The sequence below is a fragment of the Gemmatimonadota bacterium genome (assembly GCA_041390105.1).
Taxonomy (GTDB): Bacteria; Gemmatimonadota; Gemmatimonadetes; order Longimicrobiales; family Gaopeijiaceae; genus JAGQIF01.
The window spans coordinates 1,250,666-1,366,008 of the sequence record JAWKQO010000001.1 but is presented as its reverse complement, the minus strand read 5'-3'; the positions used below and the strand labels follow the sequence as shown (position 1 = coordinate 1,366,008).

97 protein-coding genes (2 of these 97 running past the window's edge) are annotated in these 115,343 nt (G+C 68.6%); 60 read left to right on the top strand and 37 right to left on the bottom strand.

All coding sequences use genetic code 11. The features are described 5' to 3' along the window. Positions 1–97 carry the end of a hypothetical protein gene (locus R3E10_06135; GenBank protein ID MEZ4415314.1) on the top strand. Its footprint begins 791 nt before the window's first position, so 97 of the gene's 888 nt are visible here — the last part of the coding sequence; its start codon lies off the left edge, out of view; the stop codon is at positions 95–97. A 125-nt stretch (positions 98–222) separates the two neighbouring features. Here the strand turns inward: R3E10_06135 and R3E10_06130 are convergent, their stop codons facing one another. The 4 genes from R3E10_06130 to R3E10_06115 form a co-directional block, all read right to left on the bottom strand. After that, the gene (locus tag R3E10_06130) at positions 223–2,037 is read right to left on the bottom strand and encodes a S8 family serine peptidase (GenBank protein ID MEZ4415313.1); all 1,815 of its coding nucleotides are present in this window, start codon (positions 2,035–2,037) and stop codon (positions 223–225) included. An 89-nt stretch (positions 2,038–2,126) separates the two neighbouring features. After that, positions 2,127–3,341 (bottom strand): hypothetical protein, encoded by a 1,215-nt coding sequence (locus R3E10_06125; GenBank protein MEZ4415312.1) that lies wholly within the window; start codon positions 3,339–3,341, stop codon positions 2,127–2,129. 14 nt (positions 3,342–3,355) lie between these two features. Beyond that, positions 3,356–3,598 (bottom strand): hypothetical protein, encoded by a 243-nt coding sequence (locus R3E10_06120; protein MEZ4415311.1) that lies wholly within the window; start codon positions 3,596–3,598, stop codon positions 3,356–3,358. A gap of 452 nt (positions 3,599–4,050) precedes the next feature. Continuing rightward, the gene (locus tag R3E10_06115; GenBank protein ID MEZ4415310.1) at positions 4,051–4,629 is read right to left on the bottom strand and encodes a hypothetical protein; all 579 of its coding nucleotides are present in this window, start codon (positions 4,627–4,629) and stop codon (positions 4,051–4,053) included. A 177-nt stretch (positions 4,630–4,806) separates the two neighbouring features. Here R3E10_06115 and R3E10_06110 point away from each other — a divergent pair, with 177 nt between their 5' ends. From R3E10_06110 to R3E10_06075, 8 genes are all read left to right on the top strand, one after another. After that, the gene (locus R3E10_06110) at positions 4,807–5,343 is read left to right on the top strand and encodes a 3-hydroxyanthranilate 3,4-dioxygenase (protein MEZ4415309.1); all 537 of its coding nucleotides are present in this window, start codon (positions 4,807–4,809) and stop codon (positions 5,341–5,343) included. Then, positions 5,340–6,362 carry an amidohydrolase family protein gene (locus tag R3E10_06105; protein MEZ4415308.1) on the top strand — a complete coding sequence of 341 codons (1,023 nt, stop codon included), beginning with the start codon at positions 5,340–5,342 and terminating at the stop codon, positions 6,360–6,362. The genes R3E10_06110 and R3E10_06105 overlap by 4 nt, the downstream gene beginning before the upstream one ends. 77 nt (positions 6,363–6,439) lie before the next feature. Beyond that, on the top strand, positions 6,440–7,684 hold the full coding sequence (kynU, locus tag R3E10_06100; GenBank protein ID MEZ4415307.1) for a kynureninase: 1,245 nt from the start codon (positions 6,440–6,442) through the stop codon (positions 7,682–7,684). Continuing rightward, complete coding sequence (locus tag R3E10_06095) at positions 7,681–8,988, top strand: NAD(P)/FAD-dependent oxidoreductase (protein MEZ4415306.1); 1,308 nt, start codon at positions 7,681–7,683, stop codon at positions 8,986–8,988. The genes kynU and R3E10_06095 overlap by 4 nt, the downstream gene beginning before the upstream one ends. A 3-nt stretch (positions 8,989–8,991) precedes the next feature. Next, the gene (locus R3E10_06090; GenBank protein MEZ4415305.1) at positions 8,992–9,774 is read left to right on the top strand and encodes a tryptophan 2,3-dioxygenase family protein; all 783 of its coding nucleotides are present in this window, start codon (positions 8,992–8,994) and stop codon (positions 9,772–9,774) included. Next, a complete protein-coding gene (locus R3E10_06085; protein ID MEZ4415304.1) occupies positions 9,774–10,400 on the top strand; it encodes a cyclase family protein in 627 nt (208 codons plus the stop codon). The genes R3E10_06090 and R3E10_06085 overlap by 1 nt, the downstream gene beginning before the upstream one ends. 16 nt (positions 10,401–10,416) lie before the next feature. Then, positions 10,417–11,613, top strand: coding sequence for a class I SAM-dependent methyltransferase (locus R3E10_06080; protein MEZ4415303.1), 1,197 nt, complete (start codon positions 10,417–10,419; stop codon positions 11,611–11,613). 416 nt (positions 11,614–12,029) lie between these two features. After that, the gene (locus tag R3E10_06075; GenBank protein ID MEZ4415302.1) at positions 12,030–12,833 is read left to right on the top strand and encodes a hypothetical protein; all 804 of its coding nucleotides are present in this window, start codon (positions 12,030–12,032) and stop codon (positions 12,831–12,833) included. 100 nt (positions 12,834–12,933) lie between these two features. Here R3E10_06075 and R3E10_06070 read toward each other — a convergent pair whose 3' ends face one another. The 7 genes from R3E10_06070 to R3E10_06040 form a co-directional block, all read right to left on the bottom strand. Beyond that, a complete protein-coding gene (locus R3E10_06070) occupies positions 12,934–13,158 on the bottom strand; it encodes a DUF2905 domain-containing protein (GenBank protein MEZ4415301.1) in 225 nt (74 codons plus the stop codon). Positions 13,159–13,181: 23 nt separating this feature from the next. After that, positions 13,182–13,610 (bottom strand): Rid family hydrolase, encoded by a 429-nt coding sequence (locus tag R3E10_06065; protein MEZ4415300.1) that lies wholly within the window; start codon positions 13,608–13,610, stop codon positions 13,182–13,184. After that, on the bottom strand, positions 13,607–15,052 hold the full coding sequence (locus tag R3E10_06060) for an aldehyde dehydrogenase (GenBank protein MEZ4415299.1): 1,446 nt from the start codon (positions 15,050–15,052) through the stop codon (positions 13,607–13,609). Before R3E10_06060 ends, R3E10_06065 begins: the two co-directional genes overlap by 4 nt. A 190-nt stretch (positions 15,053–15,242) precedes the next feature. Next, a complete protein-coding gene (locus R3E10_06055; GenBank protein ID MEZ4415298.1) occupies positions 15,243–16,280 on the bottom strand; it encodes a hypothetical protein in 1,038 nt (345 codons plus the stop codon). Positions 16,281–16,396: 116 nt separating this feature from the next. Further along, positions 16,397–17,593 carry a serine hydrolase domain-containing protein gene (locus R3E10_06050; protein MEZ4415297.1) on the bottom strand — a complete coding sequence of 399 codons (1,197 nt, stop codon included), beginning with the start codon at positions 17,591–17,593 and terminating at the stop codon, positions 16,397–16,399. A gap of 72 nt (positions 17,594–17,665) precedes the next feature. After that, a complete protein-coding gene (locus R3E10_06045; GenBank protein ID MEZ4415296.1) occupies positions 17,666–18,976 on the bottom strand; it encodes a M20/M25/M40 family metallo-hydrolase in 1,311 nt (436 codons plus the stop codon). Continuing rightward, positions 18,973–19,245 carry a hypothetical protein gene (locus tag R3E10_06040; GenBank protein MEZ4415295.1) on the bottom strand — a complete coding sequence of 91 codons (273 nt, stop codon included), beginning with the start codon at positions 19,243–19,245 and terminating at the stop codon, positions 18,973–18,975. The genes R3E10_06045 and R3E10_06040 overlap by 4 nt, the downstream gene beginning before the upstream one ends. A 126-nt stretch (positions 19,246–19,371) precedes the next feature. On the opposite strand from R3E10_06040, the gene R3E10_06035 reads away from it, so the two are divergent. After that, a complete protein-coding gene (locus R3E10_06035; protein MEZ4415294.1) occupies positions 19,372–20,343 on the top strand; it encodes an ornithine cyclodeaminase family protein in 972 nt (323 codons plus the stop codon). 30 nt (positions 20,344–20,373) lie between these two features. Here the strand turns inward: R3E10_06035 and R3E10_06030 are convergent, their stop codons facing one another. Further along, positions 20,374–21,129, bottom strand: coding sequence for a DUF1207 domain-containing protein (locus R3E10_06030; protein ID MEZ4415293.1), 756 nt, complete (start codon positions 21,127–21,129; stop codon positions 20,374–20,376). A gap of 190 nt (positions 21,130–21,319) precedes the next feature. Here R3E10_06030 and R3E10_06025 point away from each other — a divergent pair, with 190 nt between their 5' ends. The 5 genes from R3E10_06025 to R3E10_06005 are packed head-to-tail and all read left to right on the top strand — an operon-like array spanning position 21,320 to position 26,902. Further along, positions 21,320–22,576: a hypothetical protein gene (locus tag R3E10_06025; protein ID MEZ4415292.1), complete on the top strand. Its 1,257-nt coding sequence runs from the start codon at positions 21,320–21,322 to the stop codon at positions 22,574–22,576. Between the two features lie 59 nt (positions 22,577–22,635). Continuing rightward, positions 22,636–23,157 (top strand): sigma-70 family RNA polymerase sigma factor, encoded by a 522-nt coding sequence (locus R3E10_06020; GenBank protein MEZ4415291.1) that lies wholly within the window; start codon positions 22,636–22,638, stop codon positions 23,155–23,157. Then, positions 23,144–23,902: a hypothetical protein gene (locus R3E10_06015; protein ID MEZ4415290.1), complete on the top strand. Its 759-nt coding sequence runs from the start codon at positions 23,144–23,146 to the stop codon at positions 23,900–23,902. The genes R3E10_06020 and R3E10_06015 overlap by 14 nt, the downstream gene beginning before the upstream one ends. 7 nt (positions 23,903–23,909) lie before the next feature. Continuing rightward, the gene (locus R3E10_06010) at positions 23,910–26,195 is read left to right on the top strand and encodes a TonB-dependent receptor (GenBank protein ID MEZ4415289.1); all 2,286 of its coding nucleotides are present in this window, start codon (positions 23,910–23,912) and stop codon (positions 26,193–26,195) included. Then, positions 26,183–26,902 (top strand): uracil-DNA glycosylase, encoded by a 720-nt coding sequence (locus tag R3E10_06005; protein ID MEZ4415288.1) that lies wholly within the window; start codon positions 26,183–26,185, stop codon positions 26,900–26,902. The genes R3E10_06010 and R3E10_06005 overlap by 13 nt, the downstream gene beginning before the upstream one ends. A 7-nt stretch (positions 26,903–26,909) precedes the next feature. Here R3E10_06005 and R3E10_06000 read toward each other — a convergent pair whose 3' ends face one another. After that, the gene (locus R3E10_06000; protein ID MEZ4415287.1) at positions 26,910–28,070 is read right to left on the bottom strand and encodes a hypothetical protein; all 1,161 of its coding nucleotides are present in this window, start codon (positions 28,068–28,070) and stop codon (positions 26,910–26,912) included. Between the two features lie 118 nt (positions 28,071–28,188). Here R3E10_06000 and R3E10_05995 point away from each other — a divergent pair, with 118 nt between their 5' ends. Both R3E10_05995 and lysM read left to right on the top strand, forming a co-directional pair. Beyond that, positions 28,189–28,791 carry a DUF937 domain-containing protein gene (locus R3E10_05995; protein MEZ4415286.1) on the top strand — a complete coding sequence of 201 codons (603 nt, stop codon included), beginning with the start codon at positions 28,189–28,191 and terminating at the stop codon, positions 28,789–28,791. A 53-nt stretch (positions 28,792–28,844) separates the two neighbouring features. Further along, the gene (lysM, locus tag R3E10_05990; GenBank protein ID MEZ4415285.1) at positions 28,845–29,324 is read left to right on the top strand and encodes a peptidoglycan-binding protein LysM; all 480 of its coding nucleotides are present in this window, start codon (positions 28,845–28,847) and stop codon (positions 29,322–29,324) included. A 106-nt stretch (positions 29,325–29,430) separates the two neighbouring features. Here the strand turns inward: lysM and R3E10_05985 are convergent, their stop codons facing one another. Continuing rightward, positions 29,431–30,210, bottom strand: coding sequence for a DUF1295 domain-containing protein (locus R3E10_05985; protein ID MEZ4415284.1), 780 nt, complete (start codon positions 30,208–30,210; stop codon positions 29,431–29,433). Between the two features lie 39 nt (positions 30,211–30,249). Between R3E10_05985 and R3E10_05980 the strand changes: the two genes are divergently transcribed. From R3E10_05980 to R3E10_05965, 4 genes are all read left to right on the top strand, one after another. Continuing rightward, positions 30,250–30,672, top strand: a complete 423-nt coding sequence (locus R3E10_05980; GenBank protein ID MEZ4415283.1) for a DUF3465 domain-containing protein — start codon at positions 30,250–30,252, stop codon at positions 30,670–30,672. Between the two features lie 145 nt (positions 30,673–30,817). Then, a complete protein-coding gene (locus tag R3E10_05975; GenBank protein MEZ4415282.1) occupies positions 30,818–31,084 on the top strand; it encodes a DUF4212 domain-containing protein in 267 nt (88 codons plus the stop codon). Beyond that, positions 31,081–32,784, top strand: coding sequence for a sodium:solute symporter family protein (locus R3E10_05970; protein MEZ4415281.1), 1,704 nt, complete (start codon positions 31,081–31,083; stop codon positions 32,782–32,784). The genes R3E10_05975 and R3E10_05970 overlap by 4 nt, the downstream gene beginning before the upstream one ends. Then, complete coding sequence (locus R3E10_05965) at positions 32,781–33,380, top strand: pyridoxamine 5'-phosphate oxidase family protein (GenBank protein MEZ4415280.1); 600 nt, start codon at positions 32,781–32,783, stop codon at positions 33,378–33,380. Before R3E10_05970 ends, R3E10_05965 begins: the two co-directional genes overlap by 4 nt. 33 nt (positions 33,381–33,413) lie before the next feature. Here the strand turns inward: R3E10_05965 and R3E10_05960 are convergent, their stop codons facing one another. Beyond that, on the bottom strand, positions 33,414–34,457 hold the full coding sequence (locus tag R3E10_05960) for a lyase (protein ID MEZ4415279.1): 1,044 nt from the start codon (positions 34,455–34,457) through the stop codon (positions 33,414–33,416). 192 nt (positions 34,458–34,649) lie between these two features. On the opposite strand from R3E10_05960, the gene R3E10_05955 reads away from it, so the two are divergent. Then, positions 34,650–35,480, top strand: a complete 831-nt coding sequence (locus tag R3E10_05955) for a DUF4159 domain-containing protein (protein ID MEZ4415278.1) — start codon at positions 34,650–34,652, stop codon at positions 35,478–35,480. 3 nt (positions 35,481–35,483) lie between these two features. After that, entirely contained in the window at positions 35,484–37,940 is a 2,457-nt protein-coding gene (locus tag R3E10_05950; protein MEZ4415277.1) for a CehA/McbA family metallohydrolase, read from the top strand. Positions 37,941–37,950: 10 nt separating this feature from the next. Here R3E10_05950 and R3E10_05945 read toward each other — a convergent pair whose 3' ends face one another. After that, positions 37,951–40,944: a hypothetical protein gene (locus R3E10_05945; GenBank protein MEZ4415276.1), complete on the bottom strand. Its 2,994-nt coding sequence runs from the start codon at positions 40,942–40,944 to the stop codon at positions 37,951–37,953. Between the two features lie 88 nt (positions 40,945–41,032). Continuing rightward, the gene (locus tag R3E10_05940) at positions 41,033–41,884 is read right to left on the bottom strand and encodes an MBL fold metallo-hydrolase (protein ID MEZ4415275.1); all 852 of its coding nucleotides are present in this window, start codon (positions 41,882–41,884) and stop codon (positions 41,033–41,035) included. 317 nt (positions 41,885–42,201) lie between these two features. On the opposite strand from R3E10_05940, the gene R3E10_05935 reads away from it, so the two are divergent. Continuing rightward, a complete protein-coding gene (locus tag R3E10_05935; protein ID MEZ4415274.1) occupies positions 42,202–44,931 on the top strand; it encodes a HEAT repeat domain-containing protein in 2,730 nt (909 codons plus the stop codon). A 139-nt stretch (positions 44,932–45,070) separates the two neighbouring features. On the opposite strand, the gene R3E10_05930 is transcribed toward R3E10_05935, so the two are convergent. Further along, positions 45,071–46,165 carry a hypothetical protein gene (locus tag R3E10_05930; GenBank protein MEZ4415273.1) on the bottom strand — a complete coding sequence of 365 codons (1,095 nt, stop codon included), beginning with the start codon at positions 46,163–46,165 and terminating at the stop codon, positions 45,071–45,073. A gap of 147 nt (positions 46,166–46,312) precedes the next feature. Here R3E10_05930 and R3E10_05925 point away from each other — a divergent pair, with 147 nt between their 5' ends. Both R3E10_05925 and R3E10_05920 read left to right on the top strand, forming a co-directional pair. Continuing rightward, positions 46,313–46,771 (top strand): Rid family hydrolase, encoded by a 459-nt coding sequence (locus R3E10_05925; protein ID MEZ4415272.1) that lies wholly within the window; start codon positions 46,313–46,315, stop codon positions 46,769–46,771. Positions 46,772–46,793: 22 nt separating this feature from the next. Then, positions 46,794–48,983, top strand: a complete 2,190-nt coding sequence (locus R3E10_05920; protein ID MEZ4415271.1) for a DUF2723 domain-containing protein — start codon at positions 46,794–46,796, stop codon at positions 48,981–48,983. On the opposite strand, the gene R3E10_05915 is transcribed toward R3E10_05920, so the two are convergent. After that, the gene (locus R3E10_05915) at positions 48,967–49,887 is read right to left on the bottom strand and encodes a PfkB family carbohydrate kinase (protein ID MEZ4415270.1); all 921 of its coding nucleotides are present in this window, start codon (positions 49,885–49,887) and stop codon (positions 48,967–48,969) included. The genes R3E10_05920 and R3E10_05915 overlap by 17 nt on opposite strands. Further along, positions 49,884–51,200, bottom strand: a complete 1,317-nt coding sequence (locus R3E10_05910; GenBank protein MEZ4415269.1) for a nucleoside transporter C-terminal domain-containing protein — start codon at positions 51,198–51,200, stop codon at positions 49,884–49,886. The genes R3E10_05915 and R3E10_05910 overlap by 4 nt, the downstream gene beginning before the upstream one ends. A 160-nt stretch (positions 51,201–51,360) precedes the next feature. Here R3E10_05910 and moeB point away from each other — a divergent pair, with 160 nt between their 5' ends. After that, on the top strand, positions 51,361–52,503 hold the full coding sequence (gene moeB / locus R3E10_05905; protein ID MEZ4415268.1) for a molybdopterin-synthase adenylyltransferase MoeB: 1,143 nt from the start codon (positions 51,361–51,363) through the stop codon (positions 52,501–52,503). Further along, entirely contained in the window at positions 52,500–53,762 is a 1,263-nt protein-coding gene (locus R3E10_05900) for an NAD(P)/FAD-dependent oxidoreductase (GenBank protein ID MEZ4415267.1), read from the top strand. Before moeB ends, R3E10_05900 begins: the two co-directional genes overlap by 4 nt. A 21-nt stretch (positions 53,763–53,783) precedes the next feature. Here R3E10_05900 and R3E10_05895 read toward each other — a convergent pair whose 3' ends face one another. From R3E10_05895 to R3E10_05885, 3 genes are all read right to left on the bottom strand, one after another. Next, positions 53,784–55,922, bottom strand: coding sequence for a dehydrogenase E1 component subunit alpha/beta (locus tag R3E10_05895; protein MEZ4415266.1), 2,139 nt, complete (start codon positions 55,920–55,922; stop codon positions 53,784–53,786). 124 nt (positions 55,923–56,046) lie between these two features. Then, entirely contained in the window at positions 56,047–58,092 is a 2,046-nt protein-coding gene (locus R3E10_05890; GenBank protein MEZ4415265.1) for a thioredoxin domain-containing protein, read from the bottom strand. A 15-nt stretch (positions 58,093–58,107) separates the two neighbouring features. After that, positions 58,108–58,527: a hypothetical protein gene (locus R3E10_05885; GenBank protein ID MEZ4415264.1), complete on the bottom strand. Its 420-nt coding sequence runs from the start codon at positions 58,525–58,527 to the stop codon at positions 58,108–58,110. Positions 58,528–58,890: 363 nt separating this feature from the next. Here R3E10_05885 and R3E10_05880 point away from each other — a divergent pair, with 363 nt between their 5' ends. The 10 genes from R3E10_05880 (at position 58,891) to R3E10_05835 (ending at position 67,270) form a co-directional block, all read left to right on the top strand. Further along, entirely contained in the window at positions 58,891–59,265 is a 375-nt protein-coding gene (locus tag R3E10_05880; protein MEZ4415263.1) for a hypothetical protein, read from the top strand. A 61-nt stretch (positions 59,266–59,326) separates the two neighbouring features. Then, the gene (coaE, locus tag R3E10_05875; GenBank protein MEZ4415262.1) at positions 59,327–60,532 is read left to right on the top strand and encodes a dephospho-CoA kinase; all 1,206 of its coding nucleotides are present in this window, start codon (positions 59,327–59,329) and stop codon (positions 60,530–60,532) included. Next, positions 60,529–61,188, top strand: coding sequence for a PHP domain-containing protein (locus R3E10_05870; GenBank protein ID MEZ4415261.1), 660 nt, complete (start codon positions 60,529–60,531; stop codon positions 61,186–61,188). Before coaE ends, R3E10_05870 begins: the two co-directional genes overlap by 4 nt. A gap of 113 nt (positions 61,189–61,301) precedes the next feature. Then, a complete protein-coding gene (locus tag R3E10_05865) occupies positions 61,302–62,351 on the top strand; it encodes a bifunctional oligoribonuclease/PAP phosphatase NrnA (GenBank protein MEZ4415260.1) in 1,050 nt (349 codons plus the stop codon). Positions 62,352–62,414: 63 nt separating this feature from the next. Then, positions 62,415–62,855 (top strand): hypothetical protein, encoded by a 441-nt coding sequence (locus R3E10_05860; GenBank protein ID MEZ4415259.1) that lies wholly within the window; start codon positions 62,415–62,417, stop codon positions 62,853–62,855. After that, positions 62,852–63,352 carry a Fur family transcriptional regulator gene (locus R3E10_05855; protein ID MEZ4415258.1) on the top strand — a complete coding sequence of 167 codons (501 nt, stop codon included), beginning with the start codon at positions 62,852–62,854 and terminating at the stop codon, positions 63,350–63,352. Before R3E10_05860 ends, R3E10_05855 begins: the two co-directional genes overlap by 4 nt. Before the next feature lie 45 nt (positions 63,353–63,397). After that, a complete protein-coding gene (speB, locus tag R3E10_05850) occupies positions 63,398–64,327 on the top strand; it encodes an agmatinase (GenBank protein MEZ4415257.1) in 930 nt (309 codons plus the stop codon). Positions 64,328–64,356: 29 nt separating this feature from the next. Then, complete coding sequence (locus R3E10_05845) at positions 64,357–65,901, top strand: phospholipase D-like domain-containing protein (GenBank protein MEZ4415256.1); 1,545 nt, start codon at positions 64,357–64,359, stop codon at positions 65,899–65,901. Continuing rightward, positions 65,898–66,626, top strand: coding sequence for a cytochrome c biogenesis protein CcdA (locus R3E10_05840; protein MEZ4415255.1), 729 nt, complete (start codon positions 65,898–65,900; stop codon positions 66,624–66,626). Before R3E10_05845 ends, R3E10_05840 begins: the two co-directional genes overlap by 4 nt. A gap of 38 nt (positions 66,627–66,664) precedes the next feature. Further along, positions 66,665–67,270, top strand: a complete 606-nt coding sequence (locus tag R3E10_05835; GenBank protein ID MEZ4415254.1) for a GNAT family N-acetyltransferase — start codon at positions 66,665–66,667, stop codon at positions 67,268–67,270. A gap of 92 nt (positions 67,271–67,362) precedes the next feature. On the opposite strand, the gene R3E10_05830 is transcribed toward R3E10_05835, so the two are convergent. Further along, complete coding sequence (locus tag R3E10_05830; protein ID MEZ4415253.1) at positions 67,363–69,132, bottom strand: ABC transporter ATP-binding protein; 1,770 nt, start codon at positions 69,130–69,132, stop codon at positions 67,363–67,365. 97 nt (positions 69,133–69,229) lie between these two features. Between R3E10_05830 and R3E10_05825 the strand changes: the two genes are divergently transcribed. From R3E10_05825 to R3E10_05815, 3 genes are all read left to right on the top strand, one after another. Further along, positions 69,230–70,120: a hypothetical protein gene (locus R3E10_05825; GenBank protein MEZ4415252.1), complete on the top strand. Its 891-nt coding sequence runs from the start codon at positions 69,230–69,232 to the stop codon at positions 70,118–70,120. Between the two features lie 161 nt (positions 70,121–70,281). Then, on the top strand, positions 70,282–70,635 hold the full coding sequence (locus R3E10_05820) for a PadR family transcriptional regulator (GenBank protein MEZ4415251.1): 354 nt from the start codon (positions 70,282–70,284) through the stop codon (positions 70,633–70,635). Positions 70,636–70,637: 2 nt separating this feature from the next. Further along, positions 70,638–73,271 carry an ABC transporter permease gene (locus R3E10_05815; protein ID MEZ4415250.1) on the top strand — a complete coding sequence of 878 codons (2,634 nt, stop codon included), beginning with the start codon at positions 70,638–70,640 and terminating at the stop codon, positions 73,269–73,271. A gap of 18 nt (positions 73,272–73,289) precedes the next feature. On the opposite strand, the gene ggt is transcribed toward R3E10_05815, so the two are convergent. Then, positions 73,290–75,089, bottom strand: coding sequence for a gamma-glutamyltransferase (gene ggt / locus R3E10_05810; GenBank protein ID MEZ4415249.1), 1,800 nt, complete (start codon positions 75,087–75,089; stop codon positions 73,290–73,292). 209 nt (positions 75,090–75,298) lie between these two features. On the opposite strand from ggt, the gene murQ reads away from it, so the two are divergent. From murQ to R3E10_05795, 3 genes are read left to right on the top strand one after another with little or no spacing between them, the layout of a single operon-like run. Next, on the top strand, positions 75,299–76,210 hold the full coding sequence (gene murQ, locus R3E10_05805) for an N-acetylmuramic acid 6-phosphate etherase (protein ID MEZ4415248.1): 912 nt from the start codon (positions 75,299–75,301) through the stop codon (positions 76,208–76,210). Continuing rightward, complete coding sequence (locus R3E10_05800) at positions 76,207–77,364, top strand: anhydro-N-acetylmuramic acid kinase (protein ID MEZ4415247.1); 1,158 nt, start codon at positions 76,207–76,209, stop codon at positions 77,362–77,364. The genes murQ and R3E10_05800 overlap by 4 nt, the downstream gene beginning before the upstream one ends. Then, complete coding sequence (locus R3E10_05795) at positions 77,364–79,103, top strand: hypothetical protein (GenBank protein MEZ4415246.1); 1,740 nt, start codon at positions 77,364–77,366, stop codon at positions 79,101–79,103. The genes R3E10_05800 and R3E10_05795 overlap by 1 nt, the downstream gene beginning before the upstream one ends. Here the strand turns inward: R3E10_05795 and R3E10_05790 are convergent. After that, positions 79,058–79,684 carry a hypothetical protein gene (locus R3E10_05790; protein MEZ4415245.1) on the bottom strand — a complete coding sequence of 209 codons (627 nt, stop codon included), beginning with the start codon at positions 79,682–79,684 and terminating at the stop codon, positions 79,058–79,060. The genes R3E10_05795 and R3E10_05790 overlap by 46 nt on opposite strands. Positions 79,685–79,793: 109 nt before the next feature. Between R3E10_05790 and R3E10_05785 the strand changes: the two genes are divergently transcribed. After that, positions 79,794–82,772 carry a BamA/TamA family outer membrane protein gene (locus R3E10_05785; protein ID MEZ4415244.1) on the top strand — a complete coding sequence of 993 codons (2,979 nt, stop codon included), beginning with the start codon at positions 79,794–79,796 and terminating at the stop codon, positions 82,770–82,772. Positions 82,773–82,806: 34 nt separating this feature from the next. On the opposite strand, the gene R3E10_05780 is transcribed toward R3E10_05785, so the two are convergent. Beyond that, a complete protein-coding gene (locus R3E10_05780) occupies positions 82,807–83,232 on the bottom strand; it encodes a hypothetical protein (GenBank protein MEZ4415243.1) in 426 nt (141 codons plus the stop codon). 328 nt (positions 83,233–83,560) lie between these two features. Between R3E10_05780 and R3E10_05775 the strand changes: the two genes are divergently transcribed. Continuing rightward, entirely contained in the window at positions 83,561–86,113 is a 2,553-nt protein-coding gene (locus R3E10_05775) for a vitamin B12-dependent ribonucleotide reductase (GenBank protein MEZ4415242.1), read from the top strand. Between the two features lie 148 nt (positions 86,114–86,261). On the opposite strand, the gene R3E10_05770 is transcribed toward R3E10_05775, so the two are convergent. After that, positions 86,262–88,952 (bottom strand): leishmanolysin-related zinc metalloendopeptidase, encoded by a 2,691-nt coding sequence (locus tag R3E10_05770; protein ID MEZ4415241.1) that lies wholly within the window; start codon positions 88,950–88,952, stop codon positions 86,262–86,264. A gap of 217 nt (positions 88,953–89,169) precedes the next feature. Here R3E10_05770 and R3E10_05765 point away from each other — a divergent pair, with 217 nt between their 5' ends. Next, positions 89,170–90,447 carry an amidohydrolase family protein gene (locus tag R3E10_05765; protein MEZ4415240.1) on the top strand — a complete coding sequence of 426 codons (1,278 nt, stop codon included), beginning with the start codon at positions 89,170–89,172 and terminating at the stop codon, positions 90,445–90,447. On the opposite strand, the gene R3E10_05760 is transcribed toward R3E10_05765, so the two are convergent. Next, entirely contained in the window at positions 90,416–90,943 is a 528-nt protein-coding gene (locus R3E10_05760) for an EamA family transporter (protein MEZ4415239.1), read from the bottom strand. The genes R3E10_05765 and R3E10_05760 overlap by 32 nt on opposite strands. Positions 90,944–91,113: 170 nt before the next feature. Here R3E10_05760 and R3E10_05755 point away from each other — a divergent pair, with 170 nt between their 5' ends. Beyond that, positions 91,114–93,348 carry a DUF5916 domain-containing protein gene (locus tag R3E10_05755; GenBank protein MEZ4415238.1) on the top strand — a complete coding sequence of 745 codons (2,235 nt, stop codon included), beginning with the start codon at positions 91,114–91,116 and terminating at the stop codon, positions 93,346–93,348. Positions 93,349–93,378: 30 nt separating this feature from the next. Here the strand turns inward: R3E10_05755 and feoB are convergent, their stop codons facing one another. The 3 genes from feoB to speA form a co-directional block, all read right to left on the bottom strand. Beyond that, a complete protein-coding gene (gene feoB, locus R3E10_05750) occupies positions 93,379–95,295 on the bottom strand; it encodes a ferrous iron transport protein B (protein ID MEZ4415237.1) in 1,917 nt (638 codons plus the stop codon). 10 nt (positions 95,296–95,305) lie between these two features. Beyond that, positions 95,306–95,560 carry a FeoA family protein gene (locus R3E10_05745; protein MEZ4415236.1) on the bottom strand — a complete coding sequence of 85 codons (255 nt, stop codon included), beginning with the start codon at positions 95,558–95,560 and terminating at the stop codon, positions 95,306–95,308. Between the two features lie 132 nt (positions 95,561–95,692). Then, on the bottom strand, positions 95,693–97,696 hold the full coding sequence (speA, locus tag R3E10_05740; protein ID MEZ4415235.1) for a biosynthetic arginine decarboxylase: 2,004 nt from the start codon (positions 97,694–97,696) through the stop codon (positions 95,693–95,695). Positions 97,697–97,869: 173 nt separating this feature from the next. Here speA and R3E10_05735 point away from each other — a divergent pair, with 173 nt between their 5' ends. Continuing rightward, positions 97,870–99,498: a tetratricopeptide repeat protein gene (locus R3E10_05735; GenBank protein ID MEZ4415234.1), complete on the top strand. Its 1,629-nt coding sequence runs from the start codon at positions 97,870–97,872 to the stop codon at positions 99,496–99,498. 14 nt (positions 99,499–99,512) lie between these two features. Next, positions 99,513–100,370, top strand: a complete 858-nt coding sequence (locus R3E10_05730) for a fumarylacetoacetate hydrolase family protein (protein ID MEZ4415233.1) — start codon at positions 99,513–99,515, stop codon at positions 100,368–100,370. 11 nt (positions 100,371–100,381) lie between these two features. Here R3E10_05730 and R3E10_05725 read toward each other — a convergent pair whose 3' ends face one another. Genes R3E10_05725 through R3E10_05715 form a run of 3 tightly spaced genes read right to left on the bottom strand, consistent with a single transcriptional unit; the run spans position 100,382 to position 102,896 of the window. Continuing rightward, positions 100,382–101,212, bottom strand: a complete 831-nt coding sequence (locus R3E10_05725) for a carboxypeptidase-like regulatory domain-containing protein (GenBank protein MEZ4415232.1) — start codon at positions 101,210–101,212, stop codon at positions 100,382–100,384. Further along, complete coding sequence (locus tag R3E10_05720; GenBank protein MEZ4415231.1) at positions 101,209–102,075, bottom strand: carboxypeptidase-like regulatory domain-containing protein; 867 nt, start codon at positions 102,073–102,075, stop codon at positions 101,209–101,211. Before R3E10_05720 ends, R3E10_05725 begins: the two co-directional genes overlap by 4 nt. After that, on the bottom strand, positions 102,075–102,896 hold the full coding sequence (locus R3E10_05715; GenBank protein MEZ4415230.1) for a carboxypeptidase-like regulatory domain-containing protein: 822 nt from the start codon (positions 102,894–102,896) through the stop codon (positions 102,075–102,077). Before R3E10_05715 ends, R3E10_05720 begins: the two co-directional genes overlap by 1 nt. Positions 102,897–103,186: 290 nt before the next feature. On the opposite strand from R3E10_05715, the gene R3E10_05710 reads away from it, so the two are divergent. The 4 genes from R3E10_05710 to R3E10_05695 all read left to right on the top strand — a co-directional run bounded on the left by R3E10_05710 (position 103,187) and on the right by R3E10_05695 (position 108,052). Then, positions 103,187–104,128 (top strand): M28 family peptidase, encoded by a 942-nt coding sequence (locus R3E10_05710; GenBank protein ID MEZ4415229.1) that lies wholly within the window; start codon positions 103,187–103,189, stop codon positions 104,126–104,128. Between the two features lie 39 nt (positions 104,129–104,167). Further along, entirely contained in the window at positions 104,168–105,136 is a 969-nt protein-coding gene (locus R3E10_05705) for a carbon-nitrogen hydrolase family protein (GenBank protein MEZ4415228.1), read from the top strand. A 146-nt stretch (positions 105,137–105,282) separates the two neighbouring features. Beyond that, positions 105,283–106,491, top strand: coding sequence for an ornithine--oxo-acid transaminase (rocD, locus tag R3E10_05700; GenBank protein MEZ4415227.1), 1,209 nt, complete (start codon positions 105,283–105,285; stop codon positions 106,489–106,491). Positions 106,492–106,501: 10 nt separating this feature from the next. Continuing rightward, entirely contained in the window at positions 106,502–108,052 is a 1,551-nt protein-coding gene (locus R3E10_05695; GenBank protein ID MEZ4415226.1) for a hypothetical protein, read from the top strand. A 34-nt stretch (positions 108,053–108,086) separates the two neighbouring features. Here R3E10_05695 and R3E10_05690 read toward each other — a convergent pair whose 3' ends face one another. After that, a complete protein-coding gene (locus R3E10_05690; protein MEZ4415225.1) occupies positions 108,087–108,377 on the bottom strand; it encodes an oxidative damage protection protein in 291 nt (96 codons plus the stop codon). A 210-nt stretch (positions 108,378–108,587) separates the two neighbouring features. Between R3E10_05690 and R3E10_05685 the strand changes: the two genes are divergently transcribed. The 3 genes from R3E10_05685 (at position 108,588) to R3E10_05675 (ending at position 111,017) form a co-directional block, all read left to right on the top strand. Then, positions 108,588–109,412 (top strand): protein phosphatase 2C domain-containing protein, encoded by an 825-nt coding sequence (locus tag R3E10_05685; GenBank protein ID MEZ4415224.1) that lies wholly within the window; start codon positions 108,588–108,590, stop codon positions 109,410–109,412. Beyond that, complete coding sequence (locus tag R3E10_05680; protein MEZ4415223.1) at positions 109,409–110,413, top strand: beta-ketoacyl-ACP synthase III; 1,005 nt, start codon at positions 109,409–109,411, stop codon at positions 110,411–110,413. The genes R3E10_05685 and R3E10_05680 overlap by 4 nt, the downstream gene beginning before the upstream one ends. A 220-nt stretch (positions 110,414–110,633) precedes the next feature. Next, complete coding sequence (locus R3E10_05675) at positions 110,634–111,017, top strand: TraR/DksA family transcriptional regulator (GenBank protein MEZ4415222.1); 384 nt, start codon at positions 110,634–110,636, stop codon at positions 111,015–111,017. A 40-nt stretch (positions 111,018–111,057) separates the two neighbouring features. Here R3E10_05675 and R3E10_05670 read toward each other — a convergent pair whose 3' ends face one another. Then, positions 111,058–112,269: an HRDC domain-containing protein gene (locus tag R3E10_05670; GenBank protein MEZ4415221.1), complete on the bottom strand. Its 1,212-nt coding sequence runs from the start codon at positions 112,267–112,269 to the stop codon at positions 111,058–111,060. 153 nt (positions 112,270–112,422) lie between these two features. Here R3E10_05670 and pyk point away from each other — a divergent pair, with 153 nt between their 5' ends. The 3 genes in view from pyk to R3E10_05655 are tightly spaced (each overlapping or abutting the next) and all read left to right on the top strand, a layout consistent with a single transcriptional unit that may run on beyond the window. After that, a complete protein-coding gene (gene pyk / locus R3E10_05665; protein ID MEZ4415220.1) occupies positions 112,423–113,844 on the top strand; it encodes a pyruvate kinase in 1,422 nt (473 codons plus the stop codon). Continuing rightward, positions 113,841–114,623 carry an MBL fold metallo-hydrolase gene (locus tag R3E10_05660; GenBank protein ID MEZ4415219.1) on the top strand — a complete coding sequence of 261 codons (783 nt, stop codon included), beginning with the start codon at positions 113,841–113,843 and terminating at the stop codon, positions 114,621–114,623. Before pyk ends, R3E10_05660 begins: the two co-directional genes overlap by 4 nt. Beyond that, a protein-coding gene (locus tag R3E10_05655) for a glucose-6-phosphate isomerase (GenBank protein ID MEZ4415218.1) crosses the window boundary here: on the top strand, positions 114,620–115,343 show its 5' portion. 671 nt of this gene lie beyond the right edge of the window; only the first 724 of its 1,395 coding nucleotides appear in the window; its start codon is at positions 114,620–114,622; its stop codon lies beyond the right edge, outside the window. The genes R3E10_05660 and R3E10_05655 overlap by 4 nt, the downstream gene beginning before the upstream one ends.

Below are 115,343 nucleotides of genomic sequence, written 5' to 3'. Positions count from 1 at the left end.
TGCCTCCAGCATCCTGTCGAGCGCGTCTGGCCCGTTTGCGCTGCGGGTGGCGGCCGACCCCGCCCCGCCCTCCGATCTGGAGTGCTCCCTGTACTGATCGACCCGTGGAAGTCATGCTTTCACGCTTCGCCGCCCTGTAACCCGGAAAGCGAAAACCCCCCGGAGCATCTCCGGGGGGCTCGCTGAACCGGGCCCTAACGATGTAGTGCCCTTCGGTCGGTACTACTGCGACCCCGACGCATTGGTGACCACGATCCGCACGTTGATGGCGTCACTCAAGCCCGCAGCGTCGTAAACCTCGAGACGCGGGTTGTAGTTGCCCGCCTGTGCGTACGTGTGTTGGATCACGGGCGGATGCCCGGTGCCCTGGCCCCAGGTCGTTCCGTCGTGCCACTTGAAGACCCAGCGCACGATGCCGTTGTCGTCGGACGAGCCCGTCCCGTCATACGTGCAGGTCAAACCGTTGCACGAGATGGTCATCTGGGCCACGGGCGCCTGGTTCGTCGGCGGCGGTGGTGGCGGCGGGGGCGGCTGCGTCGCCGTCACGTTGATCCGGACGTTGATGGCGTCCTTGAGGCCCTGGGCGTCGTAGACCTCCAAACGCGGGTAGTAGCTGCCACCCTGCGCATAGGTGTGCTGAATGGCCTGCGGATGGCCCGTCCCCTGGGCCCAGGTGGTCCCGTCGTGGAACTTGTAGATCCAGCTGACGATGCCATTGTCGTCGGTCGAACCGGTTCCATCGAACGTGCAGACCAGTCCGTTGCAGTTGATGGTGAGGTCCGCTACGGGCGCCTGGTTCGTCGGCGGGGGCGGTGGCGGAGGCGGCGGCGACCCGCTCATGAAGCCTGTGTACAGAAGCAAGTTCGGCGACCCGCTGCCCGGGTTCGTCACCACGCCGCTGGTCGCGTTGGACTCCAGGGCCTGTTCGACCTGGGCAGGCGTCGCGCTGGGATTGGCCGAGAGATACAACGCGGCCGCACCCGCCGAGTGCGGCGACGCCATGGAGGTTCCTGACAGCGTAGCAGTGGCCGTGTTGGAGGTGTAGTACGCGGCGCGGATGCTCGCCCCGGGGGCGAAGAAGTCGACGCAAGTCCCGTAGTTGGAGAAGCTGGCGCGCGCGTCCGTGGAGGTCGTGGCTCCGATGGTCAGAGCCGCGGCCGCACGGGCGGGCGACTGCGTGCACGCGCTCGTGTTCGAGTTGCCGGCCGCAACCGCGAAGGTAACGCCCGCGTTCACGGCGTTGGTGACCGCCTGGTCGAGCGCCGTGGAAGCGCCGCCACCGAGGCTCATGTTGGCCACCGCCGGCTTGACGTGGTTGGCCCGCACCCAGTCGATCCCGGCGATGACGCCGGACGTGGAGCCGCTGCCGTTGCAACCCAACACGCGGACGGCCACGGCGTTGGCGTTCTTGGCCACGCCCCAGGTGCTGCCTACCGCCGTGCTGGCGACGTGGGTGCCATGGCCATTGCAGTCATTGGTGCCGTTTCCGTCGTTGATGGCGGTGAAGCCGCCGGAGGCGCGGCCGCCGAAGTCGACGTGGGTGGTACGGATACCGGTGTCGAGCACATAGACGTTCACGCCCGTGCCGTCCGGTCCCCAGGTGTAGGTTCCGTCGACCGGGAGGGCGCGCTGATCGATGCGATCCAGCCCCCACCAAGCGCCCGACTGGGAGCCGACGAGCTCCATGGTGCGGTCGCGCTCGATGTAGGCGATGTCGCCGGAGCCGGCGATGGTCACGAGCTGATCGAAGTCCGCTTCGATGGCGAAGCCACGCAGCGCGCTCTCGTAGACGTAGACCAGATCGCCACCGCTCTGCGCCACCAGGTCGTTGGCCTGACGCACCACGTCCCCGCCCGTGTTCCTGAGCACCACGATGTAGCGGTTGGGGATGACGTCGGGTCCAACCGGACCGAGCTGATCCAGCAGAGCCGTTCCAGAAAGCACCGGCGCCTGGTCGACCGGCGAATCCGCCGGCGTCGTCAGGTCGCCGCAGGCCGCAAGCAACACAGCCACCGAAAGAACCAACAAGCGCTTCATTCAGTCTCCCTTACCGTTCATCGGGGAGTCCACGTGTAGCGGTGGGACGCGCCCTCGCGCGAGCCGCGTCTCACCGCTGGGATCGGGGGTCAATTGGGCGCATGGACACCTTGGCCTCCATAGGGGCGGTTGGCTCCGATGGCGGGGCCATTGGGGGTCAGTGCGCCGTTGTCGGTCGATGCCACGAACTGACGGATCGAGCCCGGGAACGGCGTAGGGCTACCATTCCGACCGAATCCGTCCGTGTACCAGACTTCAGAACCGCCTTGGTTGCGGACGTGGATCGAGTTGATGTCCACGTGCCGGTGCGCTCCGTCGAAGGCGGAGGTGGGGTTGTCCCAGGAGGTGCCGGCGGCAGACTGCTCACAGAGCGAGCCTCGGGCCTTGAGGCCGTCCGTACGCTCCACGAAACAGTAGTCCACCACGTTGGCCAGCAGGTTGGCCGCGTTGGGATCGAAGACGCGGCTCGGGTTGTGGACCTGGAAGTAGGGTCCGATGGAGACGATGCTCTGTCCGGCGGAGGTGCGGAGGCTCTGTGAGAACTGCCAGCTTTCCCGTAACACGCCGAAGTTGGAGCGTTGGCCCTCGGGCACCAGCAACTCACGCTCGAGGCAGGTGATGTCCGGAATGACACGCTGCCCACCGCCCTGGAGACCGTTCTCGACGACCCGGGCCGTGACGTGTTGGCCGTCACAGGAGCGAACGTATTCGCCCTCGTGTCCGATGGTGGTCACGATCTGGAAGCGAGCCGCCGTGCCGTCGCTGCACTCGACGAAATACCCCATCTCGTGCTTGGGTTGGATGAACCGGCCTGCACCGTCGGTGCCTTGGTGCAGCTCGAACATCACGTCACACTCGATGCGGAAAAGACCACCGACGCCACCCTGGGCCCGCATCTCGACGTTGTTCTCCCACTCGATCTTGTAGCCCTGATGCGGGGCAAAGAAGTCGATCGCCTCGTTGGCGAGGCCGAAGGGGATCATGCCGACTTTGTCGAACAGGTCCGAGCCCCTCGGATCGCGGCCGTGCTCGTGGCCGAAGGTGCACCCCGTCTCGGGGTCGACCGGAGGATGCCAGGTGGGGTAGAGCTTGCCATCGGAACCAACGACGGCGTAGCGGTCGTGGATCTCGGTGGTACAGGTATCGGTGGTCCCGGGTTGCCAGGTGGAATACGCCCGGCTGAGGCCGGCAGGCGCGTCGTCCGGGCCCATGAGCCCATTGCTGTCACAGGCCAGCAGCAGGACCGGAACCGCCAGCACCGCGAAGGCGATGCGATGGAGGGTCGACGAGGTGGGTTGAAGCATGAGACGTTCCTCGCTCACTCGTTGTTCTGCGCACCCGCCGCGATCCAGATGCGGACCGTGTCGATCTGCGCTTGAGTCAATGCGCCCCCCAGCGGCATTTGTGTTCCCACGCCCCCGACCGCACCCGCCATCCCGCGGAGCTTGAGCAGGACATAGCTCGAGTCCGGACGGGCCGGGTCTACCCGGAACAGGCGACTGACCTGCGTCGAGCGGACGTTGACCGTGCTGGCGTGCGTGCGACCGGCACTCAGGTCCATCCCGGCCTGGGGCGCGGAGCCCGCATGGCAGGAAGAGAAAGCACAGGACCTCGTGAGGATCGGTTGGACCGCCTCACGGAGCGATTCTGCCGACACCGGGGTCGGCGGGGGGTTCGGAGGCGAGACAGGCCCGCCGCCCCCCGAATCACAGCTCGAGACCAGGACGCCGCAGAGTAGCGCCAGGAGCCCGGCATTCCGGAGTGGAGGTCGTGTTGCGCGCAAACCAGAACGGCTGTTGGACGTGAGAAACACCCGGCGGGACTACGCAATTTCCAGACCCGGTGGCCTTACTGCCTCGACGAGCGGCGCAAGGGGCGCGCGGTGCTCGAACCCCCCGCGTTTCGGGCAACTTCTTCCCGGCTGGTCAGGCGTTCCTTGTCTCGAATCGACGGGGCGATGGGCCGAATCGCGACACGCCCGCCTGTTGCGTGCGTGCCTCGACGCCGCCCGGATCAGCGGCTGGTCACACCGATGGTGAGCTGGATCAGACTCAGATTGACGTCCCGGGAGACGATCCCATCCTGGTCCGACTCCAATCGTCCGAAGGAGCTGGCGTGGACCGTCAGGCCCGGGGACAACACCCAGCGGCCCCCGGTGGGCAGCTCGTAGCCCAGGCCGAAGATCACTCCGTAGGACCGGGAATGGACCTCGTCGTCATCCTCGTCGCGGGCCCGGTAGTAGAGCAGGGAGGGGCCGGCCTTGAAGAAGAGCCCTCCGCGGGTCTGGGGGTAGAAGAACGCCGCCAGCGCGAAGGAACCCACCAGTTGGCTCAGGTCGGGGTCGTCCTTCCACCAGCCGTTGGCCTCCAGGCCCACCCGGGTCTGGGCCGAGAGCGTCGTGCCCAGTTGGGCGTAGCCGGCCAGGCCGGTGAAGCGCTCGGCGGCGCAGACCTGACAGGTGAGGCGGGTGGAGGAGCCACCCACGCCCACACCGAGCCAGAGGCTCTGACGGTCGTGGGTCTGGGCCCTCAGCCCGGATGCCGAAAGGGCCACGCTGACGAGGAGGACGGCAAGCGTTCGGAATCGGATCATGGCGCGACGGGCGGAAGCGGTGGGTCGGGACGCGAGCGCGACGCTTCTCAGCAGAAACCAGACCGGGCCCCGCCCCCTGCCGCATCGGCGCATCCCCGTCGGTTGACGCTCGGATTCGCCATCCGGTACAATCCCGCGAAACCGCACCGTTCCCGACGCCCACTCCCTGGACAGGCCATGTCGAAGCTCGGCAACGCGTTCAACCTGAACGAATGGATCAACGCGCACCGGGAGGAGATGAAACCCCCGGTCGGAAACAAGGTCATCTGGAAGGACTCCAAGATGATGGTCATGCTCATCGCGGGGCCCAACCTCCGCAACGACTACCACATCACGCCCAGCGAGGAGTTCTTTCACCAGCTGCAGGGAGACATGCTCCTGAAGCTGATCGACCCGGACACGAAGGAGCGCCTCGACGTGCCCCTGCGGGAAGGCGACGTGTTCATGATCCCGCCCTACGTGCCGCACCGGCCCGTGCGCAAAGCCAACACCGTCGGGCTGGTCGTCGAGTACTGGCGGCCGGAGGGCGTCAGCGACCACTTCGTCTGGTACTGCGACCACTGCGGGGAGTTGATCTACGATGTGGAGTGGTACCTCACCCAGCTGGATGAGGAGATCAAGCCACGGATGGAGGCCTTCTACGCGTCCGAGGAGCTCCGCACCTGCAAGGCCTGCGGCACCGTCAAGGAGCTACCCACGGAGCCGGTCTTCTGACGTCACCCAAGATCGATCTGCATACGCATATCCTGCCGGAGCGCTGGCCGGATCTGAGCGCGCGCTACGGGTACCAGGGCTTCGTTCGGCTGGAGCACACGGGGCCGGGGTGTGCCTGCATGATGATCGGAGAGCACAGGTTCCGGGAAATCGGTCACAACACCTGGGATCCCGCGGTGCGGCTCGGCGAGTGCGACCGGGACGGCGTCGGCGTGCAGATCCTCTCCACTGTGCCGGTGATGTTCTCCTATTGGGCCAAGCCGGCCGACACGCTGGACCTGTCCCAACTCCTCAATGACCATCTCGCCGGCGTGGTGGCCGACAATCCACGCCGATTCGCGGCGCTGGGGACGCTGCCCATGCAGGCCCCGGAGCTGGCGGTGCTGGAGCTGGAGCGCTGCGTGCGTGAGCTGGGCTTCCCGGGCGTACAGATCGGGAGTCACGTCAACGACTGGAACCTGGACGAACCGGCCCTCCTTCCGTTCTTCGAGGCGGCCGAGGAATTGGGCGCGGCGGTGTTCGTGCATCCGTGGGACATGCTCGCCCCCGATCGCATGCGTCGGTATTGGATGCGCTGGCTGGTGGGGATGCCCACGGAGACCACGATCGCCATCTGTTCCGTGCTGTTCGGGGGACTTCTGGAACGGTTCCCCAGGCTGCGCATCGGCTTCGCACACGGAGGGGGCTCATTCCCCGGCACGGTGGGGCGGATCGAGCACGGTTTCCAGGTCCGACCGGATCTCTGCGCCACCCACACGCAGGTCCCGCCGACCGAGTGGCTCGGGCGATTCTGGGTGGACTCGCTGGTCCACGATCCGGGCCAGCTGCGGCTGTTGCTCGAGCTGCTCGGCCGGGATCGGATCGCGTTGGGCTCGGACTATCCCTTTCCTCTGGGCGAGCATCATCCGGGGCGCATGATCGAAGACATGCCGGAGCTGGATGCGGAGGTGCGCGCGCGCCTGCTGACGCACAACGCGCTCGAGTTCCTCGGGCTGCCTCTGGAGCGCTTCAGCGGATGACGGGGTCCGGCGGCAGCGTTGCGCGGCCTGGCCCCGACTTCTGGCTTCCGGGGGGCGCCGAGGAGGAGAAGGCGCGGATGCTCGACGCCTCCGATCCGCTCCGTGGGTTCCGCTCGCGCTTCCACGTGCCACGACACGCGGACGGAGCGCCGGTTGCCTATCTGTGCGGGAACTCCCTCGGCCTGCAACCGAAGGACGTCGAGGCCGACGTGCAGGCCGAGCTGGAGGACTGGCGGCTGCTGGCCGTGCGCGCCCACCTGGAAGGGCGGCATCCGTGGTTTCCCTACCATCGGCAGTTTCGCGACGCCGCTGCCCGGTTGGTGGGTGCGCTCCCCGGCGAAGTCGTGATGATGAACGGTTTGACCGTCAATCTCCACCTCATGATGGTTACGTTCTACCGCCCCCAGGGGGAGCGGCGGCGGATCTTGATCGAGGAGCCGGCGTTCTCCTCCGATCGCTACGCCGTGGAGACCCAGTTGCGCGTCCATGGCGTCGATCCGGCCGAGGGACTGATCGCGCTGCCGACCCGGCCTGGGACTGCGCTCCTGGAGGAGGCCGACATCGAGCGCGCCATCGCGGACGCCGGACCGACGCTGGCGCTGGTGCTGCTGGGTGGCGTGAACTTCCTGACCGGTCAGCGCCTGGACCTCGAGCGCATCACGCGCGCAGCGCATGCCGTGGGCGCTCGGGTCGGCTTCGATCTCGCGCACGCCGCGGGGAACGTCCCTCTGCGACTGCATGATTGGAACGTCGATTTCGCTGCCTGGTGCACCTACAAGTACCTGAATGCGGGACCGGGGGCCGTCGCGGGGTGCTTCGTGCACGAGCGTCACGGGGTGGATCGCTCCCTGCCGCGCTTCGGCGGCTGGTGGGGCTACGATCCCCAGACCCGCTTCCAATTGCAGCTGGCTCCCAACTTCGTGCCGGTGGCCGGTGCGGAAGGCTGGCAACTCTCCAATCCACCGATCCTGGCTCTGGCTCCACTGCGGTCGTCCTTGGCCCTGTTCGAGGAAGCCGGCATGCACGCGCTGCGCGCCAAGTCGGAGCTGTTGACCGGATACTTGGAGTCGCTGATCGACGGGATTCCTGGAGACCGGATCCAGGTGCTCACGCCCAGGGAGCCGGAGCGGCGCGGGTGCCAGCTCTCGATTCGGATCGAGGGGACCGACGCAAAAGCCCTGGAGGCGTGGTTGGTGGCGCGGGGCATCGTGTGTGATGCCCGTGAGCCCGATGTGCTGAGGGCGGCCCCCACGCCGCTGTACAACACCTTCCATGATGCCTGGCGCCTGGCCGCGGCCCTGGCAGAGTGGGTGCGGCCATGACCGAGGGGAAGCCGGTCGCGGTGGTGGGTGCCGGTCTGGCGGGGGCCATGATGGCCTGCTTCCTGGCCCGGGACGGGCACGCGGTTCACCTCCTGGAGCGCCGTCCCGATCCGCGTCGACGCGCCGTCGAGGGGGGCCGATCCATCAACCTGGCCCTCTCTCATCGCGGTCTGCGGGCGTTGGCCGAGCTCGGCCTCGATGAGGAGATCCTCGCGCATACGGTGGCCATGCGCGGTCGCATGATGCACGCGCCCGACGGGGCCCTCACCCTCCAGCCCTACGGTACGGAGAAGGACCAGGTCATCCACTCGGTGTCGCGCGGTGGGCTCAATGTCCGCTTGATCGAAGCCGCCGCGGCCTCCGGCGTACAGATGCGCTTCGAGGCCCGCGTCGAGGACGTGGACCCCGAACGTGGACGGGTGAAGCTCGAGTCGGGAGAGGAGGCCGAATACGCGTTCATCGTGGGTGCGGACGGCGCGTTTTCGGCCGTGCGGGCACGACTGCAGCGCAGTGCCGGATTCGACTACTCGCAGAGCTACCTGACGCACGGCTACAAGGAGCTTACGCTTCCGGCCACGGCGGCGGGGGACTTCGCGTTGGACCCCCATGCCCTGCACATCTGGCCGCGGGGCGGCTTCATGATGATCGCCCTGCCCAATGAGGATTGCAGCTTCACCTGCACACTGTTCTGGCCGTTCGAAGGAGAGATCTCCTTCGGCTCCGTCCGGGAGGATGCCGACCTCTTGGGGGTCTTCCGTACCCACTATGCGGATGTGCTCCCCCTGTTTCCCAACCTGGTGGAGCAGTATCACGAGAACCCCGTGGGGTCGTTGGTCACGGTGCGCTGCGGACCCTGGCACGCGGGAGATCGCGTGGTGCTGATCGGAGACGCGGCCCATGCCGTGGTGCCCTTCTATGGCCAGGGGATGAACGCATCGTTCGAGGATTGCCGGCTGCTGGCCGAGGCGCTGCGGTCGGCGCCGTCGCCCGGGGCGGGCTTCCGCGCCTTCTATCAGAACCGCAAGGCGGACGCGGATGCGCTCTCCGACCTGGCCATCGAGAACTATCGCGTGATGCGAGACCGGGTGGCCTCTCGCGGATTCCTCTTGCTCCGCTCGGCAGGCCGGGCAGTCCATCGCCTGGTTCCGACCCTGTTCGTGCCCATGTACACACTGGTTACGTTCACCTCGACACCCTACGCTGCGGCGGTGGCCCGCTGGGAGCGGCAAGTCCGTGGGGTGAAGGCCGGCGCCTTCGTGCTGGGCCTCGTGGTGCTCGTGGGACTCGCCCTCCTGCTCGGCTGACCGATGTCTCTCACCTACTCGTCCTACCTGGAATTGGACCGCCTGTTGGACCTCCAGCATCCTGCTTCGGATCCTCCGGAGCACGACGAGATGCTCTTCATCATCATCCACCAGGTGTACGAGCTCTGGTTCAAGCTGCTGCTCCACGAGTTCGACAAGGCCTCCGCGGATCTCACGCGCGGCGCGCTCTTCGAGGCCATCGCCACGTTCAAGCGCATCCGCATGGTGATGAAGACCCTGGTGGCCCAGCTGGACGTTCTGGAGACGCTCTCGCCGCTCTCCTTCAACAGCTTCCGGCATCGCCTGGAGACGGCTTCCGGTTTCCAGTCGCCCCAGTTCCGTGAGCTCGAGTTCCTGCTGGGACACAAGCGGCCCGAGATGCTCCGCTACCACCAGGGCAACGTGCCTGCGCTGGCTCGCTTGGAGGCGCGCCTGCAGGGGCCCTCGATCGTGGACGCGCTCTACGACTTCCTGCGAGGGTTCGGGTTCACTCCCCCGCCGGAGCTCCAGGCCAAGGACGTGCGCGCGCCCACCGCGCCGCATCCGGCCGTGCAGGCCAGCCTGCTCACGCTGTACGCGACCCGAGCGGACGTGCGCATCCTCCTCGAGATCATGACCGATGTGGACGAAGGCCTGCAGGAATGGCGGTATCGTCACGTGAAGATGGTCGAGCGCACCATCGGCGATAAGCCAGGGACCGGTGGCTCGCAGGGCGTGACTTTCCTGAGGCAGACGCTTTTCCAGCCGGTCTTTCCGGATCTTTGGGCGATTCGCGGACAGGTGTGATGGCCAGACGGATCTTCGACATCTCGCCGCCGCTGACGCCCTCGTTGGCGGTCTTCCCCGGGGACACGCCCCTCACCCGTGAGGTGCTGCTCGACCATGTCCGTGGGGACGCGCTGACGCTCTCGACCCTGCGTGCCACCGTGCACCTGGGTGCGCACGTGGACGCCGAGAGCCACTACGCGTCGGGCGGGTTGACCATCGATCAGGAGGCACTCGACCGCTTCGTGGGAACCTGCGAGGTCATGGCTGTGGAGGCGCACCCTGGAGAGGCCCTCCGTCCCGAGCAGGTCCGTCGGGTCCCTCGCCATCCGCGGGTGCTGTTCGCCACGGGCACCTATCCGGACCCCGGCCGCTTCGAGCCGTCTTTCTCGCCGCTGGATCCGTCGCTGATCGACTGGCTCGCGGACGCAGGGGTGCGGTTGGTCGGCGTGGATACCCCCAGCGTAGACGCGTCGGATTCCAAGGACCTCCCCAGTCACCTGCGCTGCTACGCGCGCGACGTGCGGATCCTGGAAGGGCTCGTGCTGACCCAGGTACCGCCGGGAGAGTATGAGCTGATCGCCGTACCGCTGCGCCTGGTTGGATTCGACGCCAGTCCGGTGCGAGCCATCCTGCGCTCGCTCTGAGCCTTCCAGAGGGACCATGGCGTCCACGCTCCCCCGCCTGACGCTCTCACCGGGCCGCGAGAAGTCGCTGCTGCGCCGTCATCCCTGGATCTTCAAGGGTGCGGTCCGCTCCGTGAGCGGAGACCCCCAGGCAGGCGACACGCTCGAGGTCCGCGCCCACGACGGACGCTGGCTGGCCTGGGCGGCCTATTCCCCCGCCTCGCAAATCGTGGCGCGGGTGTGGTCTTTCGATCGGTCGCAGTCCATCGACGCGGCCTGGTTACGGGCCCGTCTGACAGCGGCAGTGGGGCGTCGGGGAGGGGAGTTGGCCCATCCTTCGACCGGGTGCCGGTTGGTGTTCGGAGAATCCGACGGCCTTCCGGGCGTCATCGTGGACCGCTACGGATCTCTGCTGGTGCTTCAGCTGCTCTCCGCCGGAGCGGAGCGGTGGCGAGACGCGTGGATCGAAGGCCTCCACGCGTTGTTTCCCCAGGCGGCTCTGTACGAGCGCTCGGACGCGAGTGTGCGAGAGAAGGAGGGCCTGCCCTCCCGGGTCGGCCCCCTCTCGGGCGCCAGCCCGCATGGACCGGTGACGATCCAGGAGGGACCGGCGCGCTTCCTCGTGGATGTGCGCAGCGGCCACAAGACGGGCTTCTACCTGGACCAGCGTCCCAGTCGTGCGTGGGTGCGCGATCATGCCCGCGGCGCCAGCGTGTTGAACGTGTTCTGCTACACGGGAGCGTTTGGAGTGGTGGCGGGGCTGGGCGGCGCGGCGTCGGTCACGCAGATCGATTCGTCGTCCGACGCGCTCCGCCTCGCCGCGGAGAACCTGCGGGAAAACAGCCTACCCGCGCCGGACGAGGGGCTCCTGCGCGGCGACGCCTTCTCGGTGGTGCGCGACCTGGTGGGCGAGGGGCGCCGCTTCGACCTGGTGATTCTGGACCCTCCCAAGTTCATCGAGTCCAAGGCACAGATGGCGGGAGGGACGCGGGGATACAAGGACATCAACCGCGTGGCGCTGGGCCTCGTCAATCCGGGGGGACGCCTGCTCACCTTCTCCTGCTCGGGGCTGCTGGATGCGGCACTGTTCCAGAAGATCGTCGCCGACGCCGCCCTCGATGCCGGCCGAGAGGCCCGCATCGTCGACCGCCTGTTCCAGGGCGAGGACCACCCCACGCTCCTCTCCTTTCCGGAAGCGAGCTACCTGAAGGGGCTGGTGCTGCGGGTGGATTGAGGGGGGGCCGCGAGCTGCCCCTCAGGCGGTCCGGGTCGCTCGCGCATTCAGGTCCGCCCCGGTCCCCTGGCACCGTCCCCTGGCACCGTAGCCGGGCGTGTGGCTCGGGGCTGCGACCGGTCGGCCCCACGCTGGCGAAACACCCGGACGGAGGGCGCCGCCCTGGCAGAGTGCCTGGGACGTCCGTGCCGGGCATGGGAACATCGGTTCCACACGAAGCGGGGGAGGGGCCGGGCGCTGGATGCGGTCGGTCCCGCGACGGTGGGGCCATCGCGGGGTCGCGTCAGATGTTTCTCGGTAAGGAACGGAGCTTGCAGCCCAGCGGCCGCCGACTCGCTCGACCCCGGTCCCCCCGCCGTTGACGAGAGTCGGACTTCCGTCAACGGACCCACGACTGCGAAACGGCAAACTCCTACGTGACCCTCGCGCAGACGGCCAAACCGACAGTGACCGGAGCCTCGGGTGCCCCCACGCGGGAGCGCGCCAATCCGCCCCACCTGGAGCACATTCGCGAACACCTGCAGCGGGTCGAGACGGGGCATCTCACCGTCACGGATCCCGAGGCGGTCTATCTGGGTCACCGGGACGGGGATCTCTTCTGGGAGGTCATCGGCCTGCGGCTGGCGGGTCATCCGTCGCCCATCCTGGGCGCGGTGCCCTTCCGCATGCACGACTTCCCTGGGGTGGTGCACTCACGGGAACCCCTGGCGTCCTTCCTCAGCGCGCCGGCGGTCAAGGGACGCGGAGGGCGACCCTCGCTGGCGCCACCGGGATGGATCCCCATCCTGTTGCCGCGGGCCCGCGAAACGATCCCCGGATTCTTGAAGGCCTTGAGGGCAGGTCGCGTCCCGAAGCCGGTGCTGATCGACCCGTCCACGATCGAGCTGGCCTTTGACTTCCGCCTCGAGAACCCGTTCGGGTTGGCGAGCCTGCGGCGGCCTCTGCTCCGGCACCTGATCCGAACGGAGCGGGGCCACCTCATCACAGGCTATTGCCACGATCCCCTCGAGGGAGGGACCCAAACGCCGGCCTTCCTGCCGATCAAGGACCCGGTACAGCACACCGTCCAAGGCTCACGTCGGCTCCTGGGGCTCACGCTTCGTCGAAGCTTCATCACGCTCATGGTGGATATCTCCGACGACGAGACCCGCATGGCAGCGGCCCACTGGGTGCCGTTCAGCCCCGCGTCCGCGACGCCGCATCACCTGCTGCTTCGCTAGGCTGCGGCGGGCGGCTCACGCCATCCTCTGGGGCCCTCGGACCGCCGTCCGGCGCACGGACAGGCACCGTGTGCGTCCTGCTCGGGTGCATACCCCGCGTTCAGCGCAGCCAGCGCTGCAGGAGCTGGACGACAACACTGAGCAGGATCGCCACCACCACCAGCGACGTGAACGGGATGTAGATCTGCACGCCGTCCTGCACCGCGTGGATGTCCCCCGGCAGGTGCCCGAACCAGCGGAAGGCGCCGAGCCAGATGGCGAGGCCGATGACGATCGCGGCGATCCCGAGGGCGAGCAGGAAGGATCCGAAGGTCTTCTTCGACATCGTTGCTCCGTCGCAGCGTAGGCTCAACCCACCGTGGCGATGACCTTGAGCTCCACGTGGATGGGCGTGGGGAGCCGCCCCACCTCGACAGTGGTGCGGCTCGGCTGCACGTGGCCCAGAAGCTCGCCGTAGACCTGGTTGAAGGCCTGGAAGTCCCGACCGATGTCCGTGAGGAAGACCGTCACGTCTACGATACGTTCCAGGCTGGAGCCGGCGTCTTCCAGGATCACGCGCAGGTTGTCGAACACCGCGCGCGCCTCCGTTTGGATGTCCCAGTCCAGCACGCTGCCGTCCTCGGCGAACGTGATGCCAGGAATCTGACGCTCCCCCCGGCGGCGGGGGCCCATGCCGGATACGAACAGCAGCGACCCCACCCGACGCGCATGGGGATAGGGGCCCACCGGCTCCGGTGCACGCTCGCTCACGATGATGTCGGAGACAGGTCCGCTCACAGCTTCACACACACGTTCTTGGGTTCCGTGAAGAAGCGGAGTGCTTCTTCGCCGCCTTCTCGCTCCACACCACTGGATTTCATCCCACCGAAGGGGACGCGCAGATCGCGCAGCAGCCAGCAGTTGATCCATACCGTTCCGCAATCGATCCGCTCGGCCACTCGGTGCGCACGCCTGAGGTTCTCGGTCCAGACGGTGGCGGAGAGTCCGTACTCGCTCTGGTTGGCCAGCGCCACTGCCTTGTCCTCGGTCTCGAACGGCATCACGGTCACCACCGGGCCGAAGATCTCCTCCTGATTGGTGCGGCAGCCCATGGAGAGTCCGGTGATCACGGTGGGCTCGAAGTAGTAGCCCTGACGACAGCGCGTGGGGAGGCCGGTGGGCCGGCGGCCTCCAGCCCGGATGGTGCCTCCTTCCTCGCGGGCGAGCGCCACGTACGACTCCACCTTGGCGCGATGGTCTGCGCTCACCAGCGCTCCCTGTTCGGTCTGCTCGTCCAAAGGGTCACCGATCCGCAGGGCCCGGGCGCGCTGGACCAGGCGCGCGACGAACTCCTCGAAGATCGGTGCCTCCACCAGCACGCGTGAACCGCACAGACAGATCTGCCCTTGGTTGGTGAACGCGGCCCGCACCGTGCCGTCCAGAGCGCCCTCCAGGTCTGCGTCCGCGAACACCAGGTTGGGATTCTTGCCCCCCATTTCCAGCGCGACCTTCTTGAAGCGCGGGCTCGCGACGCCCGCGATCTCGCGACCGGCCCGAGTGCTGCCGGTGAACGAGAGCGTCTGCACGTCAGGATGTGCGACCAAGGCCGCGCCTGCCTCGGGGCCACGGCCCTGGACGAGATTCAACACGCCGGCGGGCAGACCGGCCTGCTCGCAGATCTCGGCGAGGAGGAACGCGGTCATCGGTGTAACTTCCGACGGCTTGGCCACGGCCGTGTTCCCGGTGGCCAATGCGGGAGCGATCTTCCAACTCAGCAGGTAGAGCGGGAGGTTCCAGGGAGAGATCAAGCCCGCGACCCCTCGAGGCCGGCGCAGCGTGTAGTTGAGGGCGGCGTGGTCGGTGAGGTGCGCCTCCGACGCCGTATGCAGGATGGCGGTGGCGAAGAAGCGGAAGTTGGCGACCGCGCGTGGGATGTCGATGGTACGTGCGGTGGCGAGCGGCTTTCCGGTGTCCAGGGACTCTGCACGCGCCAGTGCGTCCAGGCGTTCTTCGATGCCGGCCGCGACGCGCAGCAGGACCTGGCTGCGCTCTGCAGCGGGCGTGGACGACCAGCCCGGGAAGGCGGCTGCGGCGGCGGCCACGGCCTCGTCGATATCCTGCGCGCCAGAGGCGGGAACGCGTGCGTAGACGGCGCCGGTGGCGGGCTCGATGCAGTCGAGCCAGGTATTGGTACGTGGCCCCTGCAGGCGACCGCCGATGTAGTTGCGGATGTCGATCAAAGGCGGAATCCGGGTGGGTGCGCACACCCAACGCCAGGGAGTGGGGAGGTCCCACCAGGGAGTGTGGAGTTCCCTCCGCCCAAGGGCGAAGGGAGTCGAGGCTCCAGACTACGAGGCCCCACCCTCGGGGAACAAGGGTGGGGCCTCGGTTTTGGGGGCGCGCCCAGGCGCGTCGCTGCGGTGTCGCGGGTCAGTCGCGTTCGGACCAGGCCAGGAACACATGGGTGTTGTCGTCGCTGCCCGCGGCGATCACCATGACGGAGCGTCCGTCCCGTTCCGCCAGAAGCGTGGCCTGGACGTTCCGACCCGCCACGTCCATGGCTTGGCGCTTCACGGCGAATCCATCGTCGTCGAGCGCGTCGCGGTAGTGATCGATCACGTCTCCGAGCGCGTCGCGCACCTGGAAGCGCACGGCCCCGGCGGTGCCTTGGTCGGCCTCGGCCGTGTAGACCCTGCGCTCGCGCGCCCCACGGGGCGCGTCGGGAATCCAGCTGGGGACGGACCCCCCTTCCTCCATCCCCCGCAGCGTGGTGGTCCCCTCGGGCGTGTGGATGGAGAGGCGCGCACCGCTGTCGCTGCCATCGAGCTCGAATCGGATCAGCTCGCCCTCTTCGGTGCGGATGGTGAGCGTCCCTTCGTCGTCGGCGCCTTCGGCGTCGAAACGGAGAACTCCGTCCTCGCTACGGATCACCAGCGCGCCGTGGTCGTCATGGCCGTGCGCGTCGATACGGAAGACCTCTCCGTCCGCCGTAGTGACAGACAAACGGGCGTCGCCCCCTTCGCCGGTCGCATCGATGCGGACCACCTCGCCGTCCGGCTTCTCGATGACCAGAGAGCCTCCGTTCTCGCCACCGCGCAGGTTGAGGCGAAGCACGCCCTCGTCCGTCTGGATGCTGAGGCCCCCTTCGAGGATCTCGCTGGCATCCGCGGTGGTGAGCTCACCACTGCCGCGAGTCCGGAAGGTGATGGTGTGGCTCTGCTGGTCCGAGGAGACGAGCTCCAGGTCCGGGGAGTGCCGCACGATGCGCTCCGCGATGACCAGCTCGGGATCGGAGCGGAAGTCCTCGAACTCGTGTCGCACTTTGCGGGCGACGACTGCGGCGACCACCGCCACGGCGGTGAAGGCGAACACGCCGAACAGCGCAAGCCCGATCAGCAGCTTGGCGACCGGGTGGAGACCGCGCCGCTTGCCGCCGACCGCTCGTTCGAATTCGTCATGGATGCTCATCGCCGACCTGTTCCTCCCTGGGTGATCCGCCCTGGCTCCCTCCGCACGACGGAAGCCCGCCCGTGGCCCGTCACGGGGCGTCCGTTCGACCCGACGAGTCGGGGGCCCTCCGGGTTTCAGCGGCCTGCTGGGCCGTCCCGGAACAGCGGGAAGATCTCCCGAAACAAGTGTTCCCGGAGCTCCCGACGGGCCCGGTCCGCACTGGGCCGTGGGGTGGCGCCGCGGCCATCCGTGTTGAAGACCGCGATGGCGGCGGCGCCGGTCTCAGGGTCCAGATAGAAGAAGCTCAGGAAGCCCAGTTGGGTGCCGGTGTGGCCCACGTAGGTGTGGCCGTCCACGGTGGGGAGGAAGAACCCCAACCCCATGGATTGCTCCAGGGCGTCCTCCTCACCGATGCGGATCTGGGGACGCCACATCTCCAGGAGCGTCTCCCGAGGCAGCACTCCGGCAGCCCGCTCGTCGGGCGGGGTGCCGGCCAGGAACGCCAGGTAGCGGGCCATGTCGGGAATCGGCGCGTTGAGCCCCCCGTTGGAGACTGTGATCCCCGTGTCGAAGTCCAGACCGTTGGCGAGGCGCTCGCCATCCCGCACGAAGTAGTTGTTGGAGCGATCGGGGAGCAGGTCCGGCGGCGTCAGGTCGAAATAGCTCCTCTCCATTCCCAGCGGTCGCAGCACGCGCTTGACCATGAAGGCCTCGTAATCCTCCCCGCTCGTCGTCTCGATGACACGGCCCAGGAAGACCAGGCCCGGATTCGAGTACTGCCAGCGGGAGCCGGGCTCGAATTCGACACGTGTGTAGGGGAACATCGCCACCAGTTGTGCCCATTCGGTGGGCTCGAAGGGGTGCCAGGGCTCGTCTCCGCCCCAGGGCCAGGTGGCACTGCGGAACCCGCCCGAGTGCGACAGCAGATGCCGGAGCGTGACCCGCTCGACGGCGCCGTCCTCGCTGTAGACCTTCTTGAGCTCCGGCACATGGTCGACGATGGGGTCGTCCAGACCCAGGAGCCCGCGGTCCCGCAGTTGGAGCAGCGCGATCGCGGTGAACGTCTTGGTGATGGACGCCCAATGGAAGATGGTGTTGCGATCCACGGGGCGTCCGCTGGCTTCGTCCGCCAGGCCGCGCGTCTCGAAAGCCAACTCGCGGCCGTTCTGGAAGAACGCGAGACTCGAACCCCCGATCTGCTCCCGTTCCAGCAGCGCGTCGTACGCCCGGGCCACTCGGGCCCACGCTTCCGCGAAGCCCGCTGGAGGGCTCTGGGCTGCCGCTGGGGTCACGAGGAGCGTAGGGAACAGCAAGAACAGAACGGCGCGCATCTCGGCCTCCTGGCGAAACCCGAAACATGAGGCATGCGGGCTCCCGTCGGCGAGGGCCGCGTGGTCGCTCGCTCAGCTCACCGGACGCCCGAGGCCCGCTTCGGCCACCAGCAGCAGGAGGGCGTTCTGGATGGCCAGATGCCCGTCCTGATTGATCCACCACTCGCCGGGCGCATGACCCTCACCGCCTACGCCGCCCCGCCCGATGGTCACGGCCGGGATGCCGAGCGCGATCGGGATGTTCGAGTCGGTGGAGCCGAACCCGCCTTCGGCCGTCTCCCCGAACACGGCCGCCGCAGCCACCGCACGCTGGACCAGCGGCAGCGCGTCAGGGTGCTCCCCGGAGGGCCGGTCTCCCACCTGGTCCAATACCAGCTCCAACTCGGGGCCCCGCCGACGAAGGGCGTTTTCGTCGTCCAGCCCGCGCTGCATGGCCGCCCGGAAGGCCGCATCGATCCGCTGCAGGCTTTCCGGGCTCTCCGAACGCATGTCCACCTCCATCGCCACCTCGAACGGGATCGAGTTGACGGAGGTGCCACCGGTGAGCGTGCCCACGTTGTAGCTGGTGCGGGGGCCTGACCGCGTCAGCGTATCGGCGACGTCCGCGAAGTGCGTCACGGCGCGCGACAGCGCGTGTGCCGGGTTGGCCATACCGAACGCGCCCCAGGAGTGGCCGCCCGGTCCCTTGAAGGTGGCACGGTAGCGGTGTGAGCCCAGACCCTTGGTGACCAAGCGGCCCAGGCCGCCGCCATCCACCTCGATCCACGCGTCGATCGGGTGCGCGCCCTCGCGGAACAGATGCTTCATCCCGCGCAGGTCGCCGAGTCCCTCCTCGCCCACGACGCCCACGAACCACACGTCGGCTTCCGTCTCGAGACCCGCTTCCTCCATGGCGCGGAGCGCGGTCAGCACCACCATGAGGCCACGCGTGTCGTCCCCGATGCCCGGCGCGAAGAGGGTGTCGCCCCGCTGGCGCACCGTCACGTCGGTTCCCTCGGGGAACACCGTGTCCAGGTGACCGCCGAGTGCGACGGTGCGCCCGCCCTTGGTGCCCTTCCGCAGCGCGACCACGTTGCCTTCATCGTCGATCCAGACGGAATCCGCGCCGGCGGCGCGCAACCACTCCGCGTACACCTTGGCGCGCTCCTCCTCCATGAACGGAGGCGCCGGCACCTGGGTGAGCTCGATGTGCTCACGACTGGTACGCTCCTCGAGCGCTGCGACGGCGTCGAAGGCCCGCTGCACGACGGGATCGCGCGCGAGTCCGGCCACGTCGTTCGCCCCGACCTGCGCGACGAGCGGTGCGGGGACCACCAACGTGGATGCGAGCAGCGCGGGCGCCACCAGCAGCACGTGCCCGAGGGTACGGACGATCGACGTCATCGAGTCTGGCTCCGGATCGAGGGCGACGGCGGTCCGACGCTGGCCGGACCAAAGGAACGGATGTAGTCCAAGCGGACGTGCTGCCCGGTCGAGAGTACGGCGTACTCCGCGCCGTCCTCGGTGCGAAGGTCCCGGATCGCCGCGTCCACCGTTTCCGAGGCTCCGTCCGGCACGTCGAAGCGGATCCGGCACACGACCCCCCGGACGGCGACGTCCTCGAGGCGATCGTGGACGCCGCAGTCGATGGGTCGATAGGGAAGCTCGGTCATGTCGCGTCCTGCCCTGGGGACCGCGCGGTTCCCACCGGCCTTGCCACCGGCGCACCGCGAGGCCCATTACTCGGCCGGTCGGGGTCGGGTTCCTGAGGACCCCGCCCACCACCGTGAGGAGATTCCGTGGCCGAGTCGCTGCTCTACCTGTCCCGCGCCGACGTGGAGGCCGTCGACCTGCCGATGACGGAGATCATCGAGGCCGTCGAGGGCGCGTTCCAGGAGAAGGCGGAGGGCCGCACGGAGATGCCGCCCAAGCCGGGGATCCACCCCAGCACGGACGGCTTCATCCACGCCATGCCTGCCTACCTTTCGGGGATCGGCGGAGCCGGACTCAAGTGGGTCAGCGCCTTCCCCGAGAACCGGGCGCGGGACCTGCCCCAGATCACGGGGCTGATCGTCCTGAACGACGCGGCCACCGGACTGCCGTTGGCGGTGATGGATTGCACGTGGATCACGGCCACCCGCACGGCCGCGGCGAGTGCCGTGGCGGCCCGGTATCTGGCGCGGACCGATGCCAGAAGCGTCGGGATCATCGCCTGCGGTGTGCAGGGCCGCACCCACCTGGAGGCGCTGGCCTGCCTGTTCGACCTCGAGCGCGTACACGCTTTCGACCATCGCCGCTCCAACACGGAGCGCTACCGCGCAGAGATGGAAGCGAAGCTGGGCCTACCGATCACCATCGTCGACCGCGCGGAGGAGGCCGTGCGTGACCTGGACCTGGTGGTGACCAGCGGGCCGATCCGTAAGGCGCCTCAGCCCGTGATCGAGGCGGACTGGCTCGCGCCCGGCGCGTTTGCCTCCGCTGTGGACTTCGACTCGTACTGGACCGGTGCGGCGCTGGCGCAGGTGGACGTGATCGCTACGGACGATCGTGCGCAGATGGAGTACTTCGGCGGGCTCGGGTACTTCAAGAGCACGCCCGCGCCGCACACGGAGCTGGCCGCGCTCGTCAGTGGCGCGCATCCGGGACGCACCGATGCGCGTCAGCGTACGATGACCATCAACCTCGGACTCGCGATCGAGGACATCGTCACAGCGCAGCGAGTCGTGGCACGCGCCCGGGAGCGGGGGATCGGGGTGGAGCTACCGCTGTAAAGGGCCCGAGACAGGTTCGCTTGGTTGGGCTCAGAGCGTCAGGCGGATGGACACACCATACCAGCGCAAGGATCGATCGAAGAACTGCCCGTGCGGCGAGGGACCGTCGTAGTAGTCGAACAGGACGGCCCACGGGCGCGTGCGGCCCATCTCGAGCCCGGCACGGCTGGAGACACCGAGCGGCCGTTCGGCGCCGAAGTCCCCCGCGCGCAGATGGAACGCCGCCAGGCCACGGATGCCGAGGTCGTCCATCCAGCCCACGCTCGATCCGCCGCGCAGCTCCAGACCAGCGTGCCCGACCCACGTGGGCAGTCGGGACGGCACGCGCGCGAACCAGAGTTCTCCGCCCGCGTACACCCGACCGTAGCGATGATCGCGTGCGGCCAGCAATTCCAGGGCGCCGAGCGAGACCTCGAAGCGCTCGATTCCCGTGGCGAGCAGGAATTCGTCCCCCAGGTGAGAGCTCCAGTGATACAGTCGCGCTCGCCCCGACCAGGGTCCGCTGCGCACCGCCAGGGGTAGGCCGACGATGAAGTCCGCGTTGACGAAGTCGAAGGAGCGCTTGCTACCGTTGAACTGCGCCAGGACCACAGCGCCCACGGCGGCCTCGACCGTCCGCCCGCCCGCCTGGGTGACCTGGAACAGCGAGAAGGCATCCCCGATTCCCACCGCCACCACGCGCGCGTCCAGCTCCGGCTGGGTCCACCAGAGGTAGCCAATGGACGACCCACCCTCCCGGGGGTCGGCGACCAGGGGCCGGAAGGCGGGAGACGTCTGTGCGGCCACGGCCGGGGCCCCTGCTGAGAAGAGGCCAAGGCAACTGAGGGAGGCCCACAGGGCCCCTCGGGGCTGGCGGCGCGTGCGAGGGATCGACATTAGTTGCGGTCGGGTCGGGTCCGAGAAAGTAGAATAACGCCGGAACGCCACGGGACACGGGTGAGCCCGTTCGGGTCGTTCTGGCGAGCGCGGAGGTCGTATGCCTACGGTTCCGGTCCGTTCCTGCCGTCTGCTCGCGTTGGTTGTCGCACTGGGCGCCTGTGACCAGGTGCAAACCGTGGGGGTGGAGGAACCCCGGGCGGGGGATCCGATCCTCGGGCAGGCGGCCTTCCAACGGACGTGCGCGAGTTGCCACTCCTCCCGCGACGGGATCGATCTCGCCCGCTTCTCGTTTCCGGACAGCACCATCGTCCGTCGAGCCCTGCAGCACGTGGACTCGAGCACCGCGCTCGACATCGTCGCGCACATCCGCTCGTTGGCCGTTGCGCCCGAGCCGCGCGGCGTGAGGGTGTTCCAGCCGGGTGGGCGCGTCCTCAGCGGGGACGTGGAGTTTGCTGAGCGCTTGTTCGGGTTCGACGGCTTCCCGGGCGGGATGACCACGCCCAGGATGCGTGCGATCGACCTGCGCCACGTGGCGATCGCGCTTCCGTTCGGCGCCTGGTCGTCGGAGGCCAGCAACACCGATTGGATGCCAGAGGCTCCCATCGCAGACGCGATCCTGGACTACCGGGACGGGTGGGCTCGCGGTGCGCTCGACGACTACTATGCCGGACCGTCCGACGCGCATCTGATCACGGCCGTCTCGCGTCTGCGCTCGGCGGAGCGCAGCACCGACAATCCCGATGCGCCCTGTATCGCGTCTCCCAACACGCTGCTGCGCGCCGGCCCTTGCTTCGAGACGCGGCGCTGGATCGCGACCCTGGCCGCGCAGCACATGCTCCGCAGTGGTGTGCAGGGTCCACTCCATCCGGCCTTGCACGATGCGTGGTGGGACGTCGGACAAGCCGTCCGCATCGCGCTCCTACGCGATCAGTCCTTCGAGAACGGGGTCGAGATCTGGACCAGCTGGATGTGGCTCGGTTGGTCCTTCGAGCCGGGGCGCCACGCCAGTGTCTACCTGGCCTCGGGTCTGCAGCGGCTGGGGTTGTATCGGCACGCCACCTTCCACGCGCTCAAGGCGATGGTGGAACGGGACGCCGGGCTGTTGGATCCCTATCTGGACGTCCGGCAGGCGGCCACCTACGCACCCGCGCACTGGACCTATGAAGGGGTCGCCTTTGCCTATCGGCATCTCCTCGAACGTATCGAGGGGGGGGATCTTCCGCCGGCGAACAAGAGCGCCGATGCCCGTGTAGCGTTGGAAGCGGCTCAAAGTGCCGCCGCCAAGCGGCTCACGGCCGGTGAGGCTGCCGCGCTCCAGACGCTCCTGGACCAGGTGCTCAGCCGCCTCCCTTGAGCCCGATCGGGCGGCCGAGCGTCACAGGCGTGGCGACTGGGTCGTTCACCGATCAGGGAGTGGAGAGGAGACGGATCCGGCGCGTGGATGTCGATGCGCTCTACAGCGAGGTGCACCCCGGCCTGGTTCGCTATTGCCACCGGCTGATGGGGGATCCCGACGCGGCGGCGGACGTCGCCCAGGAGGCGTTCGTGCGTCTCGTGGAGCGCGACGTCCAAGGTGCTCCGCACGAGCTCCGCGCCTGGCTGTTCAAGGTCGCGACGCATCGCATCCGTGATCGATACCGAACCCGAGAGAATCGGCGCCGCCTGCTCGAGGAGCATCCCGTGCTTCCGGGAGCGGCGCCCGACCCGGATCACGAGACCGAGCGCGCGGACCGGGTGACTCGGGTGCGGAGGATCCTGGACGGGCTGGCTGACCGCGACCGGGAGCTGCTCCTGATGCGTGAGGAGGGGTTCAGCTACAAGGAGATGGCCGATGCCGTGGGGGTGGCCCCGGGCTCGGTGGGCACCTTGCTGGCCCGGGCGCTGTCCCGGTTCGCGCATGCGCTCAGAGAGGAGGGGATCGGTGCGACCGGATGAAGGAGAGTTGCTGGCCTTGCTCGACGGCGCACTGTCGCCGCGCGAGGCCGAGCGAGTGCGGGCAGCGCTGGCCTCTGATCCCGAGTTGGCGGACGCCTACGAGGGGTTGTGCCGGGACGCCCGTGCGGTGACGGAGGCGCTGCTCCTGCTCGATGGAGCGAAGCAAGCGGGAGAAGCCGACGTGCTGCCCCTGCGCAGGAAGTCGGCCCCCACGCCACGGGTCCCCTGGGCACGCGCCGCGGTCGTCGTGTTGGCCGCGGGGCTGGCGGGGGCCTCCGCCTTGCCGGGCTCTCCGGTTCGGGGTTGGCTGCGGACAGGGTGGGAGCGGGTCCACGGCACCCCGACGTCGACGGCTCGTGCCGAGGATGCTCCCCAGGCGACTATCGAGCCACTCGGGGTGCGCCTGGCTCCGGACCTGGGGCGTCTGCGGGTGACGGTAACAGGGGCAGGCCCGGACGCGCTGGTCGAAGTGATCTTCGCGGGCGAAGGTCTCGCGGGCGCCTATGTCGCGGGCGACGCGCGCTTCTCCACCTCACCCGGGCGGGTGGACGTCCAGGCTCCCACCGGGCCGGTTCGCATCGAGCTGCCCGAAGGCGCCACCGACGTCGAGCTGGCGGTCGACGGCCGCCTTTGGCTGCGTCGCGTCGGAGCCCGACTGGAGGTGCTGGGGCCGGTGATCGAGCGAGACGACACGCACATCCGCTTCGGCACCGCGCCCGGAGCCGAGGCGACGACTCCCGGGTAGAGACGTCATGATCCCGTCTCTGCTCGCTCTCGCTGTGCTCGTGGGACCGCTACCGGTGCAGCGCGATGCCACGGCAACGGTTGAAGGCGTGGTATACACCGTTCGTGACGGAGTACGCGCCCCGCTCCCCTACGCGAGCGTCGAGTTGATGACGGCGGGGGCCAGCGCCCGAGCAGGGGCTGCCGACGCCGATGGCCGCTACCGCTTCGACGGGGTGAACGGAGGAGCCTGGGCCCTTCAGGTGCAGCACGTCGGATACAGGAGCGCTCGCCTGGAACTGGTGGTTCCCGCCACCGGTGTGCTGCGCGTCGACGTCGAGTTGACCGCAGAACCCGTACGCATGCCGGGTGTGACGGTGCGCGGCGAGCGAACGCCCGTCCCCCGTTCCGAGGACGGCTCCGAGTCCGCGATGGATCCTGGGGTCGCGGACCGGATCGTAGCGCAGGGTTCCGGCATCGCGGGCTCCGGCCTGCTGGACCTGCTGCGGGCCCTCCCCGGTGAGGAGCCGCCGGACGGTTCGGAAGTGCTGTTCATGCGCGGCTCGTCGCTCGATCTGAAGAGTGTCCGCTTGGACGGCGCGCCGGTGTTCACGCCGTTCCACGTGGGAGGACTCATCCCGAGCTTCGACGAATGGTTGATGGGTCGAAGCGACCTGTGGGTGGGGGGAGCGCCCGCCGAGCACGATGGCGGCCTGAACTACGTGCTGGACCTGCGCACCCGGAAACCCGCCGAGGACGGGGCCCACGGCGTCGCCGCCCTGGATCTGCTGGGCGCACGCGCGGCCTGGACCGCACCCGTTGGGTCACGGGCAGGGGTATTGGTGGGTGGGCGGGCCCTCCACCAGGGCCTCGAGCGCCTCTTCGGAGGAGAGCGCTCGCCCTACGGCTACGTCGACGGGCTCGTACGGACAGATCTGGCGTTCGGCGAGCACGCATCGCTCAGGGCCACGTGGTTCCGCAACCTCGAGCAGGTCGCACTCGACTACACAGGCACGGTGGCGGCCGCACCTGCCATCGCGCTCCCCGCGCGGGCGGAGTGGGGCAACGCCGCCGGGAGCGTGGAGTTGACGCTTCCCTTGGCGGATGGAGATCTGTCCCTCTCGGCTGCCCAGGGGCGCTACGACGCTGCGCTGCCCCTGGCCGGAGGGATCGCCGCCTACGCGAGTGGCCACACGACACGCCGCGATCTTTCCGCGTCCCTGCACCTCCCCCGCGCAGCCGGCGGGGGGTTGCGGCTGGGTCTGAGCGGGGAGTGGCTGTTGGCGGACTACTCGGCGCGCGCTTTGGCGTCCGACGGGTCCGTGCGTTTGTTCGAAAGCCGTACGGATGCGGCCATAGGAGCCGCGTTCGCGGACCTGCGCACCCCCATTGGCACGGAGGCGTCCCTGCGGCTCGGTGCCCGCGCCACCTACCGGGCTGACGATGGCGTGCGGCTCGCGCCGCGGGTGGGGTTGGCATGGTTGCTCTCCGAGGACGCGGCCCTCTCGATCTCCGTCGGCCGCTACCACCAGTTGGTGAGCACTGCCGAACAGGAGGTTCCCCAGGGGTTGGCCGCCGCCGTCGATGCACCGTCGGCCGATGAGCCGTCGCTCGGGAGTGCGACGCTCTTCACGGTGGCCAGTGCCAACCATCTGATGGTATCGCTGGACCAGATGGTCTCGGGCCACACGCGCCTTGCGCTCGACGGATACTACAAGCGGTTCTTCGGACTGATGGCGGATCCGGGCCGCACCCTCTCTTCCTCGGGGGCCGATCTGCGCGTACGCAGGCGCGGGGAGCGCTTCGAGGGGTGGGCCGGCTATTCCCTGTCGTGGAGCTGGAGTGAGGCCGGACAGGCCTCCGACCGCTTCGTGGGCCGTCAGTTGCTCAGTCTCGGACTGCGCGGTGAGCTGAACGGCTGGAGCGGAGTGGAGTTGCGCCTCGCGTACGGGGATGGGCTGCCGCTGACGGCCGTGGCCACCGCAGGCGAGAACCTGGACGCCACGCCCGGGCGCGAGCTTGGACTCACGGTGCCCGACGAGACCAGCACCGCGGTGGGCGCTGCCCTGCAGGAGCCGCCGCTCACCGGCGGCGCCTCTGGGGACTTCCTGCGAGTCGATGCCGAGCTGCACGGGGAGTTCGAGCGGCGACTGTGGGGGCGAGACCATCGCATTCGCCCCTATGCGAAGGTGCTCAACGCGTTGGCTCGCCGGGACGCCCTCTTCTACTACTTCGAGCGTTGGCGAGGCGACGAGGTGCGGCCGTTGGCCGACTTGTCCGTGGTTCCGGTGATCGGGATCGAATGGCGGTTCTGAAGGCACGAAGCCGGGCCCTGGCCGCGCTCGAACGGGAGATCGCAGCGTGTCGGCGTTGCCCGCGTTTGGTGGAGTGGAGGGAAGAGGTCTCGCGTGAGAAGCGGGCAGCCTATCGCGACGAGGTCTACTGGGGCCGGGGTGTGCCCGGCTTCGGAGATCCTGCGGCCCGCCTCCTCATCGTGGGTCTCGCCCCTGGCGCCCATGGTGCCAATCGCACCGGCAGGATGTTCACGGGGGATCGGTCCGGCGAGTGGTTGTACCGGGCGCTCCATCGCGCGGGCTTCGCGAACCAAGCGGCTTCGGAGCGACGCGGGGACGGACTCCTCGTTGCAGACGCGTACATCGCCGCTGCCGTTCGCTGCGTGCCACCCGGAAACCGCCCGGAGGCGCGCGAGCAAGCCGCGTGCTCGACGTTCTTGTCGCGTGAGATGGGACTCCTCGGCGACGTGAAGGTGGTGGTGACCTTGGGGGGTGTGGCCTTCGCTCGCACCTGGTCGGTGCTCAAGGAGCGCGCGGTGGCGTTTCCTACACCGCGCCCCCGCTTCACGCACGGGTTGGAGCTCCCACTTCCTGACGGTCGCACGCTGCTCGGGTGCTACCATCCCAGTCAGCAGAACACCTTCACGGGCCGGCTGACGGAACCGATGTTCGATGCCGTCTGGAGCCGGGCGCGTGCCCTGGTGGATGCTGCAGTGGACGAGCCCTAGGGAAGCCCTAGCTGGCCGGCGCCCAGTTGGCCCAGAGATCGTAGATGGGCCGCTTGGCTCCCGAGGCGCTCCGAATGGAAATGCTCCCAAAGATCTTGTGGGAGTCGGGGCTGGAGCTGCTCACCGCCATGGCGTTGAGGAAAAGCCAATTGACGAACTCGAGCTGGGCGCCCGACAAGACGCTGGAAAGCCGCTGTGCGTAGTCGACCTGTTCTCCTTCACCGACCTCCCAGGGTAGCGGGCTGCCGACCAGGTTTTCGGCGGGCCAGCCGGTCTCCGTGATCGCCAACGGAGTGCCGGCAATGCGGGAAAGCAGCGGAGCCAGGTAGTCCGCTGGGATCTCCGCGGCCCGTGCGTGGCCGAACCACGGATACAGGGTGAGGCCCACAACGTCGACACGTGTGAAGTCGTGTTGGTCCAGAGCGCCCCAATGCGGAACCGTCCACTGGTTCAGACCTCCGACTCCGGCCAGATGCTCGAAGTTGAAGACGGGTCCGACACGCGTGGCGGGCGAGGCGGCCTTGATGGCGGCGTACGCGTCGTGGTAGACGTCCAGCCAGCGCCCGTAGTCGACGGGATCCTCCTCGAAGTAGAAGTCGCTTTCATTGCCGAGGAAGATGTACGGAGGCCGGTAGGTGGCCGCGAAGTCGGCAATCATCGACAGAAAGGCCGAGCGCGCTGTCGGGCTGGTCCAGTCGTTCGTCGCGTCGCCGGGCATCGTCAGGAAGTTCCCCGCTTCGCCGCGCCACCCGAACACCGCGATGGGCGTGTAGCCGTGCGAGCCCGCGCGGTCCATGACTGCGCGATGGGCGGCGGGGATGGTCCCTGCGTCGGATCCTCCCACGACATCGTCACGCCAGGGGCCGTTCTGCATGACGGCGCCCCCGGGGAAGCTGCCCACCTCCGCGAAGAACGCCTCGATCTTGTTGAAGTCCAGAGGGAAGCCCGACGGCGATAGGCCGAAGCCCCGGAAAAGGGTATCCGCAGGGGCAGCCGGTACCGAGTCCCCAGGGGTGGGGCCGGCCGGATCGGCACCACCCTCAGCACAGGCGGCCAGGGCCAAGGAGAGGGCCAGGCTCAGAGGAAACGCATGGGTCTTGGGCATGAGCGGCACGATGTGGGTCAGTAGCGCGGCGGACGGTGGCAGCAGAGCAAGCGCAGGGAGCATGCCAGTAGATCGGCCCCGTGGTTGCGGGCTTCCGGGCGGGCCCTCGCGCCGTCCGGGGGCTGCGGAGTACCTTCCCGGCTCCTTCAGTGGGATCCGAGGGATCGGGAGGTGGGAACAGATGGCATCGATCATTGAAGCGCTGGCCGGGCAGCTTCTGACCGGGCAGATGACGGGTCAGCTCAGCCAGGCGCTGGGCACCGACGAGAAGACGGCCCGCACCGCAGCATCCGCGGCCCTGCCCATGATCCTGGGCGCGTTGGCCAAGAACGCAGGGAAGCCCGACGGAGCCGGTGCGCTGTTGGGCGCGTTGGATCGGGACCACGACGGCCAGATCCTGGACGATCTGCCTGCTTTCTTCCAGAAGGGTGATGTGGCGGACGGCGAGGGGATCCTCCGCCACGCGTTGGGTGACCATCGCGCGCCCATCGAGGAAGGCATCAGCAAGGCCGCTGGGCTGGACCCTCGGCAGATGGCCAAGATGATGGCGCTGCTGGCGCCCGTCGTGATGGGCGCCCTGGGCCGGGCCCGCAAAGAGCGGCAGCTCGATACCGGTGGCCTCTCCGACCTGTTGCGCGGAGAGGAGAAGGTGATGCGCCAGAAAGCGCCCGAGATCGGGCTGATGGGTTCGCTGCTCGACAAGGACGGAGATGGCTCGATTGTCGATGACGTCGTGGGACGGATCGGCAAGGGGTTGTTGGGTAGCCTGCTGCGGCGAAATTAGGAGAGGGCCCCCGTCGGGGAGGCCACGCTTGGGGATCAGGAAGGAGAATCGACGTGGGACTGATCGATTTCGTCAAAGATGCCGGTGAGAAGGTGTTCGGCGGAGGAAAGGCCGCCGCTGCCGCCGCCGCGCGTGACGAGGAGTTGGATGAGCTGCGCAAAGGCAACGAGCTCGTCCGCTATGTGCTTGGCATGGGACTACCGGTCGAAGACCTGAAGATCGCGTTCGACGACGGGACGGCGACGATCACAGGCAAGGTCGACAGCACGGCCGTGCGCGAGAACATCGTGATCGGTGTTGGGAACATCCACGGTGTCGCCCGCGTGGACGACCGCCTGCAGGTGGTGCATGTCACACCACCCGCCCAGATGTACACGGTGAAGAGCGGCGACACGCTCTCGAAGATCGCGAAGGAGTTCTACGGAGATGCAATGAAGTATCCGCAGATCTTCGACGCGAACAAACCCATGTTGAAGGACCCGGACAAGATCTACCCGGGACAGACGCTGAGAATCCCCGCGATCGACGCCTAGGCGCCCCCCTTTTCGTCGGGCGTCGCGTATCGTCGCAGGAGACTGCGGCGAAACGTACGCGGGTGGGGTCGGTCCGAGTCGCTCGGGCCGGCCCCTCTTTCTTGGATCAGCGCGGAAACCAGGGGAAGAAGGCGGGGGTCTTGTCGGTGTAGTGCAGGTAGTCGGGCTTCGTTTCCACCAGCGTACGCTCCAGCAGGGTTACGCCCGAGATCTTCATCAGCAGCACGGTCATGAGCAGGGGGCTCACGAGGATCCACCAACCGCCGGGCGCCCCCAGCCCAATGAGCGCGAATCCCCACCAGACCAGGGCGTCTCCGAAGTAGTTCGGGTGCCGACTGTATCGCCACAGGCCACGGTCGAGCACGGTCCCGGCGTTCGCTGGATCACGGCGGAAGCGGGCGAGCTGCCGATCGGCGACTGCTTCGAACAGGAATCCGGTGGCCCATACCACCAGTCCGATCAGATCCAGAACCCCGAGGGGAGCGCGAGAGTACCCCCGTTGGGCCTGGTACAGCGGGAAGGAGACGAGCCAAAGCACCGCCGCCTGCAGCCAGAAGACGGTGAGCAGGCTCACCCACGGGAAGCGCGCACCCCAGCGTTCCCTCATGGACCGGTAGCGGAAGTCCTCCCCGTGGCCGACGTTGCGCCAGGCCAGATGGATACTGAGCCGCAAGCCCCAAACGGCAACGAGCACCAACGTCAACAGACCGCGTCCGGTGCTCGGCCCTGAGCTGCGGGCGTAATACGAAGCGACGCAGATGAACCCCACGCCCCAGAAGAGGTCGACGATGCTGGCGTCGCGTAGGACGAGGCTGGCCAGCCAGAGGAGGGTGAAGCTGGCCACGAGGCCCGCGAGGGCCGGAAGAAGGGCATCGAGTGGACTCATGAGTGGGCCGGAAGCTACCACCTCGGAGCACGGGCGGCCATGAATCGTCGGGCGCTCCTGCGGGCCCTGGCCGTGCTGATGGCCAGCGCCCTTGCCTGGTGGTTCGGACGACCATCGTCGCAGCCGCCCGGCGCCGACGCCGAGGTTCTTGGGGCGTTCCGGGATCAGCGTTCAGGCGTCATGGTCGAGCTCGACGCCCAGGTGACGCGACTACTGCCGGACGACACGATAGGCTCCCCCCACCAACGCTTCATCGTGCGCCTGGCTGGAGGGCATACCTTGCTCGTGAGCCACAACATCGAACTTGCAGCGCGCGTTCCGGTGGCTGTGGGAGATCGGGTCCGCCTGCGGGGGCAGTACGAATGGAACCCACAAGGGGGCGTCCTCCACTGGACGCACCACGATCCCGGGGGTGAGCGAGAGGGCGGCTGGATCTCCCTCGAGGGAACCACCTACCGCTGAGGGGCCGCACGCTGCAGTGAGCACGCCGCGGTCGCAAGGCGGACTCGCCCTGGCCGCGCCGGCCCCCTCTCCGCATGTTGGCCGTCCGCCGTTCGGATCGGCGCGGCGGTAGCGACCGCCGTCGACACCGCAAGGGGATCCCGCCATGACGACACCCGACCCTGGACGCCGCTACTGGGCGGCCAACCTCCGAACCGTCGCCGCCTTGCTGGTGGTGTGGTTCCTGGTGTCCTACGGGTTCGGCATCCTGTGGGCCGAGCCGCTCAACGCGGTGCGGATCCCGGGAACGGGCTTTCCGCTGGGCTTCTGGTTCGCCCAACAGGGATCTCTCTACGTGTTCGTTGCGCTGATCTTCATCTACGTGGGGCTGATGAACCGGTTGGACGCGCGCCACGGAGTGGCTGAGGAATGAGCGTCCAGGCGTGGACGTTCCTCATCGTCGGTCTGTCGTTTGCCCTCTACATCGGAGTGGCCATCTGGTCGCGCGCCGGCTCTACGCGGGAGTTCTATGTTGCCGGCGGGGGCGTCTCTCCGGTGGCGAACGGGATGGCGACGGCCGCCGACTGGATGTCCGCCGCGTCGTTCATTTCCATGGCCGGGATCATCTCGTTCCTGGGCTACGATGGATCCGTCTACTTGATGGGGTGGACGGGGGGCTACGTACTCCTGGCGCTCCTGCTGGCACCGTATCTCCGCAAGTTCGGCAAGTTCACGGTGCCCGACTTCGTCGGCGATCGCTACTACTCCCACACGGCCCGCGTCGTGGCGGTCGTCTGCGCGATCTTCGTGTCCTTTACCTACGTGGCAGGACAGATGCGCGGGGTAGGGATTGTCTTCAGCCGCTTCCTCGAAGTGGATATCACCACCGGTGTGCTCATCGGCATGGGCTTGGTGTTCTTCTACGCCGTCCTGGGCGGAATGAAGGGCATCACCTATACGCAGGTCGCTCAGTACTGCGTGCTGATCTTCGCCTACCTGGTGCCGGCCATCTTCATCTCCATGTTGATCGCGGGCACCCCGTTTCCCCAACTCGGGTTCGGGGCCCGCGAGCTGGGGAGCTCCACCTATCTGCTGGATGCCCTCGACGGCCTGCACGCCGAGTTGGGATTCTCCCGCTATACTTCGGGCTCAAAGTCCGTACAGGACGTCTTCGCCATCACGGCCGCTTTGATGGTGGGGACAGCCGGGCTCCCGCACGTCATCATCCGCTTCTTCACGGTTCCGCGCGTGAGAGACGCGCGCATCTCGGCGGGCTGGGCGCTCGTCTTCATCGCCGTGCTCTACACAACCGCACCGGCGGTGGCGGTGTTCGCGCGCACGAACCTGCTGCACACGGTGAGTGGGCAGCCCTACGCAGAGATGCCCACGTGGTTCGAGAAGTGGGAGGAGACAGGCCTCATCACCTTCGATGATCTCAACGGAGACGGCCTCATCCAGTATGTGGGCCCCTCCGCCCCGGTCCCCAACGAGCTGACCATCGATCGAGACATCATGGTCCTGGCCAATCCCGAGATCGCGGGTCTGCCGGCGTGGGTCGTGGGGCTCGTGGCGGCGGGCGGCCTGGCGGCTGCCCTTTCGACCGCGGCGGGGCTGTTGCTGGTGATTTCGTCCGCGGTCAGCCATGACCTGTTGAAGCGAGGTCTGGCACCTGGGATCACGGAGCGACTCGAGTTGATCGCGGCGCGCGTGGCCGCCGCGGTAGCGGTTCTGGTCGCAGCTTGGCTGGGCATCGACCCCCCAGGCTTCGTCGCCGAGGTCGTCGCCTTCGCGTTCGGCTTGGCAGCGTCCTCGTTCTTTCCTGCGTTGATCCTCGGGATCTTCTGGAAGCGCATGAACCGCGAAGGCGCTGTCGCCGGGATGGTGACCGGTATTCTCTTCACCGCGGCCTATATCGTGTATTTCAAGTTCGTGGATCCCGCGGCGAACACGGCGGAACACTGGTGGTTCGGGATCTCGCCCGAGGGCATCGGCACTGTGGGAATGGCCCTGAATTTTCTCGTGGCCATCCTCGTGAGCCGATTCACCCCGCCGCCGCCGGCTGAAGTCCAGGCGCTTGTGGACGCGATTCGCATTCCGCGCGGAGCGGGCGCTCCCCAGGGGGTGCATCCGTGAGCGGGACGGACGGGGGTGCCGTGCAGCCCGACGACCGAGGGGGCGGAGACGATGAGCGGGCGAAGGTGCGCCGGCGAGACCGAGCCCGGGAAGACGAGTGGATCATGGCGGCGCTCTCGAAAGCGCCGTACGGCTTTCTTGCCACCGTGGCCGACGACCAACCGTTCCTGAACTCGAATCTCTTCGTCTACGATCCCGAGCGGCATGCGCTGTACATGCACACGGCCCAGGTGGGCCGCACGCGCTCCAATCTGGAGGGAGCGCAGCCGGTCTGCTTCTCGGTGGCGACCATGGGGCGGATGCTGCCCGCGGATGAGGCCCTGGAGTTCAGTGTCGAGTACGCGGGCGTCACGGTGTTCGGTCGCGGGATCGTGGTCGAGGAGCCCGCGGAGAAGGAGCGGGGTCTCCAGCTCCTCCTGGACCGCTATGCACCACACCTCAAACCGGGGCGCGACTACCGGCCGATCACGGCGCAGGAGTTGAAACGCACTGCGGTCTACCGCATCGACATCGAGGCTTGGAGTGGCAAGCAGAAGCGAGCCGAGGGAGACTTCGCGGGTGCGTTCGATCTGCCCGGTGCTGGGTTTCCCTGGTAGCGCCCCTCCACACGCCTTCGAGGGGTCACCGCCTCAACGGGCGCTCACGCGCCGTTTGCGCAGCGGAGGAAGCGTCGCTCTGCCGATCGTGTTCGCGTCCGAGCCGAACCACACCACGTTGGTCCCGCGATCGTAATACATATGCCGGACCGTGCCCCCACCACTGGGCACGTCGGCCTGGCTGAAGAAGCGCTCGGTGGCAGGGTCGAAGCCGACGAAGCGATTGGGTTGCACGCCGGTCTCGACGAGCCACACGCGGTCGTCGGCATCCATAGCCATGCCGTACGGCTTCGACTGATCGCCCGAAGGAGTTGCCCACTCGCGGACGTCGCCGCTGGCTGGATCGAGGCGGCCGAGCTTGCCGCGGGCATAGTCGACGTACCAGACGCGGTCGTGGGAGTCGACCTCCAGGCGGCGTGGCCGCGCGCCCTCCGGAAGGGCGTAGGTCCGCATCGCGAAGGTGACGGGATCGACGGTGGCGATCGCGTTGGTGTTGAAGAGCGCGATCCACGGTATGTCCCTCGAGTCGAGCTTGATGCCATAGGGCCGACTCGAGCCTGGCCCCCGCCGCGTCTCCGCAAGCGGCCCCTCGATGAGGCGCACCTCCCGGGTTTCGGTGTCGAGGAAACCCACGAAGTTGCCGTTCTGTACGCTGAACCAGAGATCGCCCTCCCGCGTCCAGACGAGCGTGTGCGGATCGCGAGCCCGGTCGTCCGGCATGGAGATCGTATCGATGGTGCCGGCCACGGGGTCGAGGCGCCCGATGTGCCTGGAGAGGTTGCCGGTGTACCAGACCATTCCGTCGTCCGCCACCACCAGATTGTGGGGTCCGGCGACGTCTCCCAGCTCGTAGCGCTCGAAGTCTCCGGTCCTGGGATCGAGGACGGCTGCATAGTTGCCCACCTGCCCGACGAACCAGACCCGGCCGTCGGGACCGACGTACGGGTCGCGCGGCCGTGTGCGCTCCCAGGGAACCGTCCACTCGTCGAGGGTGAGGGTCTGGGCCGCGGCGGGAGGTGGGCCGGAAAGCGGCGTCAGGCCACCGAGGACGAGCAAGGCGACGATCGTGCCTCTCACGAAGGTCTCTCCGCTGGACGGGTGGAAGGTGGCGGCCTCCCCGGGCGGAGGCCGGCGGCGTCGCTGCGACGGTTGGATAGTAGTACGTCCGGGCCGCGTTGCGCTTCCCTCGGTCGCAACCTCCTCGGCGCGGCGCGCTTGCGCCGCGCGGTCCCCCACCGGAGCTTCTCGAAGGGATCTCCGGGAGGCCGCGTGTCGCTAGGTCGCAGAACAGCGTTGGGGCTGGCCGCGCTACTGGCGCTCGGAGGGGCGGTCGCCCTGGCGGCCCAGGACTTCCCGTTTCGCGGGCGGCGGGCGCGCATCTACAGCCCGGGCGAGGCTCCCCGGCCCGGCTTCACCTTCTGCCGCGTCTTCTACAACCAGGTGCGCTACGAGTGGATGGGGCAGGGGTGGCGCACCGACTATCCCGATTCCGACCGCAACTTCATGCTGCGCTTCTCGCAGCTGACGACCGCGGATGTAGCACATTTCGAGAACAACGAACCCTTCCACGCCGTGGTCACCCTCACGGACGATGCGTTGTTCGAGTGCCCATTCATCTTCATGTCGGATGTGGGGACACTCGGACTCTCAGGTGCCGAGGCCGACAATCTGCGCGCCTACCTGTTGAAGGGAGGCTTCCTCTGGGTCGACGACTTCTGGGGCGAGGATGCCTGGGAGCAGTGGACCCGCGAGATCGGGCGGGTGTTGCCGCCCGCCGCCTATCCCATCGTGGACCTTCCCCTGAGCCACGAGATGCTCCAGACGCTCTACAAGGTGGACCGGGTTCCGCAGGTCCCCTCCATCCAATTCTGGAGGCGCAGCGGCCGCAGCCAGACCTCGGAGCGGGGGCAGGAGAGCGCGGAGCCTCATCTGCGGGCCATCTTCGACGAACGAGGCCGCATCATGGTGGTGATGACGCACAACACGGACATCGCCGACGGATGGGAGCGGGAAGGGGAGGACGATGAGTTTTTCTACCTGTTCTCGCCTCCGGCCTACGGGCTGGGGGTGAACGTGGTCCTGTACGCACTAACCCACTGACCAATGCGACGATCGCTTCTGCTCTGTACCGCCCTCGTCTTCGTGCACGTGCTTCCAGCCGCCGCCCAATGGACGAATCGTTATCCTCACGTGCGTGGCTACGGGCACCATGTCTACCTCGAGGGCTACGAATTGCCCTCCCTCAGCAGCGGGCCCCTGGACGTGCGCCCTTCGCCTCAGGGCACAGGGTTGCTCTGGGCGTCGGAGGGCTGGCTGTGGGTCCAGGACGAGTCGGGTGTGGCCCACCGGATCACCCAGGGAAGCGGGATCGACGCACGTGCCGCCTGGTCGCCGGATGGGACACAGGTGGCCTTCGTGCGGGACGACACGCGAAGCTTGCAGATCGTCCTCCTGGACGTGGAGACCGCCCGTGAGCGGGTGTTGGTCGACGACGGGAGCATCGTGCTGGATCCAGCGTACTCTCCGGACGGGCGCCTTCTCTACTTCGCCTCCGCGCGCAACGGCGATCTCGATCTGTGGGCGATGGAGTTGAGCACGGGCTCCGCGGTCCGGGTGACCGCGGGCGTGGGTCTCGAGCTGAGTCCGCAGCCGCACCCAGACGGACGTCGGATCGTGTATCTGTCCAAGTCCCGGGCCGGTGGGGACGAGATCCGCGTTCTGGACCGCAGCACCGGTGAAGATGTTTCGCTGGTGCGGGGCAGCATCACGTCGCAGACCCGGCCTGCGCTCTCGCCGGATGGACGCCACGTCGCATACAACTGGCCTACGGAGGATGGATGGGAGCTGCGGCTGCTGGCGGTCGACGCGCCCGCTTCCGTGGTTCGACTGACGCGGGCCCGCGGCCTTCCTCTGACACCGGCCTGGGACGCGAGTGGCGAATGGGTCTACTACTCCGAAGCCTCCGAGCTGGAGGCGATGGAGGCCTTCCGGATCCGGGGGAGCGGTGGCCCCGTCGAGCGCGTCCCGCTACCGGCCCGCGATTGGGGCCAGCCCACGGGCACGCTGCGCATCCGAGCGCTGGACGCGCAGGGTCAGGTGGGCGCAGCGCGTCTCTCCGTGACCACGGTGGAGGGCCATCCACTCATCCCCGCCACCGGCCAATCCCGCTTCGATGGCCAGACCGGGCAGGTGTTCTTCTATGCGTCCGGTATCGAGGAGCTCACGGTGCCGGCCGGGCGCGTGCGCGTGCAGGCCGTGCGCGGCCTCGCCACTCCGGTCGCGAGCGTGGAGGTCGAGGTCGTGGCGGGAGGAACCACGGAGGCGTCGCTCCACCTCGACCCGGTGGCGGATCTACGGGCGGAGGGCTGGTGGTCAGGAGACCACCACTTCCATCTGAACTACGGTGGTCTGTACCGCCTCAGCCCCGAGGACCTCGAGCCCATGGCGCGGGGGGAGGACCTGGACGTGCTGACGCCGCTGCTGGCCAACCTGCACACTCGCTTCGAGGATCAGTCGCTGTGGCGATCGACGCCCGAGGTCGGTGCGCCGATCTCTGTGTTCGGGCAGGAAGTGCGGTCCCACTTTCTGGGACACCTCGGCTTGCTCGGGACCTCCACCCTGTTCTGGCCGTGGGTGTGGGGTCCAGGCTACGAGGTCTACGGAAGCGATGACCGCCCCAACGCGTCGGCGTTGCAGCACGCGCGCGCGGAGTCGGGCATGGCCGTCTACGTCCACCCGGTCTCCCATCCCGATCCGTTCAGCTCGGAGGAGGCGCTGGGGTCGATCCCGATCGAGATGGTCGCGGATGCCGTGCTGGGTGATCTCGACGGGATCGAGCTGGCCTGCCTCTGGAGCGATGAGCAGGGCACCGCAGCGGTCTGGCATCGGCTCCTGAGCCTCGGGCTCACCGTGGCGCCGACCGCGGGGACCGACGTGATGAACGACTTCTACCGGACGATGGCGGTGGGCACCACACGCGTCTACGTACGTCCTCTCGACGTCGAGGGACGGCCCGTGCGAGCGGGTACCCCCAATTTCGAGGAGTACCTGCGCGGTCTGCGGGAGGGTCGCAGCTTCGTCAGCAATGGACCCCTGCCGCGATTCGTGATCGGGAACGCCGAGCCCGGTGAGGTCACCGCGGCGGGTCGACAGTCCTGGGTGCTGGAACTCGCGACTGCCGTGCCGGCGGAACGCGTGGAGATCCTCGTGAACGGCGTGGTGCGATGGTCGGACGCCGCGCCGGCGGCGCCGGGAGCACGCCGGTATCAAGGAGCTTTGGACCTGCCGGACGGAGGTTGGGTGGCCGTGCGCGTGACCGGTCCCAAAACCGATCGCTGGCCCGGAATGGACAGCTACGCGTTTGCGCACACCGCACCCGTGTGGATCGGCGCGCGGGGCTCGACGGACGCGGCTGCACGCCGCCAGGCTGCGCGCGACCTCCTGGTCGCTCTCGACGCAGCGGCGACGCGCCTGCGAGAAGGCTACGGCACCGTGCCCACGCCGCGCATCGATGCGCGGTTCCAGGCGGCCCGGGAGCGCTTGCAGACCTGGTCGCGCTGAGCCGGGCAGCTCAGCGCGTCAGCGCGCGTCCGAGGTCGTCCACCATCCGTCGATAGTAGGCCCGCTCCGACGCCTGGTCGGCCGTGAGCGGTCCCACGCGGCCTTCGGCTTCGCCGATGAGACGGGATACGCGGCTGAAGAGCTCGCTGGTCTCGCGCTGCCAGCGCTCTGCGTCTCCCCCCGTCCTGTCCTCGGCCCGGGCTCGCAGCGCTTCCGCCTGCGAGCGGAGTGCGTAGAGGTCCTGCAGCATCTCGGTCCAGGCGGCGCGCTCGGTCGCGGTGGCCTGGATCCGCGGGTCCTCTCGCACCTCCAGCATCGTCTCACGGGAGGCCCCATCGGCCTCGACGCGCACCGTGTACAGCCCGGGGATTACGAGCGGACCCGAGGGGCCCCGCCGTCGCGTGGCAGCGCCCTGCTCGGACCCGCGCGCCGTGTGTCGGAGATCCCAGAGCACGCGGTTGAGCCCTCGCCGTCCGGTCGTCTCCAACTCCGCGACGCTCGCACCCGCCTGGTCGATCACCGTGGTGCGCACGCGTGCGCTGTCGCTTCCCAACCAGAAGTCGATCAGGGCGGCGGCCGCTGGATTCTCTCCTTGATAGAAGACGTCGCCGGTGTGCGGCAACTCCGGGCGGTAGCGGATCTGCCGCGCGGGGAGCGCTGCGAAGAGGTGGAGCGGCGAGCGGGTCACCGAGGGGTCCAACCCGGAGAGCGCCAGGTTCTGATCGAGGATCCACACGCCTCGGCCGTGGGTGGCCAGGATGAGATCGCGTTCGTGAGGATGGATGCGGATGTCATTGATGGGAACCGTCGGCAGATTCGCGCGCACGGCCACCCAATGCGCTCCACCATCCATCGTGAGCCAGAGCCCGAACTCGGTTCCCAGATACAACACGTCCGGTCGCTCGAGGTCCTCGCGCAGGACCCGCACCACCCGTTCGGTGGGCAGGTCTCCGGTCACCGAGCGCCAACTCTGCCCGAAGTCGTCGGTTCGGTAGAGATAGTTGGCGTAGTCGTCGTTGCGGTAGTTGTTTGCCGAGACCCAGGCTCGCCCGGCCGCGTGTCGCGAGACTTCGATGTCGTTGATCCATGCGTCGGCGGGCAAGCCGGGCAGGCGACCGGAGAGCTCCTGCCAGTCCACTCCCGCATTCAGGGACACCTGGACCTGGCCATCGTCGGTGCCCACGTACAACACTCCCGGGCGGAGTGGGGACTCGGCGATGGCGCTCAAGGTGGGGTAGTACGGGATGCCGTCGTCGAGCGACAACGTGAACGTGTCCGGAAGCTCACCCATGATCGGGAGCGTCTGACGCTTCACGCCGGTGGTGAGGTCGCCCAACGACTCCCACGATTCGCCGCGATCGCGGCTCCGCCACAGCACGTTGGTTCCGGCGTAGATCGTCGAGCCGTTGTGGGGCGAGATGAGGAAAGGGCCCTCCCAGTTGGCCGGCGCCATCGCGTTGCCGAGGGACTCGTCCGGTAGGTTCGGGTCGGGCCAGGTGCGCCAGTTGCGACGGTCCGAGATGGCGCCGATCGAATCACCGGGCCGGATGGACGTACGCTCTCCCGTTTCCAGGTCGACGCGATCGAGGCCCAGGTATTGGGACTCCGTGTAGAGCCACCGGCTGGACGTGGTGTCGACCAGGTTCAAGAACCCGTCGCCCCCGCCGTAGCGCACCCAGTCGGCGTTGATGATCCCCTCGGCGCGGAAGGTCTGGTTGGGCCCGCCCCAGCTGCCGTTGTCCTGCAGCCCGCCGTACACACGGTAGGGGTCGCGCAGGTCGTAGGTGATGCGGTAGAACTGGCTCACGGGCAGGTCGGAGATGTAGAGCCAGGTGACGCCGCGATCGTGGCTGATCCCCAACCCGCCGTCGTCCGCTTTCATGACATGGTCGGAGTCCTTGGGGTTGACCCATACGAGCCGGTCGTCCCCGTGCAGACTCTGGTTGGGAACGGTGAAGGTCTTGCCGCCGTCATCCGACCAGGAATAGGTGTTGACCATATAGATGCGCTGGTCGTCGCTGGGGTCGACCAGGATCTGGCTGGCGTACATGGGGCGCGGGTTCCAGTCGCCCATGTGCGTCCAGGTCGACCCCTTGTCCTCCGATCGATAGATGCCTGCCCTGCGCTGCTCGTAGGCCGTCGACGCGTTGTAGCGCTCTCCCTGCTCCACGGAGACGTACACGATGCGGGGATCGCTCCGATAGATGGAGATCCCGATACGGCCCAATTCCCCGGAGGGAAGTCCGTTGGCGAGGGCGGGGTCGCTGAGCTTCGTCCAGGACGCTCCTGCATCGTTGGATTTCCAGAGCGCGCTGCCGGGGCCGCCGCCGTTGAAGCCGTAGGGCCGGCGGCGGCGTTGGTAGCTCGATGCGTAGACGGTGTTCGGGTCGGAGGGATCGAGCGTGACGTCGACCACACCCGTGTCTTCGTCGACGTTCAGGATCCGCTGCCACGAGCGTCCGCCGTCGGTCGACTTGTAGAGCCCCCGTTCTTCGTTGGGACCCCACAGGTGCCCCATCGCCGCCACGTACACCACGTCGGAATCGGTCGGGTGGAGGGCGATGCGACCGATGTGCTTGCTGTCGGAGAGGCCCATGTGCACCCAGGTGCGGCCTCCATCCGTCGACTTGTAGACGCCGTCCCCCCAGGACGAGGATTGGCGGCTGGCCCGCTCTCCGGTCCCGACCCAGACCAGGCTGGTATCGCGCTGGTGCACGGCGATCGCGCCGACAGAGTGAACCGACTCCCGATCGAAGACCGGCTCGAGGGTGATGCCCCGGTTGGTGGTCTTCCAGACGCCCCCGGTGGCGGTGGCGACATAGAAGACGTCTACGTCCGCCTCCACAACCGCGAGATCCACGACCCGGCCGCTCATCGCGGCGGGGCCGATGTTGCGGAACGGGAGCCGGTCCAGATCGGACGACGCCAGCGTCTGGGCCGACGCGGAAGAGGCGAGCAGCAGCGCGCCGCTGAGGACGGCGCCGAGCATTCGGGAGCGCAGCACGGGAGTCTCCTTCGTGGGACGAACCGAGGGTGGGGCCAACATGCGACCGGGGCGGGGAACCTGTCCAACCATCGAGGACCGGGCCGGATCAGTACACATCCAGGTCGTTCCCGACGAAGACCGGGCCGTGATAGTGCTGGCGGATCTCTTCGACGACGGACTCCACGGATGCGCCCCAGAGGAGCAGGTGCGTCAGCACCAGGGCGCGGGCGCCCGCGCGCGCGGCCAATTCCCCCAGCTCGCTGGCAGACGTGTGGAACGAGGAGTGATAGCGCTGCCAGGGCCCCGACCGATGCTGGAACCCCTCGCCGGCGTAGACCTCGTGGACGAGCACGTCGCACCCCGCGCAGGCTTCGACGACCGCTTCCCCCGGTCCAGTGTCCCCCGAGACCACGATCGTCCGGTCCGGTGTTTCGAATCGGTAGCCGTAGGCGGCGTCCCAGGAACCGTGCGGCACGGTGAAGGCGAAGACACGCACGCGCTCGTCCTCGAAGACGAGGCCCGGGGCGACGTCGCGCGCGACGGTCTCCCACCCGGTCGGGTTGGCGGGCTCCAGTCCCTCCAGCCGCACCCGCACGTCTTCCGTGTAGGCCGCCCGCAGATGCTCCGCCATGGCTGCGGTGCCGGGCGGGCCGAACAGCAGCAGGGGGTCGGTGCGGTCCAGCGTCCAGGGGGACAGCATCACGTCCGGCAGCCCCACCGTGTGGTCCGAGTGGAGGTGGGTGATAAAAAGATGGGTCAGCCCGGGTGGCTGCAGGGCCGAGATCCGGTGGCGGGCTGCGGCAGCAGCCGCACGACGCACGACCCCGGGGCCTGCGTCCACGAGATAGGAGGCGGAGTCCACCACGATTGCCAGCGCCGGCCCCGAGCGCTCGGGGTCGGCGTTGGGAGTGCCGGTGCCGAGCAGAACGATCCGGGTCCGACCGGCGGAAGTAGCCACGGGGTCGGCACTTTCGACCGGGTCGCCGGGCGGCCTGCCGCAGCTCAAGGCCAGGGCCGCGAGGAGGAGCGGCCCCGGGAAGAACCGCCCGCCCGACGCGGATCTGGCGCCGTTCTTGCCTCTGACACCCCTCGGAAGGGTACGGACGGGTGGGTTCATCGAAGAATTCCTCCGGTCTGGAAGCAGGAAAACCCTCCAACGTTCGGGAATTTCCCGGGCCGTGGCCATGGCGCCTGTCGGCGCCCACGCGGCACGGGGGGACGGTCCATACGGCTCGTCCTTCCCGGTCCGGGAGAGGAGTGGAGGAAATGGGAGCCTTGCGGCCATTGCGGGATTCACCGGGTCAGCGGGTCTCGGACGCCGAGTCCGACGACCTCGTCCTGGCATTTGCGCGGGCCTACACGCTCTCCGAGATCTTCCCGGTCCGGCATGCGACCGTGCAAGAGGCCATTCGGGAGGTCTGTGGAAAGGCCCTCGGTCACGTGGAGCTGGAGGTCACGGTGGCCGGGATTCGTTCCGGGGGCCGTGCCATCGGAGATCGCCACGGCTACCTGCGGGAGTTGTCCCGCGACCTTCGCGGGGTCGGCGTCACGGCACTACGCGTGATGCCCCGTCTGGAGAGCGAGGCGGTCGAGGCCTTCCTCGAAGCCCTCCGTCGTGTGCGTCTCACCCTGGACGACTCGTTCGAAGGAGCCCTGGGGGCACTCCCCGGTGCCGCGATCCAGGTCGCCTTCAACGGATCCCCCCTTCCGGCGGCACCCGTGTGGTCGGAGCCAGAGGAGTGGGCGGGCGAAGCGGGCGAGCCGGCTGCGTTGCAGCTCGAAGAGACCGTGGAGGACATCGACGTCGAGGCGACCGGTGCCTTCGACCTCGTCTCCACCTCGGAGGTCCAGCACGAAGCCCCCGAAGACCACGCGGAGTTCGGCGTCGAATTGGAGGAGTCCGACTCCGAGGACGCGACCGCGGACCCCTTTGCGTATCCGACCGACGCTTCCGCGAATGGCCACCACCCCACCTCGGCGATCGAGCTGGAGGACGTGGTCACGGACCTGGTCGCCAGTGGCCCGCTCGTGGAGGAGCAGGAGCCGGGCGACTGGCGCGACGCGTTCGGGCTCGAAGAGGCGGAGCCCGTTGCGGGTGACGTTTCCGAGCCGGAGTGGCACCGCGCGCTCTCGGCCGCGGACGACGAATCTGCGGGCGACGAGGCCGCGACCGAGTTCCTGGAGCAGTTGGACGCTGCGTGGAGGGCCTCCGAGGGGGTCGAGGGCGAGTCGTGGAGCGCCCCGGCCGACGACTCGTCCCTGGCCGATGCCCTGGGTGTGGACGATCCCTTCAAAGCGCCTGATCCGACCGACGAGGTGGTATCCGAGTTGGACGCTGCGGAGGTCGACGCGTCCGAGGGGGCCTGGGAAGACGAGCTGCCCTGGGATGAGTCTGCCACCCCCATGCCTTGGGAGGATGTGGGGGCTTTCTGGTCGGCACCTCCGGAAGACGAGCCGAACGAGCCGGCCGCGGCGGACGGGCCCGACGAGGAGGTGGAGGTCGAAGAGGAGCTCTGGAGTCTCCTGGAGGCGGACGACCTCGACAACGACGACGCACAGGAGCCGCCCGCAGCCGAGGCTGCGCACGAGCTCCCGGACGCAGCCCGACTGGCGGGCGATCCGTACGCCGCTCCGGTCATCCGCACGGAAACCGACCTGGCACAGATCGCCGCCTTCCGTCAGGCGCTGGCCGATCTCTCCGATATGCCGGTGGCGCCCACGCCCGAAGAGCCGCTTGCTGCCTCGAGCCATGGATCCGCAGCGACCGAGCCGGACGCCGCGAGCGGCGAGGTGGCCTGGGGCGCGGCGGATGCGTTGGAGGAGGTCGATCGCCCTGCACGCGTGGTGGAAGACGTCGTAGCTCCGGTGGCCGAGCTCGCGCCGCCGGTCGAGACGGTACCGCAGCCCTCCAGCCCCATTCCGATCACGGCCCTGGCGCCGGACGTCCCGGCGGAAGAACCGGTACTGGAGATCTCGCGGTCCCTGCCCAACTGGAGCGCCGCCCCGGAGGACGAGGGCGTCCCCTTCGCGCCCGAGAGCTTCAACTCGGTAGCTGAGATGGCGGAGGCCTTCCTGGGTGGGCCGGCGGGCCGCAGACCCACCATCCGGGCCGCGATCCTCGATCGCGCCGACCGGCTGGCCTCTGGCGGCGATCACGACTCGGTGTGCGATGCCGTCGAGGTCCTGCTCCTGGGCTCCGAGCTCGGGGCGGACGGACCCTACGATCTGGCACGTTCGCTGTGCCGACCTCCGGTCATCGCCACGTTGGTGCGCCGGCTCGGTGAGGCGAAGGAGCCGGATGAGCGCGAACGGGCGCTGCGCCTGGTGGGGCGGCTGCCCGATCACATCGCGCCGGCTCTGGCGAACGAGCTCTCGGAGGTGCCTCCCCGGGCCGCTCGTCGAAACTTCCTCGACGCGCTTTTCACGATGGGAGAGCACGCCTTCAACGTCTCGATCCCCATGCTCGAGGATTCGCGCTGGTTCATCGTCCGTAACGGCGTGGATATCCTGGGCGAGGTCGGGGGACCGGGGACCGTGGATCGCCTCACGCCGGCGCTTGCCCATCCCGACGCACGGGTACGGCGCGCCGCCGTCATGGCCATGGCCAAGATCGGCGGAGACGACGCGGGCTCGCGGCTGCTGCCGGTGTTGGAGGATCCTGATGCGCAGGTGCGCGAGGCCGCGGCCATGGCGGTGGGCCACCTGCGTGTGGAGCGCGCCATGCGACCGCTGCTGGCGATGCTCGAGAACGAGAAGAGCGACGACGTGCAGATGATCGTGCTGCGCTCCCTGGGACAGATCGCCGATCCTTCGGCGGTGCCCGCGATCGAGAAGCGCGCGTTGGGCTCCTTCTTCTATCGTCCGGCCACGGCGGTCCGCATCGCGGCCTACCGCGCTCTGGGCGCCATGGGCACGCCACACGCCACGGAGCTCATCCGCCAGGCGGTCGACGACAAGAACCCGGAAGTGGCCGCCGCCGCACGGGCCTTGGTGGCGCGCCTCTAGAGCAGGACCGGATCCTTCCCTTGGATCGGGATCTCGCGTCAGCGGTGGAGACGGTGGCGTCGGCGCTGCGGTTGTCCGACGAGGCGACGCGGCGCCTGCGGTCGGATGTGGGCCTGCGGGACTGAGCGTCCCCTAGGCCTCACGCCGCTCCCAGGATCCCCGCCAACGCCCGCAGCAGTCGTAGCCCCTCCCAGGCGCGCATGCCCGCGCCATCCCCCTCTTCCGAGTGTCCGAAGAGCCCGGTGATCGTGATGCGGGCGTCAGGATGCCCACGGAGCGCCGCGCCTGCGCGTAGGGTCTCCGTATAGGGGATGAGGTGGTCGGAGCGCCCGTGGATCAAGCGCACCGGCGTGCGGAGACGACCGACGAACTCGTCCGGTGCCATGGCAGGGGACAACGAACGGATGACCGCCGCCATCTCGCGAACCAGCGGTTCGGCCTGCTCGGGAGTGGGATCCCCCCCTGCCGGCGGCACGAAGAGGTCCCAGAGCGGTCGTTGCGTGGTGGGGAGGGACGCCCGCAACTCCGCCTTGAGTGGGTCATGTGCCGGGTCCCAGCTCTCGATGCGCCGCTCTCCGGCGGCGACCGCCAGGGAATGCAGCGCTGCGGCGACGGGGCCGGCGTCTCGATGCTGTTCGAGGTGAGTCAGGTAGTTCGCTCCCACGATCCATCTGCCGTAGGGGTCGGGCCGCCGGTGCAGCTGCCGTCCCTGCCACTCGTGGTCGCCGGTGAACAGGAAGCGCAGCGTGCGTTCGATGTCGAAGAACCCTCCGAAGCCAGCCACGCAGGCCAGCACCTCCGTCAGGGTCGGATCGGTGGCTGCCAACAGGGCCTGCGGTGCTCCGAAGGAAAACCCGATCAGACCGGTGCGTCGGGGATGGGACTCCGGCCGTCGCGACAGCGTGAGCACCGCATGGCGGATGACGGGGAGCGCCTGCTCAGGAGCCAGCCGTAGCTCGATCCACTCCGGGATCTCGGGGCACAGGACCACGGCCGGCGAAGAGGACAGCGCTCTGCAGAAGCGGACCAGCGAGGGATGGTACCGACCGGGGCGGGTCAGCCCATGCAGCACCACCCAACCGGGCAGCGGCCCTGGTGCGGAGCGGGGCCGGTAGAGGGTCCCCGGGACAACGCGCCCGTCGGAGTGGACCGGAATCTCCTCCTCCACCAGGGGCGCCGGACCTCTGGCCCAGGCGCGGCTGTAGCGCAGGGCCCTGCCGTAGGCGAATCGCATCGCGCGAACCTACCGGGGCCCGCTGCCGGGCCGCCAGAACCGGACAGGAGCGTCACTCCGCACGCGCGAGGCCGCGCCTTGCGCGTCAGGGACCTCGCAAGGAGCTTCCGGGGTTTCCCGATCACACCCGAGACCGGAGCGTCTGCCATGCGGGCCCGTCATGCCCTCGCCCTCGTCGCCGTGTTGGCCGGCTGCCAGGCCGAAGCCCAGTCCCCACCGCAGCAGGCCCGCTGCGAAGCTCGCGAGGCCATCAACCCCAGCAGCACCCTCCCTTACAGCCAGGCCGTACGGGCCGGGGGAGCCATCTACTTCGCGGGGAAGGTGGGTGCCACGGCCGAGACGCGGGCCATGACGGAGGGTCGCATCCAGGCGGAGACCCGCAACGTGATGGAGAGCTTCAAGGGCCTCTTCGAGGAGATCGGGGTGGGCTTCGAGGACGTGGTGATGGGGAACGTCTACCTGGCCGACATCGCCGACTACGCCGGCATGAACGACGTCTACGGCGAGTACTTCCCGACCGATCCTCCGGCGCGGGTGGCGCTGGCCGTCAATGAGATCCCCGCCCAGGGGATCGTGGAAATCTCGTTCATCGCCGCGTGCAACTGAGCATCCCTGCGGGTTCCGAAGCATGACCGATTCGAGGCCTCCCTACGGCAGCGCGGCGCTGGCCGCGCTGGCGGTCCTGGCCGTCTACGTTCTCACGCTTGCGCCCACCACGGCCTTCTGGGATACGAGCGAGTACATCACGACCGGGTACATCCTCGGCATTCCCCATCCCCCGGGGAACCCGCTGTTCGTGATGTTGGCACGCACGTGGACGCTTCTGCTGGCTCCTTTGGGCCTCTCGGTCGCGGTGCGTGTGAACTTGTTCGCGGCCGTAACCAGCGCAGGATCGGCTGGTCTCTGGTTCCTGGTCGCGCACCGGCTCCTGCTGCCCGTGCTGAGGGACGACCGTCGGGCTCGCCTCGCCGCGTTCGCCGCAGCCCTTCTGTCCGCGACGGCCTACACGGTCTGGAACCAGTCGAACGTCAACGAGAAGGTCTATACGGTCTCCACGTTGATCATCGCGTGGGCGTCATGGCTCGCGCTGCGCTGGCACGATCGGCGTGACGAGGCCGGTAGCGAGCGCTATCTGATCGGGGCGATCTACCTGCTGGTGCTGGGCTCCACGAACCACATGATGTCCGTGTTGCCGTTGCCGGCCGGCCTTCTGCTCATCGGCCTGACGGCCCCAGCGGTGCTGCTCCGCTCTCAGCTGTGGATGCGGGTCATCCCCGCAGCGCTTCTGGCCATCTCGGTCAACTTCTTCCTTCCGATCCGCGCGGCCCAGGACCCCGTGATCAACGAAGGAGAACCCGTCTGCGACAGCGTGGGGGGCGCGGCCGTGGCGGTCTTCACGAACGGCAAGGCCGGATGTCCCGCCCTGGCGGATAACCTGCAGCGTGTGCAGTACGCCAAGCCGCCGGTCACGCAACGCAAGGCGCCCTTCTCGCACCAGCTCCTGAACTACTACCAGTATTTCGATTGGCAGTGGGGGCGGGGGCTGGACGCCAACGACCTTCCGGGAAGCCGCAGGCTCCCGCTGACCCTGGTGATGCTGTTGTTGGGTGGGTTCGGGCTGTGGACGCTCTGGCGTGCCGATCGAAGATTGTTCGCGTATTTCTCGGTGCTGGCCGGGACCCTGACGCTGGCCCTGGTCTTCTACCTGAATTTCAAGTACGGCTATTCGCTGGCGCCGGAAGTCACCGACCTCAACCTCCACGAGGTACGCGAGCGTGACTACTTCTTCGTCGCCAGCTTCTCCGTCTGGGGCGTGTTGGTGGGGGTCGGCCTCGCCGGACTCTGGAGGATGGTGGGCGAGCGAGGAGGGGCTGAGCTCGCTTCCTGGAAGGCCGCGCCCGTGCTGGGGGTCGCGCTGCTCCCGTTGGTGCTCAACTGGAGTTGGGCGAGCCGTGGCGGTGACTACGCCGCGAGGGACTGGGCCCACGACCTGCTCATGAGCGTCGAGCCCTACGGTGTGCTCTTCACCAACGGAGACAACGACACCTTTCCGCTCTGGTACGCCCAGGAGGTCGAGAACATCCGCAAGGATGTCACGGTGGTGGTGGTGCAATACCTCCATACCTCGTGGTATCCCAAGCAGCTCCAGAGACACACCCGGCCGGAGGTCCAGCGGCCCTTCGATCCTGAGCAGGCCTTCGGCATCTACGCGGTGCCGACTGTCGTTCCGGACGCGCCCATCACGAACCTGCCGGTGGAGGACATGGATCGGGTCCAGGGTGGGCAGAGTCGCGACGACCTGGTGGTGGGCCTCGGGTCGGTCGCCGTCTCCTACCAGGGTGGCACCTTCCTGGACCGGGGACAGCTGCTCTCGCTGGCCATCATCCGGGACAGCCTCGGCAAGCGACCGATCTTCTTCGCCAGCTCCGCCGGCCTGATGTCGAGCCTGGGTCTGGAGCGCTGGGCGGTGCGCCATGGGCTCGCCGTCAAACTGGAAGCCACCCGCCCGGACGCGGAGGCCGATCCCGAGTTGGTGGAGCTCCCGCCCCAAATGGGCGGCGGGCACGTGGCTCTGGGTCGCACGCTGGCGCTGAGTGAGAAGGTGCTGTCCGAACGCAGCCTGGCGGACCGCGAGCTCTGGCAGGACCGCGCTACGCTCAACATCCCTCTGCAGTACTACATCATGTATGCCCAGGTCGCCGAGGCGGCCTCGCGCGCGGGGCTGGACGCGACTCGCGTGGAGGAGCTGCAGTCGCGCGCAGACGCGTTCCTCTCGACCTGGGAGGTCGGGCGCAATCGCATCAACGGGGGTGGTTGAGGTTGGTGACCTGGAGTGCGTCCATTCGGGTCTGGGCGGCTTGCAGGGTGGCTCCGCGCAGCCCTTCGATCCCGATCCTCTCGGCTGCGAAGGATGCGGCCGCCGTGGCGAAGCGCAGCGAGTAGCCGTCGCCGAGCGTCGGGGCACACGCTTGAGCTGCCATGAACGCTCCGGCGAAGGCGTCTCCGGCTCCGGTGGGATCGCCGATCTGCCCCAGGGGCACCGCAGTGACCTGAACGGGTTCGCGGCCGCTGCGATGCATCCACGCCCCTCGTGAACCGCGCTTGACAACCACCGTGTGGGGTCCCCGCTCGAGCACCCAGCGACCGGCACGAGAAGGATCGTCCAAGCCGCTGGCCAGGCCGAGCTCCTCTTCGTCGAAGAAGGCGACGTGCACGGTCTCCAGGAGGGAGAGGAGCGCATCCCGTTCCTCACGCCACCAATGGGCCATGCTGTCCAGCCCCACCGGTGACGCGTCGGCCAACTCCCTGCGCACATGCGCCTGCACGCCCGGGTGGGTGCTCGCCAGCAGGAGCGCTCGTGGACGTCTCGCGCTCGGGGGGATCGGGGGCAGTCGCCCGGAGGAAACGCCGGCGTCCCGATGCAGTGTGGTCCGTCGGTCTCCGCCCGCCTCGTAGCGGGCTCCCCAGCGGAATGTCGGACCCTCCAGGGTCTCGACCGCCGTCGGGTCGACGCCACTTCGCCACAGGTCTTCCAGGTCGGGGAATGGAAAATCGCTTCCAACCGTTCCCACCAGGCGCACGGGCGTGAGCAGCCGCGCAGCGGCTCCGCCGTAGAGCGCGGAGCCTCCGGGAACGTCTCGGCGCCACGCGCCTCCGAACTCGGTGCTGTCCAAGGTGAGCGTGCCCGAGATCCACAAGTCGGGAAAGCGCTCGACGGTCACGGAAGCAGTATCCCGGCCACTGCCGCGGTCATCAGCGCCGCGATCGCACCTCCCACGAGCGCGCGCAGGCCCAGCTCGGCCATCAGAACGCGTTTGCCGGGGGCGAGCTCGCCGATTCCCGCGATCTGCATGGCGATGGAACCGAAGTTGGCGAAGCCGGCCAACGCGTAGCTGGCCAGCACCGCCGAGCGGGCGCCCAGCGCTTCGGGCCCGTCCATGATCCGGGAGAGCTGTCCGAACGCCACGAACTCGTTGAGGATCGTCTTGACGCCGACGAGCTCGCCCACGGCGTGCGCATCCACCCAGGGGATGCCGATCATCCAGGCGACGGGGGCCAGCACCAACCCCAGGATGCCCTGCAGCGACAGGTCGGCGATGCCGGCCAGCCGACCCACCCATCCGATCCCCGCGTTGGCCATCTCGAGCAGCGCGAGGAACGCGATCAGCATGGCTCCGACCTTCAAGGCCAGGAACAGCCCTTCGTTGGCGCCCCGGCCTGCCGCATCGAGGAGGTTGACGTCTTCCGTGACCTCCGATTCGACCGGGAGCGAGCGAGCGGTTTCGGGTGCCTCGAGCTCGGGGAGCATCAACTTGGCGACAGCCAGCGCGGCCGGGGCGGACATCACCGAGGCGGAGATGAGGTGTCCGCCGATGTCCGGGAAGTAGGGCGAGAGCATACCGACGTACGCCACGAGCACTCCGCCGCTCACCGTGGCCAACCCCGCAGTCATCAGGGCGAAGATCTCCGAGCGGGTCATGCGGTCCAGGTAGGGCCGCACGAGCAAGGGGGTCTCCACGAGGCCGACGAAGATGGTACCAGCCGTTGCCAACGTCTCGGCGCCGGAGGTACCCATGGTCCGGTGCATCACCCAGGCCACGCCGTGCACCACGCGCTGCATGATCCGTAGGTGGTAGAGGACCGCCATCAACGACGAGAAGAAGATGATGGTGGGGAGCACATGGAACGCGAAGTAGGCGCCGGTGCGCGCAACCGTCTGACCGGCGCCGACCAGCGGTGCATTGCTCCCGGCGACACCCTCGCCGACCGGGACGTTGTTGAAGATCAGGTCTCCGAACAGAAACGATGATCCCGCCTCGGAGAAGCGGAGGATCTGCAGCAGGAGGTCGTTGATGGTGCCGAATACGGCCACCCCGACCGGAGTGAGCAGCACCAGCACGCCGAACAACAGTTGCAGGCCGAGACCCCACGCCACCACGCGCCAGGGGATGGCCCGGCGATCACGGCTGAGCAACCAGCAGACGCCGACCAGGAGGAGAAGACCGACCAGCGCGCGTGCGCGGAGGAGGACCATCGGCGGTGGGGTGGGCGGGGTGGCGAACGCCGTCGCCGAGCGCCAAGCCCGGATCGCGACGGAGGAACGCGGCAATGTGGTCCGCAACGCCCCCCGGCGCGAGGTGGGTCGCAGGCATCCGGTTCGAGGAACTCCCCCGGGCCGAGCGGGTCCACTGGGCATGGACGCCTCCCACGCTGCCCTCTCTTCCGAAGAGCTCGCTCGCTACGCTCGTCACCTGGTCCTCCCCGAGGTCGGGCGGGAAGGGCAGACCGCGCTGCGAGAGGCCCGCATCGCGCTGGTGGGCGCCGGCGGGCTCGGGTCGCCCGCGGCGTTGTACCTGGCGGCTGCGGGGGTCGGTACGCTCGGCCTGATCGATTTCGACTACGTGGACCTCACCAACCTGCAGCGCCAGATTCTCCACGGCACCTCCGACATCGGCAGGACCAAGCTGGCTTCCGCGGCCGACCGCTTGCAGGACGTGAACCCGCACGTCGTGCTCGAGTTGCACGAAGAGCGTCTCTCGAGCGCCAACGCGCTCGACCTGCTCGCCGGCTACGATCTCGTCCTGGACGGGACCGACAACTTCCCCACGCGCTACCTGGTCAACGACGCCTGCGTGTTGTTGGGGATCCCCAACGTCTATGGCGCGATTCTCCGTTGGGAGGGGCAGGCCTCGCTGTTCGCCGCACCCGGCGGCCCCTGCTATCGCTGTCTCTTCCGCGAGCCTCCACCGGCAGGGCTGGTGCCCAACTGCGCGGAGGCAGGCGTGGTGGGCGTGCTGCCCGGGATCGTGGGCTCGATCCAGGCCCTGGAAGCGATCAAGTGGATCCTGAGGCGGGGTGAGTCCTTGGTCGGCCGGCTCCTGCTCTTCGACGCACTGGCGATGCGCTTTCGGGAGATCGAGCTCGAGCGCGACCCCACCTGCCCCGTGTGCGGCGACCAACCCACGGTCACCGCGCTGATCGACTATGAACGGTTCTGCGGCGTACCGGCACCCGTACCCGGCGTCGAGGTCGAGGCGGTGGACGCCGAGCTTCGCACGGCGCAGCCGCCGCTGCTCGTCGATGTACGCGAGGCCTTCGAGTGGCAGGCCGGCAACCTGGCCCATCTGGGAGCGCTCTGGATTCCCCTGGGAGATCTCGAACGTCGCGTCGAAGAGCTGCCCACGGATCGCGCCCTCGTGATCTACTGCGCCACGGGAGTCCGCAGCGCCAAGGCGGTCGAAGCGCTGCGCCAACGCGGGTACCACAACTCCCGCAACCTGGAAGGGGGGTACCGGGCCTGGACGCTCCGGTACGGCGCGGGCGCGGCGGGGAGGTGACCACGCGGCCCCGGGTCATCATCGTGGGAGGGGGCTTCGGGGGCATCTGGGCCGCACGCGAGCTCGCGCGCCAGGCGCTCGCGGTTACCCTGCTGGACCGGAACCCGTACCACACGTTCTATCCCCTCCTGTACCAGGTCGCGGCCGCCGAGCTGGGACCGACGTCCATCGCGCATCCCATCCGCTCGATCCTGCGCGGGACGGGAGTGGACTTCCGCCTCGGCACCTTGCTGTCCATCGAGCCCGCCGCCCGCCGCATCCACACCGACACGGGCACGCTCGGATACGAGTATCTGGTCTTGGCCCTGGGCTCGGTGGCGCACTTCTTCGGCGTGCAGGGTGCTGCGGAGCACGCGTTTCCGCTTCGGACCATGCCGGACGCTATTCGCTTGCGGGCACACATCCTCGATTGCTTCGAGCACGCTTCCCGCTCTGCGGACGCGGCGCTACGTCGGCGCCTGCTCACGTTCACGATCGTGGGCGGGGGACCGACGGGCGTCGAGTACGCGGGTGCCCTGGCAGAGCTGGCCTTGGGCGCGCTTCATCCGGACTACCCTCAGATTCCGCGCAGGGAGCCCAAGATCGTGCTCCTGGAGGCGGCGGACCGGTTGCTCGGTGCCATGCCGCCGCGACTCTCACGCTACGCGGACGAACGATTACGGGACCGGGGCGTGGATGTGCGCTTCGGGGCGGTCGTGGACCGGGTTTCGGCGGACCAGGTGCGACTGCGCAGCGGAACCGAGATTTCGACCGCCACCGTGGTGTGGACGGCCGGCGTGGCGGGCGACCCCGCCGCGGGCGCCTGGGGCCTCCCCGTGGCCCGGGGAGGACGCATCTCAGTTGGCCCCTCGCTGCAGGTGAGCGACCATCCGGAGATCCTGGTGGTGGGGGATCTCGCCTGGTTCGAGCAAGACGGGACGGTGCTGCCCCAGGTGGCCCAGACCGCCATGCAGCAGGGCGCGCACGCGGGACGGACCATCCTTCGCCTGGAGCGCGGTCAGCCGCCGGAACCGTTCCGTTACCGCGACCTCGGCATGATGGCGGTGATCGGTCGCAATGCAGCCGTGGCCGATCTTGGGGGCCGCGCGTTCACAGGCTTCGTGGCGTGGCTGCTATGGCTGGTGGTCCACCTGCTGAAGCTGATCGGCTTCCGCAACCGCGCCCTGGTGCTACTCAACTGGGGGTGGAACTACCTGACGTTCCCGCGCTCCGTACGCTTGGTGTTGCCGGGGGCCGAGCCGCGGCGGGACGCGGACTGACGTCCGCTCCCGCCGATCCGGCTACCAGCGGGCCAACGAGACGATGCCGTCCAGGACGTTGTCCACCTGCGGGAGGATGACCTCCTCCAGCTGCGGCGCATAGGCCACCCAGGTGTCCATCGAAGCGACGCGGCGTACGGGCGCATCCAGCCAGGGAAACAACTCGTCCGCGACGCGGGCGGCGATCTCCGAGCCCAGCCCCCAGGAAAGCGAGTCCTCATGGACGATCAGCACCCGGTTGGTGCGGCGCACCGACTCGGCGATGGTGGCCATGTCGAAGGGCTGTAGCGTGCGAAGGTCGATGACCTCGGTCTCGATCCCGTGCTGCTCCGCCGCCATCCGCGCGGCATCCAGGGATCGTTTCACCATGGCTCCACACGTGACCAGGGTGAGGTGGTCCCCGTTGCGGAGCACGTTCGCCTTCCCAAAGGGGATCATGAAATCGTCCCCCGGATTCACACCCTTGTTGTAGACCTGGCGGTACAGGTGCTTGTGCTCGAGGAACAGCACCGGATCCTCGCAGCGGATCGCAGTCCGAAGCAGCCCGTTCGCGTCGACCGCACTGGAAGGTAGGACCACGCGCAGGCCGGGCGTGTGCGTGAAGAGCGTCTCGCCGGTCTGCGAGTGGTAGATCCCGCCCCCTTTGAGGTAGCCACCGTAGGTGACGCGAATCACCACCGGCGCGCTGTAGGTCCCGTTGGACCGGTAGCGCATCGTGGCCAACTCATCACGGATCTGCATCATGGCCGGCCAGATGTAGTCGAAGAACTGGATCTCGACGACCGGCCGGAGCCCGCGTACCGCCATGCCGATCGCGCGTCCGACGATGTTCGCTTCGGCGAGCGGAGCGTTGAACACGCGCTCGCCACCGAATCGACTCTGCAGCCCGTGCGTGACCTTGAAGACTCCGCCCTTGCCCTTCACCTCTCGCAGTGCTTCCTCACGCGATGCGTCCGCGACGTCTTCTCCGAAGACGACGATCCGCGGATCGCGTTCCATCTCGGAGCGCATGCACGCGTTCAGGAGATCCACCATCGTCAGTTCGCGCCCCGAGGGGTCCCACTGCGGACGGTCCTCGGTGTCGAAGTCGGGCCCGGTAGGGTCGACGTCCTCGGAAAACAGATGGAGCGTGGCGGTCTCGACCGCGGGCTGGGGGCGCTCGCAGGCTGCGTCCGCCGCGTCGGCCACCTCGCGCTCGATCTCGACCTCCAGCGCATCGAGCTGCTCGGCACTGGCGAACCCTTCCGACAGGATCAGCTCCCGGGCTCGGAAGAGGGGATCCCGTCGAGCTTGCTCCTCCCGCTCCCCCTCCGTCCGATACATACGCTCGTCGTCGGACATCGAGTGGGAGTACGGGCGCACCACGTGGGCGTGCACCAGGGCCGGCCCCCTTCCGGAACGGCAGTAGCGAACGGCACTCTGCGTGACCTCATAGCTGTCGAGCAGGTCGCAGCCGTCGCACTCCAGGATGTACAGGTTCGGGAAGCCCTGCACGAGGCGGGAGATGCTGCCGCCGGCCGTCTGCACCTCCACCGGCACCGAGATGGCGTACTCGTTGTCTTCGATCAGGAAGAGAACGGGGAGCTTGAGATTGCAGGCGGTGTTCATCGCCTCCCAGAACTCGCCCTCGGACGTGGTGCCGTCACCGGCGCAGACGAGAACGATCTCGTCGTCCTGGCGGTGCGCGATCGCAGCGCCCAGCCCCGGGTCGCGCTTGGCCCTGAACCCTGCCTCCGCTGCCCCAACCGACTGCAGGAACTGCGTCCCCGTCGGAGACGAAGTGCTGGCGATGTTTACACGTGCATCGGCGAAATGGCTGGGCATCTGACGCCCGCCGCTGGCCGGATCATCCGCCGCGGCGACGGCCTGGAGAAAATGGTCGAGCGGAGTCTGCCCCAGCCGCAGCGACAGGGCGCGGTCGCGATAGTAGAGGAAGAACCAATCGTGCTTGGGGATGAGATGCTCGGCCAACGCCACCTGCACCGCCTCGTGGCCAGCCCCGGAGATCTGGAAGAAGATCTTGTTCTGTCGCTTGAGGGCGATCTCGCGGTCGTCGACCTTACGGGCCGTGACCATCGTGCGATACAACTCGAGGATGCGCTCTGGGGTCAGGCCGCGCAGATCCCTGCCTGTGCCCAACTCGTCCGCGGTCGTCGACATCCAAGCTCCTGGTTGACCCGTGCCGACAGCGGCACCGGTTTCCCGTCCGTCGTTGATGTTCTAGGAACCCGCGAAGCTGGGCACCCCGCAAGTCATTGGAGGGGGCTCCGAGGGCCGCTTGAAACTACCCCTGGCCCCCAGGATGGCCAACCCGGTTCAACTCGGTGGCCAGGGCCGCAGGGTCCGTAAGTGGAGCGGAGCACGTCCGGTGCCAGCAGACGTAGGCGGTCGGGGCCCCTTCCAGAGAGGGCCGGTCCCGCAGCAAGGGGGAATCCGGCAGATCCGGCCCCGCCAGCACCAACCCGGGGAGGTATCGCTGCGACACCTCGCGATGCAGCGGGGCGACACCGTGCGGGGTGCCGACCAGCGTCACCTCGACCGGATCCGAACGCAGGGACTCCGCGACGTGGAGGAGGTAGCCGAAGGCCAGAGGATGGCGATCGACCAGTCCCGCCAGCGCATCGACGATCGCGCGCGCACGTTCGACGAAGTCCGGGCGGCCCAGGAGGCGACCCAGCCGTAGGAACAGCTCGGCAGCCAGCGCGTTTCCGCTGGGGAGCGCCCCGTCGGTCGGGTCGCGGGGCCGAACGATCAGCGCCTCTCCCTGGGCGGGGGTGTCGTACAGCAGGGCCTCACCGGATTCGGCGAAGCGGTCCAGGAGTGCGTGCGCCACCGCCGCTGCCTCCCGCGCCCAGGACGGCTCCAGGGTCGCCTCATAGAGCGAGAGCAGCGCGTTTCCCAGCGCTGCGGCGTCGGTCAGAAAGGCACCGCGGCCGGACCGGCCCCGCCGCCAGCTGTGAAGGACCACCTCACCTTCGCGGAGATGTTCGAGCAGGAAGCGCGTGGCCCGCTCCGCGAGGGCCAGGTAGTCGGCCCGCCCGAGGGCGGCGCCGGCTTCTGCGAACGCACGCACCGTGAGGGCGCTCCAATCGGTGAGCACCTTGTCGTCCAGCCCTGGAGGGGTCCGCCGCGAACGCATCTGCAAGAGGAGCGTGCGGGCGGCCTGCAGACGCGCCGCGAGGCTCGGATCGTCTCCCGCCGCGCCGTGCCCTCCGTCTTCCGTCTCCTCGTTACGACGGAGGATGTTGGCCCCCTCCCAGTTGCCTGCGGCCGTCACACCGTAGGCGCGCTTGAACACGTCGGCATCCTCCCCCAGCACCGCATCGATCTCCGAGGCCTGCCAGACGTAGTACCGCCCCTCTTCTCCCTCCGAATCGGCGTCGCGCGAGCAGTAGAAGCCTCCTTCGGGCGCGGTCAGATCCGCGGCCACGTAGTCGAGGGTCTGCTCGCACACGCGCCGCCAGCGCGGGTCGCCGGTGATCTGCCACGCGCGCAGGTAGACGCGGGCCAGCTGCGCGTTGTCGTACAGCATCTTCTCGAAGTGGGGCACCTGCCAGCGAGCGTCCACCGCGTAACGGTGGAAGCCCCCACCGAGGTGATCACGGATCCCACCGCGGGCCATCGCTGCCAGCGTGGCGACCACCATGGCGAGCGTCGCCTCGTCTCCCGTATGGGCCCGCCAGCCGAACAAGAACTCCAGGAGCGCGGGCTGTGGGAACTTGGGTGCGCCGCCGAAGCCACCGTGCACCGGGTCGAACGAGGCCCGTGCGTGCCGGACCGCGCGTTGGACCCACGCGAAATCCGGACTGATGGTGTTCGGATCCACGCGCGTGGATCGTTCCAGGAGGGAGCGCAACTCGGCTGCCTGCGAGCGCACCTCCTCGGAGCGATCGCTCCAGGCGCGTGCGACGCTCGCCAGCACCTGTCGGAAGGCGGGCATGCCACCGCGGGGCGTGGGCGGGAAGTAGGTGCCGCCGAAGAACGGCTCCCCCGAGGGCGTGAGGAACACCGTGAGCGGCCACCCCCCGTGGCCCGTGAGGACCTGAACAGCGGTCATGTACACATGGTCGACGTCGGGACGTTCTTCGCGATCGACCTTGATGTTCACGAAGCGCTCGTTCATGAGCGCCGCGGTGGCGGGGTCCGAGAACGACTCGTGCTCCATCACGTGACACCAGTGACAGGCTGCGTAGCCGATCGAGAGCAGGACGGGTCGGTCCAGCCTGCGAGCGGCCTCGAATGCCTCGTCGCCCCACGGGAACCAGTCCACCGGATTCCCGGCGTGCTGCTGCAGGTAGGGACTGGCTTCGGAGGCGAGTCGGTTCGCCACGTGTGTGGGGATTCCCTACGTGGAGTCGGAGTCGGCGACGTCCGCGAGCTTCGTCCCGGACGCGATGGCGCGGGCGAGGCGGCGGGCGTACTGCTCGGTGGCCTCCTCGTGATCGCGCCCTCGCACACGCGCGATGGGCAGGCGCCGTCCATCGGCGCACACCAGGGACACGAAAGCGCGGGGCCCTTTGTCGGGAGGGCGCGTATCCTCAGGCAGGGCAGCGACGGCCACGCGCACGTCTCCGCCCTGCAGAGATGCGACGACCTCATCGAGGCGGTCGAGCGCCATTCGGCAGATGCCGAGGATGGAGGGAGCCCCCTTGACCACGACGGCGACATCGAGCGCCGCAACGTTGCTGGTGCGGCCGCCGTCGATGGCGTGGATCGAGTAGAGGACGGGCAACCGCCCCGTCAGAAACACCGGAACGCGAACCATGGGCGGCCAACGTGCCCGCCTGCTCGGCCCTCGCGCAACCGCTGGCCGGGAAGTCCCGGTGGGTCTAGCTTCCCGCCGCCTCTGGGGAGACCCACACGTCGGACCCGCCATGCTCGCTCCCTACATCCGGCTCGTCCTCCGCCACCCGGGGGTGCTCCCAGCCGCGGTCCGCCTGGCCTGGCGCGTGCGGCGACGGGGCTGGTACCGCCGGTTCCCGTTTCTTCCGTTGCCCTCGGCACACTACCTGCGCTGGAGGTCTGAAACCGCGTTCGGAGAGGGGGGCGGGCCCCCTTCCGCGGACGAGCTCAGGCGTTATCTGCTTTGGGCGAAACGGTTTAGGAGACACGACTGACCGGAGGCCCCGTGGGCAAGTTGTTCCTCATCGCGCTGGTCGCGTTCGCGGCGGCGCTCACGTATCCGGGAACCCGGCCCCAGGTGATCGAGGCGTTGGCGCCGGCATTGGACCCGATCCGCGCCTACTCGACCGAGAACGAGATGGAGCGGATCGCCCTGGAGCTGGTGAGCTTCGACCGGACGTACTACAAGCTCCCGACCGACCCGCGTGGGTTTGCCGGGTGGCTCGACGCCCGGTTCACGGAGGAATCCGGAGTGGACAGTTGGGGTACGCCCTACGCGCTCCGGATCTGGGAGGACTCCTTCGCCATCGTCTCTGGCGGAGCCGACAAGGAGCTCGGCTCTCCCGACGACCTGCGCTGGTTGCAGAACCGGAAGCGGTAGCAGGGGCTGCGTTCACCCGAGCGTGGCCTGGGGCCACGTCGAAGGGATCCGAACGCGATTGGTGGATGCGCTGACCGAAACCCTGCTGCGCCTGCTTCCCGAGGTCGGTCCGGTACTCCTGTTCGCCCTGGCGGTGCTCGAGACCTGTTTCATCACCGGGCTCGTGATCCCGGCAGGGGTGGCCCTGCTGCTGGCATCGGCGCTGGTGGCGGCCGGAACGCTCTCGTTGGTGCCGGTCCTGCTCTACGCCCTGGGCGGGGCTCTCGTCGGTGATTCCGTGGGCTTCTGGGTGGGCCGATTCTCCGGACGCGCCTTGGACGCCTCCCGGCGGCGCATCGGGGGCTTGAGCGCCGGTCAGCGCCGGCGCGTGGATCGCATCCTCTCCAGCCACCCACTGGTTTCGGTGTCGTTCGCGCGGGCCGTTGCGTTCGTGCGGACCCTCATGCCCATGGCCGCTGGCGCGAGCCGACTCTCCTATCCTCGCTTCCTCGTGTACGATCTGATCGGGGTCGGTGCATGGGCTGCGCTCTACGTCGGGATCGGGTGGATCGCGGGCGAAAGCTGGCACCGGGCCGGCAACGTGCTGGGGCTGGTGGTGGGTACGCTCTTTGTCCTGGGAACCTGGCGGCTGTGGGCCCGTCGACGGGCCGCCGCCCGGCCGGGGCTGCTGTCGGTGGCGCTGACCGGAAACGTGGCGGCCGGCAAGTCCACGGTGGCCGACGTGTGGCGTGCGCAGGGCGTCCCCATGGTCAGCGCCGACGAGCTGGCCCGACGCGCGTCGGCGCCGGGCTCGGAGGGGTTGGCCGCGATCCGCGAGGCGTTCGGACCGGAGGCGCTTTCCGCGGATGGGTCTCTGGATCGCGAGTGGATGCGCGCGCGGGTGTTCGGGAACGACGCCGAGCGCGCCCGCCTCGAAGCCATCCTCCACCCCCGCATCCGGGCGCTTCGCGATGCGTGGATGGACGCACAGCGTCGCGCCCGTGCGCGCCTGGTGGTTGCGGAGGTTCCCCTCCTGTTCGAGACGGGGATGGAGGACGACTTCGACCGCGTGGTGCTGGTGGATGCCACCGACGAGGTTCGGCGAGCTCGCCTCCTGGAGGGGCGCGGCTTGGATCCAGAGGTCGCCGACAAGCTCATGGCATCGCAGATGGATCCGGAGTTGAAGCGTGCAAGGAGTGACTACGTGATCGAGAACGATGGTGACCTGACTCAACTCCGGAGTCGCGCCCGCGAGGTGCTGGGCCAGTTGCGTGGTGAGGCCGGATGAGCGAGCGGCTTCGCATCGACCTGCACCTGCACACGCAGGGCTCCTTCGACTGCCTCAACGATCCGGAGGCCGTGCTGGAGCGCGCCCGTCTTCGCGGCGTCGGGCGCATCGCCATCACCGACCACAACGCCCTCGACGTCGCCCTCGAGATGGCGACTCGTCACCCCGACCGTGTGATCGCCGGTGAGGAGGTCAAGACGGCCGAGGGCATCGACGTGATCGGCCTCTATTTGAGCGAGGTGATCCCCAAGGGAACTCCCGCGGAGGAAACCTGTCAGCGCATACGCGCCCAGGGCGGAATCAGCTACCTCCCGCATCCCTTCGCGCGGGGGAAGGGTGGGGGCGGCATCCACGTGGAGCGACTGGTTCCGTTCCTGGACGTGATCGAAGTCCACAATGGGCGCCTACGTCCGCCCGAGCTCAATGCACGCGCCGAGCGGGTCGCGGAGCGCCACCGCCTCCTTCGAGGCGCGGGGTCGGATGCGCACACGCTGGGCGAGGTGGCGCGGTGCTGGGTCGAGGTTCCCCTCCACCTGAACCGTCCCGCCGACCTGCTGACGGCGTTGACCCAGGCGGAGGTGCATGGGAGTACCGCGTCTCCCGCCGTCCACCTCGCGTCCACCTGGGCCAAGGTCCGAAAACGACTCCCGTTCTGACCGGTGTCCGCCGGGAACCTGGCCCAGGGGTCGGGGTCCTCAGTGGACGAGCCGCACCCTGGGGCTCCACGGGGACATGTCGAAGCGCAGGGAGAGGGGAGGGGTGGGATCCGGTGCCCTACCGGACGCCGCCGGAACGTCTTCCGGCGATTGAGCAGGTCATCCACAGCCTCGAGAGTGCCTCTCGGGTGGTGCTGACCACGCACGTCAATGCGGACGGGGACGGCGCCGGGTCGGAGGTCGCTGTGCTCGCCTGGCTGCGCGCGCGCGGCGCCGAGTGCTGGATCGTCAACCCCACACGCTTTCCGGATACGTTCTCCTTCCTGCTGCCTGAGCCCGACGCCGCGGTGGATCCCGGTAGCGCACGCGCCACCGAGATCACCGCCTCGGCAAGCCGGCTGGTGGTGCTGGATACGGGAGAGATCCCCCGCATCGGGCGGGTGAAGGCGCTGACCGACCATGTGCCCAAGACCGTGGTCGACCATCACTTGCCCGGAGAGTCCCCCATTCCCGGGGTGGCGCTGCGCGACGAAAGCGCATGCGCCACTGGCGAGCTCGTATACGACCTCTTGTTGGCCGACGGCGCCGAGATCACGCGGGAGATCGCGGAGGCGCTGTATGTCGCCATCATGACGGATACGGGGTCCTTCCGCTTCAGCAACGCCTCTCCCTCAGCGCATCGCATCGCGGGCGAGCTCATCGAGCGTGGCGTCCACCCCGAGGTGGTCTACGAGCGCGTCTACGGCTCGTCCTCCATGGATCGCTTTCGTCTGTTGGCCGCGTCGCTGGTCGAGCTCGAGTTCGACGAGGATGCGGGGGTGGCGTGGATGACGGTACCCAACGAAGCGTACGAGGCTTTCGGATCCTCGGCGGAGGACCTGGACGGCTTTGTGGACTACCCGAGATCGGTGCGTGGGGCCGAGGTGGGGTTGTTGTTTCGTAGCACGACGAGCGGGGACACCAAGATCTCGTTCCGCTCCCGCGGCCGCGTCAACGTCAATGCACTGGCGCGTCAGTTTGGAGGGGGTGGTCACGCCAAGGCGTCCGGCGCCCTCGTGCGCGGCTCCATCGACGAGGTGCGCGGAGCGGTGCTGGACGCGGCGCGTCGAGCCGTGCGCCGCATGCGTGGTGAGCGGGGCGGCATCGACCTCAGCCGGTCCTAGACCTCCCCGCAGAGCGGGTGACCCCGGTGGCCGGGCCGAGCCGAGGACTGCTACATTGAAGGGATGAAGACGGTGACTCCTCCTCCCCCGCTCAAGGCCGATCCGGGCGTGCCCGAAGCATTGCCGCGGACCCTGGTGACGCTGCGCGATCGGCTCGGAGCCGACAGCGTCGATCGTATCTGGATCTTCCCGCCGCTCATCCGGGGACGCCGGGAACGGGGTCTGCTCGTGGCGACCGTGTTCGCGGACGGGGAGCGCCGCCTGCTACACACCGTCACCTACGTGGCCGAGCGCACGGGGAAAGGACTCACTGTCGAGCAGCAGATGTTCGAAGAGGGAGTGTCACCCAGCGACCGTGTACCCCACGTGATCGACGGTGTGGTTTCGCGTTCGCAGATGAACCTGGGGCCACCCAGGGAAATCGAGATCGAGGGGGATCCCGAGCGCTACGAGGCACTGCTGGCCGAGTTCGATCCCGCGCTCTTCGTGGCGGAGGCACCGTGAGCTCATCGGCTCGCGCCCTGCCGTTCGTTCGCGTGTTCAGCCGTTACCTGAGGGACCGGGGCTTGCCGATCACCCACCAGCGTGAGGCCGTGGCGCAGGTGGTCTTCACGTCGGAGGAGCATCTCTCGGTCGAGGAGATCGAGCACCGGTTGCGCGATCGGGGTAAGCGGATCGGCAAAGCGACCATCTACCGCACGCTTGACCTGCTCGTGAAGAGTAAGCTGGTGGCCGAACACGATTTCGGGGAGGGCTTCAAGCGCTACGAGCATCGTCTTTCCGCCGAGCCCGAGCATGAGCATCTGATCTGCCTGGGCTGCGGGGACGTCACCGAGTTCCAGAGCCACGAGATGCAACGCATCGAACAGACGTTGCAGGCGGAGTTCGGGTTCCGCCCCACGCGCCACCGACTCGAGGTGTACGGCCTGTGCGCCGAATGCCATCAAGCTGGCGTAGAGCTGCCGTACGAAGGCCTGACCTGTCCGGTGGACGCTCTGTAGCGAGTGCCCAACCGGAGATCCACCGACGCGGAAGGGAGAGGGAGCGTGAACGGTCCCCTGGGTGATGCGCGCCTGGACGATCTGCCTTGGGAGCTGCCCCACTGCTTCCTGGGCCTCGATGAGGGGGCGGCCGCCTTCGACAGCGCAGCAGCCGTGGTCCTGCCGGTACCCTACGAGTCCACCACGTCCTTTGGTGGAGGGACGCGTCAGGGGCCACGGGCGATCGTCGAGGCATCACGCTACATCGAGACCTACGACCAGGAGTTGGATTGCGAGCCCTGCGTGATGGGCGTGCATACGCTTCCCGCGTTGGAGCTGACGCGAGCCGGCGCCGCGGCGGCCATGGAGGAGCTGGAGGAGGCCTACGCCCGTGTGCGGGAAGCCTGCGGTGACCGGTTCCTCTTGATGCTGGGTGGCGAGCACTCCATCTCGGCGCCGGCCATTCGGGCGGTAGCCCGGGCCGCAGGCCGGCGCATCCAGGTCCTCCAGTTCGACGCGCACGCCGACCTGCGGGCCCAGTACGAAGGTTCCCCTGCGAGCCATGCTTCCGCGATGGCCCGCGTGCTCGATCATGCCGACGTGCTCGCCGTCGGCATTCGCGGTGTCAGTTCGGAGGAAATGGAGGTGGCCCGTTCGCACGAAGGGGTCGACTTGATCTTCGCCGACCAGATGTGGGCCGACGACGACTGGATGGAGCGGGCCTTGGAGCGTCTGAGAGATCCGGTGTACATCACGTTCGACGTCGACTACTTCGATCCTTCCCTGGTCCCGTCCACGGGTACCCCCGAGCCGGGCGGAGGCGATTGGTATCGGACGTTGCGTTTTCTACGACGCGTCTTTCAGGAGCGCACCGTCCTGGCCGCCGACATCGTGGAGCTCGCCCCGATTCCCGGGCTACACGCGCCGGACTTCCTCGTCGCCAAGCTCGCCTACAAGTTCTTGGGGTACCGGTACGAGCAGATGCGTGCCCTCTGAAGTCCGCCGCCGCCGACCGGCGCCTTGCCATGCCTCATGAGCCCCTCGCCGAGGACCAGCGGCACGAGATGCTGCGGTCCCCGCATGTGCTCGATGGTGCGCCCGGAGAAGCGATCGAGCGGGCGATGGCGCGAGCGACGGGCGCCCGGCTGACCCTGGGCAACCGTGTCAGTCTGCAGTTCGACGGCCCTTTGACGTTCGACCTGTGGCTGGAAGCGATCGGTCAGGCGAAGCACTTCATCCACTTCGAGAACTACATCCTTCGCAACGACCCCGTGGGTCGCCGGTTCCGCGACGCCTTGATCGAGCGAGCCCAGGCTGGCGTCGAGGTGCGCGTTCTGTACGACTGGATGGGGTGTTGGGCCACGCCGCGCCGCTATTGGAAGCCGTTCAAGCAAGCGGGCGTGGAGGTTCGCGCCTACAACCCCCCGTCGTTCGGTGACCCGTTCGGATTGCTGCAGCGCGACCACCGCAAACTTGTCTGCGTGGACGGAGAGGTTGCGTTCATCGGCGGCTTCTGTGTGGGTCAGGAGTGGGCCGGATCCGAGCACGACCCGCCCTGGCGCGACACGGGTGTCGAGATGCGCGGGCCGGCTGCCGCCACCGCGGCGGGCGCCTTCGGGCAGATCTGGTCCCTCATGGGCGAACCGGTTCCCGAGGACCTCGCCCCCAGGCCGGAGACCGCTCCGGCGGCGGGAACCACCCCGGTGTGGCTGATCGAGGGGGTGCCGTGGCGCACGCGCGTCTACCGGGCCGTCCAGTTGATCGCGGCCACGGCGCGCGAGCGAATCTGGATCACCGACCCCTACTTCGTGACGCCGCGACCGGTGGCCGAGGGATTGATGGCCGCCGCGCGTGACGGTGTGGATGTGCGCGTGCTGGTGCCGGCGCACAACAACTGGCCCTGGGTGGGCAGTCTGGTGCGCTCGGGCTACCGAACCCTCCTGGAGTCCGGGGTGCGGATCTTCGAGTGGCAAGGTCCCATGATCCACGCCAAGACGGCCGTGGCCGACGGAATCTGGTGCCGGGTCGGGTCGAGCAACCTGAACGCCGCCAGCTTGCTCGGGAACTGGGAGATCGACGCGGGCATTCTGGACCCGGAGCTGGCGCGGGCCCTTGAGGCGCTCTTCCTGGCGGATCTGGCCTCGGCCGTCGAGATCGTGCTACCGGGTCGGCGGCCACCCACCACGCAGCATCCATCCATGGATCAGGTGCTTCGGCCCCGCACGAGCTCCCTCGAGCCCGAGGGGCTGCAGGACCGGATCGACCGCATCCGCCGCATGGGGGCCGGTCAAAGCGGCACCGGCCTGGCCAGCCTGGTGCGGGCCGGCTCCGCCACGCTGGACGCGATCGCCGGCCGACGCACACTCGACCGGGAGAACCGTACGGTGCTGATGACAACGGCCTTGGGACTGGTGATTCTGGCGGTTGCCGCGACGATCTGGCCCCACGTGGCCGGGCTGGTGTTGGCGGCGCTACTGGGCTGGGTCGGCGTGACCACGGGCCTGCGCGCGCTCCTGCAGGCCCGCCGAGCGCGTCAGGAGATCCAAGCGGGTCGGAGGTCGGTACCGTGAATGAGTCCATCGGAGTGGCCGTCGCCTTTTCCGCCGGCGTCCTTTCCTTTCTCTCCCCCTGCGTGCTTCCCCTCGTGCCCAGCTACCTGTCGTTCGTGACCGGCATGAGCCTCGAAGACCTGAAGGGCGGGGTCGATCGCAAGGCCACCCTGGTGCACTCGCTCCTGTTCGTGACGGGCTTCACGTTGGTGTTCGTCCTGCTGGGCGCCAGCGCGTCCTTCCTCGGTCAGTTCTTCAGGGCGTACGAGGAATGGGTGGCGCGGCTGGGCGGCCTCCTCCTGATCCTGTTGGGTCTCCACCTGATGGGCGTGTTCCGTCTTACTCCGCTCCTGCGCGAAAAGAGGATGCATCTGGCGGACAAGCCGGCCGGTCACCTCGGCACGCTGGGCGTGGGAGCCGCCTTCGGAGCGGGGTGGACCCCTTGTATCGGTCCGGTGCTCGGCGGAGTGCTCACGCTCGCGGGGACGAGCGAAACCTTCTGGTCAGGTGTCGGCCTGCTGCTCGTCTACTCCCTGGGCCTGGCCGTACCGTTCCTGCTGGCCGCACTGGCGCTCGATCGCTTCCTGGTCGCCTTCGGCCGCTTCCGTGGCCTGATGGGCTGGGTGGAGAAGATCTCCGGGGCCCTGCTGGTCGCGCTGGGGCTCCTGCTGGTGACCGGCACCTTCAGCGTGCTCTCCAGCTATCTGGTGCGACTGACGCCCGCGTGGCTGCTGGATCGGATCTAGGTGCGCGGGACGATCCGCCCTCCGCGGTCCACGCGGCCATGAGCGCTCCAGAGACTGTACGTCTCGACCTCTCCCATCGCAGCGCCGTGGTGGACGTACTGGCGGAGGCGTTCTGCGGCTATCCCGTGATGCGATTCGTTCTCGGGGAAGGGGCCGATCATCCCACTGATCCGGGACTCCGTGCGCTGATCGACTACTATGTCGGTCACCGCCTGGTTCGGGGCTGGCCCGTCCTGGGCGTGCCCGGTGCGGAGTCGCTCCGAGCGGCCATCACGATCAGCGAGCCCGACGCGCCGCCGCACGCCGAAGCGGAGGCGGAGCTGGGGCGCCTGCGCGCGGCGCTCGACGCACCGGCCTTCGAACGAATGCAGCGCTTCGAACGAGCGAGCGCTCACGCCGAGCCGCCGACCCGACATCTGTTCGTGGGCATGGTCGGGGTGCGGCCGGGCTGGCAGGGCAGGGGCCTCGGTCGGACCTTGTTGGAGCGCAGCTTCTCGATGGCGAGCGCTGGAGGGTACCAGGGCGTCTGTCTGAGCACGGAGCTTCCGGACAACGTCCGGTTCTACGAGCGCCTCGGGTTTCGGATCGTGGCGGAGACGGACGTCGATCAACTCCACACCTGGTGCCTGTTCCGCCCCAGCTAGGACATCTCCCGACCAAGGAGCGGACCGTGCCGCTTCGGATTCGGGGCCGCGGCCCATGCGCACGCCAAGTGCCCCACGTGTGCAGAGCTTCCCTAGCCGGTCGGCGCCAGGGATTCCTCCAGGTTCTCCTCCAGGAGCTGACGTCGGTGCAGTCGCGCATAGACACCGCCGCGCGCCAGGAGGTCGGCGTGCGTGCCGCGCTCGGCGATGCGTCCGTCGTCCAGCACCAGGATCAGGTCCGCGTCCATCACGGCCGAGACGCGGTGCGAGATGATGAACGATAGCCGACCCGCGAGCACCTCGCGGAGCTCCCCCAGGATTTGCGCTTCGGTATGGGTGTCCACCGCGCTCAGGGCATCGTCCAACACGAGGATGCGCGGGTCCCGCGCGAGCGCCCTGGCCAGGGTCGCTCGCTGCTTCTGTCCGCCGGACAGGTTGATCCCGCGCTCCCCCAGCTCCGTATCGTACCCGTGGGGGAACTCGAGCACGGTCTCTTCGAGCTGCGCCGTGCGGGCGGCGTTGCGGACCCGCTCCCAGTCCTCTTCGAGGTCCCCTCCCAGACCCAGCGCGAGGTTCTCTCGTATCGTATTGGAGAAGAGAAAGGCATCCTGGGGCACGAATCCCGTCGAGCGGCGGAGGTCGGCGAGGTCGAAGCGATCCAGGGGCACGCCGTTCAGCAGGATCTGTCCTTCGGTCGGGTCGTAGAGCCTGGGGATCAGGGAAACCAGCGTGCTCTTGCCCGATCCCGTTGGCCCGACGACGGCGATCCGCATCCCGGGCTCGACCTCGAACGAGAGGTCGCGCAGCACCAGACGCTCCGTGTCGGGATAGCGGAAGCTCACGTCCCGAAACTCGAGTCGGAGCGGATCCGCCGGGAGGGCAACCGCCTCGGGCTGGGAAAGGATCCGGGGCTCCAGCGCGAAGATCAGGTTCAGGCGTCCCATGGAGGCTGCGCCCCGCTGGAAGAGGTTGACGACCCATCCCAGCGCGATCAAAGGCCAGATCAGCATACCGAGGTAGGTCACGAAGGCGACGAAATCCCCGATGGTGATGCGACTCGCCATGATCTCCAGCCCGCCCACCCACAGCACCACCACCATGCCGATGCCGGCCAGCATGCCGAGCAGCGGATGGAACAGGCCGGACGCTCGCACGAGATCCACGTTCCGCTTCATGTAGTCCCGATTCAGCTCACCGAAGCGGGCCTCCTGCGAGTCCTCCTGGACATAGGCGCGCACAATCCGGACGCCGGTCAGGTTCTCCTGGACCATCGTCGATAGCGTCGACAATTGCTCTTGGATGCGTTCGAAGCGGCGGTGGATGATGCGTCCGAAAAAGAGGACGACCATCGGCAGCAGGATCATCGGGACCAGGGCCCACAGGGTCAGTCGTGGGCTGATCCAGAGCATGAGGGAGAGGCCGAAGGCGAACCCGACCAGGGTGTTTACGGCGTACATTACGGCCGGGCCCACCGCCATTCGCACTGCCCCCGTATCCTGCGCCGCCCGCGTCATCAGGTCTCCGGTCCGGTATTTGCCAAACTGGGAGGCGTCCAGGCGGAGAAGGTGATCGAAGAGATCGTCGCGGAGGTCACACTCCATGCGCCGGGACAAGCCGTTGAGGAGCTCGCGCATCCCATAGCGGGCTGCTCCGCCCAGAAGGGCGGAGAGCACCAGCAAGCCCGCCAGTTGCGCCAGATCGGAGCGTGTCGTGGCCGGTGCCGAGAGGGCGTCGACCGCCAGCTTCACCAGCCAGGGCTGGACGGTCTGGAAGGCGTTGGCGACCCCCACGAGGAGCAACCCGGCGGCCAGGGAACCCCGGTAGGGCCGGAAATAGGGGAGGACAGAGCGGAGGTGGCTCATGGAGAGGGCAGGCGGTGTATCCGGAAAAGGGCGTGTGTGGGTCCGTCCTGCGAATTCGAACGATAACCCGCGTCCGACGCGGGGTTCAACGGAGGTCATGAGCATGATCAGGGTGAGCCGTTTCGCGATGGGGGTGGTGCTGCTGGGAGCGCTGGTCCTCTCCGCCTGCGGCCGGGAAGTGCGTTCGGCGGCTGCGGAGGACGAGGCGCCGGTCGTGGCGACGGTCCAGAACGAGCCCGACCCTGCCAGCGACCTCGCACAGGGAGTGACGACCGAGCCCGACGCGGCCGCGATCGAAGAGGAGCCGGTCGTGGAGCGCCGTGAACCCGCGCCGCCGCCGCCGGTGCGTCGCAGCACGGTTCCCCCGTCGAGCACGCCCACCCACGCACCACGCGAAGAGGCTCCGGTCCTGACCGCGACCGATCCGGAAGGGTCGCGGGTGGAGTTCGAGGAGGAACCGGTTCTGCAGATCGAATCGGGCACCCGCGTCGGACTCCAGACGGAGACCGAGCTCAGCACCGAGCACCAGCAGGTCGGTGACGTGTTCTGGGCCACGGTTGCCGATGACGTGTTGGGCGAGAACGGCTTGGTGCTGCTGGCTGCAGGGACCCGGGTGCGCGGGCGCGTCCTGGAAAGCACTCCCAGCCCCTCGGCAGAGGAGCCGGCCACGCTGGGCATCGGCTTCGAAGCGGTCTTCGTGGACGGGGTGGAGCTACCCCTGGACGCGGAGGTGATTTCCGCAGCCATGGAGCGCGGCACGCGGGATTCGGGTGGTGAGTCGGCGGCGAAGGTGGCTGGCGGAGCCGCTGCAGGCGCCATCCTCGGCCGCATTCTCGGTGGCAAAGGGAAGGATGCCGTGAAGGGCGCCGTGGTCGGAGCCGCAGCCGGGGCGGCGGTTGCCGCTGGAACACGCGGCGGTCACGCGAAGCTGCCCGCGGGGGCCATCGTGGAGATCGAGCTCCGCCGGCCCGTCCGTCTTGTGTCCTAGCGGGTCTGCGGCACCCACGAGACCGAGGCCCCGTCGCGGAAGCGCGACGGGGCCTCTTCCGTTGGCGGTGTGAGTCAGCCCGTGGCGCTCCACCCCCGTTGGTCACGCGTCCGCGAACGGTCCTTGTCCCATCGGCCTTCGTCCACCACTATATGGGTAGAATGTCTACGGTAGACGATCCACGGGAGAGGCTGGAGTTCCTGCAGGGCACCCTGGAAGTGCTGGTGCTCCGTTGTCTCCAGGACGGCCCCAATCACGCCTACGGGATCTCGCAGTTCCTGGAAGCACAATCCGGGCGGGAGTTCGTGGTGGACAACGGCTCGCTGTACCCGGCGCTGCAACGGCTGCTGCAGCGGGGGCTGGTGCGGAGCGCCTGGAGGACCACGCCCAACGGCAGGCGTGCCAAGTACTACCGCCTGACCTCCGCCGGTCAGGAGCACTACACCGACGCCACCTCTCGTTGGGAACGCTTCGTTGACGCGATGGGGAGGGTGCTGGCGCCGGACGGGAGGTGAGGATGCGGGGATTGTGGGCGAAGCTGCGCGCGGTCGGCCGACGGGATGCCATCGCCCGTGAGCTCGATGACGAGATGCAAGCACATCTGGATCTCATCGCCGATGAACTGATTTCCCAAGGCGTCGATCCGACAGAGGCGCGACGGCAGGCCGCGCGACGGTTCGGCCACCGACCAGCGGCCCGCCGGCGGGCCCTCGAAGCGTGGGAGCTCGGCGGGTTGGAAGGGGTGGCTCGCGACGTTCGCCTGGGCGTGCGGGGCATCCGCCGCAACCCCGCGTTCTCCGCCACGGTGCTTCTGACGCTGGCCCTGGGGATCGGGGCCACCACCAGCATCTTCAGCCTGCTCTGGGCAGTCCGACTCCGGCCCCTGCCGTATCCGGACCCGGATCGTCTGGTCGTGGTGGCGGAGGCCGCGGGCGAGGCGGTGGGGATCAGCGTGACCTGGGGCAATCTCCGGCACTTTGCTGAGGACGCGCACGCCTTCGAACAGCTCGCGGGCTACGTGCGCGGAGTGAGTAGCACCCTCAGCGGACGTGGCGAACCGCGGGTCGTGCACGGCTGGATGGTCGGCCACGGTTTCTTCGAGCTGACCGGATGGAGGCCAGCCGAGGGGCGCCTGTTCGTGGCAGCGGACGATCACCGCGGAGCAGCGCGCACGGTGGTGCTGGCGGACGCGTTCTGGCGTAAGGCGCTCGGCGGCGATCCGGCTGTCATCGGACAATCCCTGGATCTGGACGGGGAGACCTACGAGGTGGTCGGTGTCCTGCCGCCCGGAGTCGAGTTCCTGGATGCGGATATCGAGTTCTATCTCCCCCTGGGCCTCTTCTTCACGGACAGTGAGGATCGCGGGCGGCACGGTTCGATTCGTGGCCTCGCAAGACTGCGACCCGAGGTCACTTTGGCGGAGGCCACCGACGAGCTCGACGCCGTGCTGGAGGCGCTGGCGCTGAGCGACCCCGGGGCGGAAGACGAGCACCGCGCCCACCTGACCGAGCTCACCCGAGCCGTGACGGGGGGCGTCGACCGAGCCCTCTGGTTGTTGTTCGGCGCGGGGGCGCTGGTGTTGGCACTGGCGTGTGCCAACGTCGCGAGCCTGCTCCTGAGCAGGGGGCTCCTGCGCAGGCAGGAGTTGGAGATCCGCGCGGCGATCGGAGCGAGCCGACGGCGTCTGGCTGCGCAGCAGGTCACCGAGACGTTGGTGGTCGCGGGGCTGGGCGGCGCGCTGGGAGTGATCCTGGCCCGACTGGCCCTGGGCGTGCTGGTGCGGCGGGGGGCGATCGAGCTCCCACGCATCCGCGATGTCCGGCTGGACATTCCCGTGCTGGCGTTCGCTACGGGAGTGACCCTGCTGGTCGGTCTCTTGGCCAGCTTGGCGCCGGTCTTCGCCCAACGCCCGGACCGGTTGGGGTCGTTGCGCGAGGGCAACCGTACGGCCGGTGGGGGGCGCGCAGGGCAGACGCTTCGGGGAGCTCTGGTGGTGGGTCAGGTGTCTTTGACCCTGGTGCTGGCCTTCGCAGCGATCGTGCTACTGCGCAGCCTACACGAAGCAAGCCGGACCGACCCCGGGTTCGAGACGAGTCGCTTGGTGGAGTTGGAGCTACGCCTACCTGCGTCGGCCTATCCGGACGCCGCTTCCCGTCGTCGCTTCTACGAGGCACTCACTCAGCGCCTGGGGGCGCAGCCGTGGGTCGAGTCCGCCGCTGCGGTCGGGTGCCCACCCATGCGGGGAAACTGCGGCGATTGGTGGGTGTCGATCGAGGGGCGACCTCAGCCGGCCGAGTCCGAGGTCCCGGTCAGCCGTTTCGACGTGGCTCAGGCCGGTGCGTTTCGTACGCTGGGCACGCGGCTGCTCGCCGGGCGCGAGTTCACTGCAACAGACGGAGCCGACGCCCCCATTCTCGTGGTCAACGAGGCGTTCACTCGACGCTGGTGGCAAACTCCGCACGATGCGCTGGGCGCCTGGGTCAAGGTGGGAGGACCCTACCAACCCGGGCCGCGGCGCCAGATCGTCGGTGTCGTCGCCGACGCGCGGCAGGACGGTCCCGACGAGGCGGTCGAACCGCAGTTCTGGATGCCCTTCTCCGCCGATCCGCGAGCGGGGATGGTCACGCTCATACGGGTGCGTGGCGAGGAAGTGGCGGCGTTCCCCGCTCTGCGCGCCATCGTGGCGGAGCTCGACGATCAGCTTCCCATCTGGTCTGTGCAGACCTTCTCGGACGCGGTTTCCCAGGCGCTGCGCGAGCGGAGACTCGGCACCTGGCTCATCGCCGCCTTCGCCGCACTGGCTATGGCGCTGGCCGGCGTAGGGATCTACGGAGTGCTGCAGCAGTGGGTGGCCGCGCGTCGGGGAGAGATCGCCCTACGCATGGCGCTGGGCGCGGACGGTTCGCGGGTGGTGCGGTTGGTGGGCCGCCACGCGGCGCTACTCCTGGGCCTTGGCCTCGGGTTCGGCACCGTCGGGGCCTCGGTCGTATCGCGCTGGCTGGGTAGCGTGGCCTTCGCCGTCCCGGCGCTCGATCCGCTCACGCTGCTGGCAGCGGGATCCGGGGTGCTGGTGGTGTCCGCCACGGTGGCGAGCGTTCCCGTGCTGCGCGCGCTGCGGGTCGACGCAGGGCGTGACCTGCAGCGGGGCTGACCCCCGCGGCGCCGATCCCTACCAGCCGACCGCTTTTCCGCCGCGACGGGGGTCCGACCAGCCCTGCAGGCGACCGTCGGCTCCGACCTGGATCGCCTGCACGTCACCGGAGACGCCCCCGCTGAAGTAGGCGTCTGTCTCTCCTTGCTCTCGCTCCTGCAGACGGTGGCCCAGTGTCTCGAGCCCCGCCACCGTCGCGTCGTCCAGCGCGCCGAACTCGTAGACGACCACATCGGGTAGATGTTGATGGTGCACACGGGGGGCGTTGACTGCCTGGGCGACGTTCATGCCGTAGTCGATGACATTGGAGATCATCTGGAAGACCGTGGTGATGATCGTCGATCCTCCCGGCGTTCCGGTCACCAGGAAGAGGTCCCCCTGGGCGTCCAGCACGATGGTCGGTGTCATGGCGGACAACATGCGCTTTCCGGGCTCGATCGCGTTGTTCTCGCCTTGCACCAGCCCGAACTGGTTGGGTGTTCCAGGTTTGGCAGCGAAGTCGTCCATCTCGTTGTTCAGCAGGAAGCCGGCGCCGGTCACGGTCACTCCGTTGCCGTACCACGAGTTCAGCGTGGTCGTGGTCGCGACGGCGTTCCCCTGCGCATCCACCACCGAGTAGTGGGTCGTCTCGCCGCCCCGCTCGGACGGTCCCAGGCCCGGACCGACCTCGCTCGACGGCGTCGCCTGGCTGCGCTGGATGTCCGCCCCACGCTCCCGCGCGTAGGCCTTGGAAACCATGCGGTCGAGTGGCATCGACACGAAGTCGGGATCGGCCAGGTACTCGTTGCGGTCGGAGAAGGCACGACGGGCCGCTTCCACGTACACGTGCAGCTGGTCCGGCGAGTGCCACCGCATGGAGCGGAGATCGAAGGCTTCGACCATGTTGGCGATTTCCGCCATGGTCGCTCCTCCCGACGAGGACGGAGGCATCGACAACAGGGTATGGTTCCGGTACGTGAAGCGAATGGGGTCCCTCCAGGCCGGCGTGTACGCCTCCAGATCCGCGTGTGTGATGATTCCTCCGCCGCGGCGCATCTCCGCCACGATCAGATCGGCGGTTTCTCCCCGGTAGAAGCCGTCGGGTCCCTCGTCCCGGATGCGCGTCAGCGTGCGGGCCAGGTCAGGCTGGGCGAAGCGGGCCCCCAGGGCGGGCGCTTCCCCGCCCGGTAGGAACTGCGCCGCAGTGGACGGAAAGCGGGCCAGGGCCTCGCGGCTGAAGGTCAGCCCTCCGGCGAGGCGGGCGTGCAGGGGGAACCCGTCCGCCAGGTCGATGGCCGGCTGCACCACGTCTGCCCAGGGCAGGACGCCGAAGCGCTGGTGCGCTGCCCAGAGGCCGGACACGGAGCCCGGTACGCCCGCGGCCAGGTGACCGACGACCGACTTGTCCGTGAGGTTGCCGTGCTCATCCAGATACATGTCGCGCGTGGCCGCGGCGGGGGCCTTCTCGCGGTAGTCCAGCGCGTAGCTCTCCCCGTCGGCGAGACGGACGACCATGAATCCGCCGCCCCCGATGTTGCCCGCTTCCGGGTTGACGACGGCGAGTGCGAAACCGGTCGCGACGGCCGCATCGACGGCGTTCCCTCCCGCCTTGAGGATGGCGATGCCGACGGTGGAGGCGATCGAGTCGGTGGAGACGACCATGCCGCTGTCGGCCGTCACCGGTTCCACGCTGGCGCTGTACATCCACCCGGTCGGAAAGGCCCAGGGCGTTGAAGCGGGCTCACCCCCGGAGCAGGCCGCAAGCGTGGCGAGGCCTGTGACGAGCAGGAGCACGGGACCCCGTCGCCGCGAGGCCAAGGAACGGGCAGCGCTGGACATGGCGGACCTCCAGGTCGATCGGATCGAGCCTGGAGATAGGGGGCGCCGGAGGCATTGCGCAACGCGACGGGGCCAGGGACGTGCCCCGGTCCCCCCCTGCCTTTACTCTAGGGGGGCTGGGGCGCTTCCCGACGCGGAGTGCCTCAGCGCGCAGAGCTTCCCCAGGAGGCCGGGGCAGCCGCCCCAGGGCCCTCACCCGATTGGACTCGATGCTCGACGAACGCCTCACCGAAAAGCAGAACCCCGCATCCGCTCATCTCGACGAGCTGGACACGCTCGCGATCGTGGACCTCATCAACGCCGAGGACCGCACCGTGGCCGAGGCGGTCGGGAAGGAGCGGGAGGCGATCGCACGGGCGGCGGACCTGGCGCTCGACGCCTTTCGACGGGGAGGGCGTCTCCTCTACGTGGGAGCGGGTACCTCCGGACGTTTGGGGGTGCTGGACGCTGCGGAGATGCCACCGACCTATGGCACCGACCCGTCGCTCGTCCAGGGCGTGATCGCGGGCGGCTACGAGGCGCTGGTCCGTGCCCAGGAAGGAGCCGAGGACCATCCGGAGGAAGGGGCGCGGGCGATGGACGAGCGTGCGGTGGGGCCGGCCGACTTCGTTCTTGGAATCGCCACCTCGGGCACGACCCCGTTCGTCCACGGCGCCCTGGCCCGGGCGCGGGAGCGTGGAGCTCGCACCGGGTTCCTGCTCTGCACCCCTCCCGGTGAAGAGCTGCGCCAGAGGCACGACGTGGTGATCGCGGCCCTGGTGGGCCCGGAGGTCGTGACCGGATCCACACGGATGAAAGCGGGCACGGCTACCAAGTTGGTGCTCAACACGATCACCACGACCGCCATGGTCCGAGCGGGCAAGGTCTGGGGCAATCTGATGGTGGACCTTCAGGTCACCTGTCAGAAGCTCCAGGATCGTGGGGAACGGATCCTCATGTCGACGTTGGGACTGGAGCGCGAGGTCGCCCGCCGGCTCCTGTCGGATGCGGACGGACGCGTCAAGACGGCGATCGTGATGGCCAGGCTGGGAACCTCGCGCCAGGAGGCCGAGAGTCGGCTGCAGGGGGCGCAGGGAAGTATCAGCCGCGCGAGCGCCGGGGCAGCGGGGACGCAGCCATGAAATACCTGGGACTGATGAGCGGCACGTCTCTCGACGGAATCGACGCGGCGCTCGTGGAAATCGAAGGCGACCCCTTGAACGGCGTCGTCTGGAGCTTGCTCGCCTTCCGCTCGCGGCCCTTCACCGGTGAGGAGCGGGCTCGCCTGGCGGGGCTGATCGAGGCGGGCAGCGCTCGGGATCTGTGCCTTGTGCACGCGGACCTCGGCGAGGCCTTCGCCGACGCCGCCTTGCAGTTGCTCGCGGAGACCGATACCCCGCCGGGCGCAGTGGCCGCGATCGGCTCGCACGGGCAGACGCTCTGGCACGAGCCCCCGAGCGCACGCCGACGGGGGGCTACCCTGCAGTTGGGAGATCCCGCCACCATCGCCGAGCGCACGGGGATTCCCGTCGTCTCCGACCTGCGGGCCCGCGACGTGGCGGCCGGGGGGCACGGGGCGCCGCTGGTATGCTTCGCCGACCGACTGCTCCTCGCACATCCGACCGAGGGCCGCGCGGTGCAGAACCTCGGGGGGATGGGCAACGTCACCTGGGTTCCGCCCCGGCGCGGGGCGCGTCATGAGCTGCTGGCCTTCGACACCGGCCCCGCCAACGCGCTCATCGACGCCGCGGTCGAGCTCGCCACCTCGGGCGCCGAGACCTACGATCGCGACGGCGGCCGCGCGGCAGCCGGTCACGTCGATGTGGAGCTGTTGAGCGAACTGATGGATCATCCATTCTTCCGGACCCCGCCACCCCGGTCCACGGGGCGCGAGGTGTTCGGTAGGCCCTACGTCCGGGCCCTGGCGGACCGCAGAGCACCGGCAGACGCGCAGGGCTGGGCGGATCTGATCGCGACCCTCACGGCCTTCACGGCCAGGAGCATCGGCGACGCCTACCGCCGCTGGGTGCTACCGCGAGGCGTGACGGACGTGGTGCTGGTCGGAGGCGGAGCGCGGAACCCCGTGTTGGCTGGCATGATCGCGAGCGAGTTGGCGCCGGTCCCGGTGGTCGGGGGAGGCGCGATCGGGATGGATGTGGATGCGCGGGAAGCCGTGGGCTTCGCACTCCTGGCCTGGGCGTTCCAGAACGCGGTGGCGGGCAACGAGGTGGGCGCGACGGGCGCCGCCGGTCCCCGTCTCCTGGGGTCGTACACGCCCGGAAAGGGGCTCGCCTGATGCGCGCGTTGCCACCCTGGATCGGATGGGCCGGGCTCGCTCTGGTCATGCTGCTCGAAGCCGTGCTGGTGGTGAAGGCCGCCAACCCGTCGCCCCACTCCGGTGGGGACAACGCGGGCTACGTGGCTCTGGCCTATTCCCTCCTGGACCGACACGCCTACGTAGAGTTGTGGGAGCCGGGCGAGCCGGCACATACGAAGTATCCGCCCGGCTTCCCGTTGCTGCTCGCGGGGATGATCGCGCTGGGCGCGCGCACCTGGACAGCGCTCAAGGCGTCGAGCGCGGTGTTTACGGTGTTGGCGGTGGGGCTCGCCTACCTCTGGGCGTGGCGCCGGCGCAGTTGGTGGATGGGATTGGGCGTGGCGTTCGTGCTGGCCTGGTCCGATTCGTTCGTCTATTCCAGTCAGTGGGTGCTTTCCGACCCGCTCTTCCTGGTGCTCACGCTCGCGGGCCTGACGGCCTTCGAGCCTCCACGTCGGGAGACGGCGGGCGGGCTGGACCCCGGGCCGGGTGGGGAGGGCGCCGATCCGCCGGAAGGACCGTCCGGGCGCTGGATGGCGCTGGGGGTCGTAGCATCCATCCTCGCCTATTTCACACGGTCCGCGGGCCTGCCGCTGGTGGCGGCGATCGCGCTTTGGTTGGCCTGGGGGCGGCGCTGGCGGGCACTGGGTGCCTTTGCGGCCGCCTTCGCCGTCCCCGCCGCACTCTGGATGGTGCGCTCGGCCGTGGCGGGAGCGCCGGGCTACGTCTCCGAGTTCTGGATGGTCAACCCCTACGATCCCTCTCTCGGACGGGCCGGGGTGGGGGACCTGCTTACCCGCATCATCGAGAACACCAAGCTCTATTTCGGATCCGCCATCCCTGCGGGGCTGGTGGGTCGGCGAGGACCCACCACCACCCTGCTGGGTGGGGTGCTCACGCTGCTCGCCCTGGCGGGATGGGGAAGGAGGGTGCGACGGCCCGGAGTGGCGGAGCTGTTCGCCCCGCTGTACCTGGGCCTGATCCTCCTGTGGCCCGTCGTGTGGTCCGGGGACCGCTTTGCCTTGCCGCTGTTCGCGCTCGTGCTCTTCTATGCGGCCGAGCTGCTGTCCGACGGCGCCCGCCGCCTGAACGAATACGCCCCGCTCCTGGTGGGCGCGCTTGCGGTCTTCCTGCTGTGGGTGCCCGCCCAGCAGGCGTGGCGTACCTACGTGGCGCAGGCGGAGCTGTGTCGGGACCGCGTCGCGGAAGGCGGAGCCTATGGGTGCTATCAACCGCGCATGCGCGAATTCGTGACGGCGGCCCGCTGGGCGTCGGTGGGACTGCCGGAGGGGTCGGTGGTGTTGACCCGCAAGCCGCGCATCTTCTACGTGTTGAGCGAAATCAAGTCACGCACCTATCCGCTGGTCGAGTCGGCGGATACGCTGTTGGCCGCTGCGGACGCGGCCGGGGCCCGCTATGCGCTGATCGACTACCTCGACAACCTCGGTGGTCTGTACATGATCCCGTCGGTTCACCAGCGCCCGGGAGCGTTTTGCGCGCTGGTCGGCTTCGGCGGAGATCAGCAGGGCATCCAGACCCAGCTGCTGGGAGTGCAACCCGTCGAGCGCCGAGGGCGCCCGGGGACCGTCCAGACGCAAGAGGGCGTCACCAACCTGACGGTACGGCTCTGTCCGGCCGACTATCGCCGGCCGGACGCACCGACGGTGCCCCCTCACTCCTCGCTGGAGATCCCGCTCCTGTCGCGGCTCGATCGATAGAACGCGGCGAGCGCGACGCCGAAGAGCACGTGCTCCCAGATCGTGTCGGGCTCGGGCCGGTCCACGTCGAAGAGCGCGGCGCCGACGGGGAGGCGTCGATGGGGGCTCAGGGGACCCAGCACGCGCGTCAGCCCGCCCAGGGGACGCGTGGTGTAGCTGGCGAGTCCGAGGATGCCGCCTCGGACCCAGAGCGGGCCGGGCAACCAGGGATCGATGAAGGCCCCGTAGATCATCCCGACGGCCGCTCCCCGCAACGCGTCGTCCTTCAGCTCATCGCCGTCGAGCGGATCACCGACCATCAGAGCACGCACGACCTGGGCGGTTCCGGCCGCCAGCGCACCGGCCAGCGCCGCGCGCAGATCCGGGCGCCTGCGATCCGCTCCGGCCCGTGCCAGCAGCTCCAGCCCGAGATCCCTGGCCCACGCCGCGGTTTCGCCGCCTCCCGCCTGGTCCCTCGGCCGTCTAGCTTGCGGGGACCTACGCTCGTCTCGCTCCGTGAGCGCGCGCAGGCGACGAGGCGGTCCGCTTCCGCGGGCGCGCTCCAGGGCATAGCCAAGGCGAAACCAGATGGAATCGGACATCGGTCTCCGGGCGGGCGACGGCCTAGCCTCGCGTAGCGTCGCCCGTTTGACAAGGCGGTCCGGTGCGACCCCGCGGCGCTCGCTGCGGGCCCAGCGGGTGGGGGTGGGCTTGTGCGGTTTGGCCACGTTGGTGCTGTGTGGTCCGCGTCTGCTGCTGGGCCAGGCACCGGACGAGCCCTGGAGATCGATCGACACCCCGCACTTCCGGGTCAGCTTCCCAGCCCCGCTCGAAGCCCTTGCGCGCCGAGCGGCCGACCGCGCCGAGCGTGCTCAGCTCGGCCTGACGGGCCTCCTGGGGTGGGCGCCGGAAGGGCGGACCGATCTGGTGGTGACGGATCACGTCGACATCTCCAACGGCTTCGCCAACGTCACTCCCTGGAAGCGAATCACGATCTACGCCCGACCGCCGGTCGACGTCGAGACGCTCCAGTACTTCGACGACTGGATGGAGCTGGTCATCGCTCACGAGCTCGCGCACGTCTTCCATCTCGATCGGGCCGGTTGGCTCGGGCGCCTCCTGCGGTCGGTGGTCGGCCGCTATCCGGGAGCGTGGCCGTTCTTCCCGGGACGCTCCCAACCCCAGTGGGTCATCGAAGGGATCCCCACGCTCTATGAGTCCACGCTGACGGACGCCGGGCGTGTGCACGGGACGGAGCACGAGATGCTCATCCGCGTGGCGGCGTTGGAGGGTGCGTTGGAGTCGTTGGACCGCGCCTCGGGGACCTCCCCCAATTGGCCCGGCGGCGACCGCCCCTACGTCTACGGGTCGCGGTTCTTCGATCACGTTGTGGAGCGCTATGGCGCGGAGGCGATCCCCGAGTTCGTGGAGGCTGCCGCCCGACAGGTCATTCCCTTCCGGCTGAACGCAGCCGGGAGCAGCGCCTTCGACGCGCCTCTCGCCCAAGTCTGGCAGGAGTGGCGGGATACGACCCGCTCGGAGGCGGAGTCGCTGGTCGAGCGCCTGCGCGCCGAGGGCCCCTTCAGCGAGATGGAGGCGGTGGGCGAGAGCCGGCGGCAATCCTACTCCCCGAGAGTGTCTCCCGACGGACGCTGGCTGGTGTATGCGCGCTCCGACGGGCGTAGCGATTCGCAGCTTCGCCGCGTCGATCTCGAGCGGGGGTCTGAGGAGTCCCTCACGCGGACCAACGGGATCGCCACGCTGTCATGGGCTCCGGACGGGGCCGTTGTCTTCTCGCAGCTCGAGTACGTCGATCCGTACCGCATCCGGGCCGACCTGTACGAGGTGAGCCAGGACCGCCGGGTCCGCCGGATCACGCACGGGGCACGCCTCAGCCATCCGACCGTGCATCCCGATGGCCGCACCATCGTTGCGGTGCAGGAGGGGGAAGGGGGCAACCGGCTGGTACGGGTGGACCGTAGCACCGGCACGGTCACCCCACTCTCGGCCGCCGGGCCGGACGAGCTCTGGACCGAGCCACGCTTCTCTCCCGATGGTCGCTGGCTGGCCGCAGGTCGTTGGCTGCCCGGTGCCCGCCTCGACGTGGTGGTCATGGATGGCGACGGGCGCGTGGTGGCCGAGGCGACCAACGATCGTGCCCGCGACGACGCACCCACCTGGAGCGCGGATGGTCGCTGGCTGGTGTGGGCGAGCGACCGGACGGGCATTCCCAACATCGTCGCGGCGACCTTCGATCCCGCGACGGGACAGGTGGGGTCTCCCCTGCGGATGACGCATACGGCGGGTGGGTTCCGGTACCCGGGCCTGGCTCCGGATGGCCAATGGTTGTACGTGTCCGCCTACCACGCCGACGGTTGGCGAATCGAACGGACGGCGTTCGCACCCGAGGATGCTTCCCTGGCTTCCCTGGGGGTGCGCTACGGCGACGGGCGGGCGGCCGCCCAGGCGTACGGGGATCACGCAGCCGAACCCGTGGGACCCTATCGCGCGCTGTCCAGCGCCTGGCCCCACTACTGGGAGCCATGGTACGGCGCACCGCTGACCCTGGGTGGCACTCGCGCATTGGGTGCGGGCTACGGGGTGCAAACGGGGGGGGGCGACGTGGTCGGGCGGCACTCCTGGGCTGCCGCGGCCCGACTGCAGACGCAGGAGAGTCGCTGGGAAGGAGCCTTCACCTACAGCTTCCGCGGATTGGGGGTGCCGGTGCTCGGCCTGGGCGTCAGCCAGACGTACGACGCCGGCCGGTTGTCCGCGCTCAGGAGCGACTCGACCCGGGCCACGTTGTTTACCGTGGAGCGTGAGCGTCGGGCGGACGTCTCAGCCGAGATCGAGCAGCGACGGTGGCGCTCCGTGCGAGCGCTGACGCTGAGTGCCGGCTGGGTACAGCAGCAGCGCGTACTCCTGAACGAGTCGTTGGAGCCCACCGAGGAGTTCCGGCTACGCTCGCCGGAGCAGACCTTCCTCGAAGGTAGCGCGACGCTGGTCGCGTCCACCGCGCGTGGGTTCGCGTTCTCTCCCAGCGCAGAAGAGGGCGTTACGGGCCTGGTGCGTGCGCGGCGGCGACAGGCGACGTCACTCGCAGACTCGCTGAGCGACCAGCCGGGCGTGGACGGGAGCTTCGACGAGTTGATCGGGCGGATGCGCGCGTACAAGGGGCTGCGGGCGCCGGGGTGGGGGAACCACGTGCTCGCGGTTCAGGCCGCCGGCGGTTGGGCGGACGGCCCGGGAGCGGACGACGGGCACTTCGACGTCGGTGATGCAGCAGGGACGCTGGAGTCTGTCAGTGGGTTCGAGCTCTTCGGCGGCCGACCACGACTCTTTCCGCTACGCGGATACGCTGCGGGCGTTCGTACGGGAAGCCGTGCTTGGAGCACGTCTCTCGAGTATCGAGTGCCGCTCGTCGAGGTGCGGCGCGGACTGGGCGCCTGGCCGCTGTTCCTGGACCGGGTGAGCGCATCGCTTTTCTTCGATGCTGGAAACGCGTGGGGCCCCTCCGAAGCGCCGTTCGCGAACCCGCGCCAGGCCACGCTCTATTCTACCGGGGTCGAGCTCGTCTCGGACTGGCTACCGCTGTGGGACTCCACGTTGCGGATCCGAAGCGGGGTGGGCGTTCCACTGGTGGAGGGGGACGGCGCCCGGATGTACGTGCGAGTCGGTACGGCGTTTTGAACGGTCTCCGCGCGCGCAGCGCGGGGGTCGTCTCTCAGAAGCTGGTCGACGACTGGAAGGGCCGGACCGTATCGGGGTCGGTCTCGAGTTCCCGCTCGGCGTGTTCCCGTCCGGCCAGGGCGGCCATACGGTCCACCGAGCGTCGCATGGCCGAGAGGATGGAGTCGTAGCGGTCGCTGCTGTCCTGCGCGGTGCCCACGCGTTGCTGCAAAGCGGCCTGGTTGAGGTCCCGCACCAGTGCGATGAAACGATCCACCTCGAGCCGCAGGTCGTGGAAGCGGCGCTCGTTGGGATAGAGCGGGTTGGCCAGCTTCCACACGCCCACCCAGATCAGCAGCAGGCCGATCAGGATCAGAATGACCCTGAGCTGTAGGTCCTGGACCCACAACGCGGCCAGGAACACGAGCACCATGCCCGTGATCGGCAGCCCGACGTCGAAGATCTTTCTCGTCCAGCGCATCCTCACAAGACCTGTCGCTCGAGTCCGGGCGGGGTCCTCGTTGGCCCCGGGGGGACTCCTCCTGGCGGCGGATGGAGCCCTCCCAGGGGGCTACTGTGCATGGATGAGGCCAGGATTCAACACCTCGTGTTGGAGGGTCGCCCCATCGGCTTGACTACCACATATAGGGCCCTTATTCTCCGCGTCCCTCTACATCTCGTTGTTCGGTCCCCGGGTTTCCACAGGACTGAGGCGGAGTGAGGCGGCCCCCATCGGTTTTCCACGCCGGGGCCACGGTTTTCCAGACGAAATCGACACTCTTTTCCACAACCTCTTGGAGACCGAAGCCATGAACTCACCCCGGGTTTCGCGGCAGCCGTGGATCTTCGACGACCACCTGCCCGAAGACCTCCCGCCGGCGCGCCTGAGTGACAATGCGCGCATCGTCCTCGCCAGGCGCTACCTCAAGAAGGACGAGCAGGGGAATGCCGTCGAGGAGCCCGAGACGATGTTCTGGCGGGTGGCCCGGGTGATCGCCGAGGAAGACCGTCGCTACGGTGCCTCCGACGCCGCCATCGAGGAACTGGCCCGCCAGTTCTACGACTTGATGACCACGGGGACCTTCGAGCCCAACTCGCCCACGTTGATGAATGCGGGGCGCCCTCTCGGCCAGCTCTCCGCCTGCTTCGTGCTTCCGGTCGAGGATGCCATCTCCAACAACAGGAACGGCATCTACGACACGCTCTCGGCGATGGCCCTGGTCCATCAATCGGGCGGGGGCACCGGCTTCGCCTTCTCCCGTCTGCGGCCGACCGGCGACACGGTGCGCTCCACCATGGGCGTGGCCTCGGGGCCGGTTTCCTTCATGCGGCTCTACGACGCCAGCACGGAGGTGGTGAAGCAGGGAGGCACACGCCGCGGCGCCAACATGGGCATCCTGCGCGTCGATCACCCCGACATCCGCGAGTTCATCACCTGCAAGCAGGACACCTCGCAGATCACCAACTTCAACATCTCGGTAGCGATCACCGACGCGTTCATGGAGGCGGTGAAGCACGGGCGACCCTACGACCTGGTGAGCCCCCGCACCGGCGAGGTCGTCGGTCAGGAGGACGCGCGCCAGATCTTCGATATGATCGTGCACGGTGCCTGGAGCACCGGCGAGCCCGGCGTGTTCTTCATCGACCGCGCGAACGAGTACAACCCCGTACCGTCGCTCGGTAGCTACGAGGCGACCAACCCCTGCGGCGAGCAGCCGCTTCTGCCCTACGACGTGTGCAATCTGGGTAGCATCAATGTGGGCAAGTTCGTCCGCGGCGATGCGCCACGCTCGGGTTTGCCGGAGGAGCGGATCGACTGGGAGGGCCTGCGGCGCGTGGTGCACCTGTCCACCCACTTCCTGGACAACGTCATCGACGCCAACCACTACCCGTTGCCGGAGATCCACGACCTCGCCCAGCGCATCCGCAGGGTGGGGCTCGGCATCATGGGTTGGGCGGATATGCTCGTGCGCCTGGGCGTGTCCTACAGCTCGGACGAGGGAGTGCAGCTCGGTCGCACCGTCATGGCGTTCATCAATGAGGAGAGCCGTGTCGCATCGGAGCGCCTGGCGCGCACGCGCGGCGTCTTCCCGGAATGGCCGGATTCGATCTGGGGCCCGGACGAGACCGCTGCCACCCGGGACGACGGAACCCGAGTTCGTCCCATGCGCCGCCTGCGCAACTGCAACCTGACCACCGTCGCGCCCACGGGCACCATCTCGATCTTCGCCGGCTGCTCTGGTGGCATCGAACCCCTGTTCGCCGTCGCGTTCATGCGGAACCAGGCCGGGGTGATGATGCCGGACGTCAACGAAGACTTCGTCGCCCTGGCCAAGGAACAAGGTTGGCACTCGGACGACCTGATGGAGAGGATCGCTTCCGAGGGGCACATCCACTTCCCGGAGGTGCCCGAGGACGTGCAACGCGTCTTCGTGACGGCACACGACATCACGCCGGAGTGGCATGTGCGCATGCAGGCCGCGTTCCAGGAGCACACGGATTCGGCCATCTCCAAGACCACGAACTTCGCGTTCGAGGCTACGGAGGAGGACGTCCGCGAGATCTACGAGTTGGCGTACGATCTGAACTGCAAGGGCGTGACGGTCTATCGCGACGGGTCCCGCCCCATGCAGGTGCTCTCCACAGGCAAGACCGGCAAGACCGAGGAGCAGCCTGCCGCCGAAGTGTCGGACGAGGCGCTGATGGCGCTCGAGCACGCCTTGGCGGATGCCCGTGAAGAGAACCATCGGTTGCACGTGCAGCTCGAGCAGTACCGCTCGGAGCAGGAGGAGCGCGACGAGGTCGCGCGCGCCAGTCGCCACAAGCGGCAGCGGCCTTCGCTCCTGAGAGGACGAACGGTAAAGATGAACTCGCCCCTCGGAGACCTCTACGTCACGATCAACGAGGACGAGAGCGGGCGGCCCTTCGAGGTGTTCTGCACACTGGGCAAGGCGGGCGGAGCGGCGATGGCCGATTCCGAGGCGATCGGTCGTCTGATCTCGTTGGCGCTTCGCTCGGGAATCCCGATCCCTGCAGTGCGCGATCAGCTTCGCGGCATCTCCTGCGATCGCGCGGTGGGCATCGGGCCCAACAAGGTGCTCTCCGCACCTGACGCCATCGCGCAGGCCATCGAGCGCTATCTGGAGGAGAAGGAGGGCGTGCAGGAGGAGCTGCTTCCTCTTCCCGCCGTTCCGAGCCCGACCTCTGCGGCGACCCGTCCGCAGGCGACGGCGCCGCAGCCCGCCTCCCACGGAACCGAGAAGGCGTTCCTAGGGAGTTGCCCGTCGTGCTCGGCGAGCCAGTTGGCCTATGAAGAGGGCTGCGTGAAGTGCTACGTCTGCGGCTATTCGGAGTGCGGCTGATGCGTGGCGTGGTCGTGTTCTGACCCGGTCGTCGCCGGGGAGCGAGGGCTCGCTGTCCCCCGGGGGGCGGCGGGCCCTTTGCGTTGCCGCCTGCGCCTGCTCGGAGGAAGCGCACTCTGCGACGTCGGTCGCTCGAGGGCGAAGCGACTCAGTGGGGGAGAACGAGCGGCGGCGGCGGCGGCGTCTCCACCAGGCGTAGCACGCCGCCCGGGCTGGCCCCCGACGCGGTGGCGGGAGCGCTGGCGGCAAACGCATCAGCGGCGCCCAGGTCGACGACGTACCCAAGGTCGGCCAGAGCACCGATCGTGATGCGGCTCAGGGGGTTCGCTGAGCCGTAGTTGATCCAGCCGGTCATGATCTCGGTGCCCAGATTGGCCTCGCGCCAGTGGGCATCCCGCGTCCCCGAGCCGCCCGTGTTCTCGACCGGCACGCCTCCCGGGTAGGTCCCGCCCAAGGCCTGGTACTGCGCCACTCCGCTCGGCGATGTGTAGAGCGGATCCGCTCCTCCTGCGCCCGAAACATGTCCGCGGGAGACCCAGAAGGTGCCGAGGCCCAGCACGTGTCCCATCTCGTGCACCAACACCTCGGTCAGATGGCCGTTGCCGAGCAGCGTGGTGACGTCAGCCACGTCCAGGCGGATGGCGCCCAGCACCGGGAGGCCGCCCGAACGGGTGACGCAGGGCCCGGCGCTCCCGAGTGTGCCCCCTGCGCCATCGATCGTGACGATCTCTACGAACATGATCACGTCGTCGACCGTGCCGCTCACAGCCGCGTGGCCGACCCCGCACGCTCCAGCGGGGATGTTCAGGTTGATGTCGGGTAGGTCCCCCGTGATCGCGGACTGCCAGCGGGACGCGGCGCCGTTGATGGCGCTCACCACGCCTGCAGCGGGCGATCCCAGGATCTGCAGCGTGAGCGTGAATCCGCCGGACGGAGGAGGCGGTGCCGCGACCGCGGTCGCGCTGAACGTGACGGCGCCGAGCCCAACGGCCGAAGCGTCCAATTGGTTGCCACCGGGAGCGGCTCCCAGGGTCCAGCTGCCCACGCGAGCCACGCCACTGGCGTCGGTGCTGGCGAGCCCGCCGCTCACCGAGCCACCTCCCGCGGTTACCGCGAAGGTGACCTGGGTCCCACTCAGGCCGTTGCCGAAGGCATCGCTCACGCGAACCGCGGGATCCGTGGCCACGGGGGTGCCGACGGTTGCCGATTGGCCGTCACCGGCATGGACCACGAGTTGCGCGGCGGGTCCTGGCAACGCCGTAGCGTCGAAGATCACCGGGGCAACACCGGGCACCGTGGCCTGGATCCGCTGCAGGCCGGCCGTGGTCCCCAACGTCCACGCTCCTGCAGAGGCGGTGCCGCTGGAGTCGGTGACGGCCGTGCTTTGATCGAGGGCGCCGCCGCCGGCGAGCACAGCGAAGGTCACCGTGGCGCCCGAAACCGGGTTGGCGAATGCGTCGGTCACGTGCACGGTGGGCGAGTCGCCGAGAGGCTCGGCTACCGTGCCACTCTGCCCCTCTCCGAGCGTCTTCGAGAGCACGGCCGGTGGGCCACTGCGGGCCACCGCAGAGAACTCCACCGAGGCCAGCGTCCCGAGTGTGGCCGACGCCCGATGGTCCCCGATCCCCGTGCCGAGGGTGAAGACGGACGACGCACGCCCTGAACCGTCGCTGACGACGGACGCCGGGTGCAGGGTCCCGCCGCCGGAAAGGGTCGTGAAGGCCACGCTGGCGGCGGACACGGCGTTGCCCCAGGCGTCCTGCACCTCGACCACCAGCGGTTGAGCCAAGGGCGTACCGGTGGCCCCCTCCTGAGCGTCGCCGGCGATGCGGACAAGCTGCGTGGCCGGACCAGGCGTTGCGATGGCCCCTACTGGGGCTGGCGCCGCGATGCCTTCGAGTCCGAGGGTCAACGATTGGGTGCCCGCGCCGGGCCCGAGTGTCCACTGGGTCGAAACACGACCATCCGCCGCCGTGCGCGCGCTGGCGGGACTGGCGCTCCCGCCTCCGCTCGGAAGGAAGCGCACTGCGTGGTCCGCGACGGGATTGCCGAACGAGTCCTTCAGCTCGAAGGACACCGGCGTAGGGAGGGTGGTCGTGACCGGCGCAGTCTGTGCGGCTCCTTGCGTGACGACCACCGAGGCCGGCGGTCCAGCGGTGATGGTGGCTGTGAATTCGACCGCGGACAGGGCCGCCGCGCTGGCACGCACCACCGCCTGGCCGGCCGCCGACCCCACCGTGACACGCGTGGCCGCGGTCCCATCCGTGGACGTCGTGACCTGGGCCGGCTGAGGATCTGACGGTGCGCCGACCGCCTCGAAGTGCACGGCGACGTCTGCGACCGGGTTCCCATAGGCGTCCTCGGCGCGGACCACGAGCGGCTCCGCGAGCTCGGTGGCTGCGGGTGCCTTCTGCTGATCCCCGGACGCCGCGATGAGGTGATCCACAGGCCCTGCCAGCGCCTGGATCTCGACGCGGAAGGGGCTTCCGTTCGCAGCGATCCCGAGCGACTGGAGGCCGGCGGACCCAGCGAGGGCCCAGCGGACCTGCGCCCGCCCATTGGGGTCGGTACGAGTCCTCGCAGGATCCACGCTGCCGCCGTCGGCGGTCAGTTCGAGCTCCGCTCCGCCCACGGGGAGCCCGTCCAGCCCCCGGGCCACCAGCTCGAACGTCAGCACGTCCGCCACGAGAACCGTCTCCGGCAGGCCCAGCACATCCACCGAGCCCACGGGCTCGGGAGGGGCGGCCGTGTCGCAGCCGGCGAGGTGCGCCATCGCCGCCAAGGCCAGGCATGCCAGGCCCCAGCGCTGTGGTCGCGTGGGAGGAGTGGGAAGGGACACCGCGCAGCGTTCCAGGTCGGTCGGTTCCTGTGGCCGTCAGCTTCCCCGTTGGCGGAGCAGGAGGGGTGCCAGGGGCCACCCCTGTCGAGCCGGTCCCACACGCGGGCCAGATCCGCCGAGCGGCGTGCGCCCACAGCGATCGAACGGAGCCCCTTCCTGCGCTATCATGAGGCGAAGGGGTGACCGCCGGTCCCCGAGAACCCTCGCGCAGTGCTGCATGAGACGATTCTTGATTGCCTCGGTGGCCGCAGCGGGCTGCACCGCGCAGGCCGCTCCCACCGTGGGTCCGAGCGCGTGGGTGCTTACCCACGCGACCGTGGTCGACGTCGTCGAGGGGCGCCTCCTGCCCAACCGCTCCATCCGCATCGAAGACGGACGGATCGTCTCGGTCGACTCGGGCGCCGTGGCGGCGGCAGATGCCTTCGACCTCGAAGGTCGCTTCGTCATCCCCGGTCTGATCGACACGCACGTGCACGTCGCTACGGATCCCGCTGGGGAGGACCGCGACGCACGCGCGCGCCTGGAATGGGCCTTCAGGAGTGGCGTCACGTCCGTGCGCGACATGGCTGGAGATGCGCGTACGCTGCTGGAGCTGGCCGCCTGGGCCGCCGACTCGACCGTGGCGGCGCCGCGCATCACCTATGCCGCCCTGGTGGCCGGCCCCACTTTCTTCGACGACCCGCGCCCGCAGGCATCGGCACGGGGCGGCGTTGCGGGAGAAGTGCCGTGGATGCAATCCGTGACGATGGAGTCCGATCTGCCGGCCGTGATGCGCCGGGCGCGCTCCACCGGAGCGACCGGGCTCAAGCTCTACGCCGATCTCCTGGGAGGAGAGCTGGCCCCTCTCGTTGCGGCGGCCCATGAAGCGGGGCTGGCCGTCTGGAGCCACTCCGTGACCTATCCCGGGCGTCCGCTGGAGGTCGTTCGCTCGGGGGCCGACGTGGTCTCGCACGCCTACTACCTGGTCTGGGAGGTGGAAGAGGTGGTCCCGCTGGGCTACGCCGCGGGCCGCGCTGCCCTCGCGGCGGCCAGCGGGCCGGTCCCGGATCCGGGTGCACCTGCGGTGGAGCGCGTCCTCGCGGAGATGGCCAGCCGCGGCACGATCTTCGAGCCCACGCTGCTGGTGGGCAGCGCGGGAGGGCCGTTCGCGCGACTGCAGCCCTTCGCGGCGGGCGTGACGCGCAGGGCGCGCGAGTTGGGGGTGCGCGTCGTGGCGGGGACCGATCGCATGGTAGACCGGGAGACCCGGCGCGCCAACCTGCCCGCCGAACTGGCGCTGCTGGTCGCGCAAGCGGGCTTCACGCCCGCAGAGGCACTTCGTGCCGCCACCGCCGATGCCGCGGCGGCGCTCGGACAGGGCAACGAGCTCGGGCGGGTGGAGCCGGGTCGGGTCGCGGATCTGGTGATCCTGGATGGCGACCCGCTCCGGGATATCGCTCAGGTGCGCAGCGTCCGCTGGGTGCTCAAGGCGGGCCACCGGTTCGAGGTGCGCTGAGTGGCTCGGGGCCGTCCCCGTCCAAGGCGGACGCACCCGCGACAGCAGCGTCTCGGCTCGGCGTGGACTGCAGCGGACGGTCCGTCACCAGCAGGATCATCCCTGCTGTGACCAGTGAGATGCCGACCCATCCCCTCCACCCGTAGCGCTCACCCAGGAACAGGATGCCGAACAGAAAGATGAACAGGAGGCTCGCCCGATCGAGCGCCGCCAGTTGGGCGACCGGCGCCAGGCGCAGCCCCGCGAAATAAGCCAGCCAGGAGAGGGCGCCCGATCCACCCGCCAGTAGGATGAAGATCCAGGCCCGTCCACCCACGGGTTGGGAGGGAGTCCTGCGCAGCCACACCACCAGCGCGATTGTCAGGGTCATCACCACCGAACGCAGCAGCGTCGCCCGCAGTGGGTCGAGGTCTTGAAGCCCCACCTTCCCGAACAGGGCCACTCCCGCGCCTCCCAGCGCTGCCAGCAGTCCGAACGCGATCCAACCCATGTTCATGTGATGCACCCTCCCTTGACGATCCCCGGCGTCGAAGTTGTCACGGCCGCGCTCCAGGAGCGAGTCACGGGTGGCCGGCCCGGGGTCTGTACCACCCGCGCGAGGCCGTGTATCCTCCGGCGTCCCCAAGCCGGAAGCCGGATTCCCCGATGGTTGGAGCCGTGGGTTCGATGATGCGACGCTGTGCCATGCTGGCGGCCCTGGTGCCTCTGATCTGGGGGACCCCTCTGCTCGCGCAGCAACGCGGCCCTCGGGGCCCCCAACGCGAGCAGGGCCCACGCGTCGCCGCGGTCGTGCGCACCGATCAGGCGCCGGTGATCGACGGACACCTGGACGACGCCGCGTGGAGCGCAGCGCCCCTGATCGATGGATTCGTCCAACGGGAGCCGGTCGAGGGTGCAGCGGTCTCGGAGCGCACCGAAGTTCGATTGCTCATCGATGGCGAGGCGCTCTACGTGGCCGCCTGGATGTACGATCGCTCTCCCGATGAGATCGTGTTGGGTGAACGGATCCGCGACGCCGACCTCGAGCGTGGAGACTACTTCGGAATCATCCTGGATACGTATCGGGACCGACAGAACGGCTTCATCTTCTCCACCACGCCCGCCGGCATCGAGTACGACGCGCAGGTCGCCAAGGAGGGGCAGGGGGGCGGCGTCTTCATCCGCGGCCAGAATCGGCAGCAGGCGGGGGCCATGGGTGGACTGAACGTCAACTGGGACGCGAGTTGGAACGTGGCGGCCTCACGCGACGGGGAGGGGTGGTACGCCGAGATGCGCATCCCCTTCTCCACGCTGCGGTACGGCTCGGGACGTCGGCAGGTGTGGGGCGTCAACCTGGTCCGTCGCATCCGCCGGCGGAACGAGGAGTCGTTCTGGTCGCCGGTGTCCCGCCAATTCAACCTCATGCGGCTCTCCCAGGCAGGTGACCTCGAGGGTCTCGAGGTGCCGTCCCAGCGCTCCGGAACCGTGACGCCCTTTGCCCTCAGCGGAAGGGAGCGCAGCTACGCCAGTGTTCCCGCTCAGACCAAAGTTCCGAAGGAGATCGGCGGGGACGCCAAACTCACCTTCGGCTCCCTGACGTTGGACCTTACGGCGAACACCGACTTCGCTCAGGTCGAGGTGGACGAACAGCGCACCAACCTGACGCGCTTCCCGCTGTTCTTTCCCGAAAAACGGCCGTTCTTCCTGGAGAACGCGGGGCTGTTCAGCGCCGGTACCCCCCAGGCCGTGGACCTCTTCTTCACCCGCCGGATCGGGATCGAGGACGGCACCCCGGTGCCCATCCTGGGAGGCGGCCGCGTGAGCGGGAAGGTCGCGGGTCTGGGCGTCGGATTGATGCAGATCTTCACGGACGACGTGCAGGATCTGGTGCAAGCCAACTCGTTCTCGGTGGCACGGATGACGCGAGAGCTGCCGAGTCGCTCCAGAGTGGGTGCGCTGGTCGTGCAACGCCGAGCCACGCAGGACGGCAGCGACTACAACCGCACCTACGGCTTCGATGGACGCCTCGGACTCGGCGATGCCTGGACCCTGGACGGCTGGCTCGGCCTCACGGATACCCCTGGTTCGGCGGGACGGGAAGCAGCGGGCAGCATGCTCCTGACGCACGACAGCCGGGTGTGGCCGGGTCGGATCCGTTTCATCCAGGTGGGCGAAGCCTTCAACCCCGAGGTGGGCTTCGTGGATCGGGTCGGATACCGCCACATCGAAGTCAATCAGGAACGGATCATCCGCTTCCCCAACATCTCATGGCTACGCGAGTCCAACCCGCACTTCACCGTGCGCAAGTACTGGGCCTTCGACGGCTTCCTGGAGAGCGGCTACTTCCATTTCGATTGGGAACTGAAGTCGGAGGGCGGGGGCCGCTTCGGGCCAGAGATCAACGTGACGCAGGAAGGCCTCAAAGCGCCCTTCGAGATCGCGCCCGACATCGTCATTCCCACGGGGAGCTACCAGAGCCTCACGCATGCCTGGGACTACGGCTCGGATCCCAGCAGGCCGCTCTCGTTCCTGGGCAAGGCCGAATTCGGCGAATTCTACACGGGAACCAAGTACGGTGGGAACGTGACGTTCACCTATCGGCAGGGCGAGACGCTCTCGTCTTCGCTGTTGATCGACTACAACACCATCGATCTACCGGAAGGGACCTTCGATACCACGCTGCTGGGGCTCCGACTCGCGTACTTCTTCACCCCCCGCGTCTTCGTGCAGTCCTTGATGCAGTACTCGAACCAGGCGGAGGCCTGGTCTGCCAACGTGCGGTTCGCCTGGCTGAGCACCGCGGGCACGGGCCTCTACGTCGTGTTCAACGATGCGCGCAATTCGGAGCGGTTGTTCAATCTGGGTGAGCCGATCACCCGCGGGTTGATCGTCAAGTACGCCCGCCAGTTCACCCTCTTCTGAGCCGCGGACTGTGGCGATGGCTGCACGAGGTCAAAGCAGGCGGTAGGCGAGCCACGCCCCCACCCAGGCCAACACCAGCATGTAGGCCCACTGGATGGTTGGCCACTTCCAACCTCCGGTCTCTCGGCGCATGACGGCGACCGTGGACATGCACTGCAACGCGAACACATAGAAGATCAGTAGCGCCACCGCTCCGCCCAACGTGAGGTCCTGCTGTAGGGCGCTCTGCAACTGGAGCGAGTCCTCAGTGGCGTCTTCGACCCCGTAGAGCGTGCCCAACGTGCCCACGATCACTTCGCGGGCCGCCAGCGACGATACGATGCCCACGGCCACCTTCCAGTCGAAGCCCAAGGGTGCGACCGCGGGCTCGACCAGCTGCCCCATGCGGCCCAGCGCCGACTCGTCGAGGGGGGGGACACCCCCACCCGGCGCGACCGGAATGCGGGTCAGCGCCCACAGGAGGACCGACGTGGCGAGGATGATGGTGCCGGCCCGTTTCAGGAAGACCTTGGAGCGGTCCACCAGGCGGACCACCAGCGAGCGCAGCGTGGGAACCCGATAGGGCGGAAGCTCGAGCGCGAACTCCGATGAGCTTCCCTTGAGTACCGTGGATTTGAGCAGCCAGGCCGTCACGATGGCGGCGGCCAACCCCAGCGCGTAGAGGAAGAGAAGCGTGGCAGCGCGAGTCCCCAGCAGAGGCCCGAGGAGTCGGCGCTCCGGAATGAAGGCCGCGATCAGAAGCGCGTAGACCGGCAGACGGGCCGAGCACGTCATGAAGGGCGCTACGAACACCGTGGCCAGGCGGTCGCGCTCGTTGTCGATGGTGCGCGCCGACATGATGGCCGGCACCGCGCACGCGTAAGAGGACATCAGCGGGAGGAACGACTTTCCCTGCAGCCCGATCCGTCGCATGAACCGGTCCGCCATGAGGGCGGCGCGGGCCATGTAGCCAGAGTCCTCCAGCAGCCCGATGAACAGGAACAGGATCAGGATCTGGGGCAGGAAGACCACGACGGAGCCCACACCGAGCCACAGGCCGTCGATGACCAGATCGCGTAGCCAGGTGTCGGGCAGGCGTGTGGCCACCCATTCCCCGCTGGCCGCGATGACCCCCTCGACGCCGTCCATGAGCGGCTGGGCCACCGTGAAGATCGATTGGAACACCAACACGACCATGGCCAGAAAGGCCAAGGGCCCCAGTACCGGGTGCAGGAGCAGTGCGTCGAGCCTGCGGGTCCATGCCGGCGTGGCGGGGGCCCGGTAGCGCGCTCCGTCGCCCACCGAGTGGGCCCAGGCGCGCCGCTCCGGCACCGACTGGATCACCGGCAGGCGACGGGTCCGGGTCTCCGGTGCCCGCGACCCCGGGATGCGCACCCCCTGACCAGCGGCGACGCATTCGAGAAAGACCTGCACCGGCTCGAGCCCCTGCCTTCGGTGCGCGGAGGCCAGGGCGACCGGTACCTCGAGGCGCTCTTCGAGTGCGGCGGTGTCGATCTCGCCTCGACCCCGCTCCAACTCGTCCGCCATGTTCAGCACGACCATGGCCGGGATGTCCAGCAGCTCGAGCACCGACGACGCCAGCACGAGATGACGTGCCAGTTGCGTGACGTCCAGGATCAGAATGAGGGCGTCGGGCTTACGTAGGCCGGGGAGCGTGCCGGACAGGGCGTCGCGCGCAATGCGTTCGTCCAGGCTGCCAGCGCTGAAGCCGTAGATGCCGGGAAGGTCGACGAGCTCCACACGGGCCCCGGTCGGGAGACGGGCCTCGCCCACCCGGCGCTCCACCGTCACCCCCGGGTAGTTGGCCACCTTCTGGCGCAGGCCGGTGAGCTGGTTGAAGAGCGTCGACTTGCCGGCGTTGGGAGGGCCGACCAGCGCCACCAGGGGTTGGATCGACGCCGGAGGAGCGAGCGTGGAGACCGGCGTCCCCCCGGGGGGTTGGTTCATGGACTGCGGGTCAAACGGCCGGAGCCACCTCGAGCCGCTCGGCCGTCTCGCGGCGCAGGGCCAGGAGACATCCGTCCACCCGACAGACACAGGCGCCCCCGGGCGCCCGTCGTTCCATCAGGATCCGGCACCCCGGGATCAGCCCCAGCTCCATCAAGCGGATCGCCGCCTCGGGATCCACGTTGAGGCGCGACAACTCCGCGGTCTCTCCATTCCGGAGACCGGCGACCGAAGGAACGGTGGTCGTGGGGAGGCGTCGCTTCATCGTGGCGCCCAGGCTCCCAGCGGCTGGGATCCTACCGGGGTTTGAGAATCGTTTTCAACCAGGCGAATCTGGCGGGGACCGAGGTGCTTCGCAAGAGTCGGGCGAGGAGGGGGGCGCCGCGGGGCCGAGGCCCTATTCGTCGTCCGTCTCCAGGTAGGTATAACCCTCGAGGCCGGCGTCGTAGGCCGACAGGAACTGCCGTCCCTCCTGCACGGTGAGGCGTCGGTCCCGAATGGCGCGCTCCACGTCCTTGCGCAGGGCCTGCTTCATCTGGGGAGGGTCGTACTGCACGTAGCGGAGCACCTCTTCGACCGTGTCCCCCTCCACGATCTCCTCGATCACCGGTTCCCCGTCCCCATCCAGGCGAACGTGCACGGCGTGGGTATCGCCGAGGAGATTGTGCAGGTCGCCCAGGATCTCCTGGTAGGCACCGACGAGGAAGATCCCCAGATAGTAGGGCTCGGTGTCGGGCAGCCCGTTCCCATTGGACGGAACCTCGCGCAGCTCGTGCAACTCCAGGGTGCGCTTCTCCTCGTAGGGGTCGACGAACCGGTCGATCTTTCCGTCCGAGTCGCACGTCAGATCCGCGAGGACGCCACGCCGGGTGGGCTCCTCATCCAGCCGATGCAGAGGGACGATCGGAAACAGTTGATCGATCCCCCACGAGTCCGGGACGGACTGGAAGATGGAGAAGTTGCAGAAGTAGATGTCTCCGAGCAGCGCGGGCAGGTCGGACAGCTCGTCCGGCAGGTCCTCACCGGCACGGTCCAGCAGGATCCGGCCGATGGCCCAGAACAACTCCTCGGTGGCGGCGCGCACGGGAAGGCTGGTGTAGCCCAACCCGAAGAGGGTCATCGCCTCTTCCCGCGCGTGGGTCGCATCGTGGTAGAGCTCGACCAGGCCTCCGCTGCTGACCCTCTCGTACACGTCCAGCAGATCCAACAGCGGCTGGGGAACCTCGTCGCCTTCGCTCCGGACCAGGGCCTGGATGGTGTCGAGGTCGATGCGCGCGTCCATACGCCGGGCGCCGAGCACGTCGCACACCAGGACGCTGGAGTACGCCGTGAGGGCGCGACCCGACTCCGTGATGAGGTGGGGATGCGGTACCCCGGCGTCGTCGCACACGTTCTGGACGCGATAGACCACGTCCGTGGCGTACTCCTGCACGGTGTAGTTGATGGACGATTCACTGGCGGATTGTGACCCGTCGTAGTCGACTCCCATGCCGCCGCCCAGGTCGAGGTACCCCATGGGCGCGCCTTGCTTGACCATGCCGCAGTAGACGTGGGCCAGCTCGCTCACGGCGTTCTTGATACTGCGGATGTCGAAGACCTGGGATCCGATGTGGCAGTGCAGCAACTCGAGACAATCGAGGAGGTCGTGCTCGCGAAGCTTCTCGATCCCCCGCAGGATCTCGCTCACCGAGAGTCCGAACTTGCCCCGCACTCCGGCCGAGTGCTCCCAGCGCCCCACGCCCTTGGCCGACAGCTTGACCCGCATTCCGATGCGCGGCCGCACCTGGTAGCGGCGAGCGTAGCGCATGATCAGCTCGAGCTCGTGAAAGCGCTCCACCACTGGGACGATCCTGCGGCCCAGCTTCGTGGCGAGGATCACCATTTCGATGAATTCGTGATCCTTGAAGCCGTTGCAGATGATGGGCATCTGCTCGTGCCCGCTGGTGAGTGCCAATACCGCCAGCAGCTCCGGGATCGAGCCCGCCTCCAGGCCGAAGCCCAGCTCGGAGCCCAGGTCGCGGATCTCCTCACAGATATGTCGCTGCTGGTTGACCTTGATCGGGTAGACGCAGGTGTATTGCCCCGAATACTCGACCTGGCGGATCGCGTCGTCGAAGGCACTGCGCAGCTCGCGCAGTCGGTGGTCGAGCAGATCGGAGAGGCGAATGAGCAGCGGAGGCTCGAACCCGCGCTCCTCGAGCCCGAGCACGATCTCGTGCAGATCGATGGAGCGGGCGGGGTCCTTGTCCGGATACACCTCGACGGTGCCGCGCGCAGAGATCCCGACGTAGCCCTTCCCCCAGAGGTGAAGGCGGTACAGTTCCTCGGCCCGTGCCGTGCTCCAGGCCGGCGGCGCGGCGGTCTCGGGTTCGGCGGGGCTCTCGGCGACACGTGGGTTCATGGGGGCCGAAAGGTACCGGACCCGGCCCTGCTGGAAAAGCGACCCCGGAGGGTCGGCCGGAGGCCCGGCGCCGGTCCTCATCGACCCCTCGTCGGGCAGTCGCTAGCTTGCGCGGTCCCATCCGCCCGTTCGGCGCGCGCTCTCCCGTGCGCCCCCTCCAGCGCGAGAGATCGTTGGTAGTCCAGTCCTCGAGATCGCCCCTGACCGGATGGGACCGCCTCGCGGTTCCCTCACTGCTGCTGCTGGCCCTGGTCCCCTACCTGGGAGCGCTCGCCAACGGGTTTGCCTGGGACGACGCCTTCATCGTGCTCTCGAATCCGCGTGTCCAGGCTGGGGAATGGGTGGCTGCGTTGCGCGCGCCCTGGTGGCCGGACGCGTTCACGTTCAGTGGGAGCGGACTCTACCGGCCCGTCGCCTCTGCGGCTCTGGCCCTCCAATGGGCCCTCTGGGGGGAACGCCCCCTGCTGTTCCACGCAGTTTCCCTGCTGCTGCACGTCGGGGTGGTGCTGCTGCTGTTCGGACTGCTGCGGGCCTGGGCCCCGAGATGGGCCGCCTGGGCCGGTGCGGCGGTCTTCGCGGCGCACCCGGTGCACGTGGAAGCGGTCGCCAATGTCGTTGGCCAGACCGAGCTCCTCGCGGGCTTCTTCGTGCTGACCGGATGCCTTCTCTACCAGCGTTGGCTCGCGTCCGAGCGCGTGGGGGAGCGCGTGCTGCTTCTGCTCGGGGTGGGCGCGAGCTACGCGCTCGGCCTGGGCGCCAAGGAGATCGCTGTCACCCTGCCCGCCCTCGTCGTTCTGATCACGCTGATCGAGCGTCGCTCGCTGGTCCGCGCGGTGCCGGCCGTCGCTCTGCTCTCGGCCGTGCTCCTTTGGATGTTGTCGCTTCGCCTCCAGGTCGTGGGATCGCTCCGAGGTGAGGTTCCGGCGCCGGAGCTTCTCGGGTTGCCCACCGCAGCTCGCGTCTGGACCGGCCTGGGGGTCTGGTTGGACTACGCACGTCTGCTGATCCTGCCCATCGATCTCGTGGCAGACTACGGCCCGGCGGTGCGCTTTCCGGCGGGGGGTCTCGATGCCCTGGTGGCGCTGGGCACACTCCTGCTGGTGGCCTTGGTGGGCGGCGCGTGGAGCCTGCGGATCCGGGCACCGTTGGCAAGCCTCGGGCTGGCCTGGATCGTGGTGGTGCTCCTCCCCGTCTCCAACCTGTTGGTCCCCGCCGGGGTGCTCCTTGCGGAGCGGACGCTCTACCTCCCGTCCGTGGGGCTGGCCTGTGCGGTCGCGGCGTTCGGATCCTGGTTTCCCGCACGCGCTCCCGTCCGCGCCTTCGTGGCCGGTGTGTTGGTCGTTGCTGCGCTCCTGGCGCTGCGCTCCACGTGGCGGGTGCCCGTGTGGAGGGACAGCGCGGCAGTCATGGCGAGCCTCGAGGCATCTCATCCCGAATCCCACCTCGTCCTACGGGCCCATGCCCTGCGAGCGATGGAGCAGGGGCGGACCGAGGACGCGCGCGCAGACTTCGAGCGGGCGCTCCGTCTCGTTCCCAGGCATTTCTCGCTGCTGACGGAGGCCGCGCAGTTCGAGGCCCTGGTGGGCAATGTGGAGCGGGCTCGGGAGTTGGCGAGCCGTGCGGTGGAGGTATACCCGGGGAGCCCGCACGGCTACGTGGTGGCGAGCCGGGTGTTGCTCCAGACCGGGGATCCCGTTGCCGCCCGGTCCGTACTCGTGGAGGGCCTGCGCGTGGCAGACCCCATGGCGCCCCTCTGGACGGAGTTGGAACGGAGTCGCACCATGACGCAGTCGCCACCCTGACCCGAGAGGCCCCGATGTCGCTCGTTCCGAGAGCTGTTCCGTTGCTGGGTACCGCGCTACTGGCCCTGGCGATGCCCCTCGTGCTCCGTGCGCAGGCGGTCACGCGCTATGTGCGCTTCGAAACTTCGGCCGGCGTGGCCTACGGCATCGTCGAAGGCGACCGCGTCCAGGAGCTCTCCGGGGACTACTTTTCCAACCCGCGGCGAACGGGACGCTCGCACGCCCTCTCTGAGGTGCAGCTGCTGGCGCCGGTGGTGCCCGGCAAGGTCATCGCCGTGGGGCTCAACTACAAGAGCCATCTGGGCGAGCGCCCTGGAGCCACCTATCCAGGGCTTTTCGCCAAGTACCCCAGCTCGATCAGCGGGCCCAGCGCGGACATCGTCTACCCGGCCGATGCCGGCAACCTGCACTACGAAGGGGAGATGGTGCTGGTCATCGGCAAGCGGGCCAGCCACATCGCTCCTGAGGACGCCTACGAACACATCCTGGGGGCGATGGCAGGAAACGACGTCAGCGAGCGCGACTGGCAGGCCAACGACCTCCAGTGGCTGCGGGCGAAGGCCTCGGACGGGTTCGGTCCCGTGGGCCCGATGTTGGTCACGGGCTTGAACTACGACGACCTGTTGGTGGAGACGCGCGTGAACGGAGAGGTGCGGCAACATCAGCGAACCGTCGACCTGATCTTCGACGTGCCGACCATCGTGAGTTACGTCAGCCGCTATGTCACGCTGGAACCGGGGGACCTGATCTTCACAGGCACGCCGGGAAGCACGCAGGCAGTGAAACCGGGCGACGTGATCGAGGTCGAGGTCGAAGGTGTGGGCGTCATCCGGAACCGGGTCGTGGCGGACCGGAGGCCAGGAGCGCACTGAAGAGGAGCGCGTCAGTTCCCCGCGACCAGGACCACGAAGCCGCCTACCAGGGCGCCGAGCAGTCCCATGCGCAGCCAGTAGCGTCCTCCGGAGGACTCGGTGCCGATGCGCGTCCACATCGCGACCACCGTGCAACTCCCGGGTCGTTTGAGATCGATCGGGATCTCGGATTCCCGCCGGTAGATCTCGATGGCCTCCAGGTCCTCCGGCCAGATCTCGTCGACGGCGGAGGATCCGACGGGAAGTCCGTTCAAGTACACGGTCGCGCCACACATGCGTGACCCGAGGGTCATCCCCTCCGGGCCGTACCGATACCGCAGGCCCGGGACCTTCACGAACTCATGGGAGAGGAAGGACACATCCTCCAGATCCTCCCTCGTGAAGAACACTCCGAACCCCGTGCGTTGACCGGAGTCGTAGCGGCGATAGAACTCCCGCAGTGCGCGCCGGCGCCGGTCCTGCCGACGCGCCTCCACCACCAGCGGCGGCAGCTCGAGCGCGTCCACGGCGAGACGAACCTCGACCTCCACGATCTCGCGCGTGGCGACGGCCAGTGGCTCACTGGTATAGGAGGCATAGCCGAGCGCGGCGAACCGAACGCGCACGGTGTCGGGGCGGGGGAGCGGCAGCTGGAAGTACCCGTCTGGTCCCGTGGCCACGGACAGACCTGCAACGCTGTCCTCGCGTATCAACGTCACCGTGGCATCGGCGATGTACTCGCCGGTGCTGCCGTCCCGTACGTGCCCGGACACGACCTGGCCGGCCCCGGCCGCGGGGACGGCCCAACCGAACAGCAGAGCGCTGCCCAGCACGGCGACGATCCGGGAAGCGGGAGCGCTCACCCGCCCACGACCAGGATCAGGAAGCCACCGACCAGGGCGCCCAGGAGTCCGAAGCGCAGCCAGGCCCGTCCTCCCCGCGTCACCTGTCCCTGCCGCGTCCACAACACGACGGCGGAGCAAAGGTTGTCGTCTCCGATCTGGTGGCGGAGGTCGATGGGGATCTCGCTGCGCCGTCGGTAGACCTCCACGCCCTCGAGATCCGTGGGCAGCACGAACTGATTGAGTCCGGGGTTGCCGACCAGGATCCCGTCGAGGAACACCGCGCCCGGGCAGACACTGCTTCCCACGTGCAGGTCGCCGGCGCCGTCATAGGTGCGGGGCAGCCCCACGACCGCTGTGAGCGGCGTCGCCAGGTCGAAGGTGCGGTCCAACTCCTCGCGGGCGAGGAAGACGCCGAAGCCAGACGCTTCCCCGGTCCGGCGACGTCGCTCGAAGTCGCGAAGGGTCCGCGTGTTCGTGCGACGGGCCGTGACCACGACCGGCGTGAGCTCGATCGCGTCGACCGAGAGCGCCACCACGATCTCCACGCGTTCACCGACGTCCACGTGGATGGGTTCCGTCCGGGCCGGTGCGTATCCCAGCGCCTCGATGAGGAGCGAATGGGTGCCGGACCTGGGAAGCGGAAGGTAGAACCGGCCCTCGGCGTCGGTGGTGACCCTCGCGCTGGTGGCGTCGTCCTCCTGTAGGAGCGCCACGTCCGCACCTGCCACCGCTCGTCCGCTGGCGCGTTCGCTGACCTGGCCGGAGATGGCCTGGCCGGCCAGGGGACCGGGCGCTCGAAGCCAAAGGGCCGATGCCCACAGCAGGATGGGCGCGAGCGCGAAGGCGCGGCGGCGCCCTCGGCGGGGCGGGCGGGACGCCATCAACCTGCCACCAGCGCCGCGAAGCCGCCCACCAGCGCACCGAGTAGTCCCCACCGGAACCAGGCTCCGCGCCCGGATGACGAGGTGGGATCCGCCCGAGTCCACAGCGCCACCACCGTGCAAAGGGCCTCCCCGCCTCCCGCGCCGAGCTCCGGGGGCACCTCCGCTTCGCTGCGATAGATCTCGACGCCCTCGAGATCCGTGGCGAACACGAGCTCGTCCAGGTCGGGGTTGCCCACGTACATCCCGTTGAGGAAGGCACCGCCGGGACAGCCGTGGCGCCCCAGCCGAAGTGTGCCGTCCGGCGCGGTCGAATAGCGCAGCCCCGGGATCTCACGCAGCCGGTGGGAGAGGACCCACGACTTCTCCAACGTTTCCTTGTCCAGCACTCTGCCGAAGCCGGTGCGCTCGATGTGCGCGCTGCGGCGGTAGAAGTCGCGGAACGCCCGGTGTACATCCTGACGGCGGGCGGTCACCACCAGGGGATCGAGCTCGAGGGCGCGTACCGAGAGCGTGATCGTCACTTCGAGGGCCTCGTCCCAGTCGACCGCGATGGGCTCGGAGTCCCACGTCTGGTAGCCCAGCGCCTCGGCCCGGAGGAGCGTCTCCCCCGAGCGTGGGAGGGGGAGGACGAACCACCCGGTGGAGTCGGTGCCCACCGAGAATCGCGCATGGCCTTCCTCGTTGAGCACCGACAGCGTTCCATCGGCGATTCCGTTGCCGGTGGCGGCGTCCACCAGTCGCCCCTCGATCCGCTGGGCAGCGCCGGGTTCGGAACCAAGCGCGAGGGCTCCCAGGAGGAGCGCTGCGACCGAGCCCACGCGCACACCCCATCGCCCGCGCGCCGCGGCGCACCACCGGCCCCGAGGTCGGCCCGACCGACGTGGTTGGTCTCCCATCAAGACCTCCTGCGAACGAAGCTCGTTGCGGGGGCTCCTAGTCGCTCCTACGGTGCGGGGGTGGGCGTCTTTCGCCAACCCACCGGCCTCAGGGGAGTTCGGCCCATTCCCCCTGGAGCGCAAGGCCTCGACGATCGTCGGCGGATCAGGCCATCTTGCTGCAGCGCCTCGGACCGGAGGACGCGGAACCGAATGAGGGCCAGGGAGACGGGGTGAACGGACCGAGGCGGGTGAGGGGATGGTCGTGGACGCTGCTGTTGGCGGCCTGCGCAGCGTGCGACGGGGCCGCGCCGGCGGGCTCCCGGGTGGAGCGCCCCCAATTCTCGGGGGAGCGGGCGTTCCAGCACCTCCAACGCCAGCTGGACTTCGGACCCCGTATCCCTGGGTCTCCGGGTCACAGTCAGACGCTGGACTGGTTGAGCACGGAGTTGGCGACGCGAGCGGGGACCGTCGCCCTGCAGCGCTTCGATGTCGTCACGACCCAGGGAGAGCCGCTGGCGCTGACGAACGTGTGGGTCCGGTTCAATCCGGAGGCGCCCCGCCGCCTGCTGCTGCTCACGCATTGGGACACGCGTCCGCGCTCCGACCAGGCCAGTGACGCTGCCCAGCGCGACATCCCGGTGCCAGGCGCCAACGACGGGGCCTCGGGAACCGCCATCCTCCTGGAACTGGCGACGCTGTTTCTGCAGCAGCCTCCGCCGGTGGGCGTCGACCTCCTTTTCGTAGACGGGGAGGACTACGGCCCGGGCACCGACGACATGTTCTTCGGTTCCCGCGAATTCGCTAGACAACTCACGGCGGACCAGTTTCCGGTCTACGCTGTGTTGCTCGACATGGTTGGCGACGCGGACCCGGAGTTCCCGATCGAGGGGTACTCCGCCGACGCCGCACGCGACCTCGCGCTGCGCGTGTGGAACGTCGCGCGCGATCTCGGCTACGAGCGCTGGTTTCCCACGCGCGTAGGTCCGCGCATCACGGACGACCACGTGCCGTTACTGCAAAAGGGAATCCGTACCATCGACATCATCGACTTCGACTACGGACCGCGAAACAGCTACTGGCACACTCCGCAAGACCAGGTCGACCATGTGAGCGCGAGCACGCTGGAGATGGTGGGAGAGGTGATGGCGGAGTGGATCTACCGCGGTGGCTGAGCCCCGCGTCCCGATGTCCTTCAACCCGGAGTCCTCCGCTTGACCCCGTCCGAGCCCTGCGTACGTGTTGCGGTCGTCCAGCCCGAAGCCGTGTTCTTCGATGTGAAACGTTCCGTGGAAGCAGCCTGCGAATCGATTCGCCGAGCAGCCGCGTCCAAGCCCCGGCTGATCCTCCTTCCGGAAGCGTACGTGGGTGGCTATCCCTGGGGACTCGACTTCGGCACGGCCGTGGGTGGACGAACCGAAGGCGGCCGCAGTCTTTGGGCGCGCTACCGCGCCAACGCCGTCGCCGTGCCCGGCCCTGCGACGGAGGCCCTGGGCGAAGCCGCCCGGGAGGCTTCCGCCTACGTCGCGGTGGGGGTGGTGGAGCGCGATACGGAGTTCAGCGCGGGTACGCTGTTCTGCACGCTGCTCTACTTCGGGCCGGACGGGACGTTGTTGGCCAAGCATCGCAAGCTCAAGCCCACCGCAGCTGAACGCTACATCTGGGGAGAGGGCGACGGAAGCACGCTTCCCGTGGTGCAGATGCCCGAGGCGCGCGTGGGGGGGCTGATCTGCTGGGAGAACTACATGCCGCTGGCGCGCACCGCGATGTATGCGAAGGGCGTGGAGATCTATCTCGCCCCCACGGCCGATGCGCGTGATCGTTGGCAGGCCACCATGCGACACATCGCCGTGGAGGGGCGCTGTTTCGTCCTGGGTTGCAACCAGTTCGTCACCCGCTCCCACTATCCAGCGGGAGATCCCGAGATCGAAGCAGAGTTGAGCGGCCGACCCGAGCTGCTCTGCCCAGGGGGCTCGGTGATCGTTTCTCCGCACGGGGAGGTTCTCGCCGGACCCTTGCTGGGGGAAGCGGGGATCCTCACGGCGGAGCTCGACATGGCGGAGGTGGGACGCGCCAAGTTCGACTTCGACGTGGTGGGACACTACGCACGGCCCGACGTCTTCCAACTGCACGTCGACGAGCGTCCCCGCTTGCCCGTGGCCTTCACTCGAGACGCGCAGTAGGGGGGCTCGGGGTACCCCCGGCTTCTGCGACCTGCTAGATTACGTCGGACGGAAACCGCTGCCGCCCGGATCCTCCCTGGGTCCGGGCGGGCCGTTTTTTTCGGGGGTGGACCGGCCCGGCGGCCGGATTCCCCTGGGGGGGAAGGATGACGGAAGCGACGCTCGCGCGTACCGCCCGATTCCTCGAGGAAGTCGAGCGGTACAGCGCCCACAACTATGCGCCTCTACCCGTGGTCCTGGAGCGGGGTGAAGGCGTCTGGGTCTGGGACGTCGAGGGCCGGAAGTACCTGGATATGCTCAGCGCCTATTCGGCGGTGAACCAGGGTCACCGGCACCCTCGCATCCTGGCCGCGGCGGTCGAGCAGCTGGGGCGGATCACGCTCACGTCGAGAGCGTTCCACAACGACCAGATGGGGCCCTTCCTGCACGAGTTGTGCACGCTGACGGGGTACGCGCGCGCCCTGCCCATGAACACCGGCGCAGAAGCCGTCGAGACCGCGATCAAGATGGTCCGCAAGTGGGGCTACACCGTTCGCGGAGTCCCCGAGGGCAAGGCGGAGATCATCGCGTGCGTGGGCAACTTCGCGGGTCGTACCACCACCGTCATCTCCTTCTCGTCGGAGCCGGCCTACAAGCAGGGCTTCGGACCGTTCACTCCGGGGTTCACGCTGGTGCCGTACGGCGATCTGGACGCGCTGGCTTCGGCGATCGGTCCGAATACGGTGGGCTTCCTGGTCGAGCCCATCCAGGGCGAAGGGGGGGTCGTGGTGCCGCCGGATGGGTACCTGCGCGCCGCGAGCGAGCTCTGCCGGAAACACAACGTCGCGTTCATGGCAGATGAGATCCAGACAGGTCTCGGTCGCTGTGGCCGCCTCTTCTGCAGCGATTGGGAGGACGTGCGGCCCGACGTGGTGATGATCGGCAAAGCGCTCTCCGGCGGCGTGTATCCCGTGTCGGCGGTGTTGGCGGATGACGACCTCATGGATGTCTTCCGGCCGGGCGATCACGGCTCCACCTTCGGGGGCAATCCCCTGGGTGCAGCCATCGCCCGGGCCGCACTGCAGGTGATCGTCGACGAGGAGCTGCCGGCGCGCGCCGCGCGGGAAGGGGAGTGGTTGAAGGAGCGGCTGCGCTCGATCGCCGCCCCACAGATCAAGGATGTGCGCGGGCGCGGGTTGATGATCGGTGTGGAAGTAGATGGAAGAGCCCGTCCCTACTGCGAAGCGCTGCAGGAGCGAGGCATCCTCGCCAAGGAGACGCATGGCACGGTCATCCGCTTCGCGCCTCCTTTGGTCATCGATCGTGAGACGCTCTCCTGGGCGGCGGACGAGATCGAGGCGGTCCTGACTGGCTAGTCCGACGCCCTTGGCGCCCCTGCCGTCGCGACGCGCGCGCGCCCTCTTGTGGCTCACCCTGATCGGGATCGGATTCCTTACCTGGGTTCCCCTGCCGGCGGGGGTCTGGAACGACGACGGCGTTTACCTGCTGATCGGGAAGTCGCTGGCGGAGGGGCAGGGGCTCCGCTATGCGGGCATCCCGGGCGGGGTTTTCGCGGCGAAGTTTCCACCCGTCTATCCGTTGCTCACCGCCCTGGTGTGGCGTCTGGGTCCGCCGTTCCCGGAGAGTGCCGTCGCGCTGACGGCGCTGAATGTCGTGTTGCTCGCCTGCGCGGGCGTGGTATTGGCGATCTGGTTGGCCCGCAGTGGGCTGGTCGAGGGCCAACGTGCCTCGGTGGTCGCCTTCCTGGCGTTGCTGCCCGGCCCGTTGTGGAGCGTGGCGGCCATCCCCCTGTCTGAATCGCTGTTTCTGGTCCTCCTGCTGCTGGGGTTCGTCGCGGCGGGGCCACTGGAGAGGACCGGCGCATCGTGGAAGGGAATGCTGTCGTTCCTTCTGCTGTTTGCGCTCACGGTGCACACCCGCTCGGTGGGGATCGCGCTGGCGGCGGCGCTGTGCGGGGCACTATTGGTGCGACGGGCCGTCCGGAGGTCACTCGGCATCGCTGCGGGTTGCCTCCTGGTCATGGTGCCCTGGGCGGTGGCGAGCGGACGGATGACGTCGGCCATGGAGCCCGGGCTCCGCGACCTGTTGGGGAGCTACGGCCCCTGGTGGGTGGAGCAGGTTCGGATGGCGCCCGACGCCTACCTGACCTATCTGCGGAACAACGCGGGCTCCCTGGGTCGCGACGCCACCGCGCTGCTTCTGCCCGGACTCGAAGGTGCTGGAGCGCGCGGTCTGGCCCTGATCCTCTGGGTCGCCGTCGGGGTGGGACTGCTGCGTGTGGGACGAAAGAGCCCGACGGCAGGACTGTTCGTCCTGGTTTATGGCCTGCTGGTCTGGGCCTGGCCTTTCCAGACGGCTCGCCTGTTGGTCCCGGCGGCTCCCCTCCTGATGGCCGCCCTCCTCCTTGGCACGGGATCTCTGCTCCGTACAGCACGATCCGGTTGGCGGGTCGCGCTGGCCGCGGCCGCGCTGGGTGTGGTGGTCACGTCCGTGGGCCTGCACGCGTACGCCCTGGGGCTGAGAAGGCCGGTCCGCTCCTTGGAGCAGCGTGCCGAGGTGCTCGCGCGTGCGCTGCGCTCGGTGGCGGAACACACGCCGCCCGAGGCGGTCGTGGGGGCTCCGGAACTCTGGCCCGCAATCCACCTCTACACGGGACGCCGGGCGGTGCCGAGCGCGCGCTTCCTTCCCCTGCAGCAGGAGTGGCCCTCGTGGGGCTCCCCCGACCAGCAGTTGAGCCTGTGGCGGGCCACCGGAGTCGACCACGTGCTTCTGGAACAGGGCGGTGCGGTGCACGGAGAGACCCTGAACCAACTGGAGGCGCGCTGCCCCGGCACCGTGACGATCGTGGATCGACCGGAAGGGATGCTGCTGGTGCGGCTGGATTGGGCCCCTGCCTGCGGGGCGCCCGGTTCCTAGCTGCTTGCGGGCCGGGACGTCCCGGCCCAGGGCTCTACCACTCGACGCTGCCCTGCTGGGAGGTGTCGATGCCGCGGCCCTGGCCTCCCCCGAGCAATACCTCCTCCACCTGACCGTAGAGGAACGCTCGCGCCTCCTTGTCCCGCGGATCGAGCCCGTAGTGGTTGATGAGCAGGGTCTGGTGCTTCAGCCACTCCTGCCAGCAATCGCCACAGATGGATGCGGCGACCCGCTCCCCCAGCTCCGACCGGAAGGGCGGACGTGCGAGCCTGGGGGCGTCTTCTCGGTCACAGCGCCGGCAATGGATGGTGTCCACGGTGCTCACGGTCCAGGGTGGATCGGTCGAGGGCGCTACCCCGGGCCAAGGGCCGGGGGTCCGAGCGGGTTGGACGTCCGGGGGCTTTCCTCTACATTGCGCCGCCGCTCCGACCGGTGCCTGTGCGACGATGGCCGGAACGGGGCCTGGACGACGCTGATAGTGGTACGTGACTCCTTCGGCGCAGCGCTGTCCAAGGGACAGCAAGGAGAGCGTCGAATGAGCCTACCGGAATCCGGATTGACCGCGAGCACGAAGACCCCTATGGCGCCTCGCATGGCCGGGCTGGGCCGCACCCACATAGGGCTGGTGCGCGGTCGCAACGAGGATGCGTTCCGGGTCGGAGCCGACGGCACCTACGGGATCGTGGCCGATGGGATGGGGGGCGGGCCCGCCGGGGACGTCGCCAGCCGGATCGCGGCCGACGCGGCCAGCACCCATCTCGCCCAGCTCCGCGATCCGCTGACGGGCCGCCAGGGCGGGGCCGGCTCACGGGCGGCACTCCTGGCCCGTGCCGTGGGGGAAGCGGTCCGGGAAGCGAACGCGGCAGTCCGTCGGCACGTGCTTGCGGAGCCGTCCTTTCACGGCATGGGGTGCACGCTCACCATCGCGGCCGTCGATCCGGAGACGAGCACCTTCGCGGTGGGGCACGTAGGAGACAGCCGCGCCTATCGCGTGAGTCGGGATGCATGGCAGCGTCTCACCCAGGACCACACGCTCGCCCAGGAGTCGGTGGACGAGGGTCGGTTGACCCGCGAGGCCGCGCGTCACCACCCCTTCGGGCACGTGCTCACGCGCGTGATCGGAATCGATCCCGATGTGGATCCGCAGGTCACCTTGGGCCGGCTCGAAGTCGGGGACACCCTGCTCCTCTGCACCGATGGTCTGGTGCGCGTGGTCGAGGAAGGCGACATCGTGGCGCGGGCCGGGTCGGGCGCCGCGTTGGCCACCATTGCCGATTCACTCGTCGACGAGGCGGTGGCGGGCGGCGGACCCGACAACATCACGTTGGTGCTGATGCGGGCCGAGGAAGACGAGAGGTGACGCCACCGCGCGCCGCGATCGTCGGAACCGGCTTCCACGTGCCGGACCGCGTGGTGACCAATGACGATCTCGGCCAGTGGATGGACACCTCGGACGAGTGGATCCGCGAACGCACCGGCATCGAAGAGCGGCGCTGGGTCCTTCCCGGCTCGACCACCAGTGCCGAAATGGCCGCGCATGCGTCGCGCGCCGCGCTGGACGCTGCGGGTCTGACGGTTTCGGATGTGGACGCGATCGTGCTGGCCACCCTGAGCCCCGATCACTTCTTCCCGGGGACGGGCGTGTTCCTGCAGCGGGAGTTGGGCGCCAACGGGATCCCCGCGTTGGATATCCGCGCCCAGTGCAGCGGGTTCCTCTATGGCCTCTCCGTCGCCGACGCATGGATCCGGGCCGAGTTCTACCGAACCGTCCTGTTGGTCGGGGTCGAGATCCAGTCCAGCGGCGTGGATGTCTCGACCGAAGGGCGTGAAATGGCCGTGCTCTTCGGAGACGGGGCGGGTGCCGCGGTCCTGACCGCGACGCGCGATCCTGGGCGGGGCGTGCTCTCCACGCACCTGTTCGCCGACGGACGCCACGCGGAGACCCTGTGGTGCGATGCGCCGGCCAGCAGCCGACATCCTCGCATCGGCCCGGAGGACCTCGCGGAGGGTCGACAGTATCCCTCGATGAATGGACGGGAGGTGTTCCGACACGCCGTGGAACGCATGCCGGAGGCCATGCAACATGCGCTGCACGCCAATGGACTGGGCGTGGACGACCTCGATCTGCTGATCCCCCATCAGGCGAACCTACGCATCTCCGAGATGGTGCGGCGCCGCTTGGGCCTGCCTGAAGAAAAGGTCGTCAACAACATCCAGCGCTACGGCAATACCACGGCGGCCACCATTCCCATTGCGCTTTCGGAGGCGGTGGCGGCGGGTCGCCTGGAGTCCGGGGACCTACTGGGCCTGGTCGCCTTCGGCTCGGGGTTCACCTGGGCGAGCGCTCTGGTGCGCTGGTAGGGCAGCGGCCGCCCCGCACCGTTGCGGTTGGGACCGTTGGGCTCGGGATCGAGACGCATTCGCCGTCTCTCCGTTGCCGTCCCGCGACGCCCAGGCCTGGACAGTGGCGCGCCTCTTTCTATCTTTTGAGTCTGTTGCGGCCCCAGTCTTGCGTCGGCCCACCACTCCGGTGACTCCGGACCTCAGCGGTCCGCGACTCGCATAACAGGACGAAGCGGGAATGAACAAGAAGCAGCTCGCACACATTGAAAAGCGGCTCCTCGAGGAGCGTGCGCGCGCCCTTCGCTCCCTGGGTCTCTTCGACCAGATGGCCAAGGCGGATCGGGAAGGTGGCGATTCCGACCTGGCCGCCTACACGGATCACATGGCCGATCAAGGGACCGAGGCCATGGAGCGGGAGAAAGCCGCGCTCTTTGCGACGAAGGAAGGCCGCTACCTCTATCGTCTCGAAGAGGCTCTGCGCCGCTTGTACAACGATCCCGACAACTTCGGCAAATGTCACACCTGCGGAGCAGAGGTGGGATTCGAGCGTCTCGACGCCCTACCTCATGCGCGCTACTGCATCGATTGCAAGCGTAAGGAAGAGGGGGCTGCGGCTGCCTGACGGCGCCCCGACTCTGCTGGCGAGAGCGCCCCTGCTGAACTCAGCGGGGGCGCTTCGTGTTTCGGGCTGCCTCCAACAGTGAATCTCCGGCCGCTTCCACCTGCCAGCGTTTGACGGAGGGAAGGGCCTTCAACTCACCCATGGTACCGGGCGCGCCCCGCGCGATCTCCATCAGCGCCGCGTTGGGTACCAGCAGTCCCCGATCCAGACCCAGTTCATCGGCCCGCTGGTTACGGGCGGCCTTGAGTCGCTCGAAGCGCTCTTCCACTTCGCGGGTGGGGCGATCGGCCCGGCCCCCGCTCCTGCGTGGATAGGGGGCGATCTCCGCGACGGGTGTCGCACGGGCGGAGCGCACCCGCTCCAGCAACTCCGCACCGGGCCCGCGGGCCACGGTCTTGGAGATGCCGCGCAGCCCCGCCAGTTCCTCGGTGGAGTCGATCCGACCCGTCGCCACCTCGGCGAGCACGCGGTCTTCCGCGATCCGGAAGGGAGCGCGGTCCCGTTCGCGCGCCAGGGCGTCACGCCAGCCCCAGGCCGCGCGCAGGCCTTCCAGCGTGGGGAGATCGAGTTTGCGTGCCCCGGTGAATCGGGTCACGGGGTCGAGCGGCTCCTCGTCGCCCGCCCAGCCGATCTGCTCCAACAGTTCGAACTCCTCTTCCACCCAGTGCAGCCGGCCCAGCTCGACCAGGCGCTCACGGAGGAGGTCCCACAAGTCGCCCAGGCTGCGCGTATCGGCGGCCGCATAGGCGAGTTGTTCGGTGGAGAGGGGCCGCTGGGCCCAATCAGCGCGTTGATACTTCTTGGAGAGCGAGATGCCGAGGTGGCGTTCGAGGAGCGCCGAGAGGCCGGTCTGTTGCTCTCCAGAAAGCGCGGCAGCGACCTGCGTATCGACGATGGAGCGGACACGTAGACCCAGATCCCGGTCCAGGAGTCGCAGGTCGTAGTCGGAGCCATGGAGCAGGACGGTGCGATCGGGGTCGGCCAAGGCCGGCGCCAGGATCGACCCGGGATTGAACGCCAGCGTGTCGATGACGAAGGTGTCCGACTCGGTCGAGAGCTGGAGCAGGCAGATGCGGTCGGAGTAGCGATGGAAACCCGCGGCTTCCGTATCGACGGCGAGCCGTGCAGACGAGTCGAGGGCCTCCACCAGCTTCTTCCCGCCCTCCTCGTCCTCGACCCAGAGGGTCCTCGACTGCGCGTGCCCCAGGCCCTGCCTCCCTTCGTGACTCGTCGCGCGCTCAACGGCCGGCACCGGATTCGCTCGGCTCGCCGCTCGACGCCCCCGGTACTCGCCACCCCAACGGGGGTTCCGTGTCTTGATTGCGGTGGGCGCTGTCGGCACGTTTCGGGCGCGTCGGCCTCCTCCCCGGAGGTCCCATCCGCCGCGACTCAGCCTCGGGAACGCATGTCGCTCCGCACGAAGATCGTCTGTACGCTCGGTCCCGCCTCCCGAAGCCCCGAGGCCGTGCGGGCGCTGGTGGCGGCCGGTCTGGATGTCGCCCGGATCAACATGTCTCATGGCACGCACGAGGAGCATGCCGCCCTGGTGGACGTGATCCGGACCGCGGCCGCCGAGGCGGGACGGCCCGTCGGGATCCTGGCCGACCTCCAGGGGCCCCGCATCCGGGTAGGGCACCTCGCCCAGCCCGTGGATCTCGTCGAGGGATCGAGCGTGGTCTTCGCGCCTGAGGGCGATGCCGGCCCCGGCGACCTCCCCACCACCTATGCACCACTGGCCACGGAGGTGCGGGCGGGCGATCTCCTGCTCCTGGACGACGGACTCCTCGAGCTCCGCTGCCTGCGGGTGGAGGGGTCCCGGGCCGAGTTCGAGGTGCTGCGGGGCGGACCGCTGAAGAGCCACAAGGGCATGAACCTCCCCGGGGTGGCCCTGGGGGCTCCCTCGCTGACCGAGAAAGACCTCGCGGATCTCGAATTCGCCCTCCAGCACAACGTGGAATTCGTCGGGCTCTCGTTCGTACGCAGCGCCGAAGACGTGATCCGACTCAAAGAGCTCGTGGCCGAACGGGCGCTCGTGGTCGCCAAGATCGAAATGGCGATCGCGCTGGGGGACCTCGAGGCCATCCTGGCGGCGACCGACGCCGTGATGGTGGCGCGTGGCGACCTGGGCGTAGAGCTCCCGTTCGAGCAGGTACCGCTGGCCCAGAAGCGGATCGTACAGGCCGCCAACCTGTTTGGCCGGCCGGTCATCACCGCCACGCAGATGCTCGAATCCATGATCGAGCACCCGCGACCGACCCGGGCGGAAGCCTCCGATGTCGCCAACGCGATCCTCGACGGAACCGACGCTGTCATGTTGTCCGGAGAGACGGCGGTCGGTGCCTACCCGGTGGGCGCGGTCCGAGCGATGGTGCGCATCGCCACCGAAGTGGAGAGGGCCGGTGCCGAGCGCCTGGCGCTTCGTCTGGGCGCGCTGGGGTCGGACGTCCAGCGCCACGGTGCCTCGTTGCGCGAACATGCGATCGCCTCCGCCACGGCGGAAGCGGCGCGCCGCCTCAAAGCCCCGGCCATCGTCGTAATCACGCGCAGCGGGTTCAGCGCCCGCCTCGTGTCGTCCTATCGCGTGCCCGTGCCGATCTTCGGCGTGTGCACGGATCCGCTTCGCTACCGCGAGCTATCGCTGGTATGGGGTGTGGTGCCGGTCCTGGCAGACCCCGAGGAGGTGAGCTACGAAGCCCTGACGGAAATCGGGCGCCGGGCCGTGATCGACTCGGGCGTGGGTCAGCCCGGCCAGTCGATCGTCGTCACGTCGGGGTTCCCGTTCCATCGAACCGGCTCGACCAACACGCTGCGGATCGAGTCGCTGTGAAGTTGACCTTCCTGGGCACCGGCACGTCGTTCGGCGTCCCAGTGGTGGGCTGTGCCTGTGAGACCTGCCGGTCCGAGGACGCGCGCGACCGGCGCACCCGGCACGGTGCTCTGGTGGAGTGGGGAAGCAAGCGACTGCTCATCGACACCCCACCCGAGTTGCGGATGCAGCTTCTCGCCGCGGACGTGAACGACGTCGACGCCGTGTGGTTCACGCATGCGCACGCGGACCACATACACGGCATCGACGATCTGCGGGCGTTCTCGTTCCGGGGTGGCCGGGACGTGCCCGCCTACGTGCCGCAGGGCACCGCCGGGTACTTCCACGCGCGCTTCCCCTACATCTTCGACGCGGCGGTGCAGGTCGCGGAAGGCACGTCCAAACCTCATGTACGGTTGGTCGAGGTCGATCCCGAAGGTCGCCTCGACGTTCTCGGTCGCATCGTCGAGCCGCTGCCGGTTCCCCACGGCGCCTTCACCGTGTATGGACTGCGCGTCGGCGCGCTGGGGTACATCACGGACGGAAAGGCGCTGCCCCCGCTGGTGGTCGAGCGCCTGCGCGGCGTCAAGGTGCTGGTCCTGAACGCGCTCTGGTTCGGACGCCCGCACCCCACACACTTCAACATCGAGGAAGCCGTGGCGGCCGCCCAGAGCATCGGTGCCGAGCGGACGTTCCTGACACATCTGACGCATCGGGTACGGCATGGCGAGCTCGAGGAGTCGTTGCCTCCCGGGATCGCTCCGGCCTACGACGGTTTGACGGTGGAGATCCCGGAATGAACGACTTGACGGGTTGGAGCCTCGACTACGCCAATGCCCTCGCCGACGCCCTGGGGGGGCGCGGCCCGACCCCCCAGAACCTGCAGTCCTCCCTGCGGCAGGAGGTGGAGCAGGCGCAGGGCGTCGTTGCCTCCGGCGAGCGGGAAGGCCGACTGGGTTTCATGGAGCTGCCGGGTCGACAGGACCTCGTGGCGGCGGTCCAGGGACTGGCCGACGGGTTCGGGCAGTGGTTCGAGACGGTGGTCGTCATCGGCATCGGTGGCTCCGCCCTGGGGGCCTGGGCCATGCGCGACGCGCTCCTGGGGCCCTACTGGAACGAGCGTAGCGCCGAGGCACGGGACTATTTTCCCCGCTTGTACTTCCTCGACAACCCGGATCCCGCCGTGGTCTCGGATCTGCTGGCGGTGATCGAGCCCACGCGGACGTTGTTCAACGTCGTGAGCAAGTCGGGCTCCACCGCCGAGACCATGGCGCTTTATCTGGTGATGCGTCGGATCCTGGATCAAGCCGTGGGCGCCGACGCGGCGCGCGGCCATTTCGTGTTCACCACCGATCCAGAGCGAGGTCCCTTGCGCGAGCTGGCGCAGCGAGAGGGAATCCCCACGCTGGCGGTGCCGGGCAATGTGGGAGGTCGTTTCTCGGTGCTTTCCCCCGTGGGCCTTTTTCCTGCTGCGCTCACCGGGATCGATTTGCGGGCGCTGATGGCCGGCGCCGCTGCCA

Bases quoted from the DNA above. Each gene is read 5' to 3' on its own strand.
- R3E10_05685 (MEZ4415224.1), top strand. From the start codon at position 108,588: ATGAGCCTACCGGAATCCGGATTGACCGCGAGCACGAAGACCCCTATG.
- feoB (MEZ4415237.1), bottom strand. From the start codon at position 95,295: ATGAACCAACCCCCCGGGGGGACGCCGGTCTCCACGCTCGCTCCTCCG.
- rocD (MEZ4415227.1), top strand. From the start codon at position 105,283: ATGACGGAAGCGACGCTCGCGCGTACCGCCCGATTCCTCGAGGAAGTC.
- R3E10_06130 (MEZ4415313.1), bottom strand. From the start codon at position 2,037: ATGAAGCGCTTGTTGGTTCTTTCGGTGGCTGTGTTGCTTGCGGCCTGC.
- R3E10_05860 (MEZ4415259.1), top strand. From the start codon at position 62,415: ATGAAGACGGTGACTCCTCCTCCCCCGCTCAAGGCCGATCCGGGCGTG.
- R3E10_05910 (MEZ4415269.1), bottom strand. From the start codon at position 51,200: ATGGTCCTCCTCCGCGCACGCGCGCTGGTCGGTCTTCTCCTCCTGGTC.
- R3E10_05970 (MEZ4415281.1), top strand. From the start codon at position 31,081: ATGAGCGTCCAGGCGTGGACGTTCCTCATCGTCGGTCTGTCGTTTGCC.
- R3E10_05815 (MEZ4415250.1), top strand. From the start codon at position 70,638: ATGCGGGGATTGTGGGCGAAGCTGCGCGCGGTCGGCCGACGGGATGCC.
- R3E10_05765 (MEZ4415240.1), top strand. From the start codon at position 89,170: ATGAGACGATTCTTGATTGCCTCGGTGGCCGCAGCGGGCTGCACCGCG.
- R3E10_06115 (MEZ4415310.1), bottom strand. From the start codon at position 4,629: ATGATCCGATTCCGAACGCTTGCCGTCCTCCTCGTCAGCGTGGCCCTT.
- R3E10_06070 (MEZ4415301.1), bottom strand. From the start codon at position 13,158: ATGTCGAAGAAGACCTTCGGATCCTTCCTGCTCGCCCTCGGGATCGCC.
- R3E10_05985 (MEZ4415284.1), bottom strand. From the start codon at position 30,210: ATGAGTCCACTCGATGCCCTTCTTCCGGCCCTCGCGGGCCTCGTGGCC.
- R3E10_05895 (MEZ4415266.1), bottom strand. From the start codon at position 55,922: ATGTCGACGACCGCGGACGAGTTGGGCACAGGCAGGGATCTGCGCGGC.
- R3E10_06125 (MEZ4415312.1), bottom strand. From the start codon at position 3,341: ATGCTTCAACCCACCTCGTCGACCCTCCATCGCATCGCCTTCGCGGTG.
- murQ (MEZ4415248.1), top strand. From the start codon at position 75,299: ATGCTCGACGAACGCCTCACCGAAAAGCAGAACCCCGCATCCGCTCAT.
- R3E10_06040 (MEZ4415295.1), bottom strand. From the start codon at position 19,245: ATGACCGAGCTTCCCTATCGACCCATCGACTGCGGCGTCCACGATCGC.
- R3E10_05745 (MEZ4415236.1), bottom strand. From the start codon at position 95,560: ATGAAGCGACGCCTCCCCACGACCACCGTTCCTTCGGTCGCCGGTCTC.
- R3E10_05720 (MEZ4415231.1), bottom strand. From the start codon at position 102,075: ATGGCGTCCCGCCCGCCCCGCCGAGGGCGCCGCCGCGCCTTCGCGCTC.
- R3E10_06010 (MEZ4415289.1), top strand. From the start codon at position 23,910: ATGATCCCGTCTCTGCTCGCTCTCGCTGTGCTCGTGGGACCGCTACCG.
- R3E10_05675 (MEZ4415222.1), top strand. From the start codon at position 110,634: ATGAACAAGAAGCAGCTCGCACACATTGAAAAGCGGCTCCTCGAGGAG.
- R3E10_06055 (MEZ4415298.1), bottom strand. From the start codon at position 16,280: ATGAGCATCCATGACGAATTCGAACGAGCGGTCGGCGGCAAGCGGCGC.
- R3E10_06000 (MEZ4415287.1), bottom strand. From the start codon at position 28,070: ATGCTCCCTGCGCTTGCTCTGCTGCCACCGTCCGCCGCGCTACTGACC.
- R3E10_06045 (MEZ4415296.1), bottom strand. From the start codon at position 18,976: ATGACGTCGATCGTCCGTACCCTCGGGCACGTGCTGCTGGTGGCGCCC.
- R3E10_05830 (MEZ4415253.1), bottom strand. From the start codon at position 69,132: ATGAGCCACCTCCGCTCTGTCCTCCCCTATTTCCGGCCCTACCGGGGT.
- R3E10_05845 (MEZ4415256.1), top strand. From the start codon at position 64,357: ATGCCTCATGAGCCCCTCGCCGAGGACCAGCGGCACGAGATGCTGCGG.
- R3E10_05780 (MEZ4415243.1), bottom strand. From the start codon at position 83,232: ATGCGCTGGACGAGAAAGATCTTCGACGTCGGGCTGCCGATCACGGGC.
- R3E10_06120 (MEZ4415311.1), bottom strand. From the start codon at position 3,598: ATGGACCTGAGTGCCGGTCGCACGCACGCCAGCACGGTCAACGTCCGC.
- R3E10_05825 (MEZ4415252.1), top strand. From the start codon at position 69,230: ATGAGCATGATCAGGGTGAGCCGTTTCGCGATGGGGGTGGTGCTGCTG.
- R3E10_05980 (MEZ4415283.1), top strand. From the start codon at position 30,250: ATGAATCGTCGGGCGCTCCTGCGGGCCCTGGCCGTGCTGATGGCCAGC.
- pyk (MEZ4415220.1), top strand. From the start codon at position 112,423: ATGTCGCTCCGCACGAAGATCGTCTGTACGCTCGGTCCCGCCTCCCGA.
- R3E10_05755 (MEZ4415238.1), top strand. From the start codon at position 91,114: ATGATGCGACGCTGTGCCATGCTGGCGGCCCTGGTGCCTCTGATCTGG.
- R3E10_05790 (MEZ4415245.1), bottom strand. From the start codon at position 79,684: ATGTCCGATTCCATCTGGTTTCGCCTTGGCTATGCCCTGGAGCGCGCC.
- R3E10_06095 (MEZ4415306.1), top strand. From the start codon at position 7,681: ATGACCGAGGGGAAGCCGGTCGCGGTGGTGGGTGCCGGTCTGGCGGGG.
- R3E10_05925 (MEZ4415272.1), top strand. From the start codon at position 46,313: ATGCGGGCCCGTCATGCCCTCGCCCTCGTCGCCGTGTTGGCCGGCTGC.
- R3E10_05995 (MEZ4415286.1), top strand. From the start codon at position 28,189: ATGGCATCGATCATTGAAGCGCTGGCCGGGCAGCTTCTGACCGGGCAG.
- ggt (MEZ4415249.1), bottom strand. From the start codon at position 75,089: ATGTCCAGCGCTGCCCGTTCCTTGGCCTCGCGGCGACGGGGTCCCGTG.
- R3E10_06005 (MEZ4415288.1), top strand. From the start codon at position 26,183: ATGGCGGTTCTGAAGGCACGAAGCCGGGCCCTGGCCGCGCTCGAACGG.
- R3E10_05870 (MEZ4415261.1), top strand. From the start codon at position 60,529: ATGAGCGAGCGGCTTCGCATCGACCTGCACCTGCACACGCAGGGCTCC.
- R3E10_05820 (MEZ4415251.1), top strand. From the start codon at position 70,282: ATGTCTACGGTAGACGATCCACGGGAGAGGCTGGAGTTCCTGCAGGGC.
- R3E10_06090 (MEZ4415305.1), top strand. From the start codon at position 8,992: ATGTCTCTCACCTACTCGTCCTACCTGGAATTGGACCGCCTGTTGGAC.
- R3E10_05975 (MEZ4415282.1), top strand. From the start codon at position 30,818: ATGACGACACCCGACCCTGGACGCCGCTACTGGGCGGCCAACCTCCGA.
- R3E10_05920 (MEZ4415271.1), top strand. From the start codon at position 46,794: ATGACCGATTCGAGGCCTCCCTACGGCAGCGCGGCGCTGGCCGCGCTG.
- R3E10_05950 (MEZ4415277.1), top strand. From the start codon at position 35,484: ATGCGACGATCGCTTCTGCTCTGTACCGCCCTCGTCTTCGTGCACGTG.
- R3E10_05930 (MEZ4415273.1), bottom strand. From the start codon at position 46,165: ATGCGATTCGCCTACGGCAGGGCCCTGCGCTACAGCCGCGCCTGGGCC.
- R3E10_06110 (MEZ4415309.1), top strand. From the start codon at position 4,807: ATGTCGAAGCTCGGCAACGCGTTCAACCTGAACGAATGGATCAACGCG.
- R3E10_05835 (MEZ4415254.1), top strand. From the start codon at position 66,665: ATGAGCGCTCCAGAGACTGTACGTCTCGACCTCTCCCATCGCAGCGCC.
- R3E10_06025 (MEZ4415292.1), top strand. From the start codon at position 21,320: ATGCCTACGGTTCCGGTCCGTTCCTGCCGTCTGCTCGCGTTGGTTGTC.
- R3E10_05775 (MEZ4415242.1), top strand. From the start codon at position 83,561: ATGAACTCACCCCGGGTTTCGCGGCAGCCGTGGATCTTCGACGACCAC.
- R3E10_06080 (MEZ4415303.1), top strand. From the start codon at position 10,417: ATGGCGTCCACGCTCCCCCGCCTGACGCTCTCACCGGGCCGCGAGAAG.
- R3E10_06085 (MEZ4415304.1), top strand. From the start codon at position 9,774: ATGGCCAGACGGATCTTCGACATCTCGCCGCCGCTGACGCCCTCGTTG.
- moeB (MEZ4415268.1), top strand. From the start codon at position 51,361: ATGGACGCCTCCCACGCTGCCCTCTCTTCCGAAGAGCTCGCTCGCTAC.
- R3E10_06050 (MEZ4415297.1), bottom strand. From the start codon at position 17,593: ATGCGCGCCGTTCTGTTCTTGCTGTTCCCTACGCTCCTCGTGACCCCA.
- speA (MEZ4415235.1), bottom strand. From the start codon at position 97,696: ATGAACCCACGTGTCGCCGAGAGCCCCGCCGAACCCGAGACCGCCGCG.
- R3E10_05795 (MEZ4415246.1), top strand. From the start codon at position 77,364: ATGCGCGCGTTGCCACCCTGGATCGGATGGGCCGGGCTCGCTCTGGTC.
- R3E10_05730 (MEZ4415233.1), top strand. From the start codon at position 99,513: ATGTCGCTCGTTCCGAGAGCTGTTCCGTTGCTGGGTACCGCGCTACTG.
- R3E10_05885 (MEZ4415264.1), bottom strand. From the start codon at position 58,527: ATGGTTCGCGTTCCGGTGTTTCTGACGGGGCGGTTGCCCGTCCTCTAC.
- kynU (MEZ4415307.1), top strand. From the start codon at position 6,440: ATGCTCGACGCCTCCGATCCGCTCCGTGGGTTCCGCTCGCGCTTCCAC.
- R3E10_05760 (MEZ4415239.1), bottom strand. From the start codon at position 90,943: ATGAACATGGGTTGGATCGCGTTCGGACTGCTGGCAGCGCTGGGAGGC.
- R3E10_05800 (MEZ4415247.1), top strand. From the start codon at position 76,207: ATGAAATACCTGGGACTGATGAGCGGCACGTCTCTCGACGGAATCGAC.